We start from the raw sequence: 114,784 nt of genomic DNA on the forward strand, positions 1-114,784 counted from the left end.
GAGCCGCTCGACGACCTGGGGAGTGGTGGGGACCGCCACACGCGACTGGTCGCGCAGCCGCGGTTCGCAGAGCGCGACCAGGACGAGGAAGTACGTGGCGGTCTCGTCCAGGGAGTACGCGGTGACCGTCCTGTTGCCCCAGGGGACACCCATGGCCTCCGGGTCCAGGTAGACGTGGTCGGGAGCGAACACCTGGAAGGAGATCGTGACGTCTCCGCGTGTGGGCAGCACGACGCGTGAGAACTCGAACGGGATCGACGCCCCGACCCGTCGCGGCGGAACCCTCAGGTATTCCCCCGCTCCCTCCGGGTTCTCCACGAGATAGCTGTGGGTGGTGCTGTGGTTGGTCAGCTGCCAGTGGTCCTCGGTCACCCGGATCTCCCCGGCGAGCCGGGAGATCGCCGGGTCGTCGAGGCGCAGCTCGACGGGGATCGCCGTGGAACCCCGTCCGAAGCGGGCGATCTCGCCGGGGCCCAGCCGCAACGTCACCGCGTTACCGTGCGGTTCGCCGCCGTCGGCGCCACCGCTTCCCTGTGGCAGATGGACGATTACGCCGCTCACCGCTGCCCCCGTTCCCCGCGTCGCTTGTTCGACCAGCGGAACGATACTCATCTCTCAGGGGCATTCACCGGCGTACTTCGGCCACATCACCGCAGTCGGCCGCCCGGGGCCGTGGATACCTCGTTCCCGACCGCGCACAGTGGGGAAAGTCACGGAACGGGGAGGGCAGGAGCGCCGGTCAGGGGGAGCGGCGGCGCTGATGAACCGCCGAGGCCCCGTGCACTTGGCGAGATTCGCACGCTCCGCTCACAGGGTGGGGCTGCCCGACACCAGGGGCGCGACCGTGCGGTCTCCGAAGGCCGTCCACGGCTGCCACCCGCCATTGGGCCGGGCCTGGACGCGAGTTCGCATCCGGCCCGCGGCGGTGACCGCGAAAACGTGCAGCCGCCCGGCGGCGTCGGGCGCCGCCGTGGGCGTGGCGACGAGCCGGACGCCGGGCTCGCCGAACTCCGCGCCGGGGTGCGTATCCCCGCCGGGGGCGACCTGCCAGCGGTGGCCGAGCCGGGCGCCGCCGGGTGTCAGGGAGAACGCCTCCAGCCGGCCGTCGGCGTTGACGGCGAACGCCGGGGCGGCGGCGCTCCAGCCGAACAGCGGCAGCCACTCGCCCCAGCCGCCGCTCGGCACGGTCTGCCGCCGGACGAAGGTGCCCACGCCCGACGGTCCGATCGCGGCGACGGTGAGCCGGCCGATGCCGTCCCTGGCCACCCGGGGCGCGGCGCCGGCCGCGGTGCCGAACCGGTGCCATGACGCGGTCCAGGGGCCGCCCGGCGCTTCCTGCCAGCGGTGGTCGATGCCCGAGCCGCCGGGAGCGAGGGTGAAGACCTCCAGCCGGCCGTCGGCGTTCGCCGCGACCACCGGTGGCGCGCCCGCCGCCCCGCCGAATCCGGGCTCCCACGGGTCCCAGGCCCGGGACCCGGCCGTCCTCTGCCGTCGCCGCGCGACGGAGGCGCCACCGGGGCTCAGGGCGAAGACCTCCAGCCGGCCTTTGGCGTCGCGGGCGACGGCGGGGGCGGCACCGGCCGGGCCGCCGAACTCCTCCCAGTCGTACCAGCCGCCGTCCGGCCGCTGCACCCGATGGTGCAGGTTGACGCCGCCCGGGGCGAGCGAGAACACCTCTAGCCTGTTGTCGGTGGTGCGGCCCAGCGTGGGAACCGCACCGGCGGGCCCCCCGAAGGGCTCCCACTCCGACCAGCTGTCCGTGCGCGGGTCGAGCTGGACACGCCGCAGCATCGCGCGGTCGGTGGCGTCGAGTGCGAACACCGTCAGGCGGTCGTCCACGTCGAGAGCGGCCACCGGGTTGTCGGGGCTCTGCCACGGCGGTGGCGTGTCCTGCCAGGTCAGGGGCGCCATGTACAGCCCGTTGCGGAACCAGCCCGCGGCGCTGGCGTACCAGCTCTCCCCATCGTGGACCACCTCGACGGCGTGACCGGGCACATGCCCCGCGTATCCGGCGAGCTCGAAACGGAACGGGTTTTGCGACGCGAGGACGTCGGTGCCCTCGTAGCCGTTGCGCGGGCCGATGAACAGGTAGTACCAGCCGTCTCGTTCGACGACGTACGGCGACTCGGTGACCGAGACGGTCGCGTCCGTGCTTGCGTCGGTGAACGCGACGCCCGGGTCGCTCCAGTGCAGCAGGTCGGCGGAACGCCGGTAGGCCACGACATGGCGGCCGCCCCGGCCGGAGAGTTCGGTGTAGTACATGACCCACTCACCGCCCAATCGCAGCACCATCGGGTCACGCGCCGCGAGCCCCCGGAACAGCGGGCCGGACGGCTCGCGGGTCCAGGTGAACAGGTCGGTCGACGTGGCGAGGTTGACTGCCGCGCCATTCGCGCCGCCCGCGGCGTAGAACATCCAGAACCTGCCGCCCGCCTCGACGACGTGGGGCGCCCACAGGTGTTCCTCACCGAAGTAGGACGGGTCGACGGTGAGCGCGTCGGGGTGGCTGGTCCACGGCCCGTGCGGGCTCGGCGCGGAGGCGTGGGCGAAGGAGATCTCCTCCGCGCTGTCCGGGGATTCGCCGCGCGGCGCGCTGTTGCCGACGATGCCGAACAGGTGCCAACGGCCCTGAGCCTCGATCAGCGTGTGGTCGTTGAGATACCGGGGGCCCGCGGAGGTGGACGGGTCGTAGACGTACGTGAAGGGTCCCGCGCCGACCCGTTGAGGGGGCGGGGCGTCCTCGGAGGCCGCGGCGCCGGCCGGGCCGGCGCCCAGGAACGGGAACGGGAGGGCGCCGGCGCCGGCCGCACCGCGCAGCAGGCTCCGTCTGCTGATCGGAAGCATGAGTTCCTTCACAGGGGTCAGTCGACCGCGGGGCCGGCGGAGTTGTTGAGCCAGATCCAGCCGGACCAGGTGGCGAAGCCGGTCTGCCATTTGTGGAAGGTGCCGGTGTTGCTGGTACCGAAGACCTCGATGCGGCCGTCGGCGTTGGCGGCGGCGGTGACCTCGGTGCCGCCGGTGCCGAAGGACGCCCAGTCGCTGTAAGGGGCGTTCACGGCGGTCTGCCAGATGTGCATGGCGGTGGTGCCGTTCATGGCGAAGACTTCGACGCGGCCGTCGGGGGTGCGCTCACTGGTGAGCTGTGAGTCGGCGGGGCCGCCCACCGGTTCCCACTCCGACCAACTGGACGGGCTGGTTTGGTACCTGTGGAAGACGCCGACCGGGCCGGAGGCGAAGACCTCCAGGCGGCCGTCGGCGTTGTGGTCGACCGTTAGGTCCCGGCCCCCTTCGCCGAATCCGGTCCACGAGGACCAGCCGCCGTTGGGGGCGCTCTGGTACCGGTGCTGGAAGGTGGCGCCATTGAGAGCGAAGACCTCCAGGCGTCCGTCGGGTGTCTTCCCCATCTCCACCCGGCTGTCGGCGGGGCCACCGCCTGCGGATTCCCATTCCGACCAGCCCCCGTTCGGGGTGACTTGATACCGGTGGAAGAGCCCGGCCGGGCCCGAGGCGTAGACCTCGATGCGGCCGTCGGCGTTGACGCCGGCCGCGGTGTCCCGGCCGCCAAGGCCAAAGGACTCCCATCCCGACCAGCCGCCGGCCGGGCTCGACTGCCAGCGGTGCTGGAAGGTGCTCCCGTTGATGGCGAACAGTTCCAAGCGGCCGTCGGCGTTCGGCGCGAGGGCGAGTTCGGCGTTGCCGGGCCCGCCGAGCGATTCCCATTCCGACCAGTCCCCGTTGGCCTCCTGCTGCCAGGCGTGGTGAATGCCGTCGGCTGCGGCGGCGAACACCTCAAGGCGCCCGTCCGCCGACCGGGCCGACACGACCCGGCCCGACTCCGATGGATACACCGGCGGTTTGGGCCGCGGGCCGGTGCCCGGGGTGCAGGGCAGGATCACGCCACGCTCCGCGAGGTAGACCTCGGGGTCGATGCCGTAGGAGGTGGACCGGTCTTCCCAGATCCGCAGATGCAGGTGGGGGCCGGTGGAGTTCCCCTCGGAGCCCATCAGGGCGATCTGCTGGCCGGCCGCGACGCGGTCGCCGACGGAGACGTCCCGCCGCACCATGTGCCCGTATTCGGAGATCCTCCCGTCGGGGTGCAGGATCCGGATCCACTGGCCGTAGTCGCCGGTGTACCCGGAGATGGTCACCTCGCCGTCGCCGACGGCGTAGATCGGCGTTCCGACGGCGCTGGCGATGTCGACGCCGTTGTGGCGGCTGTGGAAGTGCTGGGAGACCATACCGGTGGCCGGGCAGGCCGCGGTGGCGGCGACGGCGGTGGTCCGGGCGGCCGCGGCCGGAGCCGCGGGCAGCAGCGTCGGCAGCAGCAGGGCGGCTGTCAATGCGAGAACCCAGGTCAGTGCGTGTCGGGAAGGCCCTGGAAGCACGAGTCCTCCTCCCCTTGGCAGTCGGGGTGAGTGGGATGGACGGTTGGGGTCGTGCGGACGGGCGGTACGGAAGCTAGCAACAGCGCGGGCCCGAAAGACCCCGGAAGGTTACGGACTGACAGGCGCGATCACGTCGGCTAACCGTCCGTTGTCGCTGGTCATCGAGATTTCATCGGTTCTCCTTAGCGTGGCCGCGTTCAGACGACGGCCCGTACGACAGGGGGAAGGACTGCGATGGCACGCAGGAGATACAGAGCGAGGCTGCCGATGGCGGTCATGGCCGCTGTGGCGGTGATGAGCTCGCTGGCGGCCACCGGGTCGGCGGCCACGGGCGTGGCCGCCGACGACGGACCGGGGCCTGACAAGCCGATGATCCGCTACACCGAGTACGGAATTCCGCACATCATCGCCTCGAACTGGGAGGGGCTGGGAACGGGCTACGGATACGCGGCGGCCAAGGACAACATCTGCACCCTGGCCGACACCTATCTGATGGTCAACGCCCAGAGGTCCCGCCACCTGGGGCCCGACGGCAGGGCAAGTCCCGGCCAGAACCAGAACACCACCACCAACCTCAACAGCGACCTGTACTTCCAGCGCATCAAGGACAACGGGGTGGTGGAGCGGCTCCTCGACAAGCCCGCTCCCGACGGACCGGAGCCGGAGGTCAAGGAAGCCATTCGCGGCTATGTCCAGGGATACAACAGGTACCTGACCGAGACCGGCGTGAACAACATCAGCGACCCGGCCTGCCGCGGTGCGGCCTGGGTGCGGCCCATCACGGAGCTGGACGTCTACCGCCACGCGCATGCTGAAATCATCATGGGCAGCGCCGACGCGCTGCTGGACGGCCAGGTGAACGCCGCACCCCCGGGGGCCTCGCCCGCCGCGCAGCCGGCGTCCTCACCCGCGAAGACCGCCGCGAAGATCCGCGACGCGATGGCGGTGAGCCGTGAACAGAGCATGGGCAGCAACGCGTTGGCGGTCGGCTCACAGGGTGTGTCCGGTGGCACCAGCATGCTGCTGGCCAACCCGCACTTCCCGTGGCAGGGCAAGAACCGGATGTGGCAGAGCCAGCTGACGATCCCGGGCAAGACCAACGTCTCCGGGGCCAGTCTCCTGGGATTCCCCGCGGTCAACATCGGCTACAACGAGAACGTGGCCTGGAGCCATACGATCGCCACGGTGGCCCCGTTCGGGCTGTTCGACGTACAGGTGGATCCGCTGAACCCCACCAAATACCTGGTGGACGGCGCCTGGGAGCAGATGTCCTCGCAGCGGGTCGGGGTCGACGTGCGGCAGCCGGACGGCTCCCTGTCCAGGGTCACCAGGACGTTGTGGTCCACCCGCTACGGCCCGATCACCACATCGATGCAGGGCGTCCCGCTGCCGTGGGTGGTCAGCGCGCACGCGGTACGCGATGTGAACATGGACAATCTGCGGGCGCTGAACAGCTGGTTCCGGCTCAACCAGGCCACGGACGTCCATGACGTGGTGAACACCCTGGAGACCACGCAGGGCGTCCCCTTCTTCAACACTGTCGCCTCCGACCGCAAGGGCAACGCGCTGTACGCGGGCATCCAGGCCACCCCGAACATCACCGACGAGCACGCGCGATCATGCCTCACGCAGACCGGTCAGCTGCTGTTCAACCAGTCACTGCGGCTGCCGAATGTGCCACCGATCTCCATCCTCGACGGCAAACGCAGCGCGTGCGACTGGCCCGAGGACCCGAACGCGGCCGCGCCGGGCCTGCTGGACCCGCACAAGCAACCGCGCCTGATCCGGTCCGACTTCGTGGGCAACGCCAACGACAGTGCCTGGCTGGCCAATCCCGAGGAGCCGCTGGCCTTCCCGCGGGTGATGGGTGACACCTCGGCGCCCCGGTCGCTGCGTACCCAGGAGCTCATCCTGACCGCGCAGAACCGCATCAGCGGCACCGACGGTCTGCCGGGCAAGGGCTTCACACCGGAGACCATGGGGAAGTTGCTGTTCGCCGACAACAGCAGGGCGGCCGACCTGGCCCTCAACGCCACGGTGGCGATGTGTCAGAACGCTCCGTTCGGGCTCATCCTGGTGGACGGCAACCTGGTCAACGTGAGCGAGGCATGTCCGATCCTGGCGGCCTGGAAGAGCCACGACTACACGGCGGACAGCCGGGGGTCCTGGCTCTTTGCGAACTATTGGTCCCTCCTGCTCAATGGCCAGGGGGTGGAAAAGCTGCCGTGGCGGGTGCCTTTCGATGCCAAGGATCCGGTGCACACGCCCAATTCGCTGGACTCCGGCAGCTCCGCCGTCCGTGAGGCGTTCGGTCGAGCCGTCCTCGCACTGCGCAAGGCGGGCATTCCACTCAACGCCCCACTGTCGGACATCCAGAAGGTCACCCGCGGCGGTGAGCAGATCCCGATCCACGGCTCGATCAGCCAACTCGGTGTGCTGAACGTGATCACTCCCGGCCAGGTCGACGGAAAACTGGACATCGTCTACGGATCAAGCTTCGTCCAGCAGGTGCGGTTCACCGCCGACGGTCCGCCGCAGGCGTCCTCCGTCATGGCCTACTCCCAGTCGGCCAATCCGAATTCGTCGCACTACGCCGACCAGACCAAGTTGTTCTCGGCCGGCACGTGGGTGACCGAGCGGTTCACGGAGGACCAGATCGCGGCTTCACCGGAATTGCGGACCAAGGTTTTGAACTGAGAATGCAGACAACCTCACAAAGGGGAACGCAGTGACAAGAAGAGCGCATTGGCGGCGACTTGCGGTGGCGTGGATGCTCGCCGCCGTGGCGGTGGTCGCGCCGACGGGTTCGGTACAGGCCGCCGACAAAGACACCAGGCCGCCGCCGATGGCGAACGGCTTCGGCCTGACCCAGGTCGGCGCGGCGACGGGAAGTGCCACTAACTTCTACCTGACCGTGACCACACCCGAGGTCGCGGGCGAGCAGCACATCAAGATAATTCTGCCGAGCGGCTACTACGACGCTCCGGACCGGCGCTACCCGGTGCTGTACTTCCTGCACGGTTCGCCTGACGATCCGGTTCAGCAGACCTATCCGGCGCTGTCGATGTCCGATCAGATGATCACCGTCATCCCGGACGGCGGCGCTCGGGGCTGGTACGCCAACTGGCTCAACCAGAAGACCGCGGCCGGTGCGCAGAACTGGGAGAACTTCCACCTCAAGCAGGTGGTTCCGTTCATCGACGCGAATCTGCGGACCATCGCCACCAAGAAGGCCAGGGCTATCGCCGGCATCTCCATGGGCGGCTTCGGCGCCTTCCGCTACGCCCAGGTCCGTCCCGACCTGTTCAGCCACACCGCGTCCCTGTCAGGAGACATCGACATGTCGGCCAGGTCCATGGACCTCCGGCTGGCCGTCGTCGCCACCCTCATCGACGCGGAGGGCGCGGCCTGCGGCTCGGCGTCCGGATTCTGCGACCCCAAGAACTCTTCCTACAAGCCCGCTGTGGACAGTGACGCCGCGTTCGGTTCGCCCTACCCGGTGTTCAACGCGGACTGGCGCTGGAACGAGGTCGACCCGTCACAGCACATGGACAGACTGGCCAAGGGCGGAGTGAAGGTCTCCGTCTACGTGGGCGACGGAGGCGGCTCGCCCCTCGAGCCGGAGTTCTGGGTCGCGGGCGCGGCCAAGAATGTCAAGGCCGCCATGGACGCTCTGCGCATGTCCTACTACTACGTCAACTACGGTGACGGGGCCGGATGGGGCACCCAGTGCAACGGCGGCCACAACGCAGGCTGCTGGGAACAGGACCTGCGGGACCTGATCCCCAGGCTGGAAAGGGAATTCGCCGCCTGACGGCAAGGGCCCGCCGTCGTCCCGCCCGCCGCCGGCGCGGTCTGCGGGACGACGGCGGGAGCGCGTTCCGGAGCTTTCATTCCCGGATCGGGGCCCCAGCCACGACGACGGCTAGGTGATCGCGGGGCCGGCATCGTTCAGCCAGGCCCATTCCGACCAGGTGGCGAAGCCGGTCTGCCACCGGTGATAGACACCGGCGGGGCTGGTGCCGAACACTTCGATGCGGCCGTCGGCGTTGTTGCTCGCGCCGACCGACGTGCCGCCGCCACCAAAGTTCTCCCACTGCGACAACCCCGCGTTCGGGCCGGTCTGCCAGGCATGGCTCGCGGTGGTGCCGTTGATCGCGAACACTTCCACCCGCCCGTCAACCGTCCGCGACGTGGCCAGCTCGGCCTGGGGGATCCCGCCGGTGTCGGCCCACGCGGACCATGAGGTCGGGCTGGTCTGCCAGCGATGGAACACCCCCTCGGCGTTGGAGGCGAACACCTCGAGTCTGCCGTCCTGGTTGTAGCTGGCGGTGACGGCACGTCCTCCGGTGCCGAAGTTCTCCCAGGAGGACCAACCACCGTTGACACCGGTCTGGTTGAGGTGCTCGAACGTCGAGTCGGACAGCGCGAAGACCTCGAGCCGTCCGTCGGGCGCGTTCTCCATGGCGAGTCGCGCGTTGACCGGGCCGCCGCGGGTGCCTTCCCAGCCCGCCCATCCGCCGCTGGGCGCGGTCTGCCAGCGGTGGAACACCCCTTCGGCGTTGGAGGCGAACACTTCGATCCGGCCGTCGGCGTTGTTGCCCGCCGCCAGTCGGTGCCCCCCGGTTCCGAAGTTCTCCCAGGCGGACCACCCGGCACTGGGCCCGGTCTGCCACATGTGATCGAACGTACTGTCCGACAGCGCGAACACCTCCAGTCGGCCGTCCGCGTTGGACGCCACCGCCAGCTGGGCGTTGCGCGGACCGCCCGCGAGCCGCCACGGGGACCAAGCGCCGTTCACCGCGGTCTGCCACGAGTGGTACACGCCGTCGGAGCCGGCGGCGAACGCCTCGAGGCGTCCGTCCACGGAACGCCCGGACACGACCCGGCCGGAACCGTACGGGTGCTTGGGACCGCTGCTCGTACCGGCCCACAGCGCGTTGGCGATCAGTGTGGCGTCGCCCGCCTCGATCCCGTACAGGTGGCGCAGGTCCTCTCGCGGTTGCTGCACGCGCCAGCACACCTCGCCGATCGGCGCGTTGTTCCACGAGCCGCCCGGATACACCTTGTCCGCCGCGTTGAAGAAGGCGTTGGTGGCGTAGGCCGGGTTCAGGCGCTGCTCGCGACTGCCCCACCAGTCCTGCTGCTGGAACAGTCCGATGCTGGTGTGGTCGACGGCCTGGGAGTAGTTGTTCATGCTGGTTTCCACGATGATCGTGGCGATGGCGATCGCCGCCGCCTTCGGGCTGAGCCCGCGGTCCTTCACCGCCTGTGTGACCATCCGCGCGCAGGACATCTTGTACGCGTTGAGATAGCCGGCCATCTTCGCATTGAGTTGCGGGTTGAGCTGGTCGGCCATGATGCCGTCGGTGGCCGAGGGACCGGCCGGATCACATGGCGCGGTCGGAATGGCCAAGCCTTGTGGACCACTGAAGTACCGGGAGACGCCGTACCGGTCGTCGCCCGGCCGCGGATCAGGGCCGGGTCGGGCGACGGCGACCGAGGCGGTCATCCCGATGACCAGCGCCCAGATACCGGCCACCCAGGCCAGTCTGGTCAATACGCGGTATAAACCGGTTCTTTCCATAGTGTGCCCCTCCGTCGAGAACTCCGGTCGTTGGCGGCCGACAGTGGAGGGCACCGATGAAATACGGATGGAATCGGACCCCTCGCGTTGCATCGGGGCGCGTTTCATCGGGATGTCATCGGCCACTGCCAGTGTCGTGACGCACAGGCACACCACATGGGGAGGATCGAATGCGAGCGAAGAGGATGACGGCCGCGTTGGCCGGACTTCTGCTGACGGCAGGGCTGTCGGTGACACAGGCGTCCACGGCGCAAGCCGCCACGGCTCCGTGCGAGGGCACCTACACGATCGTCGTCGGCGGCACGGGAAGCTCGTGGCACAACGACAACTTCACCGGCGACATCCAGCAGCACGTCGGGTACCCCACCCAGATTCCCAACGGCGCGAGCGCCCGGGCAGGCGTCAATGAGCTGAACCGGCTGGTGCGCGACCAACGCGCCGCGTGCCCGGGCCAGCATGTCAAGATGGGTGGGTACTCCTTGGGCGCCGCGGTGGTGCACATCTGGGTCACCGAGAACTGGCAGACCTTCGACAACGTCAACGCCATTCTCATCGCGGACCCCAAGCGCCAGGCCGGACCCGGTGCCAACGGGGGATCCGTGCCGTTCGGCGGCATCATTGGCGCTCCGCTCGCCGGCGCCGACAAGTTCTTCGGCGACGTACCGGTCAAGACGATCTGCCACTGGGACTACGTCTGCGACGAGTCCGCCGGCATCTGGACGTACCCGGGCAACCACATGAACAACTACCCCCACGACTTCAACATGGATCACCACAACGACAGCGCCAACGAACAGTGGTACAACGGCGCCTGGCATCCCGGCTCCTGGTGATCAGGAGACGGTGGAGGAGCCGGCCCAGGGGTTGAGGCCGAGGCCGGCTTCGTCACCGCAGAGAATCATCTGGTGCGCCCGCCGCAGCATCCGGCTCGGGGGAACCCCGAGGTCGTCGGCGAGATGGCGGCGGGCGCGCTCGAACACCGTCAGGGCATCGGCCTGGCGTCCGTTGCGGTACAGCGCCTGCATCAGCATCGCGGCCAACGGCTCGTTGAGGGGGTGCGCCGCCGACAGGGCGAACAGCTCGGCGATCGCCTCCGCATCCTGGCCAAGGCGCAGCTGCCACTGCAACTTGCGCTGCACGATGGCAATCCTGCGCTCGGTCAGCCGTAGCCTTTCCAGTTCGGCGAGCGGCCCTGGCAAACCGGCCAGGGGCTCCCCGCGAAACTGCCCCAGCGCCAGGGCGCAGAGACGGACCGCCTCAAGCGGTTCACCCGCCCGATCGGCCTTCCCGATACGGGTGACCAGCTCCTCCACGCGTGCCACGTCCACGTCCACCGCGCCGGGGACCAGCTGGTATCCGCGGAGACCGCGTGCGATGACCGAGTCCGGGCCGTCCCCGGCGCGCAGGGCCTTGCGCAACCGGTAGATGTACACCGGCACGACGTTCGCGACCGGAGGCTCCATTCCCCATACGTCATCGAGTAGTTCCTGCTGGCTGAGGGACCGCCCAGCGCCCAGTGCCAGGGCCGCCAGGACGGCCTGCTGGCGCAGATGCCCCAGGTTGAGAGACCGCCCGTCCCGCCCCGCCTGCAGCGGCCCGAGCAGGGAGACCTGCACCTTCGGTCCCGCCGCTCGCACGGCGAGGGCCCGTGGAACCGGCCTCACCGACCGTGTGCGGGGGCCGCGTCCGGGGGCGACCAGACCGCAGTCGAAGGCGTGCACGATGGCGGCGGCCCGGTCGCGCAGACCGAGCTTCACCAGGATGCGCGCGAGGTGCTCGGCCACGGCGTCCTCGGAGAGGGCGAGCGCGGCGGCGATCTCGTCGTCCCGCAGGCCGCAGCCCACCGCGGAGAGCACTCGGCGTTCCTGATGCCTGAGCACGGCGGCGGTAGGGCGGTCGGTGGTGGTGGTCGTCGGCATCGCAGCTCCCCGGGCTCCGGACGGGTCGGTCTTGCGGGCGCCGTCGACAAGGTAGTGGGGGGAGCGCCGGGCCTGGCATCCGGAACGATCCGGAGTGACACACGCGTCCGCATGTCATCCTCAGGCGCGCGTCGGCTGGTGGCGGGCCTGGGGCGTCCGCACAGTGGGTGAGTGTGAGAGCGCGTGAGACGACGCCGCGTCCGGCCGGACCAGGGTCGGGCGCTGAGGCCACGCCTGACTCGGCCGGGACGTTGCTCTGGTTCGTGACGCTCGTTTGACGCTCCGGCCCACGGAAGAACCCTTCAGTGGAACCATAAGTGGCCCCTGAACTGGCTTTATGCTTGCTTCTGCTTCCTGTGGCATCTTTCCGATGACGCACCACGTGGAGTGCGTGGCGATCCTTGAACCAGCCGCAAAGAGCGCCTGACCCGCAGGTTCGGGTGGTGTGCGTAATGTGCGGTGTGGGCGTTACGGGCGATATCTTGACGCTGAAATGACGCCCGCGACGCTCAATCTGACGGAGTGTCATGTGGCCGAAGCTGCAGGTCACGCAACACGCCAAGCCCGGTTGGCAGGTTACTAGCCTGGGCGTTTGGTCGGAAGCGTCGCCGTGTCTCAGGCGGAAGAAGTTGGTTAGACCTGTCGGTCCACTCTGGGTTGCGGCTCTGGGGGCGACGGGTGACTCACGTGAACTTGGTGCGACTTCCTGCCCCGCGCGGGAGCACGTGGCACCGCCGCCATCGATGCGATCTTCGGCGTAGCCTCGGGCCGGTCGGTGTCGGGCCCGGACAGCGGCTCGTAGGAGCCCGCCCTCAGGTCCAAAGCCCCAGAGAAGTCCCACGGGTGCCGCCGCGCCCTCTCCTGATCTGCTTCCTTGCAGGTCAGACTGGGTGCGGCGGCCTTCGTCGGTCAGATGTCGCGGAAGATCTCGATCTGCGCGCCCACCGAGTTGAGGCGCTCCGCCAGGTCCTCGTAACCCCGGTTGATGACATAGACGTTGCGCAGTACGGACGTACCTTCGGCCGCCATCATCGCCAGCAGGACGACCACGGCGGGCCGCAGCGCCGGCGGGCACATCATCTCGGCGGCGCGCCACCGGGTCGGGCCCTCGACCAGTACGCGGTGCGGGTCCAGGAGCTGGAGGCGGCCGCCGAGGCGGTTGAGGTCCGTCAGGTAGATCGCGCGGTTGTCGTACACCCAGTCGTGGATCAGTGTCTGGCCCTGGGCGACCGCCGCGATCGCCGCGAAGAACGGCACGTTGTCGATGTTCAGCCCGGGGAAGGGCATCGGGTGGATCTTGTCGATCGGCGCCTCGAGCTTCGAGGGCCGTACGGTCAGGTCCACCAGCCGCGTACGCCCGTTGTCCGCCTCGTACTCGCCCGTCCGGTCGTGGTCGAGCCCCATCTCCTCCAGCACCGCGAGCTCGATCTCCAGGAACTCGATCGGCACCCGGCGGATCGTCAGCTCCGAGCCCGTCACCACGGCCGCCGCGAGCAGGCTCATCGCCTCGACCGGGTCCTCGGACGGCGAGTAGTCGACGTCCACGTCGATGTTCGGTACGCCGTGCACGGTCAGCGTGGTCGTCCCGACCCCGTCGACCCGTACGCCCAGCGCCTCCAGGAAGAAGCAGAGGTCCTGGACCATGTAGTTGGACGAGGCGTTGCGGATGACGCTCACACCGTCGTGGCGGGCCGCCGCGAGCAGCGCGTTCTCGGTCACCGTGTCGCCGCGCTCGGTCAGCACGATCGGACGGGCGGGCCCGGTCGAGGGCTCCACCACCGCGTGGTAGATGCCCTCGGTCGCGGTGATGTCCAGCCCGAAGCGGCGCAGCGCGATCATGTGCGGCTCGATGGTGCGCGTGCCGAGGTCGCAGCCGCCCGCGTAGGGGAGTTTGAAATGGTCCATGCGGTGCAGCAGCGGGCCGAGGAACATGATGATGCTCCGCGTCCGGCGGGCCGCCTCGGCGTCCATCGACTCCATGTCCAGCTGCGCGGGCGGGACGATCTCCAGGTCCTTCCCGTCGTTGATCCAACGGGTGCGTACGCCGATGGAGTTGAGCACCTCCAGCAGGCGGTAGACCTCCTCGATGCGCGCGACGCGCCGCAGCACGGTGCGGCCCTTGTTGAGCAGCGAGGCGCAAAGCAGCGCCACGCAGGCGTTCTTGCTCGTCTTCACGTCGATCGAGCCGGAAAGACGCCGTCCACCGACCACACGTAGATGCATCGGTCCCGCGTACCCCAGTGAGACGATTTCACTGTCGAGAGCTTCGCCGATGCGCGCGATCATCTCAAGGCTGATGTTCTGGTTCCCGCGCTCGATGCGGTTGACGGCACTCTGGCTGGTGCCCAGCGCCTCGGCGAGCTGAGTCTGCGTCCAGCCCCGGTGCTGACGGGCGTCACGGATGAGCTTGCCGATGCGTACGAGGTAGTCGTCTGCCATAGCGGCAGGTTATCTCAGATATGAGATGCCGCATTCCGGGGGGCGGGTGTGACGGCCGATGGGGCGGCGCTGGGCGGAATGTTCCGGTTGAAGCGGAAAGAGTTCGCTGGGTCCAGGCGCGTCTTCAGCTCCGTCAGCCGCCGGTAGGTTTCCGGGGCGTAGCCGGTACGGGTCTGCTCCTCGCCCGCCCGCTCCCCGTCGCCGTACAGGAAGGGCAGCGAGCTGCCGGCGGTCCAGGGCGCGAGCGCGTCCAGCACCCGCCCGTGCGTCTCGCGGGCCCGCGCGAGGTCGCGCGGCCCGTCGAGCATCGTGATGACGCGCAGGATGTAGCGCGCCTCGCGGTGGCCGATGGCGCTCGCCGCCCCGGCCGGCTCCCGCGCGAGCGCGCCGCCCAGCTGCCGCAGGTCCACCACGTTCATCAACGGCGCGTCCGGCCCCGTCAGTTCCCGGACGGCCGCGAGCGCGCCCTCGTCGAGCTTGCGCAGCATGGCGTTCGTTCCGGTGTACGCGTGCGGGAAGGGCGGGTCCTTGTGGATGGATTCGCCTTCGCTGTACGGCAGTTCCCTGAGGTCGTCGATGATGTCGGCGTACGTCCGCAGTACGTCGTCCACCTGCGCACCGTCGAAGTACAGCCCGCCCCCGAACACCCGCTCGACCGGCACCAGGCCGACCTCGAGCCCGGTCACCACGCCGAAGTTGTGCCCCGCCCCGCGCAGCGCCCAGAAGAGCTCGGGGTCGCTCTGCGCGGTGACGTACCGCAGCACGCCGTCCGCCGTGACGATCTCCGCGCCCCGCACCTGATCGGCGGCGTACCCGAACTGACGGGCCAGCAATCCGATGCCGCCGCCCAGGGTGTACGACACGGCCCCCACCCCGGCGGCCGACCCGCTGAGCGGCGCCAGCCCGTGCGGAGCGGCGGCCCGGACCACCTGATCCCACACCACCCCGGCCCCGAACCAGGCGGTCCGTGCCCCCGCGTCGATCCGGACCTCCCGCATCCGGCGCGTACTGATCAGCATCCCGCCGTCCGCCGCCACCGAGATGCCGTGCCCGGTGGCCTGCACCGCGACGGGCAGCCCGTGCGCCGCCGCGAATCCCACGGCGGACGCCACGTCGGCGGCCCGGTCCGCCCCGACCGCCACGGCGGGCCGGTGACCATAGGCGGTCTGGAACCCGGCGAGCTCCTCCTCGTACCCCGCCTCGCCCGGCAGCAGCACGGGCCCGCGCACGGCCCCGCGCAGCGTCCTGACGTCGACGTCCGGGAGATTCGTCCTGGCCATGTGAAGTGCCTCCGTCTTCGCGTCCTCGCTACGGACGGAGATGCTTCCGCTCATACCTGACACATGCCGTCGGGTTTTCGGCGGCACTCGGCCGGCATGGGTGAGACAGCACACATGGCGGTCCGGGCATGACCGAATCGCGGTCATGTACTAGAGTTATCTCGACATCGAGATATCTGCCGAAGGCGTACCGCAGCCGCCGACCGGTAAGGGTGACCTAACTAAGTCTTACCTTAGCGGATGGCCAGGGGGCCGTGGCGGCAGGATGCGTAGGAAACGCGCACATTGAAGAAGGAGACTGTCGTGTCGGCGAACAGCTTCGACGCCCGCAGCACGCTGCGCGTGGGCGACGAGTCGTACGAGATCTTCAAGCTGGACAAGGTCGAGGGCTCCGCGCGCCTCCCTTACAGCCTGAAGGTGCTGCTGGAGAACCTGCTCCGCACCGAGGACGGCGCGAACATCACCGCCGACCACATCCGGGCGATCGGCGGCTGGGACTCGCAGGCCCAGCCCAGCCAGGAGATCCAGTTCACGCCCGCCCGCGTGATCATGCAGGACTTCACCGGCGTGCCCTGTGTCGTCGACCTCGCCACCATGCGTGAGGCCGTCAAGGAGCTCGGCGGCGACCCGGCGAAGATCAACCCGCTGGCCCCGGCCGAGCTGGTCATCGATCACTCCGTCATCGCCGACAAGTTCGGTACGGCCGGCGCCTTCCAGCAGAACGTCGAGCTGGAGTACGGCCGCAACAAGGAGCGCTACCAGTTCCTGCGCTGGGGCCAGACCGCCTTCGACGAGTTCAAGGTCGTCCCCCCGGGCACCGGCATCGTCCACCAGGTCAACATCGAGCACCTGGCCCGCACCGTCATGGTCCGTAACGGCCAGGCGTACCCCGACACCCTCGTCGGCACCGACTCGCACACCACCATGGTCAACGGCCTTGGTGTGCTGGGCTGGGGCGTCGGCGGCATCGAGGCAGAGGCCGCGATGCTCGGCCAGCCGGTCTCCATGCTCATCCCGCGCGTCGTCGGCTTCAAGCTGACCGGCGAGCTCCCGGCCGGCACCACCGCCACCGACCTGGTGCTCACGATCACCGAGATGCTGCGCAAGCACGGCGTCGTCGGCAAGTTCGTCGAGTTCTACGGTGAGGGTGTGGCGGCGACGAGCCTCGCCAACCGCGCCACCATCGGCAACATGTCGCCGGAGTTCGGCTCCACCGCCGCGATCTTCCCGATCGACGACGAGACCCTGAAGTACCTGCGTCTGACCGGCCGCGACGCGCAGCAGGTCGCGCTCGTCGAGGCGTACGCCAAGGAGCAGGGCCTCTGGCTCGACCCGGCCGCCGAGCCGGACTTCTCCGAGAAGCTCGAGCTCGACCTGGCGACGGTCGTCCCGTCGATCGCCGGCCCGAAGCGTCCGCAGGACCGTATCGTCCTCGCCAACGCCGCCCAGCAGTTCGCGCAGGACGTGCGCAACTACGTCAGCGACGACGAGGAGGCGGGCAAGGAGTCCTTCCCGGCCTCCGACTCGCCCGCCGAGCACAACGGCGTACCGACCCGGCCGACCCTGGTCACCGCCGCCGACGGTTCGACGTACGAGATCGACCACGGCGCTGTGACGGTCGCGGCCATCACCTCCTGCACCAACACCTCGAACCCGTACGTCATGGTCGCCGCCGCGCTGGTGGCGAAGAAGGCGGTCGAGAAGGGCCTGACCCGCAAGCCGTGGGTCAAGACCACGCTCGCGCCGGGCTCCAAGGTCGTCACGGACTACTTCGACAAGGCGGGGCTGACCCCCTACCTCGACAAGGTCGGCTTCAACCTCGTCGGCTACGGCTGCACCACCTGCATCGGCAACTCGGGCCCGCTGCCCGAGGAGGTCTCCAAGGCCGTTAACGACAACGACCTGGCTGTTACGTCCGTCCTCTCGGGCAACCGTAACTTCGAGGGCCGCATCAACCCCGACGTCAAGATGAACTACCTGGCCTCCCCGCCGCTGGTCGTCGCGTACGCCCTCGCGGGCTCCATGAAGGTGGACATCACCAAGGACGCGCTCGGCCTCGACACCGAGGGCAAGCCGGTCTACCTCGCGGACATCTGGCCCACCGAGGCCGAGGTCAACGACGTCGTCGCCAACTCCATCGGCGAGGACATGTTCAACAAGTCCTACGCCGACGTCTTCGCGGGCGACGCGCAGTGGCAGGCGCTGGAGATCCCCACCGGCAACACCTTCGAGTGGGACAACGAGTCGACGTACGTCAGGAAGCCCCCGTACTTCGAGGGCATGACGATGGAGACGACCCCGGTCGAGGACATCGCCGGCGCGCGCGTCCTCGCCAAGCTGGGTGACTCGGTCACCACCGACCACATCTCCCCGGCCGGCGCCATCAAGGCCGACACCCCGGCCGGTCAGTACCTCACGGAGCACGGCGTCCAGCGCCGTGACTTCAACTCCTACGGCTCGCGCCGTGGCAACCACGAGGTCATGATCCGCGGCACGTTCGCCAACATCCGCCTGCGCAACCAGATCGCGCCGGGTACGGAAGGCGGCTTCACCCGCGACTTCACGCAGCCCGACGCGCCGGTGTCGTACATCTACGACGCCTCGCAGAACTACCAGGCCGCCGGCACCCCGCTGGTCATCCTGGCGGGCAAGGAGTACGGCTCGGGCTCGTCCCGCGACTGGGCGGCCAAGGGCACCGCGCTGCTCGGCGTCAAGGCCGTCATCGCCGAGTCGTACGAGCGCATCCACCGCTCGAACCTCATCGGCATGGGCGTCCTTCCGCTCCAGTACCCCGAGGGCGGCTCGGCGCTCGCGCTGGGTCTGACCGGCGACGAGACCTTCGAGATCACCGGCGTCACCGGTCTGAACGACGGCGGCATCCCGGACACGCTCAAGGTCAAGGCCGTCAGCCCCGCCGGTGAGACCGTCGAGTTCGACGCGAAGCTGCGCATCGACACCCCGGGCGAGGCGGACTACTACCGCAACGGCGGCATCCTGCAGTACGTGCTGCGGTCCCTGATCCGCAGCTGATCACTCTGCATCTTGAAGCCTTGAGGGCCGCATCCCCGCCCAGGGATGCGGCCCTTCAGGCGTTCATGCGCGCCTCACGTTCACGGGCAGATTGTGATGAGCTCGAGGATGTCGTCACCCATGAACCGGGTCTGGCCGGGCTTTGCCCCAACGAAGTCTTGCTGCCACGTACCCCTTGGGCCTGTGGCCGCCTCGCGCAGGGCCTCGCCGAGGTCGCCGCAGCTCATGTCCGAGCGGTGGTTCGCACCCAGTACGCGCTGGATGGACTTGTCGCCGAGCAGACCGTCACAACGGGGATCGCCGTCGCCGGTGACGAGGGTGTAGCCAACGGCGCCTCCGCCGAGGAGCGGAACCCCGACCTTTCCCCAGACGGTCGTCCGCCTTCGGGCTCTCCAAGCCGGCTGTCGCACAGCCTGGGTCATCTGGCGTCGCTCGTAGCCGACTGCGGTGGCTGGCAGCCGTGGGCCTTCGCCGAGCGCTCCGCGAACTTACGGAGCGACGCCTGCTGCAGGGCGGGGTCCGGGGGCGTATGGCTGCCGTCGCCCGTTGAGAGGGTCTCGGCGGTGAAGAACGCTGTGCCGCCCTGGGCGGGGCAGGTGGCGCTGACCCAGTACAGCCCCTCCGAACTGCTGACGGAGTTACGGAACTTGCCGCTGTCCCCACGCTTGTATGTCGCGACGTGCCCGTCCTCCACATACGGCCCGTAGTACGCGGCCAGGCGGTACGCCGGCTTGCCGTCCTTGTCGAGCAGAAAACAGTCCTCGATGGGGGCGAGAGGGTCGGCCGGGGCCTCCCACGTGGCGGCAGAGACACCCGCGCAGGTGCCGGTGGCGCGGTCGGGCGGGGTGGCGGCCGCCCTGTCCATGGATGTGGGGATGGGGGCAGGGACTTCCTTGATCGCTTTGCCACGAGGGGCCTTGCAGCCCGCCCGGTCGGCGGCGGCGACGGCCGTCCGGGTGGCCAGGCGGGCCAGTTCCGTCCGCTGCTCGGCAGTGGCCGCTTTCTGGACGGCACCCAGGTGGCGGGCCGTCAGGTTGACGACGATGTTCTCCTGCTCGCCCCCGGTGCAGAGCATCACGACTGCCGCCCTGGGTTCGTGGGTGTCGGCGGCGAGCACTCCGCGCCAGCCGTTGCCGATGGGTGACACCGCCTGGGTGGAGCTGTCGGACATCTGGCGTGCGAGGCTCCGGAGAAGGTCTCTGCTTCCCGCGTGCTTGCTTACGGTGATGTCCACCTCGTCGTAGTACTTCCCCGTCCCTTCCCTCAAGGGCCGGACGGAGCACTCCTGCGGATCTCCGGTCGAACGGTCCGTGATGATGTCTTCGGATGTCAGCTCCCGCATCCCCAGGAACTGCGACAACTCGTCTTGCGGCGCGATGCCGTCGCAAAGGCGTGCCGGTTCGGCCTCGTCCCGCCAACTGCCGTACGCGCCCGCGAAATAGAGCCCGCAGGCCACTGCCGCGAGCACGGCCACGGAAGCCGACGTGATGCGGACAAGCTTGCCTTTGGAGGGCTTTCTGCCGGTGGTAGATGTGCTCATCAGCGCCTGCCCCGGAGATCTTCCGAGCTCACGGACACGGCTGCTCTTCGGGCTTCCGGGTGCACTTGAGCGTTTCTTCCGTCTCCTCGGTGCCATTGGAGGCATCGTTCATGGAGTCCATTTGGAGGAAGTCCACCTTGTCGGAGTCGGAGTCTTCGCCTCTCCCCCTGGCCCAGATCGTGATCAGGTCGAGGATGTCGTCGTCCATGAACCGGGTCGGGCCGGGCTTTGCCTCAACGAAGCCCTGCTGCCACGTACTCATGATGTGCTCGGCCGCATCTTCGCGGTAAGGAGGCGGAGGCGGCTTGGGTGCGCTGTCCGCGAGACGCTTGAAGACGGCCGTCCGCCATTCGCGGCGATCGTCCTCCGGTATGTCGTCGGCGATGCCGTCGAAACGGCCGAGACCGGCGGCGCAGTCGCGAGCCGGCTCTTGGAATGCGCCCTTGGTGGCCTTCGCGGGGACGTCGGCAAGACGGTCCGCGCACACACGGGTCTGTGCGGCGCGGAGTGTGGCGTACGCCGACGGATCGTCGGACACGGCACGCATCGTGCGGACGACGTCGACCGGGTCGATGGACATGCGCACGATCGACCCGTCACGCCATGGGGCACTGTCCTCCCGCCGGTAGTAGTCCGGATTGACGCCGGACAGTACTTCGTAAGTGTCTCCCGCGTAGTCCGCGAGGGCCGATGCGATCGGCTTGCGGAGAGCCGGGGCGACGGAGGCTTCCCGTCGCTGTTGGGCGTCCTCGCTGATCGCCACGATCGTGTCGCGCATGTTCTGCGCCTGGCCGACGGTGTGCCGGCCAGGCGCAGACCCTGTGGCCGCTGTGCGTAGGGCCTCGCCGAGGTCGACGCAACTCAGGTCCGAACGGTGCTGTGAACCCAGCACACGCTGAATGGACTTGTCACCGAGCAGGCTCTCGCAGTCGGGCTCACCTCCGCGGGTGGCGAAGGTGAGCCCGATGACGCCCCCTGCGATGAGAAGGAGCGCCACCGTACCGCCGATCGCGGCTCGCTTCCGGGTTCCGTGGCCGGCTTCCTGCCTTTCCCGCACGACGCGATTCATCGGCCAATCGCTTCGTTGGCAAGCTTTTCACCGGTGGCGTGGTCGTTCCTCATGTCGTGCCTCAGATCGTTCATTCCCTCGCCGTGCCAGCCGGGCCCGTCCTCCTTGGCCCAGCTGTCGACAAGGTCCAGCATCTCCTGCTGTGACGTGAGGCTTTCGTCGGCGACTTGAGCAGCGGCTTCGTCGTCGTTCTCGCCCTTGTACTTGAGGGACATGTCATAGGTCCAGGTGTCGAGCATGCGCTGTGCGGCGTCGCCGATGCCTGGGACAGCTGTGACGGGAGTGCCGACCACGTGGTAGATCGTCTTGGCTTTCCAGTCCTCCTGCGCGTTGGCGTCATCACGCTTGTCGTAGATGACGTCTTCGCGGATGGCGTCGTATGCGCCGAGGGCGGATCCCCCATTTCGTACGGGGTCCCGGACAGCCTCTGCTGACTTGCCCTCCGCGTCCTCCATCTGTTTGGCGATGTAGGCCGTTTCGGCTTTGTGCAGCGTGCCGTAGGCCTCCGGATCGTCGGATATCCCTCGCATGACGCGGATCAGCTTGTTGGGGTCCGGAGAGATGTGCGCGTCGTTCTTGTCACCGAACAGGCCGTCGCCACCCTTCCCGTTCACGTCCGGCGCCTGGTGCCGGTAGTCGGGATTGACTCCGCCGAGAATCTCGTGCGTGTCGTTCGTGTAGTCGGCCAAGGAATTCGCCAGCGGTTGCCGCAGGTTCGCCTTGATCTCTTCGTTGTGGGGCCCACCGTCCAACAGATTGACGGTGTCACGCATGATGCGGGCCTGTCCGTCGGTGTGCGGCGGTCCCGCCTTGTCGCCGGTGACGGCTGCCTCCAGGGCGCTGCCGAGGCCCATGCGGGTGTTGGTGGCGTCGACGTGGTCGGTGTTTCCCGTCGGCTCCATGCCGCGCGCGACTTCCCGGACTTCGAGGTCCGGCCAGTCGCGCTTGTCGAGCAGGTACTCCAGGTTCTTGTTGCCGCCGGCCGGGTCGAGATAGCGGGTGGCCGTGTCCGGGTCGCCGCTCATCACCTTCAGCATGTCGTCCACCGGGTCCATGACCGCGACCGGGTCCACGTCGGCGCCGGCGTTGGCCTGGTCGTGCTCGTCCCAGATGCCCGGGTTCTTCCGCTCGGCCGCGATGATGTCGTCGGTCAGGCCCATCGTCATGTGCGGCGGGTAGGAACCGGTGTCACCGTGCTTGAGGAGCGTGGTCAGGGTCTGGTAGCCGTACGGCTTGGAACCGTCGTCCTTGGGCCGTTCGGTGCCGAACTTGGCCATGTCCTTGCGCCACTGCTCGGAGAACGCCTTGTCCTGGTTGGCCGTGGCGATGTTGTTGGCCAGCGCGGACTGGATGTTGCCGTACTTGTCCTTGTTCGCGCTGTCGCCGGCCCGTTCCCTCTCCAGGTCCTCGGCGAGCCGCAGCGAGCCCTCCGGTCCCAGATCGTCCAGCACCATTCGGCTGAACTCCGGGTCCTTCTGGTTGTGGCTCATCACCCTCTCGAGCTCCTTGAGCTCGGCAGGTGAGAGCTTCTCGCCGCTCTCGTACTTCTGGAGCAGCTTCGACGCGCGCTGCGACTCGTCCTGGTCGACGGAGGTGACCGTCTTGTCGTTGAAGCCCTCGTCCTTGTTGCCCGCGTTGCGGCGCAGTGCGATGGCCGCGGACTGGTCGGCGTTGGCGGCGGCGACCAGCAGGACGTTGATCCTCGCTTCCCAGAACAAGACCTTGACCTGGTTCGCGGAAGGGAGCATGCCGCCGGGGCCGGTACCTTCGTCGCCTTCCTTGGAAGGGTCGCGCAGGCTCACCGCGCCCGTCGGGCTGATGATCACGCCGTCCTTCCCGGCGTCCACGTCGGCGAGCTGAATGAGGTCGGCCTTGTACTTCTTCAGCTCCGTGTACGCGTCTTCCAGGACGACCCGAATGCCCTTGGCTTCCTTGACCGCGTCGCTGAACTCCTTGTTCGCGCTGTAAACTTGCACGCGCGCGAACTCGGACGTGCCGTCGAAGCTGGTCCAGCCGGCGTCATCGAAGGGTTTCGCCACCGAGTTGGTGTACGCCTCGTCCATGGCGTCGAGCATGCGGATGATGTCGGTCCACCGGTCGACGGCGTTCTTCAGGCTGTCGACGCCGAGGTTGCGGAGCTCTGTGTACGTAATCATGAGGGCCCTCAGTCAGTCGAAGTCGGAGAGCGTGCTGACACGGAGAGCGTTCATCTCGTCGTCGTTCGCCGCTTCTGTACGTGTGTAGTTGCTGGCCGTGGTGGTGCACCGCGAGTGGATGTCGCGGCAGGTCGCGGCGAGCCCGCCGACCTGGGTGTCCCACAGCTCCATCATCTGCGTGATGGCCCCGCCCAGTTCGCCGGACCAGAACTCACTGCCCACGGCGACCGATGCGGCGATCATGGTGTCGTCATCGCCGATACGGCCCCTGGAGTGCAGCGCGGAACCCAGCTCCAGGGCGCCTTGGCCGGCCCGGTTGAGGGCGGAAGGGTCGTCCACCTGGGTCGTACCGAAGCCGGTCGCCTGCACGCCTCCCGCAGGGGCGGACATCGTCTGGATTGAGTCGTTGCCGGGGTTGGCGCCGGGGCTCGTACCCGGCGGGGCCGGGTCGAACGTCCGGGGGTCCGTGCCGGTGGGCGGGGGCATCTGGTGGATGCGGGGGTCGGGCCCCGTGTTCGGCGCGACGGGCCCCTGCAGCCGGGGGTCCGGGCCGGTGGCCGGCGCGGATATCAGCCTCAGCCGGGGGTCGGGCCCCGTCGCCGGTGCGGATATCGCCCCTACTGAGTCGAAATCAGAGCTCACCAGATACCCCCGTATCGATGCACCACCCACCAGGGCGGTGCCATCCTCAATGCGTGATCGTCTTGACCCGAGCTTAGTTAGTGCCGGGACAGCCGGTCCGCCGGGGTCTGGTGTGAATGATGAGGTGGTGTCATGAAGAAGGCAGCCTCCGTGCGGCGGACTTGCCGGGCGCCCACCCCACGGAGACCTGTCACCCGTAGTGGGCTACCCGAGTAGTTCCACCTCCGCCAGTTCGGCGCCGGCGGTCGGAACCAGGCGGTACTTCTCGTACGCGCCCGAGGCACCGATGGTGAAGACCCTGGTCTGGTGGTCCCAGGCGAAGGATTCGTCCGACCGCTTGTCCAGGTCTTTCCACTTCTGGCCGTCGTCGGAGCCCTGGAGCGTCCAGCCCGACGGTGCCTTGGCGCGGTCTGCCGAGGTGAGGGTGTACTGGAGCGCCCGTACCGGCCCGGTCGTCGGCAGTTCCGCCGACGTGAACCGCCCCGCCGTCGCGGAGGAGTTGTCGAACAGCGTGCCCGAGCCCGTGATCGCGTCGCCGCGCGGCGACGGCACCTTGTCGTCCTGGGTGATGGAGACGGGCGCGGCGTTCTTGCCTGTACCCCACTTGGACGGCTCGGGGCCCATGTCGAACTCCAGCGTCCCGCCGCGCGCGAGCACGCTGTGGGGGAGCGCGGTGGACTTCCAGGGCTTGCCGTTGACCCTGAGGCCCTGGACGTAGATGTTCTTCGCGCTGTTCTTGGGGGCCTTGACCACCAGGTCGCGGCCGTTCTCCAGGTGGACGGTCGTCTTCGTGAAGAGAGGGGAGCCGATCGCGTACTCGCCGCTGCCCATGACCAGCGGGTAGAAGCCGAGCGAGGAGAAGAGGTACCAGGCGGACTGCTCGCCGTTGTCCTCGTCGCCGTGGTAGCCCTGGCCGATCTCGCTGCCGGTGTAGAGGCGGGACAGGACCTCGCGGACCTTCTCCTGCGTCTTCCAGGGCTTGCCCGCCGCGTTGTACATGTACGTCGCGTGGTGGGCGACCTGGTTGCTGTGGCCGTACATGCCCATCCGTACGTCGCGCGCCTCCGTCATCTCGTGGATGACGCCGCCGTACGAGCCGGCGAACTCGGGGGCCGCCGTCTCCGGGGTGGTGAAGTAGCGGTCGAGCTTGTCACCGAGGCCGGGGCGGCCGCCGTAGAGGTTGGCGAGGCCGCGGGAGTCCTGGGGAGCGGTGAAGGCGTAGCCCCAGCCGTTGGTCTCGGTGTAGTCGTAACCCCAAATGCGGGGGTCGTACTTGTCGGACGGGACGCGCCAGTCGCCGCCCCGGCCCCGGCCCTGGAAGAAGCCGGCCTTGTCGTCGAAGAGCTTGACGTAGTTGCGGGCGCGGTTGAGGAAGTACGCCGACTCCTCCTTGTAGCGCGCCTTCTTCGTCTTCTTGTGGAGGGCCTCACCCATCTTCGCGAGGCCGTAGTCGTTGAGATAGCCCTCCAGGGACCAGGAGAGACCCTCGTGCGTCTCGGTGGAGGCGTACCCGAGGAAGGGGGACGTCTTCATGCCCTTGCGGCCCACGCCGGAGGAGGGCGGCACGACGGTGGCGTTCTTGAGGGCCGCCTCGTACGCCGCTTCGGCGTCGAAACCGACACCCTTGACGTACGCGTCGGCGAACGCCACGTCGGAGCTGGTGCCGGTCATCAGGTCGGCGTAACCGGGCGAGGACCAGCGGGAGATCCAGCCGCCGTCCTTGTACTGCTGGACGAAGCCGTCGACGAGCTTGCCGGCCTTTTCGGGGGTGAGGAAGGAGTACGCCGGCCAGGTCGTCCGGTAGGTGTCCCAGAAGCCGTTGTTGACGTACACCTCGCCGTCGACGATCTTCGCGCCGGTGTGGGTCGGTGTGTCCGGTCCGGTCTGCTTCGAGAAGGGGCTCGCGTACTGCTGCCTGGGGCGGGCCCTGGTGCCGGTGTTCTCGAAGCCGGAGTTCGGATACAGGTACAGCCGGTAGAGGCTGGAGTAGAGGGTCGTCAGCTGGTCGCGGCTCGCGCCCTCGACCTCGACGCGGCCGAGCAGGTCGTCCCAGGCGCTCCGGGCGCGGTCCTTGATCCGCTCGAAGGGGGTGCCCGCCGGGATTTCGTCGGCGAGGTTCTTCTTCGCCTGGTCCACACTGATGAGTGATGTCGCGAGCCGCAGGGTGACCTGGCCGTCGGCGCCGGGTTTGAAGCGCAGATAGCCGGTGACGTCCTCACCCCCGCCGCCGCTGAGCTTGCCGCTCCCGGTGACCGGCGCGTCGAAGACGCCGTACACGAAGAGCCTGGTGGCGCCGGTGGACAGGCCGCTCTTGACGTCCGAGAAGCCGGTGAAGGAGCGGGTGGCCGGATCGAGGGTGAGGCCGCCGTCGTTGGACACGTTGTCGAAGATGACGCTCGCGTCGTCACCGGGATAGGTGAACCGCATCATCGCCGCGTGGTCGGTCGGGGTCATCTCGGCCTTGAGGCCGTTCTCGAAGGTGACGCCGTACTCGTGCGCCTTTGCTGTCTCGTTGTCGTGGCGGAAGGGCAGGGCGCGCGCCTTGCGTCCGGCGTCCGGGGTGCCCGCCACGGCGGACGGCATCAGCTGGAACGTCTGCCGGTCGCCCATCCACGGGCTCGGCTCGTGGCTGGCGCTGAACGCCTGGACGGTGGGGAGGTTGTCGCTGTTGTTGGCGCGGGCGTAGTCGTAGAGCCAGCTGGTCGAGGCCGCGTTGGTCACCGGCGTCCAGAAGTTGAAACCGTGCGGGACGGCAGTGGCCGGGATGTTGTTGCCGCGCGAGAAGGCGCCGCTGGAGTTGGTGCCACGGGTGGTCGACACATAGTCGGAGAAGTGTGCGAGACGCTTCTCCGGCGCCTTGGGAGCGATGGTGACGTCGTCGACCCAGCCGCTGAACTTCGCCGGCCCCTTCGGGGAGTCGTACGCCACCAGCACCCGGTCGACGGTCTTGCCGGCCGCGACCGGGCCGATCCGCGCCGCCTTGTGGTTCCACTGGTTGACGTACAGCGTCTTGGAGGCGCCCTGGCCCTGCGGGGACAGGACGGCGCCGTGCTGGTCGACGGCGCGCAGGTCGCTCAGATAGGTGCCGTCGGTGAAGGCCAGGTCGACCGACACATTCGTGGCCGGGTAATTGAGGTCGGTCTCCGGGAGGGACGGGAAGACCCGGTACGACAGCTCGGTGTCCCGCGTGACGCGCGTATCGACGTCGAAGACCTTGTTGTACGAGTACGCCCGGCCCTGCGGCTTGTGCGTGCCGGCGTACCGCAGCGCACGCTTTCCCGTGAAGCCCGCGCCCGCCTTGGCGGTGGGGGAGCCCGAGGGGCCGCGGTCGACCTGGCTGCGCATGTCGTCCGGGGCGGGCGTGGAGGTGTCACCGTTCGAGAACTGAACGTCCGCGAGCTGGGTGGCGTCCGAGGCGCCGTTGTTACGGGTGATTTCGAGCCGGTAGTGCGCGTACGCCGTGGCGTTCTCGAAATCGAAGGACTTGGTCTCGAAGCGCTTCGCGAAGGTCTGCCCCTCGCGGGAGTCCAGGACCGTCCACTCCTTGCCGTCGGCGGACCCCTTGAGCGTCCAGTCCTTCGGGTCGCGCTCGGCATGGTCATTGGCCGAAGTGAGGGCGTATGTCATGAGCTTGACCGGTTCGTCCAGGTTGAACTCGATCCAGGCCGTCGGCTCGAAGGCCAGCCACTTGGTGGCCGGCTGGACATCGACGAGGTTTTCCTTCACCTCGCCGCCGCCGGTGTTCTCGCCGCTGGCGCGCAGCTCGACCACCCGGTCGGTCACATTGCCCGGAATTCCGGAGCTGTATCCGCCGTCGACCCCTGCCGCGCGCTTGGCGCCGCCGGGTGCGACTTCCACCGTATTGCGCCAGTCCGGCTGGGGTTCGTCCGCCTCGAAGGAGGAGCTGAACGTCTGCTCCGGCGGCGCCGGCCGGTGGGGCTGGGCGACGGCCGCCGAAGGGGCCGTGACGACCAGCAGGAGGGCGGTCGCCGCGACGGCGGCCGCGGTATGGCCTTGTCCGTACCGAGGTCTGTACTGCATCCCGGGCTTTCCTCCCCTTGGACAACGTTGTCATGAGCGGTGCAACGGGGTCCAGTAGGGAGCCAAGTCACCGATGGTGTCAAGGGTGTTGTATGTGAAGGCGGAGGCGAAGCGGGCGCGCCGTGTGTGCGGAGTCGCACGGACGACCACGTGCGCGTTCCAGATATCCGCGAGGTCTCAACTCGGGAAAGCTTGCTGCCCAAACTTGCTTTCGATCTTGCTCAGTTGACCGGAAGTGGACTATACCTGTCGGCGTCTGCAACGCCGCTTTGCGGCAGCGGTCCAGGGGGACGGGGAACAGTGGGGGAAAGCCGCGTGACGGTTGCCAACGCTGTGTCCGGCGTACTTTCTGCAACTCAGCACGACCCAGCGTCATTTGACTGCGGTGGCGGGGCCCTTCGCCTAGGCGATAAGTACGGGCGACCGGTACACCGCCTGAGTCCTGGAGAAGGCGAGGACTTGAGCATGGGATCCACCTCCGCCCACAACAATGAGGGCCTTGGCCGTCGCGATCTGATCAAGCGGTCTGCCGCACTCGGCCTGATCGCTGTTCCGACGATGAGCTTCCTGTCCGCCTGCGCGAGCGGCGACAGCGGCAGCGACGACAAGGTCGACAAGGGCAAGAAGACCGAGAAGAACCCGCTGGGCGTCAATGAGAGCGCACCGCTCGAAATTGTCATTTTCGACGGCGGGTTCGGCACGAAGTATGCCGAGGACGCCAAGGCCGTCTATCAGAAGACGTATCCCAAGGCGAAGATCAAGTTCTCGTCCACGCAGAAGATCAGGTCCCAGCTGCAGCCGAGGTTCAACGGCGGAACGCCCCCGGACCTCATCGACAACTCGGGCGCCGAGCAGATGGACATGGGTGTCCTGGTCGGCAAGAAGCAGCTCACCGACCTCACCCCGCTGCTGGACGCCGCGTCCATCGACGACCCGAGCAAGAAGGTCCGCGACACGCTGCGGCCCGGCATCGTCGAAATGGGCCAGTTCGACGGTGACCCCGTCTGGATCATGTACTACGCGTACACGGTCTACGGCGTCTGGTACTCCGAGACCGCGCTGGAGAAGCTCGACGCGACGTACCCGGAGAACTGGGACGACATGCTCGCCCTTTGCGCCAAGGCGAAGAAGAAGGGCATCGCCGGCTGGACGTACGCGGGCAAGCACCCGTACTACCTGCCGTTCTCGCTCTACCCGTTCATCGCGAAGATCGGTGGCCGTGAGGTCCTCGACAAGATCGACAACCTGGAGCCGAACGCCTGGTCCCACCCGGCCGTGAAGGCCGCGTTCGAGGCGTACTACGAGCTCTTCAAGAAGGGGTACATCCTCAAGGGCACCCCGGGCATCGACCACATCCAGTCGCAGACCGCCTGGACCAAGGGCAAGGCGCTCTTCATCCCGAACGGTTCGTGGGTGGAGAACGAGGCCGCCAAGACGATGCCGGCCGACTTCAAGCTCGCCGTGGGCGCGCCGTCCGGCCTCGACAGCTCGGACGCGATGCCCTTCGGCACCATCTGGGCCTCCGGCGGCGAGCCGTTCATCGTCCCGAAGTCGGCGAAGAACCCCGACGGCGGCATGGAGCAGCTGCGCATCATGCTCAGCGAGGCGTCGTCGAAGAACTTCACCCAGAGCGTGAAGTCCCTGACCGCCCTCAACGGCGGCACGGACGGCATCGAACTGACCCCGGGTCTGACGTCCGCCAGCGCCGCCCTGGAGAAGGCCGGCGAGAACGTCGTCAACCCGCGCCTGCAGGACTGGTACGTGAAGCTCCAGAAGGAGCAGATCGGTGTCGCCGGTCTGGGCGAGATGATGGCCGGCCGAGCGACCCCGGCCGAGACCATCAAGAAGATCCAGGGCTTCGCCGACGCGGCGGCCAAGGACCAGTCCATCAAGCACTACAAGCACCAGTGAGCAACCCGGGGGTCCGGGGGCGGGCCCCCGGGAGATCGCAGAACCAGCGGCGGCACACGCCGGAAGATCGGGGTCGGTAACCATGCAACACGGCAAGTACCGGTTCATTGTGGGGTTTTTGGCGGCCCCATTGGCGTTGTACGCAATCTTCGTCATCTGGCCGTTCATCCAGTCCATCTACTACTCGTTCACGGACTGGACCGGCCTGAGCCCGGACTTCAAGATGGTCGGCTTCGACAACTACAGCCGGATGCTGGAAGACCAGATCTTCTGGGATTCGCTGGGGCACAGCCTGCTCTTCGCGCTGTTGCTGCCGCTGGTGACGCTCGGCCTCGCGCTCTTCTTCGCCTTCATGCTCAATGTCGGCGGACGGCGCCGGAAGGGCGCCGCGATCACGGGCGTCCGGGGCTCGGGCTTCTACAAGATCGCGTACTTCTTCCCGCAGGTGCTTTCGATCGCCATCGTCGCGGTTCTCTTCACCTTCGCGTACAACCCGAACGAGGGGGCGGTCAACGGACTGCTGAGGGCGATTGGCCTCGACAGCGTTCAGCCGCAGTGGCTGGGTGACCCGGATGTCGCCCTCTGGGCGGTCATGGCGGTGCTCGTCTGGAGCACCGTGGGCTTCTTCGTGGTGCTCTTCTCGGCGGGCATGGCGTCCATTCCCAAGGACTTCTACGAGGCCGCCCTGCTGGACGGCGCGAGCCGGTTCACCACGTTCTTCAGGATCACCATCCCGCTGCTCTGGGACACCGTGCAGTCGGGCTGGGTCTACATGGGAATCCTCGCGCTCGGCGCGGAGTCCTTCGCGGTCGTCCAGATCATGACCGTGGGCCCGGGCGGCCCCGACTACTCGACCACCGTCCTGGTGCTGTACGTCTACCAGACGGCGTTCCGGGACGGCCAGGCAGGCTATGCGACAACGATCGGTGTGGCCCTGCTCGTCATCACTCTGGCCCTCGCGGCCCTGGTGATGCGCGTGGGCCGGCGTGAGCGGCTGGAGTTCTGATGAAGACCACTGACACCCCGCCCGCAGGCGTCACCCAGGACCGCCCGCCCGTCGCCAAGACGTCCGGCGCGGCCCCGGCGAAGCCGAAGAGGGACGTGAGCGGCAGCACGCTCAACGTCTTCTCGCACGGAATTCTGATCCTCTGGGCCTTCATGGTCGTCATGCCGCTGCTCTGGGCGGTGATGACGTCCTTCAAGGACGACGCGTCGATCTTCGAGTCGCCGTTCTCGCTGCCGGACAAGCTGCACTTCGAGAACTGGTCGCGGGCCTGGTCCGAAGCGCACATGAGCGACTACTTCTTCAACACCATCATCGTGGTGGGCGGCTCGCTCGTCGGCACGCTGCTGTTCGGCTCCATGGCGGCGTACGTCCTCGCGCGCTTCGACTTCCCCGGGAACCGCTTCATCTACTTCCTCTTCGTCGGAGGAATGAGCTTCCCGATCATGCTGGCCCTGGTGCCGCTGTTCTACGTACTGAAGAACATGGGGATGCTGGAGACGCTCCCGGGCCTGATCCTCGTCTACATCGCGTACTCGCTGCCCTTCACCGTCTTCTTCCTCACCTCCTTCTTCCGTACGCTGCCGAGCTCGGTGGCGGAAGCGGCGATGATCGACGGAGCCTCGCACACCCGGACCTTCTTCCAGGTGATGCTGCCGATGGCCAAGCCCGGCCTCATCAGCGTCGGCATCTTCAACTTCCTGGGGCAGTGGAACCAGTACATGCTGCCAACCGTGCTCAACAACAACCCGGACAACCGTGTGCTCTCCCAGGGTCTGGTCGAGCTTGCGACCAGCCAGGGCTACAAGGGCGACTGGTCGGGGCTCTTCGCCGGCCTGGTGATGGCGATGCTGCCCGTCCTCGCGGCGTACATCATCTTCCAGCGCCAGGTCGTCTCCGGCCTGACCGCGGGCGCCGTGAAATAGCGCCCAGGGGCCCCGCCCCGCCTGCCGTACGAACCGCCCGCCGGCACCTTGCCGGCGGGCGTTTCGGCGTGCCGCCGGCCCTGCCGCCACGCTCAAGGTCTTGACGGGGGGCAACCCGAAAGGCTCATCTTAGAGTTCACATGTTGGAGAAAGAGGAGAGTCAATGGAGACTCCGGGGTCGCAGACGTCACTGCACCGGGCCAATCTTGAGCGAGTCGTACGAGCCGTGCGGATGGCGGGCTCGCTCACCCAGGCAGAGATCGCCAGGGCCACAGGGCTCTCGGCAGCCACGGTCTCCAATATCGTGCGCGAGCTGAAGGACGGCGGGACCGTCGAGGTCACCCCGACCTCCGCGGGCGGCCGCCGGGCGCGCAGCGTCGCGCTCAGCGGCGACGCCGGCATCGTCATCGGCGTCGATTTCGGCCATACGCACCTGCGCGTCGCCGTCGGCAACCTCGCCCACCAGGTACTCGCCGAAGAGGCCGAGCCGCTGGATGTGGACGGCTCCGCCGCAGAGGGCTTCGACCGGGCGGAACAGCTGGTCAAGCGGCTGATCGAGGCCAGTGGCATCAGCCAGGACAAGGTGATCGGCATCGGTCTCGGCGTACCCGGGCCGATTGATGTCGAGTCCGGCACGCTCGGCTCGACCTCGATCCTGCCGGGGTGGAAGGGCATCAATCCCAGCGAGGAGCTGTCCGGGCGCCTCGGCGTGCCCGTGTACGTCGACAACGACGCCAACCTGGGAGCGCTCGGCGAGCTGGTCTGGGGCAGCGGGCGCGGGGTCAAGGACCTGGCGTACATCAAGGTCGCGAGCGGTGTCGGCGCCGGTCTGGTGATCAGCGGGCAGATCTACCGGGGGCCCGGCGGTACGGCCGGCGAGATCGGGCACATCACGCTCGACGAGTCGGGCCCGGTCTGCCGCTGCGGCAACCGCGGCTGCCTGGAGACCTTCACGGCCGCCAGGTACGTCCTGCCGCTGCTCCAGCCCAGCCACGGCGCCGATCTGACCATGGAGCGCGTGGTGCAGCTCGCGCGCGAGGGCGACCCCGGCTGCCGCCGTGTGGTGGCCGATGTGGGCCGCCACATCGGCAGTGGAGTAGCCAACCTCTGCAACCTCCTCAATCCCAGCCGAGTGGTGCTGGGCGGAGACCTGGCGGAGGCTGGTGAACTGGTGCTGGGGCCGATCCGGGACTCTGTCTCGCGATACGCGATCCCGAGCGCGGCCAGGCAGCTTTCGGTGCTGCCCGGGGCGCTCGGCGGACGGTCCGAAGTACTGGGCGCGCTGGCCCTCGTACTCAATGAAATGGGCGATTCGTCTCTTCTGGACAGCGCTCAGCCCGCCAATGCGCCTGCCTTCACTTAGATAACGAATGGCACCGTTGTCATCTCGTTAAGGATTTACTCCTTGACGCTGCCATCAGGGCGGAGTTGACTTCCAGCCACCTCGGCCGCAACGACGCGGCCTCGTCAGGGAGGTTTCTGAAGTGAACACGCGTATGCGTCGTGCCGCCGTGGCCGTGGCCGCCACCGCAATGGCCGTATCCCTCGCCGCCTGTGGCAGCGCCAAGGAGTCCGGAGACAAGGCGAAGGAGTCGGAGGGCAAGAAGACCGACGCCCTGAAGATAGGCCTGCTGCTCCCGGAGAATCAGACCGCTCGTTACGAGAAGTTCGACAAGCCGCTGATCGAGAAGAAGATCAGCGAGCTGACCGGTGGCAAGGGCGAGGTCGTCTACGCCAACGCCAAGCAGGACGCCACCGTCCAGACGCAGCAGCTCGACACGATGATCACCAACAAGGTCGACGCGCTGATCGTGGACGCGGTGGACTCCAAGGCGATCGCCAACGGCGTGAAGAAGGCCAAGGACCAGGGCATCCCGGTCGTCGCCTTCGACCGCCTCGCCGAGGGCCCGATCGACGCGTACACCTCCTTCGACAACGAAGAGGTCGGCCGAGTCCAGGGCAAGGCCCTGCTGGAGGAGCTGGGCGACAAGGCCGACGGCGCCCAGATCGTCATGATGAACGGCGCCATCACCGACCCGAACGCCGCGCTCTTCAAGAAGGGCGCGCTGTCCGAGCTCAAGGGCAAGGTCAAGATCGGCAAGTCGTACGACACCAAGGAGTGGAAGCCGGAGGTCGCCAACCAGAACATGGAAGGCGCGCTGTCCGCTCTCGGCAAGGACAAGATCGACGGCGTCTACTCCGCCAACGACGGCATGGCGGGCGGCATCATCACCGCCCTCAAGGGAGCCGGCCTCGCCAAGCTCCCGCCGGTCACCGGCCAGGACGCCGAACTCGCCGGTGTGCAGCGCATCGTCGCCGGTGAGCAGTTCATGAGCGTGTACAAGCCGTACGCCCCCGAGGCGGCCGCCGCCGCCGAGATGGCCGTCGCGCTCGCCAAGGGCGAGAAGCTCGACTCCATCGCCAAGGACACCGTGGACAGCCCCACCACGAAGGGCGTCCCGACCGTTCTGGTGCCGGTCGTCTCGCTGACCAAGGACAACATCAAGGACACCGTCCTCAAGGACGGCGTCTACACGGTCGCCGAGATCTGCACCCCGAAGTACAAGGCCGCCTGCGACAAGCTCGGGCTGAAGTAAGTCCCCGAAGTCCCCGAAACCCCCGAAGTTCCCTTCTCCGCAAGGGACTTACCCGCGGGGAAAAGCCTGTCCGGTGCCCCGCCCTCCACAGCCCCGCAGCTCGGGCCGGGCGCCGGACAGAACACCCCCGCACCCCCCACTTTCTTGCTCGACCTCCGCGCCGCCTTCCCCCGGCGCGGCATCCCCGCCGGTCAGGCGGCGAAGGAGATGGTTCACGTGTCCGCTACGCCCGTGCTGGCGTTGCGAGGGGTCTCAAAGCGGTTCGGTGCCGTCCAGGCGCTCACCGACGTAGAGCTTGAGGTCCACGCCGGTGAAGTGGTCGCCCTGGTGGGCGACAACGGTGCCGGAAAGTCCACGCTGGTCAAGACGATCGCCGGCGTGCACCCCATCGATGACGGTGTCATCGAGTGGGAAGGCGGCTCCGTACAGATCAACAAGCCCCACGACGCCCAGAGCCTCGGCATCGCGACCGTCTACCAGGACCTCGCGCTGTGCGACAACATCGACGTCGTCGGCAACCTCTACCTCGGCCGGGAGATCCGCAAGCGCGGCATCCTCAACGAGGTCGAGATGGAGCGCCGCGCCCGCGAGCTGCTCACCACGCTGTCCATCCGCATCCCGAGCGTACGCATCCCGATCGCCTCGCTCTCCGGCGGTCAGCGCCAGACCGTGGCCATCGCCCGCTCCATGCTCGGTGAGCCCAAGCTCGTCATCCTCGACGAGCCGACCGCGGCCCTCGGCGTCGAGCAGACCGCACAGGTGCTCGACCTCGTCGAGCGGCTGCGCGACCGCGGCCACGCGGTCATCCTCATCAGCCACAACATGGCGGACGTCAAGGCCGTCGCGGACAAGGTGGCGGTCCTCAGGCTGGGCCGCAACAACGGCGTCTTCGACGTCAAGACCACCTCGCAGGAAGAGATCATTTCCGCCATCACCGGTGCCACGGAAAACGCCGTGACCCGCCGTGCGGCGCGCAACGTGGAGGTCCAGAAGTGAGTACCGACAAGACCTCCGCGGCCGTGGACAAGGCCGACGCGCCGGCGCCGCCGGCCCCCGAAGCCGTCACCGCCATCGACCCCCGCCTGCTCGTACGCGAGCAGGGCTTCGCCGGTTACCTCACCGAGTTCAAGCGCAAGATGCGCGCCGGCGACCTGGGCTCCATCCCGGTCGTCATCGGCCTGATCGTCATCTGCGCGATCTTCTGGGGCCTGAACGAGAACTTCCTCTCGGCCGGCAACCTCAGCAACATCGCCGTCTCCATGGTCGCCACCGGCATGATGGCCGTCGGCATCATCTTCGTGCTGCTGCTCGGCGAGATCGACCTGTCGGTCGGCTCGGTCAGCGGTGTCTCGGGCGCGATCATCGCCGTACTCAGCGTCACCAACGGCATCAACGAATGGCTCGCGATCTTCGCCGCCATCGCCGGCGGCGCCCTCATCGGCGCGATCCACGGCTTCTTCTTCGCCCGGATCGGCGCCCCCGCCTTCGCCGTCACCCTGTCCGGCCTGCTGTTCTGGCAGGGCTTCATGCTCCAGCTGCTCGGCAGCAACGGCACGATCAACCTGGACTCCGACGGTCTGGTCGGCCAGCTCACGACGTACTACTTCTCCGACGTCGCCGCCGCCTACGGCCTCGCCGTGGTCGCCGTCGCCGTGTTCTTCCTCTCCTCCTTCACCGACAGCCGCCGCCGTGAGGCAGCGGGCGTCCCGTCCCGGCCGCTCAGCGAGATCGCCCTGCGCACAGGGGTGCTCGCCGTGATCGCCTTCGCCGCCGCCGCCACGTTCAACCAGTACAAGGGCCTGCCGCTCGCGGTGCTGCTCTTCCTGCTGGTGCTGGTGGCGTCGGACTTCGTGCTCCGCCGCACCGTGTACGGCCGCAAGATCTTCGCGCTCGGCGGCAGCGTCGAGGCGTCCCGGCGCGCCGGTATCAACGTCACGGCGGTCCGGATCTCCGTCTTCGCCATCGCCGGTACGTTCGCGGCCGTCGGCGGCCTGTTCTGGGCCTCCAAGATCGCCGCCGCCAACCAGAGCGCCGGCGCCGGTGACCTGCTGATGAACGTCATCGCGGCGGCCGTCATCGGCGGCACCAGCCTCTTCGGCGGCCGCGGCCGCACCTGGAACGCGCTCCTCGGTGTCATGGTGATCACCTCGATCCAGTACGGCCTGGCCCTCGAAGGCATCGCCACCCCGATCCAGTACATGATCACCGGTGGTGTCCTGCTGGCGACCGTCGTGATCGACTCCGTCACCCGAAAGACCCAGAAGACCGCGGGCCGCGCCTGACCACGCCGCCACAGCCGTGCCCGGCACCGGATTCCGGTGCCGGGCACGGCTGTGCGTACGCCCGGCCGCAGCCGACGCGTGACGCAGAACGCACCGCCCGCTGACCAACGGCGTGGGCGGAACATTAGACTCGACAGACCGGCAAGCAGACAGTTCAACTGCAAGGAGGCACGGGTGGCGCTGCTGACCCGCATTACGGGACCGCGCGATCTGGACCGGCTCACCCCGGAGCAGCTGGACCGGCTGGCCGCCGAGATCCGGACATTTCTGGTGGACGAGGTCTCCAAGACCGGCGGACACCTGGGGCCGAACCTCGGTGTGGTCGAGCTGACGATCGCTCTCCACCGTGTCTTCGAGTCGCCGAAGGACAAGGTCCTTTTCGACACCGGACACCAGAGTTACGTGCACAAGCTGCTCACGGGCCGTCAGGACTTCACGAAGCTGAAGATGAAGGGCGGCCTGTCCGGCTACCCCTCGCGCGCCGAGTCCGAGCACGACGTCATCGAGAACTCGCACGCCTCGACCGTCCTCGGCTGGGCCGACGGCCTAGCCAAGGCCAACGAGGTCCTCAAGAAGGAGGACCACCACGTCGTCGCCGTCATCGGTGACGGAGCCCTCACCGGCGGCATGGCCTGGGAGGCGCTGAACAACATCGCCGTCGCCAAGGACCGCCCGCTCGTCATCGTCGTCAACGACAACGAGCGTTCGTACGCCCCGACCATCGGCGGCCTCGCGAACCACCTCGCCACGCTGCGCACGACCGACGGTTACGAGCGGTTCCTCGCCCGCGGCAAGGACATCCTGGAGCGCACGCCCGTCCTCGGGAAGCCGCTCTACGAGACCCTGCACGGCGCGAAGAAGGGCCTCAAGGACTTCATCGCCCCGCAGGGCATGTTCGAGGACCTCGGCCTGAAGTACGTCGGCCCGATCGACGGCCACGACATCGAGGCCCTGGAGTCCGCGCTCCAGCGCGCCAAGCGCTTCGGCGGCCCCGTCATCGTCCACTGCCTGACTGAGAAGGGCCGCGGATACCAGCCTGCCCTCGCCGACGAGGCGGACCGCTTCCACGCCGTCGGCAAGATCCACCCCGACACCGGCCTGCCGATCGCCTCATCGGGCGTCGACTGGACCTCGGTGTTCGGCGAGGAGATGGTCAAGCTCGGCAAGGAGCGCGAGGACATCGTCGCGATCACGGCCGCCATGCTCCAGCCGGTCGGCCTCGACCGGTTCGCGAAGGCCTTCCCCGACCGGGTGTACGACGTCGGGATCGCCGAGCAGCACGGCGCGGTCTCCGCGGCGGGCCTCGCCACCGGCGGCCTGCACCCCGTGTTCGCGGTGTACGCGACGTTCCTCAACCGGGCCTTCGACCAGGTCCTGATGGACGTCGCCCTGCACAAGTGCGGCGTCACCTTCGTCCTGGACCGCGCGGGCATCACCGGCACCGACGGCGCATCGCACAACGGCATGTGGGACATGTCGATCCTCCAGTGCGTCCCCACGCTGCGGATCGCCGCCCCGCGCGACGCCGACCAGGTCCGCGCCCAGCTGCGCGAGGCCGTCGAGGTCGACGACGCGCCCACCGTCGTCCGCTTCTCCAAGGGCGCGGTCGGCCCGGCGGTCAAGGCCGTGGGCAAGGTCGGCGGCATGGACGTACTGCGCAAGCCGGCCGACACCACGACGGACGTGCTGCTCGTCTCGGTCGGCGCGCTCGCGCCGATGTGCCTGGAGATCGCCGATCTCCTCGACAAGCAGGGCATCACCACGACCGTCGTCGACCCGCGCTGGGTCAAGCCGGTCGACGAGGCGCTCGCGCCGCTCGCCGAGCAGCACCGCGTCGTCGTCACCGTCGAGGACAACAGCCGCGCCGGCGGTGTCGGCTCCGCGATCGCCCAGGCGCTGCGGGACGCGGGAGTCGACGTACCGCTGCGCGACTTCGGCATCCCGCCGCGCTTCCTCGACCACGCCTCCCGCAAGGAGGTCATGGCCGAGATCGGCCTGACGGCCCCGGACATCGCCCGCCAGGTGACGGGACTGGTCGCAAAGCTGGACGGCCGTCTGGAGGACGAACCGGCCGAGGCCGCGCGCGACTGACGCCCCTTCACGGCTCTTCACGTACGAAGAGAAGGCCCGCCCCGAGCACACGCTCGGGGCGGGTCTTTTCGTTTCGATCCTCCAAAAGGGTCAACTCGCAGGGCCAGTACGCATACCGGTCGGTGCCTCCCATCGGGTGAAACTGGGCGGCGGTCCTCGTGGGAACTGACCGGTTCACTCACGATCATGACTGAAACTCGCTCACTTCAAGGTTGGGCGAACAGCCGACAGTCGGAGGTACGCCGGTGAGTACGCAGCACGACCCAGGACCAGCCAAAGAGGGCATGTTCCGCACCAAGACGGTCGAGCAGTCGATCCGCGACACGGAGGAGCCGGAGCACAAGCTCAAGAAATCCCTCTCCGCGCTGGACCTGACGGTCTTCGGAGTCGGTGTCATCATCGGCACCGGCATCTTCGTCCTTACGGGCAAGGTGGCCAAGGAGACGGCCGGCCCCGCGACGGCCCTCGCCTTCGTCGCCGCCGGCGTCGTCTGCGCCCTTGCCGCGCTCTGTTACGCCGAGTTCGCCTCCACCGTCCCGGTCGCCGGTTCGGCGTACACCTTCTCGTACGCCTCGCTCGGCGAGCTGGTCGCCTGGACCATCGGCTGGGACCTGGTCCTCGAATTCGCGCTGGGCACGGCGGTGGTGGCGGTCGGCTGGTCCGGCTATGTCCGCTCGCTGATGGACAACGTCGGCTGGACCATGCCCGAAGCGCTCTCCGGGCCCGAAGCGGCCGACGGATTCGGCTTCGACCTGCTGGCATTCGTCCTGGTGCTGCTGCTCACGGCCATCCTGGTGGTCGGGGTGAAGCTGTCCGCACGGGTCACCGCGGTCGTCGTCGCCATCAAGGTGGGCGTGGTCCTGATCGTGATCATCGCGGGTTCCTTCTTCATCAAGGCCGACAACTACTCGCCCTTCGTCCCCGACGCCGTACAACAGCCCGCCGGAGCGGGTCTCGACGCCCCACTGGTCCAGCTGATCTTCGGTTACGAGCCGACGAACTTCGGCGTCATGGGCATCTTCACGGCCGCCTCCGTCGTCTTCTTCGCCTTCATCGGGTTCGACGTCGTGGCCACCGCCGCCGAGGAGACCAAGCTGCCGCAGCGGGACATGCCGCGCGGCATCCTCGGCTCGCTCCTCATCTGCACGGTGCTCTACGTCGCAGTGTCGCTCGTGGTCACCGGCATGCAGCACTACAGCGAACTGTCCGTCAGTGCCCCGCTGGCGGACGCCTTCAAGTCTGTCGGACACCCCTTCTACGCCGGTGTCATCAGCTTCGGCGCCGCCGTCGGCCTCACCACGGTCTGCATGATCCTGCTGCTCGGCCAGACCCGCGTCTTCTTTGCGATGAGCCGCGACGGCCTGCTCCCGCGGTTCTTCTCCGTCACGCACCCGAAGTACGGCACCCCCTACCGCCCGACCATCCTGCTCGGGGTGGTCATCGCGATCATCGCGGGCTTCACCAGCCTCGAAGAGCTCGCGACACTGGTGAACATCGGCACGCTCTTCGCGTTCGTCGTCGTCGCCCTCGGCGTGATCGTCCTGCGCCGGACCCGGCCCGACCTGCACCGGGCGTTCCGCACCCCGTTGGTGCCGCTGGTTCCGATCCTCTCGGTGGCCGCCTCGGTCTGGCTGATGCTCAATCTGCCGGCCGAGACGTGGCTGCGGTTCGGCATCTGGATGGCGCTGGGTTACGTCGTGTACTTCGTGTACAGCCGCGGCCACAGCCGCCTCGGCCGCGTGGGCGACGACGCCAAGTACTAGTAGCTGTCGGGACCGGCCTTTTCCGGCCAATCCGGTTCCGCAGGCACACCCCGGCTCCGTATGTCCCGTTTCGGCGTGGACTGCGGAGCCGGATAGCTTGGCTCGCATGCTCACGCGGCCGCCGCTTCCGTCACCGTCCGTGTCCGCGCCGGCCGTGCCCCGCCCGAGGCAGGCCCCCGGCGCCCGGCCCGCCGCGCCCCCGTACTGGCGGAGCCTGCTGCCCGCCCTGGCGCTGCTGGCCCTCCTCACCCGCCTCCCGTCCTTCCGCCACCCCCTGTGGAACCCGGACGAGGGGTATCTCGCCGTACAGGCAAGGATGCTGGCCGACGGGGGAGTGCTCTACGACACGGTCGTGGACCGCAAACCGCCCCTGCTGCCCTGGCTCTACGAGAGCGCCTTCGCGCTCTTCGGCGACGAGTCGCTGCTGCCTCTCCAGCTCTGCGCGGCCGCCGCCCAGCTCATCACCGCGGCGCTGCTCGCCTCGATCGCCCGCCGCCGCTGGGGTGACGCGGCGGGGCGCACGGCCGGCGCCCTCTACCTGCTCATCTCCATCGGGCTCAACCCGCAGGACGCACAGGCGGCGACGTTCGAGGTCTTCATACTGCCGTTCACGGTGGCGGCGATCTGGTGCGCGGACCGGGGCCGCTGGTGCGGCGCGGGCGTGGCGGTCGCGGCGGCGTTCCTGACGAAGCAGACGGGCGGCGCCGTCCTCGCCCCGGTCCTGTGGCTGCTGTGGCAGAACGCACCGGCCCGAAGCGCCCTGTTCCGTACTGCCTTCGGCTTCTGCCTGCCCGTGCTGTACGCCGCGCTGCTCACCGGGCCGCACCGCTTCCTCTTCTGGACGGTCACCGGCTCAGCGGCGTACGCCTCCTTCACCGGCTCGGAACTCCACGTCCTGTTCCGGGCTCTGGCGAACACGCTGCTCCTCGCCTTCGCCTGCGCCGGGCTCATCCCTCCGGTCCTGCGCGCACTGCGCGTGGCCAGGACCGGCGCGGCCGACCTGTGGCTGTGGCTCCTCACCGCGGCCGGCGCGGTGATCCTCGGATTCCACTTCTTCGGCCACTACTACCTCCAGCTCATGCCGCCGCTCGCGCTGCTGGCCACGGCCGCGCTCCAGGTCCTCCCGGCCCGGCGAGCGGCCGGGGCGGTCCTGACCTCTGCGTGCACGTGCGCGGTGTTCCTGGCGTGGGGGCTGCTGGCGCCCCGGCCCGAACTCGCGCACGTACAGAAGGTCGCGAAGGCGGTGAAGGTACGGACCGAACCTCAGGACCGCGTCCTCGTCTGGGGGATACACCCCGAGGCCTACTGGCTCGCCGACCGCGCACCCGCCAGCCGCTACCTCACGGCGGGCCTGCTCACCAACTACAGCGGCGGCCGCAACGGCCCGCAGGTCGGCGAGAAGTACGCGATGGCGGGCGCCTGGCCCGTCTTCCGCGGCGAAATGGCGGCGCGGCCCCCGGCCCTGATCGTCGACGACTCACGCGGGAAGCCCTACGCGCCGGAGCGGGTGCCGACGCTGCGCAGGCTGCTGGCGGGGGAGTACGAGGAGCTGACGACGGTCGACGGAGCGGTGCTCTACGTACGCTCCCCTTCGGCGTCGTCCGCGCCGCCCCGCTGAGGCCGCACGGTGCGCGGCCCCGCGCACCGAGCGCCGTACGCCTCCACGCGCCGTCTGAGCTCCCGGTCGGCGGTGACGACGAGCACGGACCCGCCCCTGCCCGTCTCCTCCGCGACCACCTCGACGATACGGTCGTCGCCGCTGCCGGGCGCGGACTCGACCCGTACGCCGGGCACGGAGGCCACGTCACGGGCGGCGCCCTCGACGACGAGGACGACGGCGAGGGGGCCGGGCAGCGCGGGGTGGCCGGGGATGCCCTCCTCGGCGTACACCTGGAGGTGGTCGCGCAGGCGCTCGGCGGCTCCGCGGCGGTCGCGCCACCAGCCGTCGGGCACAGATCCGACGACATTGGCAGCGTCCACGACAACCAGAGTTCTCATACCATCCTCATAGCACGAGCGCGACGCGTGAGGCAGTCGCCACCAGGCAAAACGCTATGCTTGTTCGATACCACGGAGATCCGAAAAGCCGATGTACAGAAGGTTGGCCTGACGCCATGAGGCCGCGGAGCGCGCGTAAGACCGAGCGAATTTCCCCGTCCCCCTCGGGCCCGTCGGCCCCCCCGCCCGCGACCGGCCCAGGGACCGGCCGCTGGCTTCTGCGCGGCAAGGACGACCGGCTCACCGCCTACGCCCCCACGGAGGGCGGACTGCTGCGCTGGACGGAGGCCGCCCCGGGCGGCCCCGACTGGACCGGCCCCCAGTTCTTCCCGGCCCCCGGCATCGAGCACCTCGTCCTCGCCCAGGGACCCGACGGTTACGTGCACCTCATCGGCCGCCGCGAGAGGGGCGACACCGTAGACATCGTGCACGCCATCCAGTACCAGACGGGCCGCCCGCTGACCGCCTGGCACTCCCTCGGCAACCCCTACAAGACGGCCGAGCGCGGCCTCAAGGTCGGCATCCCGGCCGTCACCGTCAACACGGCGGGCTCGGTGCACGTCTTCGTACGCAACGCGGGGCGCGGCATGCAGATGCGCCGTCAGGCCGCGAACGGCAAGTGGGAGGGCTGGAAGGACCTGAGGGGCAGCAAGGCCCACGACGCTCCGGTGGCAGTGGCCACGGCCTCCGGCACGGTGGAGCTGCTGGTCCCGGCGGAGGGCAGGACACTGCGCTGGACGCAGGAGAAGCCCGGCGGCGACCTGACGCAGGCGGACGACATCCCGCTCGCCCCGGCGATCCGTACGGTCACCGGCCTGGAGACCGCCGACGACATCGTCACGTACTACTGGAACGACCCGGACTCCAAGGGCATCACCGCCCACCGCCCCGGCGACACAACCATCCCTCTGTCCGGCAGCCCTGCGGACAGCCCGGTGGCCGCCCTGCGCGCCGAGATCGGCGGTCACGACTGTACGGTCCTGGCCCATCGCGGCGGCGACGGCCGGCCCGTGCTGGCGGCCTGCGTGACGCACGCCGAGGGCGACGGCGTGTGGTGGACCGCGACGGGCGAGGAATGCCTGGGCGCACCGGCGCTGGCGGTCGACGCGACGGGCCGCGTGGTCCTCGCGGTCATCGGCCGGGACGGCGCGCTGCACGTGGCCCGGCAGAAGCCGGAGGAGGAGGGCCTGGCCCTGGCGGCCTGGTCCCGCGTCTGAGCACACGTCTCCCCGGTACTTCTCCCCGACGAACCGAGCCCGGCACACCTTTCGGTGCGCCGGGCTCGGTCACGTACGGCAGAAGGTTACGCGGGGACGCTCGCGACGCCCTGCGCCAGGAACTTCTTGCCGTTCACGCGCTCCGAGTAGCCCTCACGGTCCAGGTACGGCGTGATGCCGCCCAGGTGGAAGGGCCAGCCGGCGCCCGTGATCAGGCAGAGGTCGATGTCCTGCGCCTCGGCGACGACACCCTCCTGAAGCATGAGCCCGATCTCCTGCGCCACAGCCTCCATGACGCGGGTACGGACCTGCTCCTCCGTCAGGACGCTGTCGCCCTGCTTGAGGAGAGCGGCGACCTCGGGGTCCAGCTCGGGCTTGGCCCCGTTCTCGGCGGAGTAGACGTAGAAGCCGCGCTTGCCGGCCTTGACCACAGCGGCCAGGTTCGGCGACACCGTGAAGCGCTCCGGGAAGGCGCGGTTCAGGGTCTCCGACACGTGCAGACCGATGGCCGGGCCGACCAGCTCGAGCAGCACCAGCGGGGACATCGGCAGACCGAGGGGCTCGACGGCCTTCTCGGCGACCGCGACCGGGGTGCCCTCGTCGATGGTGTTCTGGATCTCGCCCATGAAGCGGGTGAGGATGCGGTTCACCACGAACGCCGGGGCGTCCTTGCAGAGCACCGCGGTCTTCTTCAGCTTGCGCGCGACACCGAAGGCCGTGGCCAGCGAGGCGTCGTCGGTCTGCTCGCCGCGCACGATCTCCAGGAGCGGCAGGATCGCGACGGGGTTGAAGAAGTGGAAGCCGACGACCCGCTCGGGGTGCTTCAGCTTCGACGCCATCTCGGAGACCGACAGCGAGGAGGTGTTGGTGGCGAAGATCGCGTGCGCCGGAGCGACCGCCTCGACCTCCGCGAACACCTGCTGCTTGACGCCCATCTCCTCGAACACGGCCTCGATGATGAAGTCGGCGTCGGAGAAGCCCTCCGCCTTGTCCAGCACACCCGAGACGAGACCCTTGAGACGGTTGGCCTTGTCCTGGTTGATACGGCGCTTGCCGAGCAGCTTGTCGATCTCGGCGTGGACGTAGCCCACACCCTTGTCGACGCGCGCCTGGTCGATGTCCGTCAGTACGACCGGTACCTCCAGGCGGCGCAGGAAGAGCAGCGCCAGCTGCGAGGCCATCAGGCCGGCGCCGACGACGCCCACCTTGGTGACCGGGCGCGCCAGCGACTTGTCCGGCGCACCGGCGGGACGCTTCGCGCGCTTCTGGACCAGGTTGAAGGCGTAGATGCCGCTGCGCAGCTCCCCGCCCATGATCAGGTCCGCCAGCGCGGTGTCCTCGGCGTCGAAGCCGGCGCCCAGGTCGCCGTCCTTCGCCGCCGCGATGATCTCCAGCGCGCGGTACGCCGCCGGGGCAGCCCCGTGCACCTTGGAGTCCGCGATCGCCTTGCCGCGCGCCACGGCCTGGTCCCAGGCCTCGCCGCGGTCGATCTCCGGGCGTACGACCTGAAGCTCGCCGCGCAGCACGGAGGCCGTCCAGATCAGCGACTGCTCCAGGAAGTCCGCGCCCTCGAAGATCGCGTCGGCGATCCCGAGCTCGTAGACCTGCTTGCCCTTGAGCTGCTTGTTCTGGTTGAGCGAGTTCTCGATGATGACCGAAACCGCGCGGTCCGCGCCGATCAGGTTCGGCAGCAGCGCGCAGCCGCCCCAGCCCGGAACCAGGCCGAGGAAGACCTCGGGCAGCGAGAAGGCGGGAAGCGCGGCAGAGACGGTGCGGTAGGTGCAGTGCAGGCCGGCCTCGACGCCGCCGCCCATCGCCGCGCCGTTGTAGTACGCGAAGGACGGGACGGCGAGACCGGACAGACGGCGGAAGACGTCGTGGCCGCCCTTGCCGATCGCCAGCGCGTCCTCGTGCCGCTTCAGCAGCTCGACGCCCTTGAGGTCGGCGCCGACCGCGAAGATGAACGGCTTGCCGGTGAGGCCGACGCCGACGATGGAGCCCTCGGCGGCCTCCTTCTCGACCTGGTCGATGGCGGTGTTCAGGTTCGCCAGCGACTGCGGGCCGAAGGTGGTCGGCTTGGTGTGGTCGAAGCCGTTGTCCAGCGTGATCAGCGCGAACCTGCCCGCGCCACCGGGCAGTTCGAAGTGCCGTACGTGGGCACTGGTGACGACCTCGTCCGGGAACAGCTCGGCCGCACCCTTCAAAAGCTCAGCGGTGGTGCTCACTTGCTGCCTCCGGCGTCCTTGTGGTTCGGGTTTTCCCAGATCACGGTGGCGCCCATGCCGAAGCCGACGCACATCGTGGTGAGGCCGTAGCGGACCTCCGGCTGCTCCTCGAACTGGCGGGCCAGCTGAGTCATCAGACGCACGCCGGAGGAGGCCAGCGGGTGACCGTAGGCGATCGCGCCGCCGTACTGATTGACGCGGGCGTCGTCGTCGGCGATGCCGTAGTGCTCCAGGAACGCGAGGACCTGGACGGCGAACGCCTCGTTGATCTCGAAGAGGTTGATGTCCTCGATCGACAGACCGGCCTTCGCGAGGGCCTTCTCGGTCGCCGGGATCGGGCCGTAGCCCATGACCTCGGGCTCCACGCCGGCGAAGGCGTACGAGACGAGGCGCATCTTCACCGGGAGGTCGTGCTCGCGGGCGAAGTCCTCGGAGGCGATGATCGAGGCGGTGGCGCCGTCGTTGAGACCGGCCGCGTTACCGGCGGTGACGTTGCCGTGGACGCGGAACGGCGTCTTCAGGCTCGCCAGCGACTCCAGCGTGGTGCCCGGACGCATCGGCTCGTCGGCGGTGACCAGGCCCCAGCCGGTCTCGCCGACGTCCGCGTTGGTACGGCGCACCGAGACCGGCACCAGGTCCTGCTGGATCTTGCCGCCGGCGTACGCCTTGGCGGCCTTCTCCTGCGAGCGCACGGCGTACTCGTCGGCGCGCTGCTTGGTGATGCTCGGGTAGCGGTCGTGCAGGTTCTCGGCGGTCATGCCCATGAACAGGGCGGACTCGTCGACCAGCTTCTCGCTGACGAACCGCGGGTTCGGGTCGACGCCCTCGCCCATGGGATGGCGGCCCATGTGCTCGACACCACCGGCGATCACGGCGTCGTACGCCCCGAAGGCGATCGAACCGGCCGTCGCGGTGACGGCGGTCAGCGCACCGGCGCACATGCGGTCGATGGAGTAGCCCGGTACGGACTGCGGCAGACCGGCGAGGATGCCGGCGGTACGGCCGAGGGTCAGGCCCTGGTCACCGATCTGCGTGGTCGCGGCGATGGCGACCTCGTCGATCTTCGCGGGGTCGAGGCCGGGGTTGCGGCGCAGCAGCTCCCGGATGGCCTTCACGACGAGATCGTCGGCGCGGGTCTCGTGGTAGATGCCCTTCGGGCCCGCCTTGCCGAACGGGGTGCGGACGCCGTCGACGAAGACGACATCCCTGACGGTACGAGGCACGATTGGCTCTCCTCCAGGGTGCGGGGTGGCACTGCTGCACGTCGGGGCACGCCGCGAGGGCGTGCTGCGTACCGCCATGCTACTTGCGGGTAACCAAGCTGCCCACCCCCCACGGCGGGAGCGGCGAACGTCACACGACGAAGCCCCCGGCCGAGGGCGGCCGGGGGCTTGATTTCAGGTGGCTGCGATCAGGTGGCCGCCGTCACGGCCAGCGCCTTGGTCAGCAGTGGCGAGACCTGCTCCACCTGCCACGGGCGAGCGCCGTACGAAGCCAGCGAAGCCGCCACCGCGTCCTGTGTCGCGTCCTTCGGGGGCTCCCAGCAGACCCGGCGCACCGTGTCCGGGGTGATCAGGTTCTCCTGGGGCATGTTCAGCTCCTCGGCGAGCGCGGAGACGGCTGCCCGCGCGGCCGACAGGCGTGCTGCCGCCGCCGGATCCTTGTCCGCCCAGGAACGCGGCGGGGGCGGGCCGGTCACGGCCGCTCCGGGCTGCGGAAGCTCCGAGTCCGGCAGCGCCCTGGCGCGGTCGACGACTCCCTGCCACTGCTCCAGCTGCCGGCGCCCCATGCGATGGCCGAAACCGGGCAACACGGACAGCGCCTGTACGTTCAGCGGTACGGCCAGCGCCGCCTCGACGATCGCGGTGTCGCTGAGCACCTTGCCGGGCGACACGTCACGCCGCTGGGCGATCCGGTCGCGGGCGTTCCACAGCTCCCGCACGATCGCCATCTGCCGCCGGCGGCGCACCTTGTGCATCCCCGACGTACGGCGCCAGGGGTCCTTGCGGGGCGGCGCGGGAGGGGCCGACGCGATGGCGTCGAACTCCTGCCGGGCCCACTCCAGCTTCCCCTGCCGGTCGAGCTCCTTCTCCAGCGCGTCCCGCAGGTCGACGAGCAGCTCCACGTCGAGTGCGGCGTAGCGCAACCAGGGCTCGGGCAGCGGGCGGGTGGACCAGTCGACCGCGGAGTGGCCCTTCTCCAGGGCGTATCCGAGGACGGACTCGACCATCGCGCCCAGGCCTACGCGCGGGAATCCCGCGAGGCGGCCCGCCAGCTCGGTGTCGAACAGCGACGTGGGAACCATGCCTATTTCGCGCAGGCACGGAAGATCCTGCGTGGCGGCGTGGAGGATCCACTCGCTGCCGGCGAGGGCTTCTCCCAGGCCGGAGAGGTCGGGGCAGCCGACCGGATCGATGAGCGCGCTGCCCGCGCCTTCGCGGCGCAGCTGTACGAGGTAGGCCCGCTGGCCGTACCGGTATCCGGACGCCCGCTCGGCGTCGACGGCCACGGGGCCGGTGCCACGGGCGAAAGCCGCGACGACTTCGTCGAGGGCCTCTTGCGTGGCAACCACCGGCGGAATGCCTTCGCGAGGCTCCAACAAGGGAATCGGCGCCGTCTCGACGTCGACCGGGGGGGCGCCCCCGGGGTTTCGCAGGTCTGGCTCTGCTGCGGTCTCTTGGGCGTCGGTCACGTGTAAAGGGTATCTGTACGAGCGAACGCCTGACCTGCACTCGTCCTCGAAGGCACGGGTGACCTGCGAAAACCAGTCTCAGTAGGTCTCATCACATCGCGGTGGTTCCCGCGCCGGAGTGGCCTGAATGTGCCCTCGGCGCCCGATATCCTCACGCGAGCGGTGCCGCCCGGCGTTGCGGCACCCGATCCGGCATAGTCCCGATCAGGGATGGCCGAGCGGCGGAACACGGCACAGAATCGGTGCTGCGGGTAGTTCGATTAGGCTGACGAGAGCCATGCCCCACACATCTCTCCGCGAAGCGGTCCGCGCGTACCTTCACCTCATACGTGAACGTGATGAGCCGATCGGACGGCGTGAGCTGAGGCGGTGCGAAAGCGTGCTTCTCCAGCTCGACCGACACTTTCCCGGCCGCCGGTGCGACAGCATCACGACGTCCGATCTTGCCGACTTCTTGCTACGGTCCGGACGGAATCTGCGTAGGCAGCGGCTTCGGTAGAGGCAAGGTCTACCGGTGGGCCCTGAATCAGTTCTTCGGGTACGCGCCCGGCCCGGGGTGGACGCACGACAGGGTGCGTGTCCCTACACCGATGATTCGGCCTCGCAGGGGCTGGGGAGAGTTGCCCGAAGACCCACTTATGGTCGCTGCCCGTCAGCTGCGCGATGAACGCCTCCGAGGTCAGCGGTTCATCTCACTCCGCCCGTACGACGATCGCAAATGACGTACGGAGACGTCTGAAGGACTTGTGTCCGCTTCGGCCGGTGTGACTCATGCAGTCGACGTCCACGGCCGCAGAATCCGTCGAGGGCGTCGCCTCCCAACCACACCCGCCGATGCACTGTGCCTCGTACGTGATGTCGGTGTCGGGGTGCTCTGTGATCTTGTGCAGGACGTAGCGGTACGCCGCGCGCAGGCTCGTCATCGGTGCTCCATCGGGTGGTTGCGGATCTCCGCACTCGTTTCGAACGCCTTGCTGTCGTCCCCGCGCCGTCGTGCGGCATTCAGCTCCTTTATGAGCGCGGCGCACACTCCACAGCCTGCCGCCGGATTGGCTTCGTACAGCCAATCGTCGGTAGGCAGCTCCACGTGGGCCGTCTGGTAGCGCGTTGGCTCGCTCATGCAATTGCACGTTAGAGACGACTGGGGTGCGCGCTCCACTGCCTTGCACGGATTTGCACGTCAACTCCTCGTGCACGCCAATGACTTGACGACTGCCCAGTGAGGCATGAAGCTCGTGCAAGTCTGAGCAAGCACCCAGAGCGCGGGAGGCTGGCATGTCCGTCGAATTCGTTGGCATCGACCCCGACACCGATCGTGATCACTGCCCCACGGTGTGGGCTGACGCTGAGGCGCAGGAGATCTTGCTTCAAGGCTGGAAACCCGACGCGGCGACGAAGGCGCGGTGCGAGGCGACCAGCCCGGCCAACGGCGGGGTACCCGAGAGCGAAGCGATCATCCGGATTCCGGCCCGGATGGTGCCCATGATCAGGGAGGCGTGCGATGCCGTCGAACGTGCCCGCGTTCGCTGAGCTGCTGGGCCGATGCCAGCGGTCCGCCGTCCACCTGGAGATGCGCGACTCGTACGCAAGCACAGAACGATTCGAGGCGTGGAAGCGCGGGGAACGCATCGACTGGGCCCACCGCGAGTCGTGGTGGCACCCGTACGACCAGATGATTGCCGACGCCGTCGCCCGTGGTGTCGTTGTTCGCCGTGCGCGCATCGTCTCCGAACCGGTCAGCGAGTACATCCGGTGGGAGCACTACGTCACCCACGCCAACGTAACGGCTGGCGAACAGGTGCGCTGGCTCCCAAGGCGGATGGCAACCGGCCTCGCGCTGCCGGGCAACGACTTCTGGGCGTTCGATGATGCACTGCTGCGCGTGCACCACTTTTCGGGTGACGGCGATGTGGTTGAGGACGAGATCACGGACGACCCCGCCACGGTGAAACTCTGCGTCACGGCGTTCGAGAGCGTGTGGGAGCAGGCCATCCCGCACCAGGACTACCGCATCTGAAGGAAATGACCAGCTCATGCCCCCGCACCCATCTGCGAGCGTCCGGCGGGCGCGTGAAACCATCGCCGCCCGACTGCGAGACCTGCGTCTGGACGCCGGGATCACCGGGCGTGAGCTGGCCGTCAGATGCGAGTGGTCCGAGTCGAAGACGTCGCGCATCGAGAACGCCCGCACCCCGCCCTCAGACGCTGACATCCGGGTTTGGTGCAAGGCGTGCGGCACCGACGACCAGGCGGCCGACCTGGTCGCGGCCAACCGGCAGTCCTCCGACGCGTATGTCCAGTGGAGGCGCCTTCAGCGCACCGGGCTGCGACGGTTGCAGGAGTCCGGCGCCAGCCTCTACCAGCGCACTGGGGGCTTCCGCGTGTACTGCTCAGACGTCGTCCCGGGCTTCCTTCAAACCCCGGGCTACGCCACCTCCTTGCTCTCCTCGATCGCAACCTTCCGGGGCACGCCGGACGATGTGAGCGACGCGGTCGCGGCACGCATGAAACGCAACAGCGTCGTCCGGGAGGCCAACCACCGGTTTTCCATCCTCCTGGAGGAATCAGTACTCCGGTACCGCATCGGGGACGCCGAGACGATGGCCGCTCAGCTCGGGCACCTCCTGACCGTCATGGCGCTCCCCCGCGTGGCCATGAGCGTCATCCCTTTCACAGCCCAGCGAGCCGTGTGGCCGATGCCGACGTTCACCATCTTCGACGACGAACGCGTACACGCCGACTCTCTGGACGCTGCCGCCACCCTGACGCAGCCCAGCCAGGTCAACCTTTACGCGCGGGCCTTCGGCCGCCTCTCGGAGAGCGCTGTACGCGGTGCCGCTGCCCGTGCCCTCGTAGCCGATGCCCTCGGGGCTTTGGATGCCTGAAGGCGGATGCCCCGAGGCCGCCGCCGGGGGCGTGGAGCGCGCGTTCGTTCCCCTGTCGTTCGCGTGACCTTGTGATGAATCGATCGTTGTTAGATATCAACGGGCTTTCGGGGGGTGCGCGGGGATGGCGGGTGATGGGGTGTCGATCGTGCGGACCGCGACGTGCACGATCACTGCCGCCTGCGAGGATGCGGGTGGTCGTCCGCTGACCCGGGCAGAACTGGTGGCGCGGGTGGGGTGGCTGGCCGCGCTGGTCGCTGAGTGCGGGCAGAGCGTGCTGGACGCGCACTGGGACGATGTGGGCATCGACGCGGTGACCGCGGAATCCGCCCCTGACGGGCGGCGGATGAACCCGCTGGGCTACAAGGCCGCGCAGCAGGTATTCGGTCCGACTCCATTGCCGGCCGGGGTGAAGGGCTCCTCGAGGGTGGCGCAGATGGGTGCGGAGTTGGCGGTGCGCCAGCTGCGCTCGGCTGCCTACCGGCGTGAGACCGTGGATGTGCTGCTGCGTGATGGGCGCCTTGAGGCCTGCGCGGATGCGGTGTGTGCTCGCAATGAGCGCCGTCGCATCGGACGCTTCCTCGATACCTGCCACGCCCTGCCCCTCGGGTTGTTCACCCTGGAGCCGGTTCCGCCGCGTCTCCCGGCACTGGTGCCGTTGAGCGTGGCCGACGCACAGTTCTTCACCGCCCGATGCGGACCCGATGAGCAGTCGGCGACGGCCGCACTTGCGGAGGAGCTAGCCGATCGCGCCACCCATACTGCCGCGCAACGCGCCTACTACCGTGCCCGCGCCTTCGTCCCGGCCGCCCCCGGCGTCGAAGGCGCCCAGGGCCGGGACGGCAGTGCTGCAGGGCTGGAGACGTCGAGCCCGCCAAGGCGGGCGCGGGTGGTGCGTGAGGGCGGGGCGGTGATGGTGCTGCGCCTGCTGCTGCCGACCGTGGCCCTCCCGGCCCGGGCCGACCAGTGGTCGTGGTGCCGTCTGGTCATTCCCGTGCCCGTCCGGTACCGAGCTGGGAGCATCTGCCCGCCGACCTTGCGAGTGGTGGCGGGGAAGGTTCGTGCTGATGTGCCGGTCCGTCTGCCCGCCGTTCCCCAGATGCTGGCGCCCCATCAGCTTCCGGGCCGGGTTTTGGGGGTGGACTGGGGGGTGCGCAGGCTGCTGACGGCGAGTGTTGTGTACGCGATCGCAGGGCCCCATGGCACTCGTCAGGCAGCCACTGATGGACGCCCGTTGTTCTTCCAGAGCGGCGCATTGCAGGGCAAGGCCCGCCGCCTGGGCACCCAAGCCGCCGCCCTGCGCGCGAAGGCCGATCACTATCAGCGAATGCTGGAGACCACCCGAGCAGAGACCGGGGGCACGGTCGGCAGTGGCGGCGTCAGGCGCTTGTACGAGCTCCTGGACCGGGCCCAGGCGCAGGCCGGCGAGCTGGCAGCCAAGCAGGCGGCGATCAATGAGCAGCTTGCCCGCGCTGCGGCCCGCTGGCTGATCACTCAGGCCCAGGCTGCCGGGTGCGACACGATCGCGCTGGAAGACCTCGCGGATCTCGAACACCGCGGCCTCGGTAAACGCACCAACCACCGCTGCAGCCTCGCCTTGCGCGGCAAGACCGCCGAGTATGTGCGCCAAGGGGCCGCCGAGGCAGGTCTGCGCGTGGTGAGCGTACGTGCCCGGGGAACGTCCAGTTCCTGTCCGCGCTGCGACGGGCGCCTGATTCACCGCACCGCGCCGAACGGCCGCTCCGGGCACGCCTGGGCTATCTGCCCCGGTTGCGGACACAGTGCTGACCGTGACCACTGCGCCGCCGAGAAGATCGGCCAACGCGCCCTGCAAACCGAGGCCCCTCGGATGCGTTTGATGCGCACCCGCACTACCCACTTGGTCCGCCGGACACCCCGGCGAGCCGGGCCGGTACGCGTCCGGGGCCCGAAGGTGACCGAGCCAAAGGGCCGCCCCACCCCGCGCAGAGCCGCAGCGGCATCCGCCGCGCTTGCTCCCACTGCTCCCCGCTTTGGTGTCCGTGTCGGCGCCGTAGCGGGTGCTCCAACCGCAGGGCCGGGCGCTTGCCGCCCGGCCACCTCGCCGTCCCTCAATCGCCCTTCCCGGGGCGCGTGGGGGAACCGTCCGGCCAGGCCCCGCCCCAGGACACCGATCCAGGCAGGGGAACAACGACACGCGCCTTACCCGTTCCACGCCATCCGGCTGGACGGCCTGCTCAATGCTTTCCGGACTCGCCTACGCGCCAGCCCGCTCCGCTACTACAGGGACCCGACCGGCCCGCACCGAGCGAAAAAGTCCGGATCGAGCAGGAAAGAGTAAGGCGAAATCCGACGGTATCTGTGTATGAGCGGCGCCCGCCGACGGAACGTTCCGTCGACGGGCGCAGGAGGGTTGTAAACCGGTCAGTGGATGATTCCGGTACGCAGGGCCACCGCCACCATTCCGGCACGGTCGCCCGTGCCGAGCTTGCGCGCGATGCGGGCGAGGTGGCTCTTGACCGTCAGGGCGGAGAGGCCCATCGAGACGCCGATCGCCTTGTTCGACTGGCCTTCCGCGACCAGCCTGAGCACCTCGACCTCACGGCCGGAGAGCTCTCGGTAGCCGCCCGGGTGGCTCGGGGCACCCGGGGGGCGGCGGTGCATTCGGGCGGCCGCGGCGCCGATGGGGGCGGCGCCGGGGCGGGTGGGGTGCCCGATGTTGTTGCGCGTACCGGTGACGACATAGCCCTTGACGCCGCCCGCGAGGGCATTGCGTACGGCGCCGATGTCGTCGGCGGCGGAGAGGGCGAGCCCGTTGGGCCAGCCCGCGGCGCGGGTTTCGGACAGCAGGGTCAGCCCGGAACCGTCGGGCAGATGGACGTCGGCAACGCAGATGTCGCGTGGGCTGCCGACGCGGGGGCGTGCCTCCGCGATGGACGACGCTTCGATGACGTCACGTACTCCAAGGGCCCACAGATGGCGGGTGACGGTGGAGCGGACGCGCGGGTCGGCCACGACGACCATGGCCGTCGGCTTGTTAGGGCGGTAGGCGACCAGGCTTGCGGGCTGCTCGAGGAGAACGGACACCAGGCCTCCTGGGGGAGTGGCGGAACTCGCCGGCTCGGGGTGAAGCCGGGGGGAACCGTGCTGAAGGGTCATCAACCTCTTCGGCAGCAGTGCCGCTCGCCTTTAGGGAAAGATCACGATTTGGTGAGTAACAATTAGGGCAATTCGGACACGTGATCGATCATGTGAAGAATTGACGCCAAACGGCGGGGCGCGGAACACGAAAGAGGACGCGCCTCCTCGGCGCGCCCCCGCCCCGCCTGCTAAGGAGCCTGCGGGCCCCGCCGCTGCGGCAGCGACACCACGCCCGCGTCCAAGGAGCCCGGCCCGTGGGCGGCCACCGGAGGCAGCCCGGCGATCTGCGCCAGCAGGTCGCACCAGGCCGCCAGATGCGCCGCCGTGTCCGGCACCCCGCCGCGCCCCTCGCGGGGCGTCCACGAGGCCCTGATCTCGATCTGCGTGGCAGGCCTGCGCTCGGCGAGACCACCGAAGTAGTACGAGCCGGCCCGTGTCACCGTGCCGCTCGCCTCTGCGTACGACAGGCCGCGTGCCTCCAGCGCGCCCGTCAGCCAGGACCAGCTCACCTCGGGAAGCAGCGGGTCGGCCGCCATCTCCGGCTCCAGTTCCGCCCGTACGAGCGTCACCAGCCGGAAGGTTCCGTGCCAGGCGTCGTGACCCGCCGGGTCGTGCAGGAGCACCAGCCGGCCGTCGGCCAGATCCTCGTCCCCGTGCACGACCGCCGCCTCCAGCGCGTACGAGTACGGCGCGAGCCTCTGCGGCGGGCGGGTCGGGTCCACCTCCAGCTCGGGGCGCAGGCGCGCCGAGCACAGGGCCTCGACCGCCTGACGGAACGCGCGCGGGGTGGAGTCGCCCCCCGCGCCGCCCCTGTCGTCAGCCTCATCCTCATCCGAAAGTCGTCCCTGAGCCGGAGCCATGCGGGGAAGAGTAGGCGGAACGTGAGCCTCGCGCAGGGAAGGACACCCGCCCCGCGACAACCGCTTCGGCCCGCGTGCGAAGATTTGGGCGTGAGTGCCAATGACCGCCGCCCCGTGGGCAGCCCGCAGAGCCAGACGTACGATTCGGCCTTCCTCAAGGCGTGCAGGCGCGAGCCGGTGCCGCACACGCCGGTCTGGTTCATGCGACAGGCGGGGCGTTCGCTGCCGGAGTACCTGAAGGTGCGCGAGGGCATCCCGATGCTCGAGTCGTGCATGCGGCCCGAGCTGGTCACGGAGATCACGCTGCAGCCCGTACGCCGTCACGGCGTCGACGCGGCCATCTTCTTCAGCGACATCGTGGTGCCGCTGAAGGCCATCGGCATCGACCTCGACATCAAGCCCGGCGTCGGTCCGGTGATCGCCGAGCCGATCCGTACGCGGGCCGATCTCGCCCGGCTGCGCGACCTCACGCCGGAGGACGTCACGTACGTCACCGAGGCGATGGGCATGCTCACGGCCGAGCTCGGGTCCACTCCGCTCATCGGATTCGCGGGTGCGCCTTTCACTCTCGCGAGTTACCTCGTGGAGGGCGGTCCCTCACGCAACCACGAGCACACCAAGGCGCTGATGTACGGCGACCCGCAGCTGTGGGCCGATCTGCTGGACCGGCTCGCGGAGATCACCGGCGCCTTCCTGAAGATCCAGATCGAGGCGGGCGCGTCCGCGGTCCAGCTCTTCGACTCCTGGGTCGGCGCGATCGCCCCCGCCGACTACACGCGCTCCGTGATGCCCGCGTCCGCGAAGGTCTTCGACGCGGTGGCGTCGTACGGCGTACCGCGCATCCACTTCGGGGTGGGCACGGGCGAGCTGCTGGGCCTGATGGGCGAGGCCGGCGCGGATGTCGTCGGCGTGGACTGGCGCGTGCCGATGAACGAGGCGGCGCGGCGCGTCGGCCCCGGCAAGGCACTCCAGGGCAACCTCGACCCCGCGGTCCTCTTCTCGACGCCGGACGCGGTCATGGCGAAGACGGACGAGGTGCTGGACGCGGCGGCGGGTCTTGAGGGCCACATCTTCAACCTGGGCCACGGTGTCCTGCCGACGACGGACCCCGACGCGCTGACCCGCCTGACGGAGTACGTCCACACGCGGACGTCGGCGCGCTAGGGGCTGACGCCTGCGGCGGGCCTTTCCCCTACCCGCCCCCTCCCGACCTGGGGCGCTGCCCCAGCCCCCGGTCCTCAAGCGCCGGACGGGCTGGAGGAGCGGGGTCTGGGGCGGAGCCCCTCACGCGGCGGAGCGGCAAAATGTCACAGCGGGAAGGGGCGGGTAGGGGAAGAGCCCGCCGCAGGCGACCGCACCCTACGCGCCACCCGCCCGCACCGCCGCCACCGCCTTGCGTGCCGCGACCAGGACCGGGTCCCACACCGGCGAGAACGGCGGGGCGTACCCGAGATCCAGCGCCGTCATCTGCTCCACCGTCATGCGGGCGTGCAGAGCCACCGCCGCGATGTCGACCCGCTTCCCCGCCCCCTCCCGCCCCACGATCTGCACGCCGAGCAGTCGGCCCGTACGCCGCTCCGCCGTCATCTTCACCGTCATCGGGGACGCCCCCGGGTAGTACCCCGCCCGGCTCGTCGACTCGATCGTCGCCGTCACGAACTGGAGCCCCTCCGCCCGCGCGTCCTTCTCCCGCAGACCCGTTCGCGCGATCTCCAGGTCGCAGACCTTGCTGACCGCCGTACCGACGACACCCGGGAACGTCGCATAGCCGCCCCCGACGTTCGAACCGATCACCTGGCCGTGCTTGTTCGCGTGCGTTCCGAGGGCGATGTGACGCCGGCGGCCCGAGACGAGGTCGAGCACCTCCACGCAGTCGCCGCCCGCCCAGATGTTGTCGTGGCCCACGACGCGCATCGACAGGTCGGTGACCAGTCCGCCGTACGACCCGACCGGCAGGCCCGCGTCCCGCGCCAGCGTGGTCTCCGGCTCGACGCCGATGCCGAGGACGACCACGTCCGCCGGGTAGGTGTCCGCGTCCGTGGCGACCGCCCGGACACGGCCGTCGTCGCCGGTGAGGACCTTGGTGACCTCGGCGCCGGAGACGGTGGTGATGCCCATGCCGTTCATCGCGTCGTGGACGAGCCGGCCCATGTCCGGGTCGAGAGTGGCCATCGGCTGTTCGCCCCGGTTCAGGACGGTCACCTCGTACCCGCGGCCGACCAGCGCCTCCGCCATCTCGACGCCGATGTAACCCGCCCCGACGACGACCGCGCGCCGCCCCTTCGTCCGCTCCAGCGTGTCGATCAGCGCCTGGCCGTCGCCGAGGGTCTGCACGCCGTGCACGCCCGGAGCGTCGATGCCGGGCAGGGGCGGGCGTACGGGCCGGGCGCCGGTCGCGACGACCAGCTTGTCGAAGCCGGTCCACGACTCGGCGCCCGATTCGAGATCGCGCGAGCGGACCCGGCCGCCCGCCGCGTCGATCTCGGTGACCTCGGTGCGGATCCGCAGGCCGATGTCGCGCGCGCGGTGCTCCTCGGGCGTACGGGCGATGAGTTCGTCCCGCTCCGAGACGGCTCCGCCGACCCAGTACGGGATGCCGCAGGCCGAGTACGACGTGAAGTGGCCGCGCTCGAAGGCCACGATCTCCAGCTCGTCCGGGCCCTTGAGCCTGCGGGCCTGCGATGCGGCGGACATCCCCGCCGCATCGCCGCCGATGACCACCAGTCGCTCCGCCGCTGCCATGCGTGTCCCCTCGGTCGGTCCGTACTTCCGCAGGACACGCTAAGCGTTACGGGGTCACTCCTGCGGCTGCGGTTTCTCCTGCGGCGCCCCGGCCGGCGCGAGGGCCGGTGTCTGCCGCTGCGGCAGGCGGCCGCGCAGCAGCCGCCACAGGACGTACAGCAGCGCGATCGTCGCCGCGAAGGGGGCCACCGCGCCGAGCGCCATCGCGACCCACTTCAGGGTCGTGACGAACGCGTCCCAGCCGCCGCCGAGCGCGTCCAGGAAGCCGGGGTCGTCGTCCTCCTTGGCGGCCTCCGCCGCCTCGGGCTCGGAGAGTTCGAGCGTGATGGTCGCCATGGTCGTACGGTCCTTCAGTGACGCCTGCTGGGCCAGCAGCGCCTCCAGCTCCGTCTGACGGGTGTTCAGCTCGCCTTCCAGCATGACCACATCGCTGATCCTGGTGGCCCGGTCCATCATGTCCCGCACCCGCGCGACACTGGTCCGCTGCGACTTGATGCGGCTCTCGACGTCCACCACCTGCTCGGTGACGTCCTTGGCGTCGGCCTTGCGGTTGAGGAGCTTGCCGGTGCCGGCGAGTTCCTTCAGTACGCCGTCGTACTCCTCCTGCGGGACGCGCAGCACGATGCGGGAGTATATGTGGCTGTCGTCGATCCGCTCGGTGGTCTCGTTCCCGACGATGCCCCCGGCGTTCTCGGCGGCCGTACGGGCGGTGGCGAGCGCCTTCGTGGCGCTCCTGACCTCGACGGACAGGGTCGCGGTACGGATGACGTGGGTCTTGGCGAGCGGCGGCTTCTTCGCCCCGGCCTGGTCGGCGGGCTTCTGCCCCGCGGCCCCCATATCGGTGTCGGCGGCGCTGCCGGCCGCCCGCTCCGCCTGGCCCCCGCCCTTGCTGTCGGCCGCGCTGACCCCCTTCTGGGCGCCGGCGTTGTCGCCGCTCGCCCCGCAGCCGCCGACCGCCAGCGAGGCGGTGAGCAGAGCGGCCGCGAGGACCTTGGAAGAACGGTGCCCGGACGTACGTACTGCACGCATGTCGGCTCCCCCCGAACGTCGTTGTGGGTGTTGCCGGTTCGACGTACGGGGCGGGCGAGGGGGTTGCCCTTTTCCGGTCCCGAAGCGGTCACGGTCAGGACTCGTTCCGGGTTTGAGAGAGTGGACCCATGAACGTGGAATCTCGTACGGGCCATGTCGTCGTCATCGGGGGCGGCATCTCCGGGCTGGCCGCCGCCCACCGGCTCGTCGGCGCCGGTGCGCGCGTCACCCTGCTGGAGGCGACGGACAAGCTCGGCGGCAAGCTCCTGGCGGGCGAGATCGCGGGCGCGCCCGTCGACCTGGGCGCCGAGTCGATGCTGGCCCGGCGGCCCGAGGCGGTCGCCCTGGCGCGCGAGGTGGGGCTCGGCGACCGGCTCCAGCCGCCCGCCACCGCGAGCGCGTCGCTGTGGAACCGGGGCGCGCTCACACCGATGCCCAAGGGGCACGTGATGGGCGTACCGAGCGACCCGGCGGTCCTCGGCGGCGTCCTGTCCGCCGACGGCCTGGCCCGGATGCGCCGCGACCACGACCTGCCGCGCACCGAGGTCGGCGACGACATCGCGCTCGGCGAGTACGTCGCGGCCCGCCTCGGCCGCGAGGTCGTGGACCGGCTGGTGGAGCCGCTGCTCGGCGGCGTGTACGCCGGTGATGTGTACCGGACGTCGATGCGCGCCGCCGTACCGCAGCTCTTCGAGGTGGCGCGGACGTACGACTCGCTCCTCGACGGGGTGCGGGACATCCAGCGCAGGGCCGCCGAGAACCAGCAGGTCGGTGGTCCCGCCCTCGCCAATTCAAGCTTCATGGGGATCGAGGGCGGCATCGGCACGCTTCCCGACGCCGTCGCGGACGCCGTGCGCGCCCAGGGCGGCGAGGTCCTGCTCCGCACGCCCGTGCTCGGGCTGACGCGCGGCGCCGGCGGCTGGCGGGTGCGTACCGACGAGCGGGTGATCGCGGCCGACTCCGTCGTCCTGGCGGCCCCCGCCTGGGCCGCCTCCGCGCTGCTCGCCGCCGAGTCACCGGCGGCGGCGGCCGAGCTGTCCGCCGTCGAGTACGCGTCGATGGCGCTGGTCACCATGGCCTTCCGGCGCCGCGACGTGGTGGGGATGACCGGCTCCGGCTTCCTCGTGCCGCCCGTGGACGGGCGCACCATCAAGGCGTCGACCTTCTCGACCCGCAAGTGGGGGTGGGTGGACGCCGCCGCTCCGGATCTCTTCCTGCTGCGTACGTCCATCGGGCGTTACGGCGAAGAAGAGCACCTGCACCGCGAGGACGACGAACTGGTGGAGGTGTCCCTGCGGGATCTGGGCGCGGCCACCGGTCTCGCCGCCCGGCCCGTCGCCATCGAGGTCACCCGCTGGATCGGCGGCCTGCCGCAGTACCCCGTCGGTCACCCCGACCGGGTCGCGCGGGTGCGCGGCGAAGTCGCGAAGCTGCCCGGACTGCGGGTCTGCGGGGCGGCGTACGACGGTGTCGGCATCCCCGCGTGCGTCGCGAGCGGGCAGCGCGCCGCCGACGAGATCATGCTCACCCGGGACCCGGCGCAGGGCACGGTTCACGAGGCGGGAGAATAGGGACATGACTGATGCTCCGGAGACTGTGACATCCACCCGAGGCCCGAACGCCGGCAAGAAGGCCAAGGACCTCAACGACGTCATCCGCTACACCCTGTGGTCCGTCTTCAAGCTGCGCGACGTGCTCCCTGAGGACCGCGCCGGCTTCGCCGACGAGGTGCAGGAGCTGTTCGACCAGCTCGCCGCCAAGGACGTCACCGTGCGCGGCACGTACGACGTGTCGGGGCTGCGCGCCGACGCGGACGTCATGATCTGGTGGCACGCGGAGACCGCGGACCAGCTCCAGGAGGCGTACAACCTCTTCCGCCGCACCAAGCTGGGCCGCGCGCTGGAGCCGGTCTGGTCGAACATGGCACTGCACCGCCCCGCCGAGTTCAACAAGTCGCACATCCCGGCCTTCCTGGCCGACGAGACCCCCCGCGACTACGTCTCGGTGTACCCCTTCGTGCGCTCGTACGACTGGTACCTGCTGCCCGACGAGGACCGTCGCCGCATGCTCGCCGACCACGGCAAGATGGCGCGCGGCTACCCGGACGTGCGCGCCAACACCGTCGCCTCGTTCTCGCTCGGCGACTACGAGTGGCTGCTGGCCTTCGAGGCCGACGAGCTCTACCGCATCGTCGACCTGATGCGTCACCTGCGCGCGTCCGAGGCGCGCATGTACGTGCGCGAAGAGGTGCCCTTCTACACGGGGCGCCGCAAGTCCGTCGCAGACCTGGTGGCGGGCCTCGCCTGAGCGGCGGCCCACCACCCCCGACCCGGAAGATCAGACGGCGGGCGCCGGCTCCTTCGCCACTGCCCGCTTGTCCAGCGACACCGGGTTCGGCTCCCGGTGCGGCGCGCAGTCCGCGCGCCGCACCGGTGTCCGACCGGTCAGGAGATACGTCTCCAGGTGACCGTTGACGCACTTGTTGTCGCCGCCGCCGATACCGTGCGTGCCCGCGTCCCGCTCCGTGACCAGCGCCGAGCCGGCCAGCCGCTGCTGAAGTTCCAGCGCGCCCGGGTACGGCGTCGCCGCGTCCCGCTCGGCGGCCAGGATCAGCGTCGGGGGCAGCTCACCCGGCCCCGTACCGACGTCCAGGGGTACCTGGCGAGGAGCGCTCCAGTACGCGCACGGCAGGTTCATCCACGCGTTGTCCCAGGTCTCGAAGGGAGCGCGCGCCGCGAGCAGACTGTTGTCGCGGTCCCACACCCACCAGTCCGTCGGCCAGGGCGCGTCGTTGCACTCGACGGCGGTGTAGACGGCCCTGCTGTTCTCGTCGTCCTTGGCCGACTCGGGCCTCGGCGAGGCCTGCTCGATCAGCGGCTTGGGGTTGCCCTTCAGGTACTCCGAGAGCGCTGTGGCGCGCATCGCCCAGTAGTCGTCGTAGTAACCGGCACTCAGCAGCGCCGACTGGAGCTCACCGGGGCCCACCTTGCCGCCCGCCGGTTCGCGTGACACCTCGGCGCGCACCTTCTCGTAACTGGCGAGGACCTCGTCGGGTGTCGTGCCGAAGTGATACGTCTTGTCGTGCTTGGCGATCCAGGTACGGAAGTCCTTCCAGCGGCCCTCGAAGGCGAGTGACTGGTCGAGGTTGTTGCGGTACCAGATCTGCTCCGGGTCGGGATTGACCGCCGAGTCGAAGACCATGCGGCGTACGTGGGACGGGAAGAGCGTGGCGTAGAGAGCGCCGAAGTAGGTGCCGTACGACGCGCCCATGAAGGTCAGCTTCTTCTCGCCGAGCGCCGCACGCAGGACGTCGAGGTCGCGGGCGTTGTTGAGCGAGGTGTAGTGGCGCAGCGCGCTGCCCGCCTTGCGGGCACAGCCGTCGGCGTACGCCTTGGCCCGGGCTTTCCGCTCCTCCTTGTACGCGTAGGAGGGGTGCGTGGGGGCCTCGCTGGGCGCCTGGACGAGCTCCGACGGCTCCTGGCAGGACAGCGGGGCCGAGCGGCCGACGCCGCGCGGGGCGTAACCCACGAGGTCGTACGCCGCGCCGAGCCGCTTCCACTCGGGCAGCACTCCCGTCATCGGGAAGAACATGCTGGAGGCGCCGGGGCCGCCCGGGTTGTAGACGAGCGCGCCCTGGCGGGCGGCGGGCTTTCCGGTCGCCCGGGCGCGGCTGACGGTCAGTGAGATCCGGCGGCCGCCGGGGTCGGCGTAGTCGAGGGGGACCTCGACCGTGCCGCACTTGACGTGTCCGGGCAGGCCCTCCGACTTGGGGCAGGCGCCGAAGGTGATACCGGTGGCGGACGCGCGGTGGGCGGCGAGCGCGGTGCCGCGGGCCTCGGGGGAGGCGGGCGATTCGGCGCTGCCCGCGGGGGCGGCGACGAGGGCGGTCAGAACCAGGGAGCCGACGGATGCCAGGGTCCCGTACATCGCCAGTGCTCTCATCGCGTTCCCTTCGTGCAGGTGCAGGACAAAAGGGATACTTGGCGGGCCAGTTGGCGATGTAAAGCACCGGCGGAAGGTGTCGGGGTCAATGACCCCGATGAGTCGCGGGGGCGGCACGCGGGTGCGGATCGTCGACCGTGCGTACGCCCGGACGGGCGACGGCTATCGCCTCCGCCTCGTGCCGGTGTCCGGCGGGAGCGCGCTGTCCCTGGGGCGGGTGGCCGGCGGAGGGAGCGGGAAGGTCGTGGACGGGGTCACCGGGTCGGCCGCCGGCGGGGTCGTGCGGTCCGGGGGCGCGGGCGGCGGAGGGCCGGTGGGGCTCCCGGTCGCGGTGCTCGCGGCGTCGGCGGCGAGGGCGTCGAAGTCGACGCGGCCGGTGGCCTCCAGCATCCGGATGTGGTCGAGGACGGTTGTGTTGGCGTCGTCGGCGAGGCCGCGGACGAGGGAGTTGCGGGTGGTGTGGCGCACCTGGGCGATGAGTGCGAAGACCTTGCCGTGGGCGGCGCGCAGGACGTTGGCGAATCTGATCTCGTACGCCGTTCCGCTCGCCTCGGTGAATTCGTCGAGCCACCGGCGCTGTTGGCCGGTCGGCTGGTTGGGCAGCTCCATGTTCAGCCGGGCCGCGACCTCGCGTACGCGCGCGTCGAGGAAGGTGTGGCCCTCGACGAGATGCGCGCCGGCCTGCTCGACGGCCCGGGAAGGGGCGCGCTCCAGAGCCTGTTGCCCCGCGGGCAGTTCCCACAGGCCGGCGAGTCTCACGCGTACGACGAGATCGCGGTCGGCGGCGGAGAGCGGGCCCCACCGGGTGGCGACGGAGCCGGCGTCGAGCCGGTCCAGGCCGGTGCCGGAGCGGTCGGCGTACGACCAGATCGGGTAGATGAGCGCGGCGAGGGTCGCCGTCAGGGCGACGACGACCAGGCAGGTGCCGGGGGTGACGTTGACGGAACGCATGGTGCCTCTCCTGGTGCGGCACCGCACGTTAGTGCGCTTCTCCGTGATCGTGCGGGGTGTTGGGGGAAGTGGGCGGCTGGGCCGCCAACTCCCGGTGGTGTCAGTTACGTTGGAGAGTTCGGCGGGGGGTGCGGTCGCCGGTCAGGAACTGCTGCCGCAGCTGGAGCCCGAGCTGCAACTGGAGCCGGAGCTCGAGCTGCAGCTGGACCCGCTGCTGCTGCCGCAGCTCGATCCGCCGGAGCAGCCTGCGCCGCCCGATCCGGAGCCCGAATCACCCGAACTGCTGCCGCAGCTCCCCTGGCCGGAGGCCGAGCCGGCGCACCAGACGAGGGCGGTCGCGTAGACGGTGTTGTTGCCGCTGTCCGGCGACGACGCCGTACGGGACGTGGTGCTGCGGGAGATGCCCGGTGTGAGCCGCGCCGCCGTGCGCAACTGGTCCTGGAGTACGAGGTCGGGCAGCGCCCGCAGACCGTGCACCGCGACGAGGTGGCCCGGGCCGGTCCAGTCGGCGTGCGCGATGGCGTACGCCGTGGCCGCCGCGCGGCCCGCGGGGGTGACGCGGGCGCCGGCCCTGCCCGCGTTGACGGCGCCGCACACGATTCCCAGGACCAGGACGGGCAGCACCATGACGACGAACAGGACCGGGGGCTCCCCCACGAATGTCACGGCGAGGGACGCCACGACGGCGACGGGCAGCCCGAGGACGCAGGCCAGCAGCAGGGCGATGCTGCCGGTGCGCCACTTGCGGCTGTCATGCGGCGGGACCATCAGGCCTCGGAACGCGAGGCTGTCGCCGATCTCCTGCACCGCCGCGCTGCGCATCGCGGCGTGCCGCAGGGTGTGCAGCGCGCCGTTGGGGGCGGCGGCGAGTTCGGTGAGCACGGCCCGCTCCACCGGGTCGTACGCGACGGTGCTCCGCGCCGATGCGACGCCGGGGCCGCCGATCGAGAGGCGGCTGTCGGAGTACATGGTGGTGAGCGCGGTGTCCACGGTGCGGGAGGGGCCGCCGTTCAGGAACGCGATCTCCATGAGGTCGGTGACTCGGGCGGGGCCGCCGGCGCTCCGGCGGAGGGCGGAGATGCCGCGGGTCAAGACGATGGAGGCCGTGATCACGGCGAGAGTGATCAAGAGGGCGAGGACGGTCATGATCATCGGCGCGTCACTTCCTGACGAGTGCGGCACGCGCCGCACGGACGAATCGGGTCGCACGGCGGGGAGGGTGCGACGCCGTACGGTCCTGCCACCAGTGGGTCAGCTGCCTGCGGGCGGCGGCGTCCTCGGGTCGCCCGGTGGCCAGCAGTTGCTCGGCGAAGTCGAGCGCGTCGCGTCGGTAACCCGCGGACATGGGGCGGGACTTCGCGTACGAGAGGAACGCGTTCCGGTAGGCGCCCCCGAGGATCTCCGGGAGCTCCGGGGCGACCTTGGCCACGACATCGGCCCGCTTCCCGGCGAGCGCACGGCTCTGGACGCGCAGGCGCGCGGAGTCGAAGCCGGCGGGAGCCGGGGTCCCGGCGACGAGCGCCGAAAGAAGCGCGGCCTGCGCGACCGCGACCCGGGTACGGACGTTGTTCCCCGTCCCCGTCCCCGTCCCCGCCCGCACCGGAAGCGGAGCTTCAGCCCCCCGCCGCGCACCGGCGCGGGTCGGGGTGGCGGGCGGCGCCGGGGCTGCCAGGGCTGTCCGTATCTTGGCCAGTTCGCTCGCCAGCGCTTGCTGGGCCGGGAAGTTGTCGTCGCGTTCCAGGAGGACGCCCGGCGGTTCCGTGCGGGAGCGGAGGTCCGTCAGGATGTCCAGGACCGGCCGGGTCACGGGGTGGGCGTGCGTGTCGTGCCACACGCCGTCCCTCTCGACGCCGCCCGCCACATGGACGTACGCGATCGCCTCCACCGGGAGCTCGTCGAGCGCCGCCGAAGGGTCCTCGCCCCGGTTCACGTGGTTGGTGTGGAGGTTGGCCACGTCGATCAGGAGGCGGACACCGGTCCGGTCCACCAGCTCCGCCAGGAACTGGCCCTCCGTCATGTCCTCGTCCGGCCAGTTGATCAGCGCCGCGATGTTCTCCAGCGCCAGCGGCACCGGCAGCGAGTCCTGCGCGATACGGACGTTCTCGCACAGCACGTCGAGCGCGTCCCAGGTGCGCGGGACCGGGAGCAGGTGCCCCGCCTCCAGCAGCGGGCTCGCTGTGAGGGGGCCTCCCGCCCGTACGAACGCGATGTGCTCCGTGACGAGAGGGGCGCCCAGGGCTTCGGCCCGCGCCGCCAGGTCCGCCAGGCGGGCCGCGTCCGGGCGGTCCGCGCCCCCCAGGCCCAGCGAGACGCCGTGCGGGATCACCTTCGTGCCGCGTGCGCGCAGGCGGAGAAGGGAGTCCGGGAGGTGGCCGGGGCAGAGGTTCTCCGCCACCGCCTCCACCCAGTCGATCCCGGGCAGCCCCTCCACCGCGTCGGCTATCTCCGGCCGCCAGCCGATACCCGTACCAAGACGCTCGATACGTTCCACGAGTCCCCCTCCTCTGCTTCGTGCAGGGGTAATGGCCCCGGCGCGCGCCGCCGAATCCAGAGGAGGGGACGTTCAGAGGTTGATTTGAGGTTACGGCGACGGCTCGGGGCGGTTCGTATTGACCGCCGGACTGCCGATCTCGCCCTCCGGCTGCGCGGACGGCCGCGACGTGACGGTCGGGTTGCCGGTCGGTACGGCGGCCGGCGGCGACGGGACCGTGATCGAGTTGTCGGGCGCCGGCGGACCCGAGGGGCTCGCCGTCGCATTGCCCGCGGCCTCGTTGGCCAGGGCGTCGAAGTCGACGAGACCGGTGGCCTCCAGCATGGTGATGTGGTCGAGCACCGTCTGGTTCGAGTCGGTCGCCAGCTGGCGGATCAGTGAGTTGCGCGTGGTGTGCCGTACCTGGGCTATCGCGGAGAAGACCTTGCCGTGCGCGTTGCGCAGCAGGTTGGCGAACTTGCGCTCGTACTCCGGACCGGTCGCCGCCGACAGCTCCCGCAGCCACCCCTGCTGCTGCTCGGTGGGCTGGTTCGGCAGCGGTACGTTGAGCTGCGCGGCCACCTTGCGGGCCCGCTTGTCGAGGTCGGTGTGGCCGACGATCAGGTGGTCGCCCGCCTCCTTGATCGCCTCACTGGGGGCGCGTTCGATCGCCTGCTGCCCGGCGGGCAGCTCCCACAGGCCCGCCAGCCGCACCTTCACCAGCAGGTCCCGGTCGGCGGCCGACAGCGGGCCCCACTGGGTGGCGACCGTGGAGGCGTTGAGGTTGGCTTGGCCGGTGCCCGAGCGGTCCGCGTAGGACCACACGGGGAAGGCGAGCGCGCCGATGGTGGCGACAAGTGCCGCGATGATGAGTGCTGTTCCGTTGATGCGTCGCAACAAGATGTCTCCCGAGCCGATGCGTGACACCGTTGAACCAACCGCCTGCCGAACGGCCGGACAACCTACTTGCAAGTATTCGTAGATACGTGTGACGCAGCCGACGTGTTCAACGGCGCGCGCAGAAACCGCTTCAGGGACGCGGCGCCCGGCGGCGCAGCGCCGGGTGGTCCGCGACCACCGTGCAGGACCCGGGCGCGATCTCGGTGAAACCCGCGTCCCGCACTATCGGCAGGCCGCTCGCGGTGAGTTCGCGCCACCGCCCGGCCTCGGGCGTACGTACCGAAAGCGGGAAGCCGGCCGTCTGCCACGCCTTCCGCTCCACCTCCGACAGCTCCCACCAGGCCAGTTGGGCGCCATGACCGGCCTGCGCCATCGCCTTGCCCGCCGACATGTCGAGGTCCGGGCTCAGCCACAGCACCGGGCTCTCGGGCGCGGCAGGGGGCGGCGTCTGCGGATCGTCCAGATCCGTACCCGAGACCTGGAGCTTCGCCAGCTCCTTGGGCCAGCCGTCCAGAGGCACGGGTGGGAAGACGCGCACTTCCGCCGCCTCGCCCGTCACCGTGATGCCCGGCAGCGCCGACGCCTTCCGCCACTCCGCGCCGCGCGCCCGCCGCACCACCTTGCGGATCCGGGCGTCCTGCCACAGCCGCATGGTCCCGGCCCATTCGCCCTCGCCCAGCGACCGCTCGTCGCAGAGCATCGCCAGCACCGCGCGGGCCGCGGTCTCCAGGGCGTCCGTACGGGCCGGCGGAGCGTCCTTCTCGATGTGGACGACGAGGGGCAGCACGAACTGCGGGGCCTCGTCGCGCGCCGTCTGCTCGTGCCGGAAGGGACTGTCGGGGGCACTGCCGGGCGTGCCGTCGGGGGTGCCGGGGGTGTCGTCGCTGCTCACCCGGACCAGTCTGCCAGCCGAGGTTCTCCGGTATCTCAGCCCCTGGCATCTTGGCGGAGCGTATGCGTCCGGGTAAGGATGATCCGCATGAAGAGCGATCTCTTTGCCACAGAGAACATGGCGCAGCAGGCCACTGTCCCGGGGATGACCCTCCAGAACGCCAAGTCGGTGAAGTACGCCGTCAATGGCGAGATGCACGCGCGGCAGGGCTCGATGATCGCCTTCCGCGGCAACCTCCAGTTCGAGCGCAAGGGCCAGGGCATCGGCGGCATGCTCAAGCGCGCCGTGACCGGCGAAGGCCTGGCGCTGATGGCCGTGCGCGGCCAGGGCGAGGCGTGGTTCGCCCACGAGGCGCAGAACTGTTTCATCGTCGACATAGAGCAGGGCGACGCGCTCACCGTCAACGGCCGCAACGTGCTGTGCTTCGACTCGACCCTCTCGTACGAGATCAAGACGGTGAAGGGCGCCGGCATGACCGGCGGCGGCCTCTTCAACAGCCTTTTCACCGGCTACGGCAAGCTCGCCGTGATCTGTGAGGGCAGCCCGATCGTGATCCCGGTGACCCAGCAGCAGCCGGTGTACGTCGACACCGACGCGGTGGTGGGCTGGAGCGCCCAGCTCAACACGTCGCTGCACCGCTCGCAGTCGGTCGGCTCGATGATCCGCGGCGGCTCGGGCGAGGCGGTCCAGCTGATGCTCCAGGGCGACGGCTTCGTCATCGTCCGGCCGAGCGAGCTCAAGCCCGAGAAGGCGGCGAGCAGCTGAGAGTTCCGCGCGGCTGAGTAGGCTCGTACGCATGGACGAGAAGAGCCCGCCGTACGCCGAGTGTGTGCTGTGCCGGAAGCCGACCGAGTACCCGGAGACGGTCAAGGGCGTCGTGTACTGCCCCGTCTGCGAGTGGCAGGAGGCGCAGCGCACGGCCTGCTCCGGCTGAAATCCGGTGGACAGCCCGCCGGGCGCCGGACGATCATCCGCAGGGTGAAAGAGCTGAGCTTCGTCGAACTGAACGGCGCGGTCATGACCGCCCTGCTGGGCCAGGACCAGGACCAGGACCGAGCCCTGGCCCGCGCTCGCACCGAGGCCGGGGTCGCCCTGACCGACTTCTTCCTGACCGACAGCGCGCTGTGGCTCTGGCGCTACCGCCTCGGACAGATGGCCGCCGACCCCGCGCGGGCGCACTGGTGCGGGCGGCTCGCGGTGTGCGGGCCCGGCGGCGCCGTCGTCGGGCACGGTGGGTTCCACGGACCGCCCGACGACCGGGGCATGGTCGAGGTGGGTTACGCCGTCGACCCCGCCTTCCGCCGACGGGGGTACGCCAGGGCCACCCTCACCGAGCTGCTGTGCCGGGCCGCCGCCGCGCCGGGCGTGACCACGGTGCGGGCGTCGATCCGGCCCGACAACGTGGCGTCCCTGGCCACGATCGCCGGCTTCGGCTTCACCGAGGCCGGCGAACTGTGGGACGAGGAGGACGGGATGGAGACGCTGTACGAAGTACCGGCCGGCCGCTTCCTCAGCGCTTCATGAGGTCCGACACCTTCACGAAGCGGTAGCCGCGCTCGCGCAGCTCCGGCACGATCCGCCGGATCGCCTGCTCGGTCACCGGCGCCGCGCTGCGTGTGCAGTGCATGACCACCACCGAGCCCGGCCGCACGCCCGCGAGGACCTGCTCGGCCACCGCGTCCCCGTCGCGCGCGAAGGCGTCGCCGCTCACCACGTCCCACTGGATCGCCGTCACCTTGGCCGGGGCGAGTGCGCGCAGGGCCTCGTCGTCGTAACAGCCGCCGGGAAAACGGAAGTACGGGACGACGTTTCGCGCTCCCGCCTTGCGGAACGCGGCGAAGGCCCGCTCCACGTCGCCGCGCATCCGCTCTCCGGAGAGCGTCGGCAGGCCGTAGCAGGGGGCCTTGAAGGCGTGATGACTGTACGAGTGGTTGGCGATCTCGAAGAGCGGGTCCCGCCCGATGGAACGGGCCTGGTCCGGGTACTCCTCGGCCCAGCGGCCCGTCATGAAGACCGTCGCCGGGACCCTCAGCCTGCGCAGGGACGAGATCAGGGCCGGGTTGTCGAAGCGCTCGCCGCTCGCGGCCCGCGGGCCCTGGTCCGCCGTCATGTCGGCGTCGAAAGTCAGCGCGACGGTCTTGGTACGGGTGCCGGGGGCGCGTTCGAAGACGGGGGTGAGGCCGCCGGGGCCGGCGGCGAGCGTCGGCGGTGCGGAGCGCCCGGTTCCGGCCCCCGGTGACATCGACGGGGCGGGCGCCGGACGCCCGGGGGCAGAGGCGTGGGCGGAGGCCGGTGGGGGGGTGGGCGCGGGGGCCGCGAGCGAACCCCGGGACTCGCCGCCGGTGCCGCATCCCGCGAGGGCCGCGAGTGTCGCGCCAAGAACCGCCGCCGCCGTAAATCTTCGTACAGAAGTGGTCACTGGCGGAAACTATCCGATTATGTGCACAGGTTCCGTCCGCTACACGGGCACTACTGCCGAATGGGTGTCAGGAGGCACGACGAGGGGGCGGGCCGGTGCGGCCCGCCCCCTCATGCCCGGCTCAGGCGTGGAACGGGCCCGTTACGGCGAACGTCGTACCCGGCGTATAGCAGTTCACGTACATCGTCCCGCAGTCCGGCGAGAAGGCGACGCCCGCGAACTCGCCCCACTCCGGTTCCTCCGGCGTGCCGATGTTCTGCCGGTTGCGCGCCATCGCGTACACCTGGCCGCGCTTCGTCAGCCCGTACACGTGCTGCGTGCCATTGCCGTCCTCACACACCATCAGGCCGCCGCGCGGAGCCAGGCAGATGTTGTCGGGGGACTCGCCGGGCAGCTGGATGTCCGTGCTCGGGCCGAAGACGACCACCAGGGTGAGCCGCCGCTTCTGCGGCTCGTACTTCCACACCTGCCCGAAGTGGTCCGCCGCCGAGCCCTCCGCGCTGCGCGCGAAGCTGGAGACGAAGTAGACCTCCCTCTCGCCCCAGTAGCATCCCTCCAGCTTCTGCGCGTGCGTGATGCCCTTCGGGCCGAAGTCCTGGAGCCGGATCGGCGTCTCCTTCGCCAGCGGGTCCGGCACGGGCGCCCACTCGACGCCGCCGAAGCTCGCCCCGGTCTCCTGGACCGCCGACAGATCGGGTACGCCCGGAACGCGCATTGCCTCCAGCGCTCCGCCCGCGCGCAGCGAGCCGTGGCCGCCCAGTGGCTTCTCGGGAAGGAAGCGGTAGAAGAGGCCGAAGGGCCGCTGGAACGCGTCCTCCGTCTCGTACACGATGCCGCTCCTGGGGTCCACGGCGATCGCCTCGTGCTGGAAGCGGCCCATCTCGGTGAGCGGGACGGCGCCGGTGCGGCGCGGGTCGACCGGATCGACCTCGAAGATGAAGCCGTGGTCCTTGGTGTAACCGTTGGTGCCGGCCTTGTCCTCGTTCTCCTCGCAGGTGAGCCAGGTGTTCCAAGGGGTGGGCCCGCCCGCGCAGTTCACCGCCGTACCGGCGATGGCGACGCGCTCGCCCAGGACGTTGTTGCGGCCGTCCAGGGCGATGGCCGTACAGCCGCCCTTGGCCGCGGGGTCGTAGGTCAGGCCCTTGACCGTGGGTACGCCGGTCTTGGCGGTGTGCCGGTTCTCGTGGTTACGGACAAGGTGAACGCGGCCGTGGTGGCCTCTGAAGGCGCCCATGCCGTCGTGGTTCGAGGGGACCGTGCCCTCGCCCGAGCGCAGCGGCGTGCCTTCCCGGGAAAGGACCTTGTAGCGGAAGCCCTCGGGCAGATCGAGGATTCCCGCCGGGTCGGGCACGAGCGGCCCGTACCCGCCGCGGCCCAGTCCCTGGGCGGCGGCCGTGCCGGCGAAGATCTCCGACACCGAACCGGCGAACGCGACACCGACGCCCAGGGCGCCCGCGCGGGCCAGAACCTGACGGCGGGACGTGGACGATGAGGCTGTTTCAGACATGAGGTGTCTCCCTGCTGGCGGACAGGAACATGTGACCCGCACGTGTGTAGCACGCAAGTGATCTCACGTGAACCATGCGGGCCACACCACCTCGATCAGCGCGCCTGCCCGGCGCGTTGGCCGCAGGTCAGACGAGTGAGGCGGTCAGCGTGATCGTCGTACCCGCCAGCGCCTGGCTGACCGGGCAGTTCGCCTTGCCTTCCTCGGCCGCCTTGACGAAGGCCGCCTCGTCCATACCCGGGACCTCGCCCTGCACGGTGAGGTGGATGCCGGTGATGCCCTCACCCGGCTGGAAAGTGACCTCGGCCTTGGTGTTGAGGCGGGTCGGCGGCGTGCCGGCCTTGGCGAGCACGTTCGAGAACGCCATGTTGTAGCAGCTGGACTGGGCGGCGGCGATCAGCTCCTCGGGGCTGGTCTTGCCGTTCGCCTCCTCGGTACGGGCCGGCCAGGAGACGGCGTACTCGCCGATGCCCGACGAATCGAAGGTCACGGTGCCCGTGCCCTTGAACAGGTCGCCTTCCCAGACGGTGTGTGCCTGACGCGTTGCAGCCATAACGAAAGCCCTTCTCGCGAACGGTGATCCAGGCTCAACCTACTGCGCCACAAGCCCCTTCGCGTCGCGCGCCAGCGCCGTCAGCCGGGAGATCGCCCGGAAGTACTTCTTCCGGTAGCCGCCGTTCAGCATCTCTTCACTGAACAGACGGTCGAACGGCAGCCCGGAGGCCAGTACCGGCACCTCACGGTCGTAGAGCCGGTCGGCCAGTACGACGAGCCGCAGCGCCGTCGACTGGTCGGGCACGGGGCGGACATCGGTGAGGCAGACGGCCCGCACGTCGTCCGTGAGCGCGCCGTAGCGGCTCGGGTGGACCTTGGCGAGATGGTCGAGCAGGAGGGGGAAGGTGTCGAGGCTGGCGCCCTCGGTGGCGTACGCCGTACTGGTGACCTGCTCGTCGGAGTACGGGGGAGGGGCCTCGGGCAGCCCGCGGTGGCGGTAGTCCTCGCCGTCGATGCGCAGCGGCCGGAAGTGGGCCGACAGGCCCTGGATCTCGCGCAGGAAGTCGACGGCCGCGAAGCGGCCCTCGCCGAGCTTGCCGGGCAGGGTGTTGGACGTGGCGGCGAGTGCGACACCCGCTTCGACGAGCCTGCGCAGCAGTGACGACACCAGCACCGTGTCGCCCGGGTCGTCGAGCTCGAACTCGTCGATGCAGAGCAGACGGTGGTCGCTCAGCGTCCGCACGGTCTGCTGGAAGCCGAGCGCGCCGACGAGGTTCGTCAGCTCCACGAAGGTGCCGAAGGCCTTGAGCTCGGGGGGTGCGGGGGTGGCGTGCCAGAGGGAGGCGAGGAGGTGCGTCTTGCCGACGCCGTAACCGCCGTCGAGGTAGACGCCGCGCGGCGCGGTGGGCGCGGCGGGCTTCTTGCCGAACTCGAACCAGCGCCGCTTGCCCCCGCCGACCGCCGTCGCGCCGCCGAGACCGGCCGCGAAGGTGCTCAGGACCTGGACCGCCTCGGTCTGGCTCGGCTGGTTCGGGTCCGGTACGTACGTATCGAAGCGCACCGAGTCGAAGCGCGGCGGCGGCACCATCTCGGCGACCAGACGGTCGGCGGGGACGTGCGGCTCGCGTGCGCACAGGGACAAGGGGGCCGCTTCGGCTATGGGAGCGGACCCATGAGCGGCGGGGGAGGACGACACGGGGCTCAAGTCTAGGGGGTGTCCGGTTGCTCTCCGTGGGAGAGCAAGCCCCGCGACGCCGCGGAAAGCAGCCGGACACCCCCAGGGCCTCGTGCCACACTGCTCGACATGCGACGCCTGTTCCCTGTGACCGACGAAACACTCTCCGCCGCCTCGGCCGCCGACGGCGAGTGGGGACTCGACGAGCTGGCCGACGCCTACGCGTATCCGAAGGAGCGCGGAGCGGCGGGCGCCTGGCTCCGGGCCAACATGGTCTCCTCGCTCGACGGGGCCGCCCAGCACGAGGGCCGCTCGCAGCCGATCTCCTCGGACACCGACATGAGGATCTTCGGCACGCTGCGCGCGCTGGCCGACGTGGTGATCGTCGGCGCGGAAACGGTACGCCTGGAGGGCTACCGTCCGGCTCGCGCCCGCGAGGCCTTCGCGGAGCGCAGAGCGGCGGCTGGCCAGGGCCCGGCGCCCGCCATCGCGGTGGTCAGCGCGAGCCTGAACCTGGACTTCTCGCTTCCGCTCTTTACGTCCCCCCTGGTCCCGACCCTCGTGCTGACCGGTGCCACGGCCCCCCTCGACCGGGTCCGGGCCGCCAGAGAGGCCGGAGCCGAGGTCCTGGTCGCCGGGGACGGCGCCACGGTGGATCCGCCGAGTGCGGTCGAGGCGCTGGCGGAGCGCGGGCTCACCCGGTTGCTGACCGAAGGCGGACCTCGGCTGCTGGCGCAATTCATCACGGCCGGGGTACTGGACGAGTTGTGCCTCACCGTGTCGCCGGTGCTCACGGCGGGCCGTGCCCAGCGGATCGCCGACGGACCCGGCGTGACGGTCCCGGAACGGTTCACACTGACGTCCGTACTGGAGGAGGCCGGGTTCCTTTTCACCCAGTACCGTCGGAGCTGACAATGGGCGGAATTCACCGTTCCGCATAGCTTCCGCTGGGCACACTTACTCGCAGACCCCGTGCGGGCACGGGGAAGGATGGTTTCCGCAGGGGGCCGGCGGCGCTACCCAGAAGCGCCGGCCCAAGAAGAAGAGAAGGGCGCCCGTCGTGTTCACGAGCGTATTGATGATCGAGAAGCCCCTGACTTCCGTCGACGTGGAATTCGTCACCACGCTCCACGGCGACGAGAGCGTCTCCTTCGTCGTCCTGATGCAGCCCCGCGGCGACCAGGCGGACGTGCTCCTGCGCGCCATCGACGACGTAGCGCTCGGCCAGGTCGACGAAGCGGTCCGTGAGGCCGACGAACCCAAGGGGGAAGAGGCGAAGCCCCTCGCCCAGCGCGGCCTGGAGGTGACGCTGGAGGCGCTGCGGGCGCACGGCAACGAGGCCGTCGGCCAGGTCGTCGAGGAGCACCCGCTGGACCTCCTCAAGTCGGTCGTGTCCGAGACGGGCGCCGACGAAGTGATCGTCCTGACCGCGCCGCACTACGTCGAGGAGTTCTTCCACCGGGACTGGGCCTCGCGCGCCCGTCACAAGGTCGGCGTACCGGTGCTCAAGCTCTTCTCCCACAACGAATAGGCTGGGGCACCGCTCACACGTCACACCTTGGGAGACACACGTATGGCACCCGGCCTTCCCACCGCCATGGACCGACCGCACTTCATCGGCATCGGCGGCGCCGGAATGTCGGGGATCGCGAAAATCCTCGCCCAGCGCGGCGCACGGGTCGCCGGCAGCGACTCGCGCGAGTCCGCCACCGCCGAATCCCTGCGCGCGCTGGGCGCCACGGTTCACATCGGCCACGCCGCCGAGCACCTGGCCCCCGACGCGACCTGCGTGGTCGTCTCCAGCGCGATCCGCGCGGACAACCCCGAGCTGGTCCGCGCCGCGGAACTCGACATCCCGGTCGTGCACCGCTCCGACGCGCTGGCCTCGCTGATGGGCGGCCTGCGGGCGATCGCCGTCGCGGGCACACACGGCAAGACGACGACCACCTCGATGCTGGCCGTCGCCCTGACCGAGCTGGGCCTGGACCCGTCGTACGCGATCGGCGGCGACCTGGAAGGCCCCGGCACGAACGCCCGGCACGGCGAGGGCGACATCTTCGTCGCCGAGGCGGACGAGAGCGACCGCAGCTTCCAGAAGTACGACCCCGAGGTCGCGATCGTCCTCAACGTCGAGCTGGACCACCACGCGAACTACGCTTCGATGGACGAGATCTACGACTCCTTCGAGACCTTCGTCGGCAAGGTCGTCCCCGGCGGCACGCTCGTCATCACGGCGGACCAGGCCGGCGCCGTAGAACTGACGTCCCGCCTGCGCGACCTCTCCACCCTGAAGATCGTCACGTACGGCGACTCCCCGTCGGCCGACGTACGCGTACACAAGATCACCCCGCGCGGCCTGACCAGCGAGGTCACGGTCGTCCTCGACGGCCGCTACCTCACCTTCACGGTCTCGGTCCCCGGCAGCCACTACGCCCACAACGCGGTCGCCGCCCTGGCCGCGGGCGTGGCCCTGGGCATCCCGGCGCACAACCTGGCCTCGGCGCTCGGCAAGTACACCGGCGTCAAGCGCCGCCTCCAGCTCAAGGGCGAGGTGAACGGCGTACAGGTCATCGACTCGTACGCCCACCACCCGACCGAGATGACCGCCGACCTGGAAGCCATGCGCGGCGCGGCGACGGACTCACGCCTCCTGGTGGTCTTCCAGCCCCACCTCTTCTCCCGCACCCAGGAGCTGGCCACCGAGATGGGCCAGGCCCTGGCCCTCGCGGACGCCTCGGTGGTCCTCGACATCTACCCGGCCCGTGAGGACCCGATCCCCGGCGTCACCAGCGCGCTGATCATCGACGCGGCCCGCAGGGCGGGCGCCGACGTGACGCCCGTCTCCGACAAGGCGACGGTCCCCGACGTCATCGCGGGAATGGCGAAGCAGGGCGATCTTGTTCTCACGATGGGCGCGGGTGACGTGACGGACCTCGGCCCGGCCATTTTGGCCCGCCTGTCGAACTGAGGGAGCGCACCATGTCGTACGACGTCGAGAAGCCCGACGAGCAGTGGCGCGCGGAACTGACCCCCGCCGAGTACGCCGTCCTGCGCCAGGCCGGCACGGAGCCCGCCTTCGTCGGTGAGTACACGGACACGAAGACGACCGGCGTGTACTCGTGCCGCGCCTGCGGAACGGAACTCTTCCGCTCCGACACGAAGTTCGAGTCGCACTGTGGCTGGCCGTCGTTCTACGACCCGAAGGACACGGAGGCGGTCGAACTGATCGCGGACACCTCCCACGGCATGACCCGCACGGAGGTCCGCTGCGCGAAGTGCGGCTCGCACCTGGGCCACGTGTTCGAGGGCGAGGGCTACCCGACCCCGACCGACCAGCGCTACTGCATCAACTCGATCTCGCTGCGGCTGACCCCGGACGAATGACGACCAGCTGATACGCCGACGCGCCCCGCACCACCGGATCCGATCCGGGGTGCGGGGCGCGTTCGCGTGAACGGTCAGCCGATCTGGGCGGCGTACGAGACGAAGCCGGTCCAGGCTCTGCTCGGTGGGAGCATGCGCTGATCATGTCCTCCCGGCCGCAGTGGCTGCAATGACGAGGTGCTGTCAGTTCCGGCCCTCGGGCAGCAGGCTTCCGGGACGGGGCCCGTCGGGCGCCCGTGGTGCCGGGCCGCGGCGCGGGCTTCTTCAGTGCTTGGCCCGGTCTGCTGCTTCTCGGGTGATGTCGGCGTAGAGGCAGAAGAGGGCAGGGCGGGCTTCGCCGTGGTCGCGTTCGTGCAGGGCTGCCCAGCAGCGGGCGATGAGCTCGCGGGCCTGGGTGCCGGGCCAGGGCTGGGGCAGAAGCTGAGGCGGCAGCAGTGGGTCGGGCTCCATGGCGCGGGTGAGTTCGGCGGCCAGCTCGACCGCGATGGTGAGGAGTGCGGATGGGGAGAGTGCGGCAGGGCCGGTGAGCCGGTCGAGTCGGGGCCGGGCGATGCGGCTGAGGCGGTGGTAGCGGTCGGCGATCTCCTCCAGGGGCCACAGGTGGCGGGCTAGTTCGGCAGGCTCTCGGGTCTCGCCCCTGCGCAGGTCCGTCGTCGTGAGGAGGGTGAGCGCGCCGTGGGCGCCGAGGCGGTGGGCCGCTTCTTCGACGTACGGTTCCCAGGCGTTGGCGCAGACGTACAGTCCGCCCTGGAGCGGGGCGCCGCCGAGGTGGACGAGCGTCTCGCGCAGGGCGTCCCGGGCCGTGCGCGCCGATTCGGGCACCGCGAAGGCGGCCAGGTGCCAGACACCGTCCCAGGGCGCGAGCCCGGCGTCCTGCTGGAAAGCGTGCCGGAGGAAGTCCGCGTTGGGGGCCAGGGCACGCGTGGTGTCCGGGGTCGCGTGCAGCTCCGCCTTGCGGCCTCGGCCCTCGTGGGTGAACCGGCCCTCGGCCACGAGGCGTTTGACGCACAGCCGTACCTGCTGGTCACTCATGCCCAGGGTGTTGGCGACGGTGTACAGCTCGTCCGCGCCGACGGTGCCGTCCTCGCGGATCAGCGCGTGGACGAGCATGCGGGTGGGGATCTCGACGTGGTCCGTCTCGGCGCTCACAGTTCTGTCGCTCCTCTCGCTCCGACGGGGCGGTGCATGGTGGTCACCGCGCCGAATCCCAGCAGCCCGCGCAGGTAGGGCGTGTGCTCGGTCCGTACGGCTGTGAAGCCGCGCCGCTCGTACAGGGCCCTGGCGCGCGGGTTGGTGTCGATCACGTCCAGTCTGATCTCCCGGCAGTCCTGCTCCGCCGCGACGGCGGCCACTTCCTCGATGAGCAGGCTCCCGACGCCGCGGCCGCGTATGCCCGGGTCCACGGCGATGCCGTCCATGACGAGTTGGCCGGGGGCCGGGTGGCGTTCGAAGAGGGCGAGGAGCAGGAGTCGGTGCAGTCCTCGCAGGTGTCCGTACGCGCGCAGCACGGCGGAGGCCGATCCCCCGGTGAGGGCCCGGCCTCCGAGCTGGTAGCCGGCGAGGCCGACGAGCTGCCCGTCGAGGAGCGCGCAGACCGCGCGATCGGCGTTCAGATGGGCGGCGATGAAGGGCACCGCCTTGTCCGGCGGGTTCAGGGCGGGGCCGAGTTTGCGACCGAAGGCGCCCCAGTACAGCTCAGCCGCCCGCCGCTCGGCTCCGCCCGGAACGCCCCGCTGGATTGTCACCGGCTCAGTGCCGGTGCCTGTCGCGTCCAGTCCCATGCCGTGCCCCCTTCTCGCCGTAACCTCCAACCCAAAACTATCATCTCCGGAACGATCGTGCTGGTGATGATAGTTTCAGTGTTGCGTAACCCCGAGCAGAGGCGGTCAGATCCCATGTGTCCACAGAGTCGGCCCCGACGGCGGGGGCTCCGCACAGCCGTGTGGTTACTGGTCACGGTCCTGGTCGTGGCCGCCGGTCTCGCCGGTGTGGTGCTGTGGCAGAACTCCTACGACATGGACGAGCAGCGGGTCTCGATCCGCCACGGCGGCCACACCCTCAACGGCGTACTGGCCACCCCCAAGGACGGCCGCAAGCGCCACGGCCTGGTCGTGTACGTCCACGGTGACGGTCCCGTCGACGCCACCCACGACGACGGTTACAAGCCCATGTGGGAAGCGAACGCCGAGGCCGGGTACGCCTCCCTGTCCTGGGACAAGCCCGGCGTCGCGGGCGCACCCGGCGACTGGCTCGGCCAGTCCATGGACGAGCGGGCCGACGAAGCGGCCGCCGCCATCGCCTGGGCGCGCGCCCGCCCGGACATCGACGGCGCCCGGATCGGGCTCTGGGGCGCCAGCCAGGCGGGCTGGGTCCTGCCGAAAGTCGCCGCCAAGACGCCCGTGAGCTTCGTCATCGCCGTCTCGCCCGCGATCAACTGGCTCCAGCAGGGCCGCTACAACCTCCTCGCCGAGCTGCGCACCGACGGCGCGTCGGCAGCCCGCACCAAGGCCGCGATCGCCAAGAGCGACCGCACCCGCCGGCTGCTGGCAGGCCAAGCGACCTTCGGGGAGTACGTCAAAGCCATGGGCGGCGCCGCGGACGGCATGACCGCCGACCGCTGGGGCTTCATCTCCAAGAACTACACGGCGGACGCCACGCGGGACCTCCGCGCTCTGCGCCACGTCCCGGTGCTGCTGACCCTCGCGGGCCATGACATCAACGTGGACACCGCCGACACGGAGCGCGTCTACCGCAAGGTGCTGGACGCGGGCGGTGGGTTGACGATCGAGCGCTACCCGGACGCGAACCATTCATTGCTCAAGCGCTCCATCGAGCAGTCGGACCTCAGGATCACGCTCACCGCGCTCTTCTCCCCACGCTCGCTCTTCGCGGACGGATTCCTGGACAGCCAACGGCAGTTCCTCGAGGACCTCGGCGGAGGCAGCGATGTGAAGGGCGCCCCTGGGGACGCCCTTCACGGGTTTCAGGTGGTGCCGACGCGCTACTCAATGACGAGTTCGACCTCGATGTTGCCGCTGGTGGCCTTCGAGTACGGGCAGTAGGCGTGGGTCGCCTCGACCAGCTTCCGGCCGGTCTCGCCCGCCAGGGTGTCCGGCAGCTCGACGCGCATGACGACCGCGAGCCCGAAGCCCGTGTCGTCCTTGCCGATGGAGACCTCGGCGGTCACCGAAACGTCCTTGGTGTCGACCTTCATCTGGCGCGCGACCTGGCCCATCGCGCTGGCGAAGCAGGCGGCGTACCCAGCGGCGAAGAGCTGCTCGGGGTTGGTGCCCTGACCGTTGCCGCCGAGGGCCGGGGGCATCGCGAGGGCGAGGTCGATCTGGCCGTCGGAGCTGACGGTGCGGCCCTCGCGGCCGTTGGCGGTGGCGACAGCGGTGTACAGCGCGTTCATGGGGGTGCCTCTCTCGTCTGGAGGTCGCAAGAGTTGCACACAATTAAGTTGTGCACAACTTAATTGCGAGCGAGAGGTTACTCTGGACTCATGACGCCCCCGCCCACCACCGACCCGGCCCTCCCCACGGTGTCCGACGCGGAACTGCTCCGCCTCGATCACCAGGTCTGCTTCTCGCTGCACGCGGCCTCGCGCGCGTTCGGCGGCGTCTACCGCGACGCGCTCAAGGACCTCGGGCTCACGTACCCCCAGTACCTGGCGATGCTCGTTCTCTGGGAGCACGGCCCGCAGCCCGTCAAGGCGATCGGCGAGCAGCTGCGCCTCGACTCCGGCACGCTCTCTCCGCTGCTCAAGCGGCTGGAGACGGCCGGCCTGGTGCGACGCGAGCGCAGCGCCGAGGACGAACGCTCAGTGACGGTTCACCTCACCGAAGAGGGCGCGGACCTGCGCGAGCGGGCCCTACCCGTGCCGCGCCGAATTCTTTCCGCGACCGGCCTGTCGGTCGAGGAGATCCTCGGCCTCCAGCAGCTCCTGGGCCGCCTGACTGGCGCACTCGACGGGGCTCAGCGGTAGCTCGCACCCGGGCTCATCCACGAGAGCCAAAAAAATCGCACGGTGATGTCGAGAACCCGTGACTGGCTCCGTCCCCGGTATGAACGCGACCACAATGGGTCGCACCAGTACCGAGGAGAACCACGATGGCCAAGTACTTGCTGCTCAAGCACTACCGCGGCGCCCCGAATGCGGTCAACGACGTACCCATGGACCAGTGGACGCCGGAAGAGATCTCGGCCCACGTGCAGTACATGCACGACTTCGCGGCCCGCCTCGAGGCAACCGGCGAGTTCGTCGACGGTCAGGCGCTCGCCCCCGAGGGCACGTTCGTCCGGTACGACGGCGAGGGCCGCCCGCCGGTCACCGACGGCCCGTTCGCCGAGACCAAGGACCTCATCGCCGGCTGGATGGTGATCGACGTCGACAACTACGAGCGCGCCGTCGAGCTGGCCGGGGAACTGTCGGCCGCCCCCGGGGCGGGCGGGAAGCCGATCCACGAGTGGCTCGAGGTGCGCCCGTTCCTGGCCGCGCCGCCCACCATCACGGAATGACCCCCGACGTGAACGAGGCCCTGCTGCGGAGCCTCACGCCGAACGTGCTCGCCATCCTCGTCCGCCGCGGAGCCGACTTCGCGGCGGCCGAGGATGCGGTGCAGGACGCCTTGGTCGAGGCGGTCCGCGTCTGGCCGGCCGACCAACCGCGGGACCCGAAGGGCTGGCTGGTCACCGTGGCCTGGCGCAAGGTCCTCGACGCGACCCGGTCGGACGCCGCCCGCCGCCGGCGTGAGGACCTGGTCGACGAGGAGCCGGCGCCCGGGCCCGCGCCCACGGTCGACGACACGCTCCAGCTCTACTTCCTGTGCGCCCACCCTTCACTGACACCGTCGTCCGCGGTCGCGCTCACGCTGCGCGCCGTCGGCGGGCTGACCACCCGCCAGATCGCCCAGGCCTACCTGGTGCCCGAGGCGACCATGGCGCAGCGCATCAGCCGGGCCAAGCGCACCGTCTCCGGCAATGGGGTCTCCCCCGCTCGAGCGAAGCCGAGAGCTTGGGGAAGGTTCGACCAGCCCGGCGACGTCGCCACCGTGCTGCGCGTTCTCTACCTCGTCTTCAACGAGGGCTACTCGGGCAACGTCGACCTCGCCGCCGAGGCCATCCGCCTCACCCGGCAGCTCGCGGCCGCGATCGACCACCCCGAGGTGGCGGGACTGCTCGCCCTCATGCTGCTCCACCACGCCCGGCGCGCCGCCCGGACCGCGCCCGACGGCAGCCTGGTGCCGCTCGCGGAGCAGGACCGCGGCCGGTGGGACACGAAAGTGATCGCCGAGGGCGTCATGATCCTGCAGGCGGCCCTCGCCCGCGACCGGTTGGGCGAGTTCCAGGCCCAGGCCGCCATCGCGGCACTCCACGCCGACGCGCCCACCGCCGAGGAAACCGACTGGGTGCAGATCGTCGAGTGGTACGACGAGCTCACGCGCCTCACCGACAGCCCGGTCGTCCGGCTCAACCGCGCGGTGGCCGTCGGCCAGGCCGACGGACCGCGCGCCGGCCTGGCGGCGCTCGCGGCGCTGGAGGACTCACTGCCCCGCCACACCGCGGTGGCGGCGTACCTCCACGAGCGCGACGGCGACCTCGCGACGGCGGCACGGCTCTACGCCGAGGCGGCCCACAAGGCACCCGACCTCGCCGAGCGCGACCACCTGACCCGCCAAGCCGCCCGCCTCAACGCCCGCCGGTCTCGCTGACGGGTCTCCTCGAAGTCAGCACTCCATGCAGGGCGGATTGACCGTGGCATTCAAGAAGCGGACCCTGGGGCTGTGGCTGCTGCACCTGATCATCACGATGCTTCGGTCGTCATGCATGAGTGACTCCGGTGATGTGTTCCTCAGGCCGGCTGGAGAAGGTCCCAGCGGTTGCCGTACAGGTCCTCGAAGACCGCGACCGAGCCGTACGGTTCATGGCGCGGCTCCTCCAGGAAGCGGACGCCCGCCGCCGTCATCCGGGCGTGGTCGCGCGCGAAGTCCTCGGTGTGCAGGAAGAATCCGACGCGCCCGCCCGTCTGCGCGCCGACGGCCGAACGCTGCGCGTCGTCCTTCGCGCGGGCCAGCAGCAGCCCCGTACCGGCCGCGGCTCCGGGCGGGTGGACCACGACCCAGCGGGAGCCGTCCCCGCGGTCGGTGTCCTCGGCCAGCTCGAAACCGAGGGCGTCGGTGTAGAAGGCGATGGCCTCGTCGTAATCGCGGACGACGAGGGTGACGAGTGCGATGTGGGGCATGGGCTTTTTCCTTCCCCACCCCGCCCCTTCCCGAACTGGGGCGCTGCCCCAGACCCCGGCCCTCAAGCGCCGGGCGGGCTGGAGTTGGCGGGGGTGGTTGCTGGGGCTCTGCCGCAGACCCCGCTCCTCAAGCGCCGGAGGACACGCCCGGAGGACACGCCCTCAGGGCGTCCGGGGCCTGGGGCTTGCCCCCACGCGGCGGAGCCGCAAAATGTCGCAGCGGGAAGGGGCCGGGTGGGGAAAGGGCTCCGCCAGGACATCCGCCAGGACAATGGCCCCCATGGAACCCAACCGGCTCGTCGAGCGCGCCCGCCGTCTCATCGTTCCCGGCCGTCGGCGCGTCCTCGGGATTGCCGGCGCGCCCGGGGCCGGCAAGTCCACCCTCGCTGCGCACCTCGTCGACCGCCTCGACGGACTCGCCGTACTTGTCCCCATGGACGGCTTCCACCTCGCCGGAGCGGAGTTGGAACGCCTCGGGCGTACGGGCAGGAAAGGCGCCCCGGACACTTTCGACGGCGCCGGATACGCCGCTCTGCTGGCCAGGCTGCGCGCGCCCGAGACGCCGGACACCGTCGTCTACGCGCCCGCCTTCGACCGGGCGATCGAGGAACCCGTGGCGGGCAGCATCGCCGTACCGGGCCCGCAGGACGTTCCCCTCGTCGTCACCGAGGGGAACTACCTGCTCCTCGACGACGGCCCCTGGGGGAGGGTTCGGGACCTGCTCGACGAGGTGTGGTTCCTGGAGGCCGAGCAGGAGGAGCGGGTACGTCGCCTCGTCGAGCGCCATGAGCGGTTCGGCAAGTCCCGACCGGACGCCGAGCGCTTCGTCCACGCGTCGGACGAGGCCAACGCGCGCCTGGTCGCTGCCTGCCGGGACCGCGCCGACCTCGTCGTCACAACCGGCTAGCGAGGACACCGGGCGCCGGGCAGGATGAGGCCATGTCATCCGTGCCCGCATCCGCCGCATCCGGCCCCGCTCCCGCGCCGTTCACCGCCGAGGACTACCGCGCCCGCATGGAGCGCACCGCCCAGGCGGCCGCCGACGCCGGGCTCGACGGCGTACTCGTCGCGCCCGGGCCCGATCTGGTTCACCTCACCGGCTACCGCCCCACCGCGGCCAGCGAGCGGCTGACGATGCTCGTACTGTCGGTGGAACAGGACCCGGTGCTCGTCGTGCCGACCCTGGAGGCGCCGGACGCCCAGCAGGCCGCCGGAGCCGCCGCGCTCAACCTGCGCGACTGGACGGACGGCAAGGACCCCTACGCCGTCACCGTGCCGCTCCTCGACTTCGACGGCCGCTTCGCGGTCAGCGACAACACCTGGGCGATGCATCTGCTCGGCCTCCAGCAGGCACTGCCGAGCACCTCGTACGTATCCCTGACCTCGGCCCTGCCCATGCTGCGGGCCGTCAAGGACGCCGCCGAGCTGGCGCGCCTGGAGGCTGCGGGCGCGGCCGCGGACGCGACGTACGAGGAGATCCTCAAGGTCCGCTTCTCCGGGCGGCGCGAGAGCGAGGTGGCCGCGGAACTCGCCCACCTGCTCACGCAGTCCGGGCACGAGCAGGTGGACTTCACGGTGGTCGGCAGCGGCCCGAACGGCGCGAACCCGCACCACGAGGCGGGGACGCGCGTCATCGAGGAGGGCGACATGGTCGTACTCGACTTCGGCGGCCTCAAGCACGGTTACGGCTCCGACACCTCCCGCACGGTCCATGTCGGCGACGCCCCGAGCGCGGAGGAACAGCGTGTCCACGACGTCGTACGGGAGGCGCAGCAGGCGGCGTTCGAGGCGGTGCGGCCCGGGATCGCCTGTCAGGAGGTGGACCGGGTGGCGCGCGCGGTCATCACAGAGGCGGGGTACGGCGAGCGGTTCATCCACCGCACCGGACACGGCATCGGCGTGACCACCCACGAACCGCCGTACATGATCGAGGGGGAGCGGCAGCCGCTCGTACCCGGCATGTGCTTCTCCATCGAGCCAGGCATCTACCTCCCGGGGCGCTTCGGCGTACGCATCGAGGACATCGTGACCGTCACGGAGGACGGCGGGCGCCGTCTCAACACGACGGCCCGCGAGATGGCCGTCGTCGGCTGACGCCCGCCGCCGGACGTGCTGTTGGCAGTACTGCCGGACGTGCTGCTGGACGTGCTGCCGGCCGTCCGCCGGTCGTGCTGTTGGTCAGGTGCCGACGGGGCCCAGTACGACACAGGACTCCGGCGGCAGCCGCAGCAGCCCGTCGGTGCCCGGCGCGTCGACCGGTTCCCAGGCTGCCAGTACGCGGCTGAGGCCGTTGCGGCCGAGGCCGATCGTGGCGGGCTCCTTCGACAGGTTCACCGCCACGCGGATGTCGCCGCGGCGGTACGCCAGCCAGCGCGCGCCCTCGTCGTACGCGACCTTGACCGCCGCCAGGTCCGGGTCGGCGAGGTCTGGCCGCTCGCGGCGCAGGGCGATCAGCTCGCGGTACCACGCGAGCACGCGCGCGTGCGGCTCGTCTTCCGGCTCGGACCAGTCCAGACAGGAGCGTTCCCTGGTCCGTGGGTCCTGCGGGTCCGGGACGTCCTCCGCCGCCCACCCGTGCGCGGTGAACTCCCGCCTCCTGCCCTCCCGTACGGCCTGCCCGAGCTCCGGGTCGGTGTGGTCGGTGAAGAACTGCCAGGGAGTACGGGCCGCCCACTCCTCGCCCATGAAGAGCATGGGGACGTACGGGCCGGTGAGGACGAGCGTGGCGGCGCAGGCCAGCAGGCCGGTGGAGAGGGAGGCGGAAAGCCGGTCCCCGAGGGCTCTGTTGCCGACTTGGTCATGCGTCTGGGCGTAACCGAGGAAGCGGTGTGCGGCGGTTTTCGTGCGGTCCACGGAACGGCCGTGCACGCGTCCCCGGAACGTCGAGTACGTACCGTCGTGGAAGAACACCTGGGTGAGCGTCTTGGCGAGCGCACCGAGGGGGGCGCGGGCGAAGTCGCCGTAGTAACCCTGGGACTCGCCGGTGAGGGCGGTGTGCAGAGCGTGGTGGAAGTCGTCGTTCCACTGAGCGTGCAGACCGAGCCCCCACGACTCGCGAGGGGCGGTCGTGCGCGGGTCCCCCTGGTCGGACTCGGCGATCAGGAAGAGCGGCCTGCCCGTCTCGGCGGAGAGCGTGTCGACGGCCGTCGACAGCTCCTCCAGGAACGTCAGCGCGCGCGTGTCGGCGAGGGCGTGGACCGCGTCGAGACGCAGTCCGTCGATGCGGTAGTCGCGCAGCCAGGCGAGAGCGCTGCCGAGCAGGTACGCGCGTACCTCGTCGGACCCCGGGGCGTCGAGGTTGACGGCCGATCCCCAGGGAGTGTGGTGCGTGTCCGTGAAGTACGGGCCGAAGAGGGGCAGATAGTTGCCGGAGGGGCCGAGGTGGTTGTGTACGACGTCGAGCACGACTCCGAGGCCGAGGCCGTGCGCCGTGTCGACGAAGCGCTTGAGTCCTTCGGGGCCTCCGTACGGTTCGTGCACGGCCCAGAGCGACACACCCTCGTACCCCCAGCCGTGCGTTCCCGGGAACGGGCAGACGGGCATCACCTCGACGTGGGTGACCCCCAGCTCCGCCAGGTGGCCGAGCCGCCGGGCGGCGGCGTCGAAGGTGCCCTCAGGGGTGTACGTACCGATGTGCAGCTCGTAGAGGACCGCTCCCGCCAGCGCAGTGCCGCCGCGCCAAGCTGTCCGCCACACATGGGTGTTGTGGTCCACGACGGCGCTGAGGCCGTCGGGGCCGTCCGGCTGGCGGCGCGAGCGCGGGTCGGGCAGGACGGGGCCGCCGTCCAGGCAGAAGCCGTAACGCGTACCTTCACCGGCGTCGGCGTCCGCCGTCCACCATCCGCCCCGTGCGGGATCGCGCTCCATGGCGTACGTCCCGTCCGCCAGCCGGAGCTCTGCCTGTTCGGCCTTGGGTGCCCACACCTCGAACCGCACTGGCGGCCCCTCTCGTCGACGATGCCGCCACCCATGGTGCGTCAGACGGGCATGATCCGCCGGTAAATCGTCAGCTCCACGTCATCCGGGATTGGATACGGACTTCTGTCTGCGCAGGTCAGGTCGTACGGGATGCCCTGTTCTTCTGGACAGCCGCGCCGGGTCGGCCCGACAATCAGGTCTGTGACGTCCTCCTTCGAGTTCCACACGTATCCCGCTCGGCTGTCCGACGCCGAGCGCGACCGTGTGCTCGGGGTGCTCAGAGAGGGGGCGGCCCAGGGGAAGTTGTCGCACGACACCTTCGTGCGCCGGATGGAACTCGCCCTTGTCGCCCGCCGCTCCGAGGAACTGGCCGTACTCACCTCCGATCTGGAGACCGAGAGCCGCTGGGCACGGGGGCTGTTCGGGGCGGTGGAGCGGGCGTCGGCGTTCACGGTGCGGCTGCGCAGGGCGTGGCAGTCGGAGCGGCTGCCGAAGCTGCTGTTCCCCGAGCCCGGCCCGTACCCACTGAGGATCGGACGCGATCCCGCGAACGGACTGCGGCTCAGCCACGACACGGTCTCGCGCGTACACGCGGAACTGTCCGCGCGGGGCGGCACATGGGTCCTGCGCGACCTCGGCTCGACCAACGGGACGGCCGTCAACGGGCGGCGGGTCACGGGAGCCGTCCTCGTGCGGGACGGGGATCAGGTCAGCTTCGGGCGGATGAGCTTCAGGCTTTCCGAGCGCTGAGTTTCCGCGCGCTGAGTTCCGCGCGCCGAACTTCCGCGCGCCGAGCCGAAGGTTCCCTCAGGACAGGGGTGGGGTTAACCGCAGGAAGGTCCGGCTGCTGGTACCAGTGACCACAAGGGGCCCGACCGGGACGCTGATCAAGGAGCAAAAGCGTCCTCGGGAGGGAACAAAGATGGCGGGCAGCAGGCAGCCGATCACAGTCAGAATCGCGCGATGGTGTGCCACGCATCCATGGCGAGCCATCGCCGGATGGCTGCTGTTGCTCGTCGTATGCGTCGGTGCGGGCAGCGCGGTGGGCATGAACAAGGGGCAGTTCTCCGACTTCTGGATCGGCGAGGCGGGCCGGGCCGAGTCCATCGCCGCCGACAGCGGACTCACACCGGCGCCCGTCGAGCGGGTACTGATCACGGCGGAGCACGGCAAGCTCGACGCCGCGGCCGCCGAAGACGCCGCACGCGACGTGCGGCAGCGGATGGAAGCCCTGCCGGCCGTCGTCTCGGTCGCCGCCCCGAAGCCGGCCGCCGACGGTTCCGCGCTGATGGTCGCCGTCACCCTGCGCGGCGACAAGGAGACCGCCAAGGAGGACGTCGACGCGCTGCTGAAGCAGACCGAGGCCGTAGGGAGCGAGCACCGGAAACTGCGGATCGAACAGACCGGCAACGCGTCCATCTCCAACGGGGTCAACGACAAACAAGGGCAGGACCTTCAGCGCACCGAGGCGATCAGTCTGCCGGTCACCTTCATCATCCTGTTGGTCGTCTTCGGATCGGTCCTGGCGGCCGGCATCCCGGTGCTGCTCGCCCTCTTCGCCTTCGGGGGAGCGGTGGGCCTCTACGGTCTCGCGTCCTGGATCACCCCCGACGCGGGCGGCGCGGCGCTGAGCGTCATCTTCATGCTGGGCATGGCGGTCGGCGTCGACTACTCGCTCTTCTACCTGAAGCGCGCCAGGGAGGAGCGCGAGCGCACGGGCGGCACGATCAGCCACGCCGCCGCCGTCGAACTGGCCGCGGCCACCTCGGGGCGAGCCGTCGTCGACTCGGGTCTGGCGGTCGCCCTCGCGCTCGGCGGCCTGTACCTGATGGACGACGTGATCTTCTCGTCGATCGCCACCGGGGCCATTCTGGTCACCCTTGTCGCGGTGGCGGGATCGCTGACCGTACTGCCCGCGCTGCTTGCCAAACTGGGACACCGTACGGACGGCCGCAGGGCCCGCCGCCGGGCGGCCGGTGCTTCGCGCGGTGCCCCGGAGCAGAGCCGCATGTGGTCCGCCCTCCTGCGGCCGGTCATGCGCAGGCCGCTCGCGACACTGCTCGTCGGACTCGCCGCCACGGCGGCTCTCGCCCTGCCCACCCTCAACATGAAGCTCGGCACGGAGGGGAAGGACACGTTCCCCGACAGCGTGGCCGCCATGGCGACGTACGACCGGCTGACGGCCGCGTATCCGGCCGACGGGACCGCGCACCTCGTGCTCGTACGGTCGGACCCTGCCCACGCGGACGAGGCGAAGGGCGCCCTGCGCCGGCTCGCCGACCGGACCCTGGGCAACGAACTCTTCACCCAGGACGGCACCGCACCCCAGCTGCGCGTCTCCGAGGACGGACGTTCGGCGCTGCTGACGCTGCCCGTCCCGTACGCCGAGAACTCGGCGGCGGCGGACCGCTCCCTGGCGCTGCTGCGCGGCGAGCTCGTACCGGAGACCATCGGCAAGGTGGCGGGCACCGAGGCCGCCGTCAGCGGGGAGATCGCCTACGGCGCGGACTATGCCGAGCATCAGGAGAAGCGGCTGCCCTGGGTCATCCTCTTCGTGTCGCTGGCGACATTCGCCATCATGTACGCGGCGTTCCGTTCCGTCGTCATGGCCGTGCTCAGCGTGCTGCTCAACCTCGCGGCGGTGATGGTCTCCTGGGGCGTACTGACGCTGGTCTTCCAGGGCACCTGGGCCGAGGGGCTCCTCGGTTTCGAATCCACCGGATTCGTCGGCTCCCGTACGCCGCTGCTGGTCTTCGCCATCCTGGTGGGCCTTTCCACCGACTACCAGATCTTCGTCGTCAGCCGGATCAAGGAGGCCGTGCGGCGCGGCATACCGACCCGCGACGCCGTGGTGGACGGGATCACCGGCTCCGCGAGTGTGGTCACGAGCGCCGCCGTCATCATGGTGTCGGTCTTCGTCAGCTTCCTCTTCATCGACCGCATCGAGATGAAGCAGATCGCCGTGGGACTCACGGTGGCGGTGCTCTTCGACGCGATCGTGCTGCGGGCGCTGATCCTGCCGTCGGCGATGGCGCTCCTGGGCGAACGCTGTTGGGGCCGTTCGCGGACGGGCGCGCCCGGCGCCGGGCAGCCGCGGGGTGACCTGCCCCGTCCCGCTACTGCTGGTGCAGGCCCCGCCCGGCGAGGGTGAGGAAGGTTTCGCCGACGGCCTCGGAGAGCGTCGGGTGGGCGTGGATGTGGCGGGCGACGTCGGACGGTTCGGCGTCCCAGCCGACGATCAGCTGGCTCTCGGCGATCATCTCGGAGACGTTCGGTCCCACGAGGTGGACGCCGAGCACCTGCCCGCCGCGCGCGGCGACGACCTTCACCACACCGCCCTGACCGTGCACCATGCCCTTGGCCACAGCGGTCAGGGGCATGGTGTTGACCACCACGTCGTGGTCCCGGCCACGCGCCTGCGCCTCACTCAGACCGACCGAGGCGGTCTGCGGCGAGGAGTACGTGACCCGGGGGACGGCCGCGTAGTCGACGGGCGGCGAGGCAAGCCCCGCCAGCGTCTCGGCCACCAGCAGGCCCTCCGCGAACGAGGCGTGGGCCAGGCCGAGCGAGGGCGGCGGCAGGAGGTCACCGACCACATGGATGCCCGGTACGGCCGTCTCCAGCCGGGACCAGTCGGCGGGCGCGACGAACCCGCGCTCGTCGGTGGTCAGTCCGGCCGTCGCCAGGCCGAGCCCGTCGGTCACGGGTGCGCGGCCCACGGCGACCAGCAGCCGCGCGGCCTCGATCGCGCGCGTCTCGCCGCGCGAGGTGCGGACGTTCGCCCGTACACCGCTCTCGAGCACCGTTGCGTCCAGCAGCCGTGCGCCCACCTGCACGTCGATGCCGCGCTTCTTCAGGCCGCGAGTCAAGTGGCGGGACACATCGGTGTCTTCGAGTGGTACGAGCCGGTCCGCGGCCTCGACCAGGGTGACCTCGGCGCCCATGGAACGGTGGAACGAGGCGTACTCCACGCCGATCGCGCCACCGCCGAGCACCACCACGGACTTTGGCAGCCCGGGCGCGAACAGCGCGTCGTCGCTGGTGACGACGCGGCTCCCGTCCGGGTCCAGGCCCGGCAGCGTACGGGGCCGGGACCCGGTCGCCAGCACGATGCCCCGGCGGGCGGTGAAGGAGCGGCCGTCATCCTCCACGCGAACGTTCCGGGGACCGGTCAACTGAGCGCTCCCACGGACCACTTCCACCGCGGAATGCGCGAGGTGTTCCTCGACGCCCTTGTGGTTGCGGGACACGATGTCGTCCCTGGTGGCCACCAGCGCCGGCCAGTCCACCGACTCCAGTGTCGCCTTCACGCCCCACCGCTCCCGGGCCTCCGCGATGCCGTCGACGAGTTCGGCGGCGTGCAGCATCGCCTTGCTGGGGATGCAGCCGCGGTGCAGGCACGTGCCGCCCACCTTGTCGCGCTCCACCAGAACGACCTTCAGGCCGAGGGCCGCGGCGCGCAGGGCGGTGCTGTAACCGCCGGTGCCGCCGCCGATCACGATCACATCGGTTTCATGAGTCTCAGTCATGGCTCCACCCTCCGCCGCTGCCTTGCCATGAGTCCAAGGCAATGTTTCTCTGGCACCGATGCACAGCGCTTATGGGAGGGGTGCGGGCGGATGAGCCTGCGGCAGATGGAGTACTTCGTGACGGTCGTCGAGGAGGCTTCCTTCACGCGGGCCGCCGAGCTCCTGCACGTCACACAGCCCGCCCTCTCGCACCAGATCAAGGCCCTGGAGAGGTCCGTGGGCGGCGCGCTGCTGGAACGCATGCCGCGCGGCGTACGGCTGACGGTGATGGGCCGCGCCTTCCTCCCGCACGCCGAACTCGCCGTGCGCAGCGCCGTCCAGGCGCAGCGCGCCGCCAGGGCCGCCGCCGGCGCGGAGGGCGGCGAGCTGCACATCGCCACCGTCCACTCGGTCGCCGTCGGCATCCTGCCCGACGTCTTCGCCCGCTGGCGCCGCGAACACCCGGGTGTGGCGCTGGTCCTGCACGAGTACGCGACGACCGAGGCGCTGGAGGAGCAACTGGAGCGGGGCGTCGCCGACCTCGCTGTCGGGCCGGCGCCGCCGCGCTCGTGGCAGGGGCCCGTGGTGCCGGTCGGGGAGGAGGAGATCGTGCTGGTCGTCGCCTTCGACGACCGCCTCGCGGGGCGTACGTCGGTACGCCTGTCGGAGCTGGCCGACCGCACGTGGGTGCGGTGCGCGATGGAAGCGGTGATCGACGGACAGCAGTTCCTCGACTGGGCCTGTGCCAAGGCGGGCTTCGTACCGCGCACGGCGGTCCGTACCGAGCACACCTCGACGGCGGTGCGGATGGCGGCGGCGGGGGTCGGCGTCGCCACCGCACCGTCGCACGTGGTGCGGGGAGCCGTGGGCGAGGACTGCGTCGTACTCCCGGTCGACCCGCCGTGGCGGCGCGCCCTGACGGTCTTCTCCCGCGTCGAGCTCACGGGCGCGGCGGCGGCGTTCGCGGATGTGCTGTGCGACTCGTGGCCGTACGGGAAGGCTCCGGCGTCAACTGACGGGGCGTACGAGAACTGCACTGCGACGGCGTGACGGCGTGGGGCGCCCCGCGGCGCTTGTTCCCCTACCCGCCCCTTCCCCGAAACTGGGGGCAAGCCCCCAGCCCCCAGGACGCCCTCCGGGCGTGTCCTCAAACGCCGGACGGGCTGGATGTCGCCGCGTGCGGCAACTCTCAAGCCCCGCAGGACACACCCGCCCGCACGTACACCCTCCTACGGCGCCTCTCCTCCCACCCGGGTCAGGAGCGAGACCGGACGTTCCGCGAAGAGGTCAGTCACTCGCACCGTTCCCGAGAACGCCCGCTCCGGCGTCAGCACATCTGCCCACCGCCCCTCCGGCAGCGTCAGTTCCGTGTCGCGCCAGCCGCCCGCCTCCGACAGGCGCAGCGACAGCCGCGTTACGGCCGTCACCGCCTCTCCGGAGCGGCAGAACGCCACGCAGTGGTCCGCGGCCGGGCCGGCGACCCCCAGAGGGGTGTAGGTGCCCGACTCGCCGAAGGCTTCGGGGTGCCGCCGTCGCAGGCCCAGCGCGGCGACCGTGACCGCGTACTTCTCCGCCGACAGGCCGTCCTCGCCCGCGGCGGGCGGCGTGAAGCCGACAGGCCGCCGGTTGTCCGGGTCCACCAGGGCCCGGAACTCCCGCTCCGTGCCCTGGTACAGGTCCGGCACCCCCGGCATCGTCAGATGCAGCAGCGCGGCCCCGAGCACATTGGCCCGTACGTACGGACCCAGATCCCGCGCGAACTTCGCCACCGTCTCGAACGGCGGCCCGGCAGGACCCGCCGTCACGAAGTCGGCCACCGCCTCCTCGTACACCGTGTCCTGCTCGGTCCAGCTGGTGTGCAGCCCCGCCTCCCGTACGGACTTCAGCAGCGCGGCCGTCAGCCGCTCCCCGTCGGGCTCCCCGAAGCCGAGTACGGTCTGCCAGGCCGTCCAGGCGAGGTGCGCGTCGGGGGCGGGGACCGAGGTCAGCCCCGCGAGCAGCCGGGCCCACCGCTGCGGGCACTCGGACAGCACGGCGATCCGCGCGCGCACGTCCGCGCTGCGCTTCGTGTCGTGGGTGGACAGCACGGTGCCGGTGGTCGGCCAGTCACGCGCCAGCCGCGTGCAGAACGCGTGGAAGTCCGCCGGGCTCACGCCGGGTGCCCCGGGGTCGCCGCCCACCTCGTTCGCCGAGATGAGAGGCACGTAGCGGTAGTAGGCCGTGTCCTCCACCGACTTGGCGCGCAGCGCCGACGCCGTCTGCGCGAACCGCGCACAGAACGCCGCACGGTCCGGCCCGCCGCCGAGCTTCCCCAGCGCCAGATCACGCACCAGATCGACGACCGCCGCCTCCTCCTGCACCGCGAACGTCGCCTTCACCCGCCGCGCCGCCTCCATCGGAACGGCGGCCTCGGCGCTCTCGGGACAGGGCCCGCCCGCCGTCACGTAAGGGCGGTACACGGGAACGCGCACCAGCAGTTCCCGTACGGCTGTCCGCAGCGCCCAGGGCGCGAAGTCCCGCAGGGCGGGATCAGCCGCGCAGATCCGTTCGGCCGTACGGACGAGGTAGCGGGTCTCCGCTGCCAGCTCATGGGTGAGCACCTTGTACGCCGATCGTCGTACCGTCGGTTCCCAGTAACCGCCACGGTCTCCGGCCGGGCCCGCGAAATCGCGGTAGTGGGCCGTCAGTTCCCCGACGCCCACCGGATCGGTGAACAGGCCGTCGATCCGGTACAGCGCGTCGTATCCCGTCGTTCCCGCGACCGGCCATTCGGCCGGAAGCCGCTCGGGACCGGTCAGGATCTTCTCCACGACCGTCCAGCGGCCCCCGACCGCCTCACCGAGGCGCCGCAGGTACGCCTGCGGATCGGCGAGCCCGTCCGGGTGGTCGACGCGCAGCCCCTCAACCACCCCGTCCCGTACCAGCTCCAGGATCTTCGCGTGCGAGGCGGCGAAGACCTCCGGATCCTCCACACGGACGCCGATCAGTTCCGAGATGGTGAAGAAGCGCCGGTAGTTCAGCTCGGTGCGCGCCAGTCGCCACCAGGAGAGCCGGTACCACTGGGCGTCCAGCAGCTCCGGCATCGGCAGGTTCGCCGTGCCCTCACGCAGCGGGAACGTGTGGTCGTAGTAGCGAAGGGTTTCGCCCTCGACCCTCAGCCCTTCCAGCTCGTCACCGATCCGGTGCGCCAGTACGGGCAGCAGGACCTTGCCGTCGCCGCCCTCCCAGTCGATGTCGAACCACCGGGCGTACGGCGAACCCGGCCCCTCTCTCAGCACCTCCCACAGTGGCCGGTTCAGGCTCTCGGGCGCCGGTACGGCCATGTGGTTCGGCACGATGTCCAGGATCAGGCCGAGGCCGTGGGCGCGGGCCGTGCGGGACAGCGCGCGCAGTCCCTCCTCGCCGCCGAGTTCGGCCCGCACGCGCGCGTGGTCGACGACGTCGTATCCGTGCTGGGAGCCCGGCACGGCTTCGAGCACGGGTGACAGATGCAGGTGCGAGACCCCGAGTGCGGCCAGATGGGGCACCGCCTCCTCGGCGGCCGAGAAGGGGAAGTCGGAACGGAGCTGCAGACGATAGGTGGCGGTGGGCGTCATGCGAACGTACGTACCCGCATTGGGACCTTCTGTGTCATCGGCCCATGCTTCCGTGTGATGACCCGGTATTACGTTCACCTGATGCCTGGAACCCTTCACACGTATCGCAAGGTCGTCGCGCTCACCGGACCCGTGCTGCCCGTCGTGTCGTTCCTCGGCAGGCTGCCGACCGCCATGTGCCAGCTCGGCAGCCTCCTGCTGGTCGCCGAGACCAGCGGCAGCCTCGCCACGGCAGGACTGGTCGGCGGCGCCCTGGCGGCGGGGCAGACGGCCGGCGGCCCGCTCCTCGGCCGGGTGGCGGACCGTCACGGACAGCGCACCGTCGTCCTGGTCGCCGCCCTCGTCAACGCGGTCGCCGTCGCCGCTCTCGTGATCGCCGCCCTGGACCGCGTCAGTACGCTCCCGCTCGCGCTCGTCGGCGCGCTCGCCGGAGCGAGCGTTCCCCAGGTCGGTCCGATGGCGCGTACGCGATCGGTCGCACTCGCCCGCAGGAACGGCGTCGACGAACGGCTCATCGGCGCCGTCCTGTCGTTCGAGGGAACGCTCGACGAGGTGTCCTTCGTCCTCGGCCCCGCCCTCGTCGGCCTCGCGGTGGCGGTAGCGCACCCCGCTGCCGCGCTGCTCGTCGCCGCGGGTCTGCTGGCCGTCTGCGGCACCTGGTTCGCACTGCATTCGACGGCGTCCCGGGTACGCCCCGCGTCCCGCAAGGCCTCACCCGTACGTACGAGTCTGCCCGGAGCGGTCTACGCGCTGCGCGCCGCGATGGTGCTCCAGGGAGCCATGTTCGGCGCGTCCCAGGCGGGCATCACGGCGCTCACCGAGCGGCTCGGGCAGCCGGAGCAGGCCGGGCTCGTCTACGCAGCCATGGGCGTCATGAGCGCGGCCGCCGGGCTCGCCATGGCGGCCGTACCGGCGAGGATCACCCTGACGGTCCGCTGGCGCGCCGCGACGGCCGCCCTCATCGTGCTCTCCGTACCGCTGCTGTTCGTGGAGTCCCTGTGGGCGCTGTACGCCGTCGTAGTGGTCCTCGGCGTCGCGTACGCACCGCACCTGATCACCATCTTCGGGCTCACCGAACGGATCGTTCCCGAGAACAGACTGGCCGAGTCGATGGCGTTCCTGACGAGCGGCATCGTCGGCGGCCAGGCCCTGGCGCTGGCCCTTTCCGGACGTCTCGCGGAGGGCAGCGGCGCGCCCGCGGCGTTCGCCGTCGCGGTGGTGGCGGCCACGCTCTGCGCCGTACTCGCGTGGACCGCCCGCCCCGCCTCCGCAGCGGGCCCTAAGCCGGCCGCTGCAACACCACCAGACTGCGCCCGATCAGCGTGACGTGTTCGCCCGCTCCCACCTTGGGACCGCTCCCGGGTGGCACCCCCTCGGCCCGCGCCGTGTCGACCACGACCTGCCACTGCTTCCCGTGGTTCACCGGAACGGTGAAATCGAGTTCCTTCGCGCTCGCGTTGAACATCAGCAGGAAGGAGTCGTCCGAGATGCGCTCGCCGCGCGGCCCCGGCTCCGAGATGGCGTGACCGTTCAGGAAGACCGTCAGCGCCTTCGCGTGCGCCGCCTGCCAGTCCCGCTGGGCCATCTCCTTGCCGTCCGGTGTGAACCACGCGATGTCCGAAAGATCGTCGTGCGTGCCCTCCACGGGACGTCCGTGGAAGAAGCGCCGGCGCCGGAAGACCGGATGGTCCCGCCGCAGCCACACCATCGCGCGCGTGAAGGCGTGGAGCGAGCCCTCCTCGTCGTCCTTGTCCGGCCAGTGCACCCAGGACAACTCGTTGTCCTGGCAGTAGGCGTTGTTGTTGCCTCCTTGCGTCCGTGCGAACTCGTCCCCGTGCGAGAGCATCGGCACGCCCTGCGACAGCATCAGCGTCGCGATGAAGTTGCGCATCTGACGGGCGCGCAGGTCGAGGATCGCGGGATCGTCCGTATCCCCCTCCGCCCCGCAGTTCCAGGACCGGTTGTGGCTCTCGCCGTCCCGGTTGCCCTCGCCGTTGGCCTCGTTGTGCTTGTCGTTGTACGAGACCATGTCGGCCAGCGTGAAACCGTCGTGGCAGGTGGTGAAGTTGATGGACGCGAGCGGCCTGCGCCCGTCGTCCTGGTAGAGGTCCGAGGACCCCGTGAGCCGCCCCGCGAACTCCGCGATCGTCCGGGGCTCACCCCGCCACAGGTCCCGCACGGTGTCCCGGTACTTGCCGTTCCACTCGGTCCACAGCGGCGGGAAGTTCCCCACCTGATAGCCGCCCTCGCCGACATCCCACGGCTCGGCGATCAGCTTCACCTGGCTGACCACCGGGTCCTGCTGCACCAGGTCGAAGAAGGACGACAGCCGGTCCACCTCGTGGAACTGCCTGGCCAGAGTCGCCGCCAGATCGAAGCGGAACCCGTCGACGTGCATCTCCGTCACCCAGTACCGCAGCGAATCCATGATCAGCTGGAGTACGTGCGGCGAGCGCATGAGGAGGGAGTTCCCGGTGCCCGTCGTATCCATGTAGTAGCGGGGATCGTCGGCGAGACGGTAGTACGACGCGTTGTCCAGGCCGCGGAAGGAGAGCGTGGGGCCCAGATGGTTGCCCTCCGCCGTGTGGTTGTAGACGACGTCGAGGATGACCTCGATGCCCGCCCGGTGGAGCGCCCGTACGGCGGTCTTGAACTCCAGGACCTGCTGACCTCGGTCGCCCCATGAGGCGTACGCGTTGTGCGGGGCGAAGAAACCGATGGTGTTGTAGCCCCAGTAGTTGCTCAGATCGGCGTCGGCCAGCCTGTGATCATTGACGAACTGGTGCACCGGCATCAACTCCAGAGCCGTCACCCCCAGTTCCGTCAGGTGCGAGATGATCGAAGGGTGCGCCAGGGCCGCGTACGTACCCCGGAGCTCGTCGGGGAGGTCCGGGTGCATCATCGTGAGGCCCTTCACATGGGCCTCGTAGAGGATCGTGCGGTGATAGTCCGTGCGGGGCGGACGGTCGTCACCCCAGTCGAAGTACGGGTTGACCACCACCGACGCCATCGTGTGCGGCGCCGAGTCCAGGTCGTTGCGCGAGTCCGGCTTCCCGAAGTGGTAGCCGTACACCGCCTCGCCCCAGTCCACCTTGCCGCTGATGGCCCGTGCGTACGGGTCGAGCAGCAGCTTGGCGGAGTTGCACCGCTTGCCCTCCTGCGGGGCGTACGGGCCGTGGACCCGGTAGCCGTAGCGCTGGCCCGGCATGATCCCGGGCAGGAAGGCGTGACGTACGAACGCGTCGGACTCGCGCAGTTCCACCGCCGTCTCCGAACCGTCGTCGTGCAGCAAGCACAACTCGATCCGGTCGGCGGCCTCCGAATAGACAGCGAAATTGGTTCCGGCGCCGTCGTACGTGGCGCCGAGTGGGTAAGCCTCTCCCGGCCAGACCTGCATGCGATCGACTCTTCCACTTCTGATCCGGGTTCTGCGGGGCACTTCGCACAGATCTTCCCCGAAAGTGGGGCAACCTCCTAGGACTTCGGACCGTCCTACCGGGTGACCACGCATACTCGGTATGCCAGTTGCTGTCGCGTGTGACGCGCGGGGCGACAGGGGGCTCCGGGGAGAGTAGGGGGGCACAGTGCACAGGACAGTGCGCCGGCATCTGGGGAAGATGCTGGCGGGAGCCGCGACAGCGGTGACCGCGACCGCCGTGATGATCGGCGTGACGCTGCCGGACCCGGCGGGCGCCGCCGACGACACGCGCACCGGCCGGCCCGGGAACGCGGCCGTCGCCGGGTCCGACCGGGGCGAGCAGAGCGCCCAGGGGGACGGCACCGGCCAGGACGGTGGGAGCGCGGCGGCGGGGCAGGCGCCGGAGCCGGGGGTCGTCCAGGGCGCCCCGGCCGAGGGCGAGCAGGGCATCGGCAGGGACCCCCTTACGGACGCCGAGCTGGAGCGCGTGGAGACGCTCGCGCTGACGCCGTCGCAGTTCTCCGGCGGCAGGGACGTCGAGGGAGACCGGGGGCCGCAGCACCTCGCCACGAACCTGAGCGAGATACAGCCGTCCGAGGTCGGGGAGGCCGCGCCGCCGCGCCGTGCGGAGGTCTCGTACTACGACTACAAGCGCGACGAACTGGTGACGAAGACCGTCAACCTCGCCACCGGCAAGGTCGAGCGGACCGGTGCGCTCAAGGGCGTACAGCCGTCGCCCACCCGCCAGGAGAGCCGTGAGGCCGCGGATCTGATTCTGGCGAGTCCGCTCGGTGAGGGCCTGAAGAAGGACTACCAGGACGCCATGGGCAAGCCGCTCACCTCGGTGGACCAGCTGCGGGTGACCGGCGGGATCTACCGGGCGGACCGCGAGGAGACGGTACCGCGGGCGCTGGCGAAGTGCGGGGAGCACCGCTGCGTACGCGTCACGACCAAGGTCAGGAACGGACCGTGGATCGACACCCGCGACCTCGTCGTCGACCTGAGTGCGAGGACGGTCGGCCGCACCGGCTGACGCTCTCGGCCCTCCCGGCGCTCTCGGCCCACCGACCCGGCTCATCCGCTTCAGTCCCTTCCCGCACTTCCGTACGAGGGAGTTCATGCTCATGCACGTCAACAGAGCTTCTGGTGCCCCCAAGCGGGCCGCGGCAATCCTCGCGGCCGCCGCCCTGCTGGGCAGCCTCGCCGCCGCCGGCGGTTCCGCGGCCACGGCGGCCCCCAAGCCCAAGGCGGCACCCGCCGCCCCCGCACCGGCCCCGGCCGACTGCAGCGCGGCGTACCGCATCGAGCAGAAGCTCGACGGCGGCACCACCTGGCGCATGTGCTGGAACTACGACAGCCACGCCGGCCTGATCCTGGAGAAGGTCTCGTACCAGCCCAAGGGCGAACCGAAACCGATCCGCGTCCTGACCAGCGGCAAGCTCGCCCAGGTGCACGTGCCGTACGACAACGGCGAGGCGGAGTACGACGACCTCACCGGTCAGGACTTCGGCGCGGAACTCCAGGACCTGAAGCCGGCCGAGTGCCCCGGCGGCACCATCAAGACCGTCCGGGTCCAGGGCGCGGGCAACGTCAAGGGCATCTGCACGACCACGCGTGCGCGCGGGCACGCGTACCGCCTTGCCAGCGACGAAAGCACCAAGGTCTGGCAGGCCCAGGGCAAGGACCTGCTCGTCTACACCGTCAACAAGGTGTCCTGGTACGAGTACATCACCGAGTGGCGCTTCTCCTCCGACGGGACCATATCCGCCAACGTCGGCGCCACCGGCAGCCTTTCGCCGTACGACTACGACGCCACCGACGGCCGGGGCTGGCCGATCGGCAAGGGCGCCCGCGACTACGCCACCAGCCACAGCCACAACGTCTTCTGGCGGCTGAACTTCGGTCTCGACGGCAGCTCGAAGAACCGGATCGAGCAGTACGACTCGAAGGTCACCCCGCCGCGGGGCAATGGAATGCCCACCACCAAGACCACCCGTACCCCCATAGCCAAGGAGCTCGCGGGCGACGCCAAGAGCATGCGGTGGTGGCGGGTCGTCAGCGCGACCGGCAAGAACAAGGACGGGCACCCGCGCTCGTACGAGATCGTGCCGGGCCCCTCCAACAAGCACCCGGGGCGCAGCTTCACCAAGCACGACGTGTACTTCACGAACTACCGCAAGTGTGAACAGTTCGCGAGCAACAACATCCGCGACTGCGGCGCGTCGAACGCGCCGAACAGCGTCGACAAATGGGTGAACGGCGAGACGCTCAAGAATCCGATCACCTGGGTCAACATCGGGTTCCACCACATCGCCCGCGACGAGGACCAGCAGCCCATGCCCGTCCACTGGCAGGGTTTCCAGCTCGCTCCCAGGGACGTAACCACTATGAATCCGCTCACTCCGGCTGATCTCGCAGGACAGAACGGGCATTACGAATAAGGGAGTTGGGAAAGGAGCCTGCGCATCCGGCTGCACCGCCTCCCGCTCGCGGAGTACCCTTCCTTGATCGTTGGAGACGGGGCTTCCAGGAGCTGAAGGCGGTGCGTGGGTGAGCTCGGGAGGGCTGGAACTGCCCCCCGGTGACGCAGGTCACGAGGGGGGTTCCGCAGGCGTCCCGCCCGGAGCGGTCTCGCTTGCGCGTCCGATGGAGATCGGAGCGGAGCTGGACTGGGGCGCGGACGCCTGGAGCGAGGTGCGTACGCGCGCTCAGCGGGCCGGCCGGGCCTACATCTGGCTGAACCTCGTGGAGCAGCGGCTGCGCGCCGTCGTCGTCGCCGTGCTCCGGCCCATCTACGAGCCGGTGCACGGCGAGGACGACTGGGTGGTGGCGGCCGCGGGACCGGCGGGTCAGGAGTGGGTGCAGCGCGCCGTCGCGGTGCGGGAGGTCTCCCGCCGCAAGGGCTATCTGCTCGACCCGGCCGACGACAACGTCATCAGCTTCCTCACGCTGCCCCAGCTGCGCGAGCTCATGGTCCAGCACTGGCCGTGTTTCGAGCCGTACTTCGACGACCGGCGGGACGTCGAGCTGGCCCTGGACGAGCTGGAGGTCACCCGTAACGTCGTCTCGCGCAACCGGGCGCTGTCCGAGGCCGTGCTCGCCCAGGCGGAACGGGCCTCCGCGCGGCTCCTGGAAATCCTGGGCAGCGGCGCCGGTGTGCAGTCCGCGGGCCGGCTCAAGGTGGACGCCGTCGAGGAACTGGTGGGGGACAGGTACGCCGATGTGGTCAGCGTCCACCCGGACCGGGTGCGCCTCCAGCGCCAGTTGCCCGCCGAGGATCTCTTCGGCGGCGCGCGGCGGCTCGACGCGATCGGCATAGGCCTGAACCTCCTCGTCCAGAACTTCTCCGGCAGGCGGCTGGTGCGGCTGGCCGAATCGGGCTGCCGCATACGGCTGCTCTTCCTCAATCCGGCGAGCAGTGCGGTCAAGCGGCGCGAGCGTGAACTGGGTTTGAGAAAGGGTGAATTGAGCCGTTCGGTGGAGATGAACATTCTCCACATGCGACGGGTGCGCTCGAAGCTCCGCGACCCGGGGGCGTTCCAGATCCAGGTCTTCGACGAGACGCCGCGCTTCACGGCGTATCTGGTGGACGGGGACGGCGCGGACGGACTCGCCGTCGTCCAGACGTATCTGCGCAAGGCGCGCGGCATGGAGGCGCCGGTGCTGGTGCTGAGGGGCGGCGGGCGCGGTGTGGTCAGGCACGGTCAGGACGGTCAGGACACAGAACACGGTCTCTTCGAGACGTACCGCGAGGAATTCGAAGCCGTGTGGGCGGACTCCCGACCGGTGTCCTGACGCGTGTCTTGACGAGTGTTCTGACGAGTCCCCACACGAGGTCCCGACCGGACTCCCGAGGGCGTTGTCAGTGGTGCGTGCGAGGGTGGTTCTCCACCGGGGAGCTTCCGGGGGAGCATCGCGAAGGAGGTCCCACGATGGGATGGCACGGGGAACCGCTGGTCGGATTCGACCTGGAGACGACCGGCACGGAGCCGCTGGAGTCCCGGATCGTCACGGCCGCGATCGTGGGTGTGGAGGACGGCGCAGTGGTCCGTCGGCGTGACTGGCTGGCCGACCCGGGCGTCCGTATTCCGGCGCAGGCGTCGGCGATCCACGGCATCAGCAGCGAGCGGGCGGGGGCAGAGGGCAGGCCGGCCGGCGAGGTGGCCGACCAGATCGCCGAAACCCTCACCGGTTACTGGGCGCAGGGGGTGCCCGTCGTGGCTTACAACGCGGCATTCGATCTGACGCTGCTCGCCGCCGAGTTGCGCAGGCACGGGCTGCCGTCACTGAGTGAGAGGCGCGGCGGCACCGGCATCGGCCCGGTCATCGATCCGTACACGATCGACCGCGCCGTCGACCGCTACCGCAGGGGCAAGCGGACGCTGGAAGCGGTCTGCGTCGAGTACGGCGTGGTCCTCGACGGCGCCCACGAAGCCTCGGCCGACGCCCTCGCCGCGGTCAGGGTCGCCCGCGCGATAGCCGAGCGCCACCCGTCGATCGCGGCGCTTACCCCTGCCGACCTGCACGACAAGCAGATCCAGTGGTACGCCGACTGGGCCGCCAACTTCCAGGAGTTCCTCCGCAAGAAGGGCACCCCGGACGCGGTCATCGATCCGCGGTGGCCGCTGCGCGAACTGGTGCCGACGGGACGCTGACGCGCCAGTCGCGCAGAGGCGCAGCACGCCTTCCTCCTCGCCCCGGCCGGGACCTCAGAACGGGTACCAGCGGACTTCCGGGTCGCCGTCGCGCAGGGAGGCCACTCGCCGGCGGAACTCGGCCGACGCCGCCGGGTTGGACGGGGCGTGCTGCGCCACCCAGGCGCAGCTGGCCGTCTCGCGTGCGCCGCGCAGCACCGCGCAGCCGGACCATTCGCGTACGTCCCAGCCGTACGCGGAGGTGAACGCGTCGTACGCCTCGGGGGCCAGGCCGTAGCGGTCCCGCGAGAGGGCCATGACCACCAGGTCGTGTTCGCGGAAGTCGGCGGCGAAGGTCTCCAGGTCGACCAGGACCGGGCCTTCCAGGCCGACATGGACGTTGCGGGGGAGCGCGTCTCCGTGGATCGGGCCCTGCGGCAGGTGCGGAGTGAGCGCGGCCGACGCCGCCGCGAAGCCGTCGCGCCGCTCGCGCAGATACGCCGCGTCGGCGGGGTCGATCGCGTCGCCCGCGAGCCGCAGCCACCGCTCGACGCCGCCGAGCAGTTCGCGCCGGGGGAGGGGGAACGAGGGGGCGGGCAGGGCGTGGACGAGGCGCAGCAGCTCCGCCAGGTCCTGGGCGCCCGCAGGGCGTACGGACTCGGGCAGCCGGTGCCACAGCGTCACTGGGTGGCCGTCCACCACATGGGGCTTCGGCTCGGCGGCCCGTACGGCGGGGACGCCCGAAGAGGCGAGCCAGGCCGCGACGGCCAGTTCGAGCTCGGCCCGCGCCACCAGCTCCGGGTCGCGGCGGCCGACCTTGACGACCAGAGCGCCGGCCGCGAACACCGCGTTCTCGCCCAGCGCCAGCAGCTCGGCGTCGGCGGGGGATGCGGCGGAGGCGGGGAGTCCGGCGATGGCCAGAATCTCGCGTGCTCGTGTCTCGTCCATGAGCACAGATTCTCGCATTCCCGCAGGTGGGGTTGACGAACCGACGACCCGTCAGCACGATGACGAGGGCCGCCGGGGCGGCCAGAGCCTCACAAGCCGCCCGAAGGAGTCGAATCCGTGACATGGGAGACCACAAAGACGCGGTCCGGCAAAGGTTCCGGCGCAGGTGCTGGCAAAGGGTCCGGCGCAGGTGCCGGCAAGGGGTCAGGCAAAGCGTCCGGCGGCAGTTCCGCCAGGAGCCCCCGCAGTGGCATGGACCGTGGCGCCTGGTTCCTGGTGCTGCCCGCGCTGATCGATCCTGATCCTGAGCGTCGGCCCGCTGCTCTACGGGATATCGCTCGCCTTCACCGACTCCCAGTCGGGCCGCACCACGTCCACCCAGTGGGTCGGGCTGCTGAACTTCCAGGACCTGCTGCACGACACGCTGTTCTGGGACTCGTTCCGGATCGGCCTGCTCTGGGCGGTCGGGGTGACCGTGCCGCAGTTCCTCCTGGCACTCGGCCTCGCCCTCCTGCTCAACCAGAACCTCCGCTTCCGCTGGCTGGCCAGGGCGCTCGCGATCATCCCCTGGGCCATGCCCGAAGTGGTCGTCGGCATCATGTGGCGCCTCGTCTACAACCCCGACGCCGGGATCCTCAACGAGACCGTCCGCGACCTCGGCCTGGGCGACGGACGGGACTGGCTGACCGGCCTGGCCACCGCCCTGCCCGCCGTGATAATCGTCGGCATCTGGGCCGGCATGCCCCAGACCACGGTCGCCCTCCTTGCCGGCCTCCAGAACACCCCGCACGAGCTGCACGAAGCCGCCGCCCTCGACGGCGCCGGCGCCTGGCGCCGCTTCCGTACCGTCACCTGGCCCGCCATCAAACCGGTAGCGCTCGCCATCACGGCGCTCAACTTCATCTGGAATTTCAACTCCTTCGCCCTGGTCTACGTCCTGACCAACGGCGGCCCCGGCGGCCGCACCCGCCTCCCGATGCTCTTTGCGTACGAACAGGCTTTCCGCTACGGCCAGTTCGGTTACGCCGCCGCCATGGGCTGCGTCATGGTCGCCGTGATCTCGGTGATGCTCGCCTTCTACCTCGTGAACCGCCTGAAGGGAGGCGACGACCAGTGACCTCCCGCACCAGCAGGTCCGCGCGCACCGGCCAGTACCTCGCGCTCCTCGCCTATCTGGTCTTTCTCGCCTTCCCCTTCCTCTGGCTCATCTCGACGGCCTTCAAGCCGCCGCGCGAGCTCGGCTCCCTGCACCCCACCTGGATCCCGCAGAACCCGACCCTCGACAACTTCCGCCAGGCCTTCGACGAGCAACCTCTGCTGGAAGCCGCGCTCAACAGCCTCGTCGCGGCCCTCTCGGCGGCCCTGATCGCGGTCGTCATCGCGACCCCGATGGCCTACGTCATGGCCCGCCACCGCAACAAACTCTCCGCCGCCGCCACCGGATGGGTCATGGTCAGCCAGGCGTTCCCCTTTGTCCTGGTGATCATCCCGCTCTTCCTGATCCTCAAGAACCTCCACCTCATCAACTCCCTGGTGGGCCTGATCATGGTGTACGTCGTGTGGTCGCTGCCCTTCGCGCTCTGGATGCTGGTCGGTTACGTCAGAGCCGTACCGCGCGAGCTGGAGGAGGCGGCAGCGGTCGACGGCGCGAGCAGGCTCCGTACGCTCGTCTCGGTCACCGCCCCGCTGCTGGCCCCCGGCATCGTCGCCACCGCGCTGTTCGCGTTCATCACCGCATGGAACGAGTTCTTCTTCGCGCTCGTCCTGCTCAAGACACCGGAGAAGCAGACGTTGCCGGTCGTGCTCACCCATTTCCTCGGCGCGGAGGGGGTGGCCGACCTCGGCCCGCTCGCCGCGGCCGCGTTCCTCGCCACGCTCCCCTCCCTCGTCGTCTTCGCCCTCATCCAGAAGCGGATCACGGGCGGCATGATGGCCGGGGCGGTGAAGGCGTGATGCGCACCGCAAGGTTCACCAGACTCACGGTCGCGGCCACCGCGCTCGCGCTGCTCCTCACCGGCTGCTCGGACGGCGGCGACGGCCGGGACACCGACGGGAAGATCACGCTCCGTTTTCAGTCCCTCGCCTGGCAGAAGGAGTCCGTCGACGCCAACGAGGAGCTCGTCGACGAGTGGAACGCCGCTCACCCCGACGTCCGTGTCGAATACGTCCAGGGCAGCTGGGACAGCGTCCACGACCAGCTGCTGACCTCCTTCGAGGGCGGCGAGGCACCGGACATCATCCACGACGCCTCCGACGACCTCGCCGACTTCGCGTACGGCGGCGACCTCACCGATCTGCGGGAGCTGCTGTCCGCCAGGCTCAAGAGCGACATCCCGCAGCGCAGCTGGGAGACGACGACCTTCGGCGAGGGTGTGTACGGCGTCCCGTTCCTCCAGGAGCCGAGGGTCCTGATCGCGAACGAGAAGATCCTCAAGGAGTCGGGCGTACGCGTCCCGACTCCCGAAAAGCCGTGGAGCTGGCCGGAGTTCCGGCAGATCACCAAGCAACTGAGCGGCGGCGACGGCAAGAAGTTCGGCGTCGCCTGGCCCCTGAAGGACCCCGTTTCGGCCACCCTCAACCTCGGGCTCTCGGCGGGCGGGCAGCTCTTCCACCGCCACGCCGACGGCAAGGTGAAGGTGCGTTTCACCGAGGGCGACGCCGTGGTCCCCGGCATCGTCCACGACCAGGTCAACACCGACAAGAGCGCCTCGGCGGCCACCCTCGGTATGGGTGGCTCCGACACCCTCCCCGGCTTCTTCGGCGGCAAGTACGCCATGGTGCCGCTCGGCTTCTCCTACCGGCAGCAGATCGCCCAGCAGGCACCCGAGGGCTTCAAGTGGAAGGTGCTGCCGGCTCCGGCGGGCAGCGAAGGACCGACTCAGGGCGTGAGTCCCCAGACGCTTTCGATCGCCGAGGACAGCCCGTACAAGAAGGAGGCGATGGAGTTCATCGACTTCTTCCTCCGGCCCGCCAACATGGCACGCCTCGCCAAGGGCGACTGGATGCTGCCGACCGGCAGCGCGGCTCTGAAGGATCCGGCCCTGCGCGCCGAGAAGGACGGCTGGGCCACCGGCACGGCGCTCGCCGGGCACCTGGTCTCGGCCCCGGCCCAGTCCGTGCGCGGCTACCCCGAGTGGAAGGACAAGGTGGCGACCCCCGCCTACCAGGAGTACTACAGCGGCGCGATCGACGCCGACGAGCTGGAGAAACGCCTGGTGGAGGGCGGAAACCTGGTGCTGGCCCGCTACCAGCGCTGAGTAAATCATATTGCACGAGACGTATCGTCTCGCTTAGGGTCGCGGCATGACTTCACGCCAGCGTGCCCACATCGCCATGTTCTCCATCGCCGCCCCCGGGCACGTGAACCCGAGCATCGAAGTGATCCGGGAACTCGTCGCCCGGGGCCACCGTGTCTCGTACGCGATCCCCGGCTCCTTCGCCGACAGGGTCGCCGTCACCGGCGCCGACCCGGTGATCTACACCTCGACGCTGCCCACCGAGGACAACCTGGAGGCCTGGGGCACGGAGCTGATCGACAACGTCGAGCCGTTCCTGAACGACGCCGTCCAGGCGCTGCCCCAGCTGGCCGAGGCGTTCGAGGGGGACGAGCCGGACCTCGTCATCCACGACATCACCTCCTACCCGGCCCGCGTCCTCGCCCACCGCTGGGGCGTGCCCGCCGTCTCGCTCTCCCCGAACCTCGTCGCCTGGGAGGGGTACGAGGAAGAAGTCGCCGAGCCACTGTTCGCCGAGCTCAAGCAGTCCGAGCGCGGCAAGGCGTACTACGCGCGCTTCCGCGCCTGGCTCGACGAGAACGGCTTGAACGGCCTCGACCCCGACCGCTTCATGGGCCGGCCGCGCCGCAGCATCGTCCTGATCCCCAAGGCCCTCCAGCCCGAGGCCCACCGGGTCGACGAGTCCACGTACACCTTCGTCGGCGCCTGCCAGGGCGACCGAGTGGATCAGGGCGACTGGACGCGGCCGGCCGGTGCGGACAAGGTCCTTCTGGTGTCGCTCGGTTCGACGTTCACCAAGCAGCCCGGCTTCTACCGCGAGTGCGTCAAGGCCTTCGGTGACCTGCCCGGCTGGCACGTCGTGCTCCAGATCGGCACGTACGTGGACGAGTCCGAGCTCGGCGAGGTGCCTGCCAACATCGAGGTGCACAGCTGGGTGCCGCAGCTGGCCGTCCTCAAGCAGGCCGATGTCTTCATCACCCACGCGGGCGCCGGCGGCAGTCAGGAAGGCCTCGCCACCGGGACGCCGATGGTCGCCGTCCCGCAGGCCGTCGACCAGTTCGGCAACGCCGACATGCTCGTCTCGCTCGGCGTCGCCCGCCGCGTCGACACCGAGGACGCGACCGCGCAGGCGCTGCGTGCCGCTGTTCTCGGCCTGGTGGAAGACCCCGAGGTGGCCAGGGCGGCCGAGGGTATCCGCCTCGGCATGGCTTCGGAGGGCGGCACCAAGCGGGCAGCCGACCTCATCGAGGCCGAACTGCCCGCCCGGTAGCGCCGGTTCGCCGGCCTACCCGGCCCCGGCCCGCTTCCTGTCCGGCCCCACCGCAGCAGCACGCGGTGGGGCCGCCGTGCGTGTTGCCCCCGCCTGGAAGCCGCACCGGCTCCCTGTCCGACTTGTGATGCGCTGCCCTTTTCCTTATTACGAAACCTTGTTGAGTAAGTAACAGGCACATGTAGGTCTTGATCTGAGCGCGTCAATCCGTCAGGGTTTCGAGCCAGCCCCCGGAGATCTTCCGGTCCGCGGGCCAATCCCCCCACATTTTGACGAGGAGACCCCTCTTCATGGCAATTCACAAGCGTTCCGGCCGGCTCAGGCTCACCGCGGCGATAACCGCCGTAGCGGCCGCAGCCGGTGTGACCGTACTCAACTCCTCCTTCGCGGGCGCCGCTCCCGTCGCCGAGGGGCATGTGTACGGAGCCGACGCCAAGGGCGCCGTCGCCGGCAGCTACATCGTGATGCTGGATCAGAAGACCGACAAGCAGGACCTGGCCAAGGAGTACGGCGGCAAGCTCCGGCGCAACTACAGCTCCGCCATCAACGGCTTCTCAGCCAGCGGCCTTTCGGAGACCGAGGCCAAGCGCCTCGCCGCCGACCCGTCCGTCGCCAAGGTCGTCCAGAACAAGAAGTTCACGATCAACGCGACTCAGGACAACCCGCCGTCCTGGGGCATCGACCGCATCGACCAGGCCGACACCGCCGGCGACAGCAAGTACACCTACCCGGACAGCGCGGGCGAGGGCGTCACGGCGTACGTCATCGACACCGGTGTCCGCATCTCGCACAAGGACTTCGAGGGCCGCGCCACCCACGGCTTCGACGCCGTGGACAACGACGACTCCGCCGACGACGGCAACGGCCACGGCACGCACGTCGCCGGAACCATCGCCGGCGCCGCGCACGGTGTCGCCAAGAAGGCGAAGATCGTCGCCGTCCGCGTCCTCGACGACAACGGCTCGGGCACCACCGAGGGCGTCGTCGCCGGCATCGACTGGGTCACCAAGAACCACCAGGGCCCGTCCGTCGCCAACATGAGCCTCGGCGGCGGCGCCGACGAGGCCCTCGACGAGGCGGTACGCAAGTCCATCGCCTCGGGCGTCACTTACGGCGTCGCGGCGGGCAACGAGTCGAGCGACGCGGGCCAGGGCTCCCCGGCCCGCGTGAAGGAGGCCATCACCGTCGCCTCCAGCACCAAGGACGACGCACAGTCCGACTTCTCCAACTTCGGTGCCGTGGTGGACATCTACGCGCCCGGCTCGGACATCACCTCCTCCTGGAACGACAGCGACGAGGGCACGAAGACCATCTCCGGTACGTCCATGGCGACCCCGCACGTCGTCGGTGCGGCCGCGCTCTACCTGGCGGGCCACCAGGACGCCACCCCGGAGGCCGTCGCGACGGCGCTGACCGAAGGGGCCGTCCCCGACAAGATCAGCAACCCGAGCGGGGGCACCGCGAACAAGCTGCTGAAGGTCGTCGAGTAAGGACTCGCGCGCAGCACCGAACGGGCGGTCGCCGTGCCCTCCCCCACGGGGCGCGGCGGCCGCCTATCGTTCGGCTCATGACCACGACGTACGCCGCCCTGCTGCGCGGGATCAATGTGAGCGGGCACAAGAAGCTGCCCATGGCGGAACTCGGGGCGCTGCTGGCCGAGCTGGGCCACCGGGATGTCCGTACGTACCTCCAGAGCGGCAACGCGGTGTTCACCGCCGACGCGGACAACGCCGAGAAGACCCTCGGCGCGGCCCTGGAGCAGGCCGTCGAAGCGCGCTTCGGCTTCACCGTCGACTGCCTGGTCCGCAGCGGCGCGTATCTCAAGGCCGTCGCCGACGCCTGCCCCTTCCCGGCCGCCGAGCTGGAGGGCAAGCAGCTGCACGTCACCTACTTCTCGCAGCCGGTCACCCCCGACCGGTTCGCGTCCGTCGACCCGGCGGCGTACCTTCCCGAGGAATTCCGCCTCGGCGACCGCGCCCTCTACCTCTACGCACCGAACGGCCTCGGCCGCTCCAAGCTCGCGGAGGTGCTCGCGAGACCGGCCCTCCTCAAGGGGGTCACCGGAACCACCCGCAACTGGAACACGGTCGCCAAGCTGGTGGAGATGACCCGTGGCTGACCACAACAGCGAGACCGAGTCAGCAGCAGATTGCCGTCCCGGACCACATCGACACGGTCCGCCTTGATCACGACGCTGCTGGCAGCTCCGCTCACAGCTCCGCCATCTCCTTCGCGCTCAGCCGCAGCGCCGCCGCCTCCAGGTTCTCCTCCAGGTGTACGAGCGACCCCGTGCCCGGCGTCGGGCACAGCACCGGCGAGCGGTGCAGCAGCCAGGCCAGCGCGAGCCGGCCCCGTCCCTTCAACTCACCGTTGGCCAGCGGGAACCAGGGCAGAAAGGCGATGCCGCGCGCCTCGCACAGCTCAAGAACGTCCTCGGAAGACCGGTCCACCATATTGAAGCGGTTCTGCACGGACGCGATCTCCGTCAGCATCAGCGCCTCCTCCAGCTGCCCGACGGTGACGCAGTCCAGACCGATGTGCCGGATCTTGCCCGCCGCGCGCAGCTCGTCGAGCGCGCCGAGCTGCTCGGCCATCGGTACGTCCGGGTCCAACCGGTGGAGCTGGTACAGGTCGATGGTCTCGACCCGCAGCCGCCGCAGGCTCGCGTCGCACATCGCCCGCAGCTGCTCGGGCCGCCCCGCGATGTGCCAGGCATCGGCGCTCGTACGGACCACCCCGCCCTTCGTCGCGACGACGAGCCCGTCCGGACAAGGGTGCAGCGCCTCGGCGACGAGCTCCTCCGCCAGCCCAGGGCCGTAGTTGTCCGCCGTGTCGATGAGCGTGACGCCGCGCTCTACCGCGCGCCGCAGCACCGCGACCGCGTCCGCGCGGTCGCCGCGCGGGCCCCAGTAACCGGGCCCGGTCAGCTGCGCCGTACCGAACCCGAGACGGCGTACGGGAAGGTCCCCGCCGATCGTGAAGGTGTCCGAGATCATGTACGGACGCTACTCCGTGCCCTCCGCACACAAGAGGGGCGGGGAACAGCCCCGCAGGGCACCGGTCCCCTACGCGCTGACCGCCGCCAGTCGGACCGGCACCCGTGCCTCGTCGTAGCGCGTCAGCAGCAGCCGGGCCAACTCCGGGCACGCGCCCAGGACATCGCCCAGTACCTCCGCACCGGATTCCCGCGCGCCCCGCGCGATCCGGTCCGGCAGGAAGCCGGGGGCGACGACGTACGGGGCGACGGCGACACGCCGTACGCCACCGGCCGCCCGCAACTGCCGTACCGCGTCCTCGGTACGGGGGAGAGATGCGGAGGCGAACGCAGGCCGCACGGCGCACCAACCGGTGTGCCGCAGCTCCCGCGCGATTTCAGCGATCACTGCGATCGCCTCCGGGTCTGTGGAGCCCGCCGAGGCCAGGACGACCCCGGTCGAGCTTTTGTCGCCGGGGGTGAGCCCGGCCTCGTACAGCCGCCGCTCCAGGGCGGTGAGCAGCAGCGGCGACGGGCCGAGCACCTCCGCCTGGTGGATGCGCAGCCGCGGCAGCCGCGCCGACGCCTCGTGGAGTACGGCGGGGATGTCGGCCTTCGCGTGGAACGCGCGGGTCAGCAGGAGCGGGAGCGCCACCACGTCCCGTACGCCCTCGGCCGCGAGGCCTTCCAGCACCTGCGGAACCGCCGGCGCGTTGAAGTCCAGGAAGCCGGTCTCCACGCGCAGCCCGGGTCGCAGCGACCGCACGCGCGCGACGAGCGCGTGCACGGTCGCGGCGTGCCGCGGATCGCGGCTGCCGTGGGCTATGACGAGGAGAACCGGACGGACGAACATGGTGATCAGCCCTTGGTCAGCAGGCCACGGCTGCGCAGCACGCGGCGCTCCAGCGGGGAGAAGAACAGCAGGTCGATGCCGATGCCGACGACCAGGATCAGGATGATCGTGGCCAGCACGCCCGACATGTCGCTGAAGGTACGGAAGTTCTCCATCAGCTGTCCGAGACCCGTGCCGAGGTCCGGCGAGTTGGCGATCAGCTCGGCGGCCATCAGCGAGCGCCACGAGAACGCCCAGCCCTGCTTCAGCCCGGCCAGATAGCCGGGCAGCGCGGCGGGCAGCAGGACGTGCCGGATCCCGTTGATGCCGGTGGCCCCGATGGTGCGGCCGGCCCGCAGGTACAGCGGCGGGATCTGGTCGACACCGGCGACGAGTCCGTTGGCGATCGACGGTACGGCGCCGAGCAGCACCACCGCGTAGATCGTCGCGTCGGTCAGCCCGAACCAGATGATCGCGGCGGGCACCCAGGCCACGGAAGGCAGGGACTGGAGTCCGGACAGGATCGGCCCGATCGCCGCCCGCACCACCTTCACCCGGGCCACGAGCAGCCCGAGCGGTGTACCGATGGCGACCGAGACGGCGAAGCCCAGCGCGCCGCGCGAGATGCTGGTCCAGATGTAGCCGAGCAGCGTGCCGTCGAGCCACATCTGCTCGATGGAGTGCCATACGTCCACCGGGCCCGGCAGGACGTAGTCCGGCTTGAGGTCGGAGGCCGCGGCGAGCTGCCACAGCGTGATGACCAGGGCGACGGCCACCAGCGGCGGCACCACCTTGGACAGCAGGATCCGCGCGAGGCCGACCCGCTCGGCGGTGTGCTTCGTCTCAAGAGCGTCCAGGCCGGCCTCCAGACCGGCGAGGTCGTTCTTGGGACTGGGACTCGCGTCCCTGGTTTCAGTGCTGGCCATGTCGGCGGATCTCCCCCCGCAACTGTTCAGTGATCTCTACGGACAGGTCGGCGACCGCGGAATCCTCGATCCGGCGCGGCTGCGGGATGCCGACCTTCCACTCGCGCGCGATGCGTCCCGGCCGGGACGACAGCAGCACCACGCGCTCGGCGAGGCGGACGGCCTCGCGGACGTTGTGGGTGACGAAAAGGACCGAGACGCTGGTCTCGGACCAGATGCGGGTCAATTCCTCGTGCAGTACGTCGCGGGTGATGGCATCCAGCGCCGCGAACGGCTCGTCCATCAGCAGGAGCTTGCTGTCCTGGGCCAGCGCACGCGCCAGTGCGACACGCTGGCGCATACCGCCCGACAACTCGTGCACCCGCTTGCCGTACGCCCCGCCAAGACGCACGAGCTGCAGAAGCCGCTCGGCCTCGCCACGCCGCTCCGGCTTGGCCATGCCCCGCATCTTGAGGGCGAGTTCGATGTTCTTCCCGGCCGTCAGCCACGGGAAGAGCGCGTGCTCCTGGAACATCAGGGCGGGCCGCCCGCCGGGTACGTCGATGGCGCCCGCGGAGGGCTTGTCCAGTCCGGCGACCAGGTTGAGCAGCGTCGACTTGCCGCAGCCGGAAGCCCCCAGCAGGGTCACGAACTCGCCTGGCGCGACATCGATGCTGATGTCGTCCAGCACGAGCTGCTGTGCGCCGGGCCGGCCGAACGACTTCGACACGTGGTCGATCC

Annotated in this window: 94 protein-coding genes and 1 pseudogene (2 of these 95 running past the window's edge); 49 read left to right on the forward strand and 46 right to left on the reverse strand. The window is 69.9% G+C overall.

The features are described 5' to 3' along the window. The 3 genes from AC1P0E_RS26375 to AC1P0E_RS26385 form a co-directional block, all read right to left on the reverse strand. On the reverse strand, positions 1-561 hold the 5' portion of the coding sequence (locus AC1P0E_RS26375; RefSeq protein WP_482744590.1) for an FHA domain-containing protein. Its footprint begins 249 nt before the window's first position; the window shows 561 of its 810 coding nt (coding positions 1-561); the start codon lies at positions 559-561; its stop codon lies off the left edge, out of view. Positions 562-807: 246 nt separating this feature from the next. Continuing rightward, positions 808-2,844, reverse strand: coding sequence for a DUF8189 domain-containing protein (locus tag AC1P0E_RS26380; RefSeq protein ID WP_482744591.1), 2,037 nt, complete (start codon positions 2,842-2,844; stop codon positions 808-810). 17 nt (positions 2,845-2,861) lie between these two features. After that, a complete protein-coding gene (locus AC1P0E_RS26385; RefSeq protein ID WP_482744592.1) occupies positions 2,862-4,385 on the reverse strand; it encodes a DUF8189 domain-containing protein in 1,524 nt (507 codons plus the stop codon). Between the two features lie 234 nt (positions 4,386-4,619). Between AC1P0E_RS26385 and AC1P0E_RS26390 the strand changes: the two genes are divergently transcribed. Then, positions 4,620-7,082, forward strand: coding sequence for a penicillin acylase family protein (locus AC1P0E_RS26390; protein ID WP_482744593.1), 2,463 nt, complete (start codon positions 4,620-4,622; stop codon positions 7,080-7,082). A gap of 73 nt (positions 7,083-7,155) precedes the next feature. Beyond that, positions 7,156-8,199 (forward strand): alpha/beta hydrolase, encoded by a 1,044-nt coding sequence (locus AC1P0E_RS26395; protein ID WP_482744594.1) that lies wholly within the window; start codon positions 7,156-7,158, stop codon positions 8,197-8,199. Between the two features lie 111 nt (positions 8,200-8,310). Here the strand turns inward: AC1P0E_RS26395 and AC1P0E_RS26400 are convergent, their stop codons facing one another. Continuing rightward, a complete protein-coding gene (locus AC1P0E_RS26400; protein ID WP_482745905.1) occupies positions 8,311-9,972 on the reverse strand; it encodes a PLL family lectin in 1,662 nt (553 codons plus the stop codon). A 170-nt stretch (positions 9,973-10,142) separates the two neighbouring features. Here AC1P0E_RS26400 and AC1P0E_RS26405 point away from each other — a divergent pair, with 170 nt between their 5' ends. Further along, a complete protein-coding gene (locus AC1P0E_RS26405; protein WP_482744595.1) occupies positions 10,143-10,805 on the forward strand; it encodes a cutinase family protein in 663 nt (220 codons plus the stop codon). Here the strand turns inward: AC1P0E_RS26405 and AC1P0E_RS26410 are convergent, their stop codons facing one another. The 3 genes from AC1P0E_RS26410 to AC1P0E_RS26420 all read right to left on the reverse strand — a co-directional run bounded on the left by AC1P0E_RS26410 (position 10,806) and on the right by AC1P0E_RS26420 (position 15,664). Next, positions 10,806-11,891, reverse strand: a complete 1,086-nt coding sequence (locus tag AC1P0E_RS26410; RefSeq protein WP_482744596.1) for an AfsR/SARP family transcriptional regulator — start codon at positions 11,889-11,891, stop codon at positions 10,806-10,808. A 909-nt stretch (positions 11,892-12,800) separates the two neighbouring features. Then, positions 12,801-14,330 (reverse strand): helix-turn-helix domain-containing protein, encoded by a 1,530-nt coding sequence (locus AC1P0E_RS26415; RefSeq protein WP_482744597.1) that lies wholly within the window; start codon positions 14,328-14,330, stop codon positions 12,801-12,803. A 14-nt stretch (positions 14,331-14,344) separates the two neighbouring features. Continuing rightward, entirely contained in the window at positions 14,345-15,664 is a 1,320-nt protein-coding gene (locus AC1P0E_RS26420; protein ID WP_482744598.1) for an FAD-binding oxidoreductase, read from the reverse strand. A 249-nt stretch (positions 15,665-15,913) separates the two neighbouring features. Here AC1P0E_RS26420 and acnA point away from each other — a divergent pair, with 249 nt between their 5' ends. Beyond that, a complete protein-coding gene (acnA, locus tag AC1P0E_RS26425; protein ID WP_482744599.1) occupies positions 15,914-18,640 on the forward strand; it encodes an aconitate hydratase AcnA in 2,727 nt (908 codons plus the stop codon). 80 nt (positions 18,641-18,720) lie between these two features. Here the strand turns inward: acnA and AC1P0E_RS26430 are convergent, their stop codons facing one another. The 6 genes from AC1P0E_RS26430 to AC1P0E_RS26455 all read right to left on the reverse strand — a co-directional run bounded on the left by AC1P0E_RS26430 (position 18,721) and on the right by AC1P0E_RS26455 (position 28,088). Continuing rightward, positions 18,721-19,062 (reverse strand): hypothetical protein, encoded by a 342-nt coding sequence (locus AC1P0E_RS26430; RefSeq protein ID WP_482744600.1) that lies wholly within the window; start codon positions 19,060-19,062, stop codon positions 18,721-18,723. Continuing rightward, entirely contained in the window at positions 19,059-20,180 is a 1,122-nt protein-coding gene (locus AC1P0E_RS26435; RefSeq protein WP_482744601.1) for a hypothetical protein, read from the reverse strand. Before AC1P0E_RS26435 ends, AC1P0E_RS26430 begins: the two co-directional genes overlap by 4 nt. A gap of 28 nt (positions 20,181-20,208) precedes the next feature. Continuing rightward, the gene (locus tag AC1P0E_RS26440; RefSeq protein WP_482744602.1) at positions 20,209-21,249 is read right to left on the reverse strand and encodes a hypothetical protein; all 1,041 of its coding nucleotides are present in this window, start codon (positions 21,247-21,249) and stop codon (positions 20,209-20,211) included. Continuing rightward, entirely contained in the window at positions 21,246-23,405 is a 2,160-nt protein-coding gene (locus AC1P0E_RS26445; RefSeq protein ID WP_482744603.1) for a hypothetical protein, read from the reverse strand. Before AC1P0E_RS26445 ends, AC1P0E_RS26440 begins: the two co-directional genes overlap by 4 nt. A gap of 12 nt (positions 23,406-23,417) precedes the next feature. Then, entirely contained in the window at positions 23,418-24,047 is a 630-nt protein-coding gene (locus tag AC1P0E_RS26450) for a hypothetical protein (RefSeq protein WP_482744604.1), read from the reverse strand. 204 nt (positions 24,048-24,251) lie between these two features. Beyond that, positions 24,252-28,088, reverse strand: a complete 3,837-nt coding sequence (locus tag AC1P0E_RS26455) for a GH92 family glycosyl hydrolase (protein ID WP_482744605.1) — start codon at positions 28,086-28,088, stop codon at positions 24,252-24,254. A 465-nt stretch (positions 28,089-28,553) separates the two neighbouring features. On the opposite strand from AC1P0E_RS26455, the gene ngcE reads away from it, so the two are divergent. The 10 genes from ngcE to AC1P0E_RS26505 all read left to right on the forward strand — a co-directional run bounded on the left by ngcE (position 28,554) and on the right by AC1P0E_RS26505 (position 42,279). After that, positions 28,554-29,999 carry an N-acetylglucosamine/diacetylchitobiose ABC transporter substrate-binding protein gene (gene ngcE, locus AC1P0E_RS26460; protein ID WP_482744606.1) on the forward strand — a complete coding sequence of 482 codons (1,446 nt, stop codon included), beginning with the start codon at positions 28,554-28,556 and terminating at the stop codon, positions 29,997-29,999. Positions 30,000-30,081: 82 nt separating this feature from the next. Further along, entirely contained in the window at positions 30,082-31,005 is a 924-nt protein-coding gene (locus AC1P0E_RS26465; RefSeq protein ID WP_482744607.1) for a carbohydrate ABC transporter permease, read from the forward strand. After that, positions 31,005-31,928: a carbohydrate ABC transporter permease gene (locus tag AC1P0E_RS26470; protein WP_482744608.1), complete on the forward strand. Its 924-nt coding sequence runs from the start codon at positions 31,005-31,007 to the stop codon at positions 31,926-31,928. The genes AC1P0E_RS26465 and AC1P0E_RS26470 overlap by 1 nt, the downstream gene beginning before the upstream one ends. Positions 31,929-32,091: 163 nt before the next feature. Beyond that, positions 32,092-33,291: an ROK family transcriptional regulator gene (locus tag AC1P0E_RS26475; RefSeq protein WP_482744609.1), complete on the forward strand. Its 1,200-nt coding sequence runs from the start codon at positions 32,092-32,094 to the stop codon at positions 33,289-33,291. A 133-nt stretch (positions 33,292-33,424) separates the two neighbouring features. After that, positions 33,425-34,525: a sugar ABC transporter substrate-binding protein gene (locus AC1P0E_RS26480; protein ID WP_482745906.1), complete on the forward strand. Its 1,101-nt coding sequence runs from the start codon at positions 33,425-33,427 to the stop codon at positions 34,523-34,525. A 207-nt stretch (positions 34,526-34,732) separates the two neighbouring features. After that, entirely contained in the window at positions 34,733-35,521 is a 789-nt protein-coding gene (locus tag AC1P0E_RS26485; RefSeq protein WP_482745907.1) for an ATP-binding cassette domain-containing protein, read from the forward strand. After that, positions 35,518-36,807: a sugar ABC transporter permease gene (locus AC1P0E_RS26490; RefSeq protein WP_482744610.1), complete on the forward strand. Its 1,290-nt coding sequence runs from the start codon at positions 35,518-35,520 to the stop codon at positions 36,805-36,807. The genes AC1P0E_RS26485 and AC1P0E_RS26490 overlap by 4 nt, the downstream gene beginning before the upstream one ends. 174 nt (positions 36,808-36,981) lie before the next feature. Next, a complete protein-coding gene (gene dxs, locus AC1P0E_RS26495; RefSeq protein ID WP_482744611.1) occupies positions 36,982-38,898 on the forward strand; it encodes a 1-deoxy-D-xylulose-5-phosphate synthase in 1,917 nt (638 codons plus the stop codon). 284 nt (positions 38,899-39,182) lie between these two features. Further along, positions 39,183-40,661 carry an amino acid permease gene (locus AC1P0E_RS26500; protein WP_482744612.1) on the forward strand — a complete coding sequence of 493 codons (1,479 nt, stop codon included), beginning with the start codon at positions 39,183-39,185 and terminating at the stop codon, positions 40,659-40,661. A 106-nt stretch (positions 40,662-40,767) separates the two neighbouring features. Beyond that, complete coding sequence (locus AC1P0E_RS26505; RefSeq protein WP_482744613.1) at positions 40,768-42,279, forward strand: glycosyltransferase family 39 protein; 1,512 nt, start codon at positions 40,768-40,770, stop codon at positions 42,277-42,279. Here AC1P0E_RS26505 and AC1P0E_RS26510 read toward each other — a convergent pair. Continuing rightward, positions 42,237-42,659: a PIN domain-containing protein gene (locus tag AC1P0E_RS26510; protein WP_482744614.1), complete on the reverse strand. Its 423-nt coding sequence runs from the start codon at positions 42,657-42,659 to the stop codon at positions 42,237-42,239. The two genes, AC1P0E_RS26505 and AC1P0E_RS26510, sit on opposite strands and share 43 nt — an antisense overlap. Positions 42,660-42,775: 116 nt before the next feature. Here AC1P0E_RS26510 and AC1P0E_RS26515 point away from each other — a divergent pair, with 116 nt between their 5' ends. Further along, the gene (locus tag AC1P0E_RS26515) at positions 42,776-43,876 is read left to right on the forward strand and encodes a DUF8189 domain-containing protein (protein ID WP_482744615.1); all 1,101 of its coding nucleotides are present in this window, start codon (positions 42,776-42,778) and stop codon (positions 43,874-43,876) included. Positions 43,877-43,962: 86 nt separating this feature from the next. Here the strand turns inward: AC1P0E_RS26515 and AC1P0E_RS26520 are convergent, their stop codons facing one another. The 5 genes from AC1P0E_RS26520 to AC1P0E_RS26540 form a co-directional block, all read right to left on the reverse strand. Beyond that, the gene (locus AC1P0E_RS26520) at positions 43,963-46,101 is read right to left on the reverse strand and encodes a 3-hydroxyacyl-CoA dehydrogenase NAD-binding domain-containing protein (RefSeq protein WP_482744616.1); all 2,139 of its coding nucleotides are present in this window, start codon (positions 46,099-46,101) and stop codon (positions 43,963-43,965) included. Further along, positions 46,098-47,324, reverse strand: coding sequence for a thiolase family protein (locus AC1P0E_RS26525; protein WP_482744617.1), 1,227 nt, complete (start codon positions 47,322-47,324; stop codon positions 46,098-46,100). The genes AC1P0E_RS26520 and AC1P0E_RS26525 overlap by 4 nt, the downstream gene beginning before the upstream one ends. A 188-nt stretch (positions 47,325-47,512) precedes the next feature. Then, positions 47,513-48,793 (reverse strand): HRDC domain-containing protein, encoded by a 1,281-nt coding sequence (locus AC1P0E_RS26530; RefSeq protein WP_482744618.1) that lies wholly within the window; start codon positions 48,791-48,793, stop codon positions 47,513-47,515. A gap of 692 nt (positions 48,794-49,485) precedes the next feature. Next, positions 49,486-49,716 carry a DUF7848 domain-containing protein gene (locus AC1P0E_RS26535; RefSeq protein WP_482744619.1) on the reverse strand — a complete coding sequence of 77 codons (231 nt, stop codon included), beginning with the start codon at positions 49,714-49,716 and terminating at the stop codon, positions 49,486-49,488. Then, complete coding sequence (locus tag AC1P0E_RS26540) at positions 49,713-49,913, reverse strand: hypothetical protein (protein ID WP_482744620.1); 201 nt, start codon at positions 49,911-49,913, stop codon at positions 49,713-49,715. Before AC1P0E_RS26540 ends, AC1P0E_RS26535 begins: the two co-directional genes overlap by 4 nt. A gap of 155 nt (positions 49,914-50,068) precedes the next feature. Here AC1P0E_RS26540 and AC1P0E_RS26545 point away from each other — a divergent pair, with 155 nt between their 5' ends. The 4 genes from AC1P0E_RS26545 (at position 50,069) to AC1P0E_RS26560 (ending at position 53,998) form a co-directional block, all read left to right on the forward strand. After that, on the forward strand, positions 50,069-50,323 hold the full coding sequence (locus AC1P0E_RS26545; protein ID WP_482744621.1) for a hypothetical protein: 255 nt from the start codon (positions 50,069-50,071) through the stop codon (positions 50,321-50,323). After that, positions 50,295-50,810, forward strand: a complete 516-nt coding sequence (locus AC1P0E_RS26550) for a DUF6879 family protein (RefSeq protein ID WP_482744622.1) — start codon at positions 50,295-50,297, stop codon at positions 50,808-50,810. Before AC1P0E_RS26545 ends, AC1P0E_RS26550 begins: the two co-directional genes overlap by 29 nt. 16 nt (positions 50,811-50,826) lie before the next feature. Next, positions 50,827-51,678 carry a helix-turn-helix domain-containing protein gene (locus AC1P0E_RS26555; RefSeq protein WP_482744623.1) on the forward strand — a complete coding sequence of 284 codons (852 nt, stop codon included), beginning with the start codon at positions 50,827-50,829 and terminating at the stop codon, positions 51,676-51,678. Between the two features lie 139 nt (positions 51,679-51,817). After that, the gene (locus AC1P0E_RS26560; protein ID WP_482744624.1) at positions 51,818-53,998 is read left to right on the forward strand and encodes a zinc ribbon domain-containing protein; all 2,181 of its coding nucleotides are present in this window, start codon (positions 51,818-51,820) and stop codon (positions 53,996-53,998) included. An 83-nt stretch (positions 53,999-54,081) separates the two neighbouring features. On the opposite strand, the gene AC1P0E_RS26565 is transcribed toward AC1P0E_RS26560, so the two are convergent. Further along, positions 54,082-54,744 carry a helix-turn-helix transcriptional regulator gene (locus AC1P0E_RS26565; protein WP_028813689.1) on the reverse strand — a complete coding sequence of 221 codons (663 nt, stop codon included), beginning with the start codon at positions 54,742-54,744 and terminating at the stop codon, positions 54,082-54,084. Positions 54,745-54,986: 242 nt separating this feature from the next. Next, positions 54,987-55,658: a DUF3000 domain-containing protein gene (locus tag AC1P0E_RS26570; RefSeq protein ID WP_482744625.1), complete on the reverse strand. Its 672-nt coding sequence runs from the start codon at positions 55,656-55,658 to the stop codon at positions 54,987-54,989. A 90-nt stretch (positions 55,659-55,748) separates the two neighbouring features. On the opposite strand from AC1P0E_RS26570, the gene hemE reads away from it, so the two are divergent. Continuing rightward, complete coding sequence (gene hemE / locus AC1P0E_RS26575) at positions 55,749-56,822, forward strand: uroporphyrinogen decarboxylase (protein ID WP_482744626.1); 1,074 nt, start codon at positions 55,749-55,751, stop codon at positions 56,820-56,822. 195 nt (positions 56,823-57,017) lie between these two features. On the opposite strand, the gene AC1P0E_RS26580 is transcribed toward hemE, so the two are convergent. Both AC1P0E_RS26580 and AC1P0E_RS26585 read right to left on the reverse strand, forming a co-directional pair. Beyond that, a complete protein-coding gene (locus AC1P0E_RS26580) occupies positions 57,018-58,400 on the reverse strand; it encodes an FAD-dependent oxidoreductase (protein ID WP_482744627.1) in 1,383 nt (460 codons plus the stop codon). Between the two features lie 54 nt (positions 58,401-58,454). Beyond that, positions 58,455-59,429 (reverse strand): DUF4349 domain-containing protein, encoded by a 975-nt coding sequence (locus AC1P0E_RS26585; RefSeq protein ID WP_482744628.1) that lies wholly within the window; start codon positions 59,427-59,429, stop codon positions 58,455-58,457. A 128-nt stretch (positions 59,430-59,557) separates the two neighbouring features. Between AC1P0E_RS26585 and hemG the strand changes: the two genes are divergently transcribed. Together hemG and hemQ are read left to right on the forward strand one after the other, a co-directional pair. Continuing rightward, positions 59,558-61,000, forward strand: coding sequence for a protoporphyrinogen oxidase (gene hemG / locus AC1P0E_RS26590; protein WP_482744629.1), 1,443 nt, complete (start codon positions 59,558-59,560; stop codon positions 60,998-61,000). A gap of 4 nt (positions 61,001-61,004) precedes the next feature. Continuing rightward, positions 61,005-61,736, forward strand: coding sequence for a hydrogen peroxide-dependent heme synthase (gene hemQ, locus AC1P0E_RS26595; RefSeq protein ID WP_482744630.1), 732 nt, complete (start codon positions 61,005-61,007; stop codon positions 61,734-61,736). A 30-nt stretch (positions 61,737-61,766) separates the two neighbouring features. Here the strand turns inward: hemQ and AC1P0E_RS26600 are convergent, their stop codons facing one another. The 6 genes from AC1P0E_RS26600 to AC1P0E_RS26625 all read right to left on the reverse strand — a co-directional run bounded on the left by AC1P0E_RS26600 (position 61,767) and on the right by AC1P0E_RS26625 (position 68,584). After that, positions 61,767-63,371: an alpha/beta hydrolase gene (locus AC1P0E_RS26600; RefSeq protein WP_482744631.1), complete on the reverse strand. Its 1,605-nt coding sequence runs from the start codon at positions 63,369-63,371 to the stop codon at positions 61,767-61,769. Positions 63,372-63,533: 162 nt separating this feature from the next. Further along, positions 63,534-64,322: a DUF4142 domain-containing protein gene (locus AC1P0E_RS26605; RefSeq protein ID WP_482744632.1), complete on the reverse strand. Its 789-nt coding sequence runs from the start codon at positions 64,320-64,322 to the stop codon at positions 63,534-63,536. A 141-nt stretch (positions 64,323-64,463) separates the two neighbouring features. Continuing rightward, positions 64,464-65,474, reverse strand: a complete 1,011-nt coding sequence (locus AC1P0E_RS26610) for a TIGR04222 domain-containing membrane protein (protein WP_482744633.1) — start codon at positions 65,472-65,474, stop codon at positions 64,464-64,466. Positions 65,475-65,481: 7 nt separating this feature from the next. Beyond that, positions 65,482-66,813: an MbnB/TglH/ChrH family RiPP precursor modification enzyme gene (locus tag AC1P0E_RS26615; RefSeq protein ID WP_482744634.1), complete on the reverse strand. Its 1,332-nt coding sequence runs from the start codon at positions 66,811-66,813 to the stop codon at positions 65,482-65,484. A gap of 90 nt (positions 66,814-66,903) precedes the next feature. Then, entirely contained in the window at positions 66,904-67,689 is a 786-nt protein-coding gene (locus tag AC1P0E_RS26620; protein ID WP_482745908.1) for a DUF4142 domain-containing protein, read from the reverse strand. 133 nt (positions 67,690-67,822) lie between these two features. Beyond that, positions 67,823-68,584, reverse strand: coding sequence for an aminoacyl-tRNA hydrolase (locus AC1P0E_RS26625; protein ID WP_482744635.1), 762 nt, complete (start codon positions 68,582-68,584; stop codon positions 67,823-67,825). An 87-nt stretch (positions 68,585-68,671) separates the two neighbouring features. Here AC1P0E_RS26625 and AC1P0E_RS26630 point away from each other — a divergent pair, with 87 nt between their 5' ends. From AC1P0E_RS26630 to AC1P0E_RS26640, 3 genes are read left to right on the forward strand one after another with little or no spacing between them, the layout of a single operon-like run. Then, positions 68,672-69,349: an AIM24 family protein gene (locus AC1P0E_RS26630; protein ID WP_482744636.1), complete on the forward strand. Its 678-nt coding sequence runs from the start codon at positions 68,672-68,674 to the stop codon at positions 69,347-69,349. 31 nt (positions 69,350-69,380) lie between these two features. Next, positions 69,381-69,518 (forward strand): hypothetical protein, encoded by a 138-nt coding sequence (locus AC1P0E_RS26635; RefSeq protein WP_482744637.1) that lies wholly within the window; start codon positions 69,381-69,383, stop codon positions 69,516-69,518. A gap of 44 nt (positions 69,519-69,562) precedes the next feature. Then, entirely contained in the window at positions 69,563-70,108 is a 546-nt protein-coding gene (locus AC1P0E_RS26640) for a GNAT family N-acetyltransferase (protein ID WP_482744638.1), read from the forward strand. Here AC1P0E_RS26640 and AC1P0E_RS26645 read toward each other — a convergent pair. The 4 genes from AC1P0E_RS26645 to zapE form a co-directional block, all read right to left on the reverse strand. Further along, on the reverse strand, positions 70,095-71,003 hold the full coding sequence (locus AC1P0E_RS26645) for a polysaccharide deacetylase family protein (protein ID WP_482744639.1): 909 nt from the start codon (positions 71,001-71,003) through the stop codon (positions 70,095-70,097). The two genes, AC1P0E_RS26640 and AC1P0E_RS26645, sit on opposite strands and share 14 nt — an antisense overlap. Positions 71,004-71,124: 121 nt before the next feature. After that, positions 71,125-72,510: an alkaline phosphatase PhoX gene (locus tag AC1P0E_RS26650; protein ID WP_482744640.1), complete on the reverse strand. Its 1,386-nt coding sequence runs from the start codon at positions 72,508-72,510 to the stop codon at positions 71,125-71,127. Positions 72,511-72,637: 127 nt separating this feature from the next. Beyond that, a complete protein-coding gene (locus AC1P0E_RS26655; RefSeq protein WP_482744641.1) occupies positions 72,638-73,063 on the reverse strand; it encodes an OsmC family protein in 426 nt (141 codons plus the stop codon). Positions 73,064-73,102: 39 nt separating this feature from the next. Beyond that, the gene (gene zapE, locus AC1P0E_RS26660) at positions 73,103-74,200 is read right to left on the reverse strand and encodes a cell division protein ZapE (RefSeq protein WP_482744642.1); all 1,098 of its coding nucleotides are present in this window, start codon (positions 74,198-74,200) and stop codon (positions 73,103-73,105) included. A 108-nt stretch (positions 74,201-74,308) separates the two neighbouring features. Here zapE and AC1P0E_RS26665 point away from each other — a divergent pair, with 108 nt between their 5' ends. The 4 genes from AC1P0E_RS26665 (at position 74,309) to msrB (ending at position 77,563) form a co-directional block, all read left to right on the forward strand. After that, positions 74,309-75,091, forward strand: coding sequence for a pyrimidine reductase family protein (locus tag AC1P0E_RS26665; protein ID WP_482744643.1), 783 nt, complete (start codon positions 74,309-74,311; stop codon positions 75,089-75,091). Positions 75,092-75,239: 148 nt separating this feature from the next. After that, the gene (locus tag AC1P0E_RS26670) at positions 75,240-75,710 is read left to right on the forward strand and encodes an indole-3-glycerol phosphate synthase (protein ID WP_482744644.1); all 471 of its coding nucleotides are present in this window, start codon (positions 75,240-75,242) and stop codon (positions 75,708-75,710) included. A 42-nt stretch (positions 75,711-75,752) separates the two neighbouring features. Beyond that, complete coding sequence (gene murC / locus AC1P0E_RS26675; protein ID WP_482744645.1) at positions 75,753-77,147, forward strand: UDP-N-acetylmuramate--L-alanine ligase; 1,395 nt, start codon at positions 75,753-75,755, stop codon at positions 77,145-77,147. 11 nt (positions 77,148-77,158) lie between these two features. After that, a complete protein-coding gene (msrB, locus tag AC1P0E_RS26680; RefSeq protein WP_482744646.1) occupies positions 77,159-77,563 on the forward strand; it encodes a peptide-methionine (R)-S-oxide reductase MsrB in 405 nt (134 codons plus the stop codon). A gap of 264 nt (positions 77,564-77,827) precedes the next feature. Here msrB and AC1P0E_RS26685 read toward each other — a convergent pair whose 3' ends face one another. Beyond that, positions 77,828-78,673: a PaaX family transcriptional regulator C-terminal domain-containing protein gene (locus tag AC1P0E_RS26685; protein WP_482745909.1), complete on the reverse strand. Its 846-nt coding sequence runs from the start codon at positions 78,671-78,673 to the stop codon at positions 77,828-77,830. 35 nt (positions 78,674-78,708) lie between these two features. Next, positions 78,709-79,344, reverse strand: coding sequence for a GNAT family N-acetyltransferase (locus tag AC1P0E_RS26690; protein ID WP_482744647.1), 636 nt, complete (start codon positions 79,342-79,344; stop codon positions 78,709-78,711). Between the two features lie 186 nt (positions 79,345-79,530). Between AC1P0E_RS26690 and AC1P0E_RS26695 the strand changes: the two genes are divergently transcribed. Further along, the gene (locus AC1P0E_RS26695; RefSeq protein WP_482744648.1) at positions 79,531-80,625 is read left to right on the forward strand and encodes an alpha/beta hydrolase family protein; all 1,095 of its coding nucleotides are present in this window, start codon (positions 79,531-79,533) and stop codon (positions 80,623-80,625) included. Here the strand turns inward: AC1P0E_RS26695 and AC1P0E_RS26700 are convergent. Next, positions 80,565-80,975 carry an organic hydroperoxide resistance protein gene (locus tag AC1P0E_RS26700; RefSeq protein ID WP_482744649.1) on the reverse strand — a complete coding sequence of 137 codons (411 nt, stop codon included), beginning with the start codon at positions 80,973-80,975 and terminating at the stop codon, positions 80,565-80,567. The two genes, AC1P0E_RS26695 and AC1P0E_RS26700, sit on opposite strands and share 61 nt — an antisense overlap. Before the next feature lie 90 nt (positions 80,976-81,065). Between AC1P0E_RS26700 and AC1P0E_RS26705 the strand changes: the two genes are divergently transcribed. The 3 genes from AC1P0E_RS26705 to AC1P0E_RS26715 all read left to right on the forward strand — a co-directional run bounded on the left by AC1P0E_RS26705 (position 81,066) and on the right by AC1P0E_RS26715 (position 83,274). Next, positions 81,066-81,548 carry a MarR family winged helix-turn-helix transcriptional regulator gene (locus tag AC1P0E_RS26705; RefSeq protein ID WP_482744650.1) on the forward strand — a complete coding sequence of 161 codons (483 nt, stop codon included), beginning with the start codon at positions 81,066-81,068 and terminating at the stop codon, positions 81,546-81,548. Positions 81,549-81,673: 125 nt separating this feature from the next. Further along, positions 81,674-82,081: a YciI family protein gene (locus AC1P0E_RS26710; protein WP_482744651.1), complete on the forward strand. Its 408-nt coding sequence runs from the start codon at positions 81,674-81,676 to the stop codon at positions 82,079-82,081. An 8-nt stretch (positions 82,082-82,089) separates the two neighbouring features. Beyond that, positions 82,090-83,274, forward strand: coding sequence for an RNA polymerase sigma factor (locus AC1P0E_RS26715; protein WP_482745910.1), 1,185 nt, complete (start codon positions 82,090-82,092; stop codon positions 83,272-83,274). Positions 83,275-83,414: 140 nt separating this feature from the next. Here the strand turns inward: AC1P0E_RS26715 and AC1P0E_RS26720 are convergent, their stop codons facing one another. Continuing rightward, a complete protein-coding gene (locus AC1P0E_RS26720) occupies positions 83,415-83,804 on the reverse strand; it encodes a VOC family protein (protein WP_482744652.1) in 390 nt (129 codons plus the stop codon). A gap of 271 nt (positions 83,805-84,075) precedes the next feature. Here AC1P0E_RS26720 and AC1P0E_RS26725 point away from each other — a divergent pair, with 271 nt between their 5' ends. Next, entirely contained in the window at positions 84,076-84,711 is a 636-nt protein-coding gene (locus AC1P0E_RS26725) for a nucleoside/nucleotide kinase family protein (protein ID WP_482744653.1), read from the forward strand. A 32-nt stretch (positions 84,712-84,743) separates the two neighbouring features. Then, positions 84,744-85,898 (forward strand): aminopeptidase P family protein, encoded by a 1,155-nt coding sequence (locus AC1P0E_RS26730; RefSeq protein WP_482744654.1) that lies wholly within the window; start codon positions 84,744-84,746, stop codon positions 85,896-85,898. Between the two features lie 84 nt (positions 85,899-85,982). Here the strand turns inward: AC1P0E_RS26730 and treZ are convergent, their stop codons facing one another. Further along, positions 85,983-87,740, reverse strand: a complete 1,758-nt coding sequence (gene treZ, locus AC1P0E_RS26735; RefSeq protein ID WP_482744655.1) for a malto-oligosyltrehalose trehalohydrolase — start codon at positions 87,738-87,740, stop codon at positions 85,983-85,985. A 183-nt stretch (positions 87,741-87,923) separates the two neighbouring features. Between treZ and AC1P0E_RS26740 the strand changes: the two genes are divergently transcribed. Further along, entirely contained in the window at positions 87,924-88,472 is a 549-nt protein-coding gene (locus tag AC1P0E_RS26740) for an FHA domain-containing protein (protein ID WP_482744656.1), read from the forward strand. Positions 88,473-88,644: 172 nt separating this feature from the next. Beyond that, a complete protein-coding gene (locus tag AC1P0E_RS26745; RefSeq protein WP_482744657.1) occupies positions 88,645-90,873 on the forward strand; it encodes an MMPL family transporter in 2,229 nt (742 codons plus the stop codon). Here AC1P0E_RS26745 and lpdA read toward each other — a convergent pair. Continuing rightward, on the reverse strand, positions 90,839-92,251 hold the full coding sequence (lpdA, locus tag AC1P0E_RS26750) for a dihydrolipoyl dehydrogenase (RefSeq protein WP_482744658.1): 1,413 nt from the start codon (positions 92,249-92,251) through the stop codon (positions 90,839-90,841). The two genes, AC1P0E_RS26745 and lpdA, sit on opposite strands and share 35 nt — an antisense overlap. 90 nt (positions 92,252-92,341) lie before the next feature. On the opposite strand from lpdA, the gene AC1P0E_RS26755 reads away from it, so the two are divergent. Then, on the forward strand, positions 92,342-93,280 hold the full coding sequence (locus tag AC1P0E_RS26755; RefSeq protein ID WP_482744659.1) for a LysR family transcriptional regulator: 939 nt from the start codon (positions 92,342-92,344) through the stop codon (positions 93,278-93,280). Positions 93,281-93,459: 179 nt separating this feature from the next. On the opposite strand, the gene treY is transcribed toward AC1P0E_RS26755, so the two are convergent. Next, positions 93,460-95,826 carry a malto-oligosyltrehalose synthase gene (gene treY / locus AC1P0E_RS26760; RefSeq protein WP_482744660.1) on the reverse strand — a complete coding sequence of 789 codons (2,367 nt, stop codon included), beginning with the start codon at positions 95,824-95,826 and terminating at the stop codon, positions 93,460-93,462. 81 nt (positions 95,827-95,907) lie between these two features. On the opposite strand from treY, the gene AC1P0E_RS26765 reads away from it, so the two are divergent. After that, positions 95,908-97,152, forward strand: coding sequence for an MFS transporter (locus AC1P0E_RS26765; RefSeq protein WP_482744661.1), 1,245 nt, complete (start codon positions 95,908-95,910; stop codon positions 97,150-97,152). On the opposite strand, the gene glgX is transcribed toward AC1P0E_RS26765, so the two are convergent. Further along, on the reverse strand, positions 97,106-99,223 hold the full coding sequence (glgX, locus tag AC1P0E_RS26770) for a glycogen debranching protein GlgX (protein WP_482744662.1): 2,118 nt from the start codon (positions 99,221-99,223) through the stop codon (positions 97,106-97,108). The two genes, AC1P0E_RS26765 and glgX, sit on opposite strands and share 47 nt — an antisense overlap. A 187-nt stretch (positions 99,224-99,410) precedes the next feature. Between glgX and AC1P0E_RS26775 the strand changes: the two genes are divergently transcribed. The 4 genes from AC1P0E_RS26775 to AC1P0E_RS26790 all read left to right on the forward strand — a co-directional run bounded on the left by AC1P0E_RS26775 (position 99,411) and on the right by AC1P0E_RS26790 (position 103,899). Continuing rightward, positions 99,411-100,277 carry a Tat pathway signal sequence domain protein gene (locus tag AC1P0E_RS26775; protein WP_482744663.1) on the forward strand — a complete coding sequence of 289 codons (867 nt, stop codon included), beginning with the start codon at positions 99,411-99,413 and terminating at the stop codon, positions 100,275-100,277. A gap of 91 nt (positions 100,278-100,368) precedes the next feature. After that, positions 100,369-101,685 carry a copper amine oxidase gene (locus AC1P0E_RS26780; RefSeq protein ID WP_482744664.1) on the forward strand — a complete coding sequence of 439 codons (1,317 nt, stop codon included), beginning with the start codon at positions 100,369-100,371 and terminating at the stop codon, positions 101,683-101,685. A gap of 109 nt (positions 101,686-101,794) precedes the next feature. Then, positions 101,795-103,039, forward strand: coding sequence for an SAV2148 family HEPN domain-containing protein (locus tag AC1P0E_RS26785; RefSeq protein ID WP_482744665.1), 1,245 nt, complete (start codon positions 101,795-101,797; stop codon positions 103,037-103,039). Between the two features lie 137 nt (positions 103,040-103,176). After that, entirely contained in the window at positions 103,177-103,899 is a 723-nt protein-coding gene (locus AC1P0E_RS26790; protein ID WP_482744666.1) for an exonuclease domain-containing protein, read from the forward strand. A gap of 54 nt (positions 103,900-103,953) precedes the next feature. On the opposite strand, the gene AC1P0E_RS26795 is transcribed toward AC1P0E_RS26790, so the two are convergent. Next, positions 103,954-104,826: a phosphotransferase enzyme family protein gene (locus AC1P0E_RS26795; protein WP_482744667.1), complete on the reverse strand. Its 873-nt coding sequence runs from the start codon at positions 104,824-104,826 to the stop codon at positions 103,954-103,956. Positions 104,827-105,078: 252 nt separating this feature from the next. Here AC1P0E_RS26795 and AC1P0E_RS26800 point away from each other — a divergent pair. The 6 genes and pseudogenes from AC1P0E_RS26800 (at position 105,079) to AC1P0E_RS26825 (ending at position 111,451) form a co-directional block, all read left to right on the forward strand. Next, a pseudogene (locus AC1P0E_RS26800) lies at positions 105,079-105,943 on the forward strand (carbohydrate ABC transporter permease). Next, on the forward strand, positions 105,940-106,779 hold the full coding sequence (locus AC1P0E_RS26805; protein ID WP_482744668.1) for a carbohydrate ABC transporter permease: 840 nt from the start codon (positions 105,940-105,942) through the stop codon (positions 106,777-106,779). Before AC1P0E_RS26800 ends, AC1P0E_RS26805 begins: the two are co-directional and overlap by 4 nt. Further along, positions 106,779-108,083, forward strand: a complete 1,305-nt coding sequence (locus AC1P0E_RS26810; protein WP_482744669.1) for an ABC transporter substrate-binding protein — start codon at positions 106,779-106,781, stop codon at positions 108,081-108,083. The genes AC1P0E_RS26805 and AC1P0E_RS26810 overlap by 1 nt, the downstream gene beginning before the upstream one ends. A gap of 46 nt (positions 108,084-108,129) precedes the next feature. Beyond that, positions 108,130-109,332 (forward strand): macrolide-inactivating glycosyltransferase, encoded by a 1,203-nt coding sequence (mgt, locus tag AC1P0E_RS26815; RefSeq protein WP_482744670.1) that lies wholly within the window; start codon positions 108,130-108,132, stop codon positions 109,330-109,332. Positions 109,333-109,622: 290 nt separating this feature from the next. Next, positions 109,623-110,822, forward strand: a complete 1,200-nt coding sequence (locus AC1P0E_RS26820) for a S8 family peptidase (RefSeq protein WP_482744671.1) — start codon at positions 109,623-109,625, stop codon at positions 110,820-110,822. A 77-nt stretch (positions 110,823-110,899) separates the two neighbouring features. Beyond that, a complete protein-coding gene (locus AC1P0E_RS26825; RefSeq protein WP_482744672.1) occupies positions 110,900-111,451 on the forward strand; it encodes a DUF1697 domain-containing protein in 552 nt (183 codons plus the stop codon). A gap of 91 nt (positions 111,452-111,542) precedes the next feature. Here the strand turns inward: AC1P0E_RS26825 and AC1P0E_RS26830 are convergent, their stop codons facing one another. The 4 genes from AC1P0E_RS26830 to AC1P0E_RS26845 form a co-directional block, all read right to left on the reverse strand. After that, positions 111,543-112,328: an aldo/keto reductase gene (locus AC1P0E_RS26830; protein WP_482744673.1), complete on the reverse strand. Its 786-nt coding sequence runs from the start codon at positions 112,326-112,328 to the stop codon at positions 111,543-111,545. Positions 112,329-112,397: 69 nt separating this feature from the next. After that, positions 112,398-113,159, reverse strand: coding sequence for a sirohydrochlorin chelatase (locus AC1P0E_RS26835; protein WP_482744674.1), 762 nt, complete (start codon positions 113,157-113,159; stop codon positions 112,398-112,400). 5 nt (positions 113,160-113,164) lie between these two features. Next, positions 113,165-114,064 (reverse strand): ABC transporter permease, encoded by a 900-nt coding sequence (locus tag AC1P0E_RS26840; protein WP_482744675.1) that lies wholly within the window; start codon positions 114,062-114,064, stop codon positions 113,165-113,167. Then, positions 114,051-114,784: the 3' portion of an ABC transporter ATP-binding protein gene (locus tag AC1P0E_RS26845; protein ID WP_482744676.1), read on the reverse strand. The gene runs 64 nt beyond the window's last position; only the last 734 of its 798 coding nucleotides appear in the window; its start codon lies off the right edge, out of view; it ends in the stop codon at positions 114,051-114,053. Before AC1P0E_RS26845 ends, AC1P0E_RS26840 begins: the two co-directional genes overlap by 14 nt.

The sequence above is a fragment of the Streptomyces sp. TRD_SC_5 genome, assembly GCF_056836825.1.

What these genes read in the sequence shown, in the direction of transcription:
- AC1P0E_RS26380 (WP_482744591.1), bottom strand. Translation starts at nt 2,844, where the DNA reads ATGCTTCCGATCAGCAGACGGAGCCTGCTGCGCGGTGCGGCCGGCGCC.
- AC1P0E_RS26390 (WP_482744593.1), top strand. Translation starts at nt 4,620, where the DNA reads ATGGCACGCAGGAGATACAGAGCGAGGCTGCCGATGGCGGTCATGGCC.
- AC1P0E_RS26395 (WP_482744594.1), top strand. Translation starts at nt 7,156, where the DNA reads ATGCTCGCCGCCGTGGCGGTGGTCGCGCCGACGGGTTCGGTACAGGCC.
- AC1P0E_RS26400 (WP_482745905.1), bottom strand. Translation starts at nt 9,972, where the DNA reads ATGGAAAGAACCGGTTTATACCGCGTATTGACCAGACTGGCCTGGGTG.
- AC1P0E_RS26405 (WP_482744595.1), top strand. Translation starts at nt 10,143, where the DNA reads ATGCGAGCGAAGAGGATGACGGCCGCGTTGGCCGGACTTCTGCTGACG.
- AC1P0E_RS26410 (WP_482744596.1), bottom strand. Translation starts at nt 11,891, where the DNA reads ATGCCGACGACCACCACCACCGACCGCCCTACCGCCGCCGTGCTCAGG.
- AC1P0E_RS26415 (WP_482744597.1), bottom strand. Translation starts at nt 14,330, where the DNA reads ATGGCAGACGACTACCTCGTACGCATCGGCAAGCTCATCCGTGACGCC.
- AC1P0E_RS26420 (WP_482744598.1), bottom strand. Translation starts at nt 15,664, where the DNA reads ATGAGCGGAAGCATCTCCGTCCGTAGCGAGGACGCGAAGACGGAGGCA.
- AC1P0E_RS26430 (WP_482744600.1), bottom strand. Translation starts at nt 19,062, where the DNA reads ATGACCCAGGCTGTGCGACAGCCGGCTTGGAGAGCCCGAAGGCGGACG.
- AC1P0E_RS26435 (WP_482744601.1), bottom strand. Translation starts at nt 20,180, where the DNA reads ATGAGCACATCTACCACCGGCAGAAAGCCCTCCAAAGGCAAGCTTGTC.
- AC1P0E_RS26440 (WP_482744602.1), bottom strand. Translation starts at nt 21,249, where the DNA reads ATGAATCGCGTCGTGCGGGAAAGGCAGGAAGCCGGCCACGGAACCCGG.
- AC1P0E_RS26445 (WP_482744603.1), bottom strand. Translation starts at nt 23,405, where the DNA reads ATGATTACGTACACAGAGCTCCGCAACCTCGGCGTCGACAGCCTGAAG.
- AC1P0E_RS26455 (WP_482744605.1), bottom strand. Translation starts at nt 28,088, where the DNA reads ATGCAGTACAGACCTCGGTACGGACAAGGCCATACCGCGGCCGCCGTC.
- ngcE (WP_482744606.1), top strand. Translation starts at nt 28,554, where the DNA reads ATGGGATCCACCTCCGCCCACAACAATGAGGGCCTTGGCCGTCGCGAT.
- AC1P0E_RS26465 (WP_482744607.1), top strand. Translation starts at nt 30,082, where the DNA reads ATGCAACACGGCAAGTACCGGTTCATTGTGGGGTTTTTGGCGGCCCCA.
- AC1P0E_RS26470 (WP_482744608.1), top strand. Translation starts at nt 31,005, where the DNA reads ATGAAGACCACTGACACCCCGCCCGCAGGCGTCACCCAGGACCGCCCG.
- AC1P0E_RS26475 (WP_482744609.1), top strand. Translation starts at nt 32,092, where the DNA reads ATGGAGACTCCGGGGTCGCAGACGTCACTGCACCGGGCCAATCTTGAG.
- AC1P0E_RS26480 (WP_482745906.1), top strand. Translation starts at nt 33,425, where the DNA reads ATGCGTCGTGCCGCCGTGGCCGTGGCCGCCACCGCAATGGCCGTATCC.
- AC1P0E_RS26485 (WP_482745907.1), top strand. Translation starts at nt 34,733, where the DNA reads ATGGTTCACGTGTCCGCTACGCCCGTGCTGGCGTTGCGAGGGGTCTCA.
- AC1P0E_RS26500 (WP_482744612.1), top strand. Translation starts at nt 39,183, where the DNA reads ATGTTCCGCACCAAGACGGTCGAGCAGTCGATCCGCGACACGGAGGAG.
- AC1P0E_RS26505 (WP_482744613.1), top strand. Translation starts at nt 40,768, where the DNA reads ATGCTCACGCGGCCGCCGCTTCCGTCACCGTCCGTGTCCGCGCCGGCC.
- AC1P0E_RS26510 (WP_482744614.1), bottom strand. Translation starts at nt 42,659, where the DNA reads ATGAGAACTCTGGTTGTCGTGGACGCTGCCAATGTCGTCGGATCTGTG.
- AC1P0E_RS26515 (WP_482744615.1), top strand. Translation starts at nt 42,776, where the DNA reads ATGAGGCCGCGGAGCGCGCGTAAGACCGAGCGAATTTCCCCGTCCCCC.
- AC1P0E_RS26535 (WP_482744619.1), bottom strand. Translation starts at nt 49,716, where the DNA reads ATGACGAGCCTGCGCGCGGCGTACCGCTACGTCCTGCACAAGATCACA.
- AC1P0E_RS26540 (WP_482744620.1), bottom strand. Translation starts at nt 49,913, where the DNA reads ATGAGCGAGCCAACGCGCTACCAGACGGCCCACGTGGAGCTGCCTACC.
- AC1P0E_RS26545 (WP_482744621.1), top strand. Translation starts at nt 50,069, where the DNA reads ATGTCCGTCGAATTCGTTGGCATCGACCCCGACACCGATCGTGATCAC.
- AC1P0E_RS26550 (WP_482744622.1), top strand. Translation starts at nt 50,295, where the DNA reads ATGCCGTCGAACGTGCCCGCGTTCGCTGAGCTGCTGGGCCGATGCCAG.
- AC1P0E_RS26555 (WP_482744623.1), top strand. Translation starts at nt 50,827, where the DNA reads ATGCCCCCGCACCCATCTGCGAGCGTCCGGCGGGCGCGTGAAACCATC.
- AC1P0E_RS26570 (WP_482744625.1), bottom strand. Translation starts at nt 55,658, where the DNA reads ATGGCTCCGGCTCAGGGACGACTTTCGGATGAGGATGAGGCTGACGAC.
- AC1P0E_RS26580 (WP_482744627.1), bottom strand. Translation starts at nt 58,400, where the DNA reads ATGGCAGCGGCGGAGCGACTGGTGGTCATCGGCGGCGATGCGGCGGGG.
- AC1P0E_RS26585 (WP_482744628.1), bottom strand. Translation starts at nt 59,429, where the DNA reads ATGCGTGCAGTACGTACGTCCGGGCACCGTTCTTCCAAGGTCCTCGCG.
- hemG (WP_482744629.1), top strand. Translation starts at nt 59,558, where the DNA reads ATGAACGTGGAATCTCGTACGGGCCATGTCGTCGTCATCGGGGGCGGC.
- hemQ (WP_482744630.1), top strand. Translation starts at nt 61,005, where the DNA reads ATGACTGATGCTCCGGAGACTGTGACATCCACCCGAGGCCCGAACGCC.
- AC1P0E_RS26600 (WP_482744631.1), bottom strand. Translation starts at nt 63,371, where the DNA reads ATGAGAGCACTGGCGATGTACGGGACCCTGGCATCCGTCGGCTCCCTG.
- AC1P0E_RS26605 (WP_482744632.1), bottom strand. Translation starts at nt 64,322, where the DNA reads ATGCGTTCCGTCAACGTCACCCCCGGCACCTGCCTGGTCGTCGTCGCC.
- AC1P0E_RS26610 (WP_482744633.1), bottom strand. Translation starts at nt 65,474, where the DNA reads ATGATCATGACCGTCCTCGCCCTCTTGATCACTCTCGCCGTGATCACG.
- AC1P0E_RS26630 (WP_482744636.1), top strand. Translation starts at nt 68,672, where the DNA reads ATGAAGAGCGATCTCTTTGCCACAGAGAACATGGCGCAGCAGGCCACT.
- AC1P0E_RS26635 (WP_482744637.1), top strand. Translation starts at nt 69,381, where the DNA reads ATGGACGAGAAGAGCCCGCCGTACGCCGAGTGTGTGCTGTGCCGGAAG.
- AC1P0E_RS26650 (WP_482744640.1), bottom strand. Translation starts at nt 72,510, where the DNA reads ATGTCTGAAACAGCCTCATCGTCCACGTCCCGCCGTCAGGTTCTGGCC.
- AC1P0E_RS26655 (WP_482744641.1), bottom strand. Translation starts at nt 73,063, where the DNA reads ATGGCTGCAACGCGTCAGGCACACACCGTCTGGGAAGGCGACCTGTTC.
- AC1P0E_RS26665 (WP_482744643.1), top strand. Translation starts at nt 74,309, where the DNA reads ATGCGACGCCTGTTCCCTGTGACCGACGAAACACTCTCCGCCGCCTCG.
- murC (WP_482744645.1), top strand. Translation starts at nt 75,753, where the DNA reads ATGGCACCCGGCCTTCCCACCGCCATGGACCGACCGCACTTCATCGGC.
- msrB (WP_482744646.1), top strand. Translation starts at nt 77,159, where the DNA reads ATGTCGTACGACGTCGAGAAGCCCGACGAGCAGTGGCGCGCGGAACTG.
- AC1P0E_RS26685 (WP_482745909.1), bottom strand. Translation starts at nt 78,673, where the DNA reads ATGCTCGTCCACGCGCTGATCCGCGAGGACGGCACCGTCGGCGCGGAC.
- AC1P0E_RS26690 (WP_482744647.1), bottom strand. Translation starts at nt 79,344, where the DNA reads ATGGGACTGGACGCGACAGGCACCGGCACTGAGCCGGTGACAATCCAG.
- AC1P0E_RS26700 (WP_482744649.1), bottom strand. Translation starts at nt 80,975, where the DNA reads ATGAACGCGCTGTACACCGCTGTCGCCACCGCCAACGGCCGCGAGGGC.
- AC1P0E_RS26705 (WP_482744650.1), top strand. Translation starts at nt 81,066, where the DNA reads ATGACGCCCCCGCCCACCACCGACCCGGCCCTCCCCACGGTGTCCGAC.
- AC1P0E_RS26710 (WP_482744651.1), top strand. Translation starts at nt 81,674, where the DNA reads ATGGCCAAGTACTTGCTGCTCAAGCACTACCGCGGCGCCCCGAATGCG.
- AC1P0E_RS26720 (WP_482744652.1), bottom strand. Translation starts at nt 83,804, where the DNA reads ATGCCCCACATCGCACTCGTCACCCTCGTCGTCCGCGATTACGACGAG.
- AC1P0E_RS26725 (WP_482744653.1), top strand. Translation starts at nt 84,076, where the DNA reads ATGGCCCCCATGGAACCCAACCGGCTCGTCGAGCGCGCCCGCCGTCTC.
- AC1P0E_RS26730 (WP_482744654.1), top strand. Translation starts at nt 84,744, where the DNA reads ATGTCATCCGTGCCCGCATCCGCCGCATCCGGCCCCGCTCCCGCGCCG.
- AC1P0E_RS26745 (WP_482744657.1), top strand. Translation starts at nt 88,645, where the DNA reads ATGGCGGGCAGCAGGCAGCCGATCACAGTCAGAATCGCGCGATGGTGT.
- lpdA (WP_482744658.1), bottom strand. Translation starts at nt 92,251, where the DNA reads ATGACTGAGACTCATGAAACCGATGTGATCGTGATCGGCGGCGGCACC.
- AC1P0E_RS26755 (WP_482744659.1), top strand. Translation starts at nt 92,342, where the DNA reads ATGAGCCTGCGGCAGATGGAGTACTTCGTGACGGTCGTCGAGGAGGCT.
- treY (WP_482744660.1), bottom strand. Translation starts at nt 95,826, where the DNA reads ATGACGCCCACCGCCACCTATCGTCTGCAGCTCCGTTCCGACTTCCCC.
- AC1P0E_RS26765 (WP_482744661.1), top strand. Translation starts at nt 95,908, where the DNA reads ATGCCTGGAACCCTTCACACGTATCGCAAGGTCGTCGCGCTCACCGGA.
- glgX (WP_482744662.1), bottom strand. Translation starts at nt 99,223, where the DNA reads ATGCAGGTCTGGCCGGGAGAGGCTTACCCACTCGGCGCCACGTACGAC.
- AC1P0E_RS26780 (WP_482744664.1), top strand. Translation starts at nt 100,369, where the DNA reads ATGCACGTCAACAGAGCTTCTGGTGCCCCCAAGCGGGCCGCGGCAATC.
- AC1P0E_RS26790 (WP_482744666.1), top strand. Translation starts at nt 103,177, where the DNA reads ATGGGATGGCACGGGGAACCGCTGGTCGGATTCGACCTGGAGACGACC.
- AC1P0E_RS26795 (WP_482744667.1), bottom strand. Translation starts at nt 104,826, where the DNA reads ATGGACGAGACACGAGCACGCGAGATTCTGGCCATCGCCGGACTCCCC.
- AC1P0E_RS26810 (WP_482744669.1), top strand. Translation starts at nt 106,779, where the DNA reads ATGCGCACCGCAAGGTTCACCAGACTCACGGTCGCGGCCACCGCGCTC.
- mgt (WP_482744670.1), top strand. Translation starts at nt 108,130, where the DNA reads ATGACTTCACGCCAGCGTGCCCACATCGCCATGTTCTCCATCGCCGCC.
- AC1P0E_RS26820 (WP_482744671.1), top strand. Translation starts at nt 109,623, where the DNA reads ATGGCAATTCACAAGCGTTCCGGCCGGCTCAGGCTCACCGCGGCGATA.
- AC1P0E_RS26825 (WP_482744672.1), top strand. Translation starts at nt 110,900, where the DNA reads ATGACCACGACGTACGCCGCCCTGCTGCGCGGGATCAATGTGAGCGGG.
- AC1P0E_RS26830 (WP_482744673.1), bottom strand. Translation starts at nt 112,328, where the DNA reads ATGATCTCGGACACCTTCACGATCGGCGGGGACCTTCCCGTACGCCGT.
- AC1P0E_RS26835 (WP_482744674.1), bottom strand. Translation starts at nt 113,159, where the DNA reads ATGTTCGTCCGTCCGGTTCTCCTCGTCATAGCCCACGGCAGCCGCGAT.
- AC1P0E_RS26840 (WP_482744675.1), bottom strand. Translation starts at nt 114,064, where the DNA reads ATGGCCAGCACTGAAACCAGGGACGCGAGTCCCAGTCCCAAGAACGAC.